At 69.9% G+C, this 114487-nt stretch carries 116 protein-coding genes, 1 tRNA gene and 2 pseudogenes (2 of these 119 running past the window's edge); 71 read left to right on the plus strand and 48 right to left on the minus strand.

Annotated features, from left to right (window positions below; translation table 11 throughout):
• The 4 genes from PUR53_RS32070 to PUR53_RS32085 form a co-directional block, all read right to left on the minus strand.
• Positions 1 to 423: the beginning of an amidohydrolase family protein gene (locus PUR53_RS32070; protein ID WP_329910544.1), read on the minus strand. Its footprint begins 774 nt before the window's first position; 423 of the gene's 1197 nt are visible here — the first part of the coding sequence; the start codon lies at positions 421 to 423; its stop codon lies off the left edge, out of view.
• Between the two features lie 27 nt (positions 424 to 450).
• Positions 451 to 1566, minus strand: coding sequence for an MAB_1171c family putative transporter (locus PUR53_RS32075; RefSeq protein ID WP_329910545.1), 1116 nt, complete (start codon positions 1564 to 1566; stop codon positions 451 to 453).
• A 3-nt stretch (positions 1567 to 1569) separates the two neighbouring features.
• Positions 1570 to 2103 (minus strand): hypothetical protein, encoded by a 534-nt coding sequence (locus PUR53_RS32080; protein WP_329910546.1) that lies wholly within the window; start codon positions 2101 to 2103, stop codon positions 1570 to 1572.
• 88 nt (positions 2104 to 2191) lie between these two features.
• Complete coding sequence (locus tag PUR53_RS32085; RefSeq protein WP_329910547.1) at positions 2192 to 2386, minus strand: hypothetical protein; 195 nt, start codon at positions 2384 to 2386, stop codon at positions 2192 to 2194.
• A 413-nt stretch (positions 2387 to 2799) separates the two neighbouring features.
• Here PUR53_RS32085 and PUR53_RS32090 point away from each other — a divergent pair, with 413 nt between their 5' ends.
• A complete protein-coding gene (locus PUR53_RS32090) occupies positions 2800 to 3240 on the plus strand; it encodes a pyridoxamine 5'-phosphate oxidase family protein (RefSeq protein WP_329910548.1) in 441 nt (146 codons plus the stop codon).
• 83 nt (positions 3241 to 3323) lie between these two features.
• Here PUR53_RS32090 and PUR53_RS32095 read toward each other — a convergent pair whose 3' ends face one another.
• The 10 genes from PUR53_RS32095 to PUR53_RS32140 all read right to left on the minus strand — a co-directional run bounded on the left by PUR53_RS32095 (position 3324) and on the right by PUR53_RS32140 (position 14464).
• Positions 3324 to 5294, minus strand: a complete 1971-nt coding sequence (locus PUR53_RS32095) for an ABC transporter ATP-binding protein (protein ID WP_329910549.1) — start codon at positions 5292 to 5294, stop codon at positions 3324 to 3326.
• Positions 5295 to 5494: 200 nt separating this feature from the next.
• A complete protein-coding gene (locus PUR53_RS32100; RefSeq protein ID WP_329910550.1) occupies positions 5495 to 6541 on the minus strand; it encodes a phosphotransferase enzyme family protein in 1047 nt (348 codons plus the stop codon).
• 133 nt (positions 6542 to 6674) lie between these two features.
• The gene (locus tag PUR53_RS32105; protein ID WP_329910551.1) at positions 6675 to 7559 is read right to left on the minus strand and encodes a phosphotransferase enzyme family protein; all 885 of its coding nucleotides are present in this window, start codon (positions 7557 to 7559) and stop codon (positions 6675 to 6677) included.
• 133 nt (positions 7560 to 7692) lie between these two features.
• Positions 7693 to 8190, minus strand: coding sequence for a LuxR C-terminal-related transcriptional regulator (locus PUR53_RS32110; RefSeq protein ID WP_329910552.1), 498 nt, complete (start codon positions 8188 to 8190; stop codon positions 7693 to 7695).
• Positions 8191 to 8221: 31 nt separating this feature from the next.
• Positions 8222 to 9652: a glutamine synthetase family protein gene (locus PUR53_RS32115; protein ID WP_329910553.1), complete on the minus strand. Its 1431-nt coding sequence runs from the start codon at positions 9650 to 9652 to the stop codon at positions 8222 to 8224.
• Positions 9652 to 11181, minus strand: a complete 1530-nt coding sequence (locus tag PUR53_RS32120; protein WP_329910554.1) for an amino acid permease — start codon at positions 11179 to 11181, stop codon at positions 9652 to 9654. Before PUR53_RS32120 ends, PUR53_RS32115 begins: the two co-directional genes overlap by 1 nt.
• A 76-nt stretch (positions 11182 to 11257) precedes the next feature.
• Positions 11258 to 12262, minus strand: a complete 1005-nt coding sequence (locus tag PUR53_RS32125; protein ID WP_329910555.1) for a hypothetical protein — start codon at positions 12260 to 12262, stop codon at positions 11258 to 11260.
• 219 nt (positions 12263 to 12481) lie between these two features.
• The gene (locus tag PUR53_RS32130) at positions 12482 to 12676 is read right to left on the minus strand and encodes a hypothetical protein (protein ID WP_329910556.1); all 195 of its coding nucleotides are present in this window, start codon (positions 12674 to 12676) and stop codon (positions 12482 to 12484) included.
• Positions 12676 to 13116, minus strand: a complete 441-nt coding sequence (locus tag PUR53_RS32135) for a hypothetical protein (protein ID WP_329910557.1) — start codon at positions 13114 to 13116, stop codon at positions 12676 to 12678. The genes PUR53_RS32130 and PUR53_RS32135 overlap by 1 nt, the downstream gene beginning before the upstream one ends.
• Before the next feature lie 109 nt (positions 13117 to 13225).
• Positions 13226 to 14464, minus strand: coding sequence for a helix-turn-helix domain-containing protein (locus PUR53_RS32140; RefSeq protein ID WP_329910558.1), 1239 nt, complete (start codon positions 14462 to 14464; stop codon positions 13226 to 13228).
• A 425-nt stretch (positions 14465 to 14889) separates the two neighbouring features.
• Here PUR53_RS32140 and PUR53_RS32145 point away from each other — a divergent pair, with 425 nt between their 5' ends.
• On the plus strand, positions 14890 to 15615 hold the full coding sequence (locus tag PUR53_RS32145; RefSeq protein WP_329910559.1) for an HAD family hydrolase: 726 nt from the start codon (positions 14890 to 14892) through the stop codon (positions 15613 to 15615).
• Positions 15616 to 15655: 40 nt separating this feature from the next.
• On the opposite strand, the gene PUR53_RS32150 is transcribed toward PUR53_RS32145, so the two are convergent.
• From PUR53_RS32150 to PUR53_RS32160, 3 genes are all read right to left on the minus strand, one after another.
• Positions 15656 to 16123 carry a PPC domain-containing DNA-binding protein gene (locus PUR53_RS32150; protein ID WP_329910560.1) on the minus strand — a complete coding sequence of 156 codons (468 nt, stop codon included), beginning with the start codon at positions 16121 to 16123 and terminating at the stop codon, positions 15656 to 15658.
• Between the two features lie 33 nt (positions 16124 to 16156).
• On the minus strand, positions 16157 to 17155 hold the full coding sequence (locus PUR53_RS32155) for an asparaginase (RefSeq protein ID WP_329910561.1): 999 nt from the start codon (positions 17153 to 17155) through the stop codon (positions 16157 to 16159).
• A gap of 63 nt (positions 17156 to 17218) precedes the next feature.
• Positions 17219 to 18622 (minus strand): helix-turn-helix domain-containing protein, encoded by a 1404-nt coding sequence (locus PUR53_RS32160; RefSeq protein ID WP_329910562.1) that lies wholly within the window; start codon positions 18620 to 18622, stop codon positions 17219 to 17221.
• A 612-nt stretch (positions 18623 to 19234) separates the two neighbouring features.
• Between PUR53_RS32160 and PUR53_RS32165 the strand changes: the two genes are divergently transcribed.
• From PUR53_RS32165 to PUR53_RS32220, 12 genes are all read left to right on the plus strand, one after another.
• The gene (locus tag PUR53_RS32165; RefSeq protein ID WP_329910563.1) at positions 19235 to 19651 is read left to right on the plus strand and encodes a hypothetical protein; all 417 of its coding nucleotides are present in this window, start codon (positions 19235 to 19237) and stop codon (positions 19649 to 19651) included.
• A gap of 754 nt (positions 19652 to 20405) precedes the next feature.
• Positions 20406 to 21116 (plus strand): hypothetical protein, encoded by a 711-nt coding sequence (locus PUR53_RS32170; RefSeq protein WP_329910564.1) that lies wholly within the window; start codon positions 20406 to 20408, stop codon positions 21114 to 21116.
• Complete coding sequence (locus tag PUR53_RS32175; RefSeq protein WP_329910565.1) at positions 21113 to 21637, plus strand: GNAT family N-acetyltransferase; 525 nt, start codon at positions 21113 to 21115, stop codon at positions 21635 to 21637. Before PUR53_RS32170 ends, PUR53_RS32175 begins: the two co-directional genes overlap by 4 nt.
• A gap of 600 nt (positions 21638 to 22237) precedes the next feature.
• Positions 22238 to 23242 (plus strand): UDP-glucuronic acid decarboxylase family protein, encoded by a 1005-nt coding sequence (locus PUR53_RS32180; protein WP_329910566.1) that lies wholly within the window; start codon positions 22238 to 22240, stop codon positions 23240 to 23242.
• Entirely contained in the window at positions 23239 to 23952 is a 714-nt protein-coding gene (locus tag PUR53_RS32185) for a phytanoyl-CoA dioxygenase family protein (protein WP_329910567.1), read from the plus strand. Before PUR53_RS32180 ends, PUR53_RS32185 begins: the two co-directional genes overlap by 4 nt.
• Entirely contained in the window at positions 23949 to 24992 is a 1044-nt protein-coding gene (locus PUR53_RS32190) for a glycosyltransferase family 2 protein (RefSeq protein WP_329910568.1), read from the plus strand. The genes PUR53_RS32185 and PUR53_RS32190 overlap by 4 nt, the downstream gene beginning before the upstream one ends.
• The gene (locus PUR53_RS32195; protein WP_329910569.1) at positions 24989 to 26041 is read left to right on the plus strand and encodes a hypothetical protein; all 1053 of its coding nucleotides are present in this window, start codon (positions 24989 to 24991) and stop codon (positions 26039 to 26041) included. Before PUR53_RS32190 ends, PUR53_RS32195 begins: the two co-directional genes overlap by 4 nt.
• Positions 26038 to 27270: a polysaccharide pyruvyl transferase family protein gene (locus PUR53_RS32200; RefSeq protein WP_329910570.1), complete on the plus strand. Its 1233-nt coding sequence runs from the start codon at positions 26038 to 26040 to the stop codon at positions 27268 to 27270. Before PUR53_RS32195 ends, PUR53_RS32200 begins: the two co-directional genes overlap by 4 nt.
• Before the next feature lie 115 nt (positions 27271 to 27385).
• The gene (locus PUR53_RS32205; protein ID WP_145869514.1) at positions 27386 to 28408 is read left to right on the plus strand and encodes an NAD-dependent epimerase/dehydratase family protein; all 1023 of its coding nucleotides are present in this window, start codon (positions 27386 to 27388) and stop codon (positions 28406 to 28408) included.
• Entirely contained in the window at positions 28405 to 29160 is a 756-nt protein-coding gene (locus PUR53_RS32210; RefSeq protein ID WP_329910571.1) for an HAD family hydrolase, read from the plus strand. Before PUR53_RS32205 ends, PUR53_RS32210 begins: the two co-directional genes overlap by 4 nt.
• Entirely contained in the window at positions 29157 to 30056 is a 900-nt protein-coding gene (locus PUR53_RS32215) for a glycosyltransferase family 2 protein (RefSeq protein WP_329910572.1), read from the plus strand. Before PUR53_RS32210 ends, PUR53_RS32215 begins: the two co-directional genes overlap by 4 nt.
• Positions 30053 to 31054 (plus strand): glycosyltransferase, encoded by a 1002-nt coding sequence (locus PUR53_RS32220; RefSeq protein WP_329910573.1) that lies wholly within the window; start codon positions 30053 to 30055, stop codon positions 31052 to 31054. The genes PUR53_RS32215 and PUR53_RS32220 overlap by 4 nt, the downstream gene beginning before the upstream one ends.
• A gap of 10 nt (positions 31055 to 31064) precedes the next feature.
• Here the strand turns inward: PUR53_RS32220 and PUR53_RS32225 are convergent, their stop codons facing one another.
• The 3 genes from PUR53_RS32225 to PUR53_RS32230 all read right to left on the minus strand — a co-directional run bounded on the left by PUR53_RS32225 (position 31065) and on the right by PUR53_RS32230 (position 33536).
• Positions 31065 to 31895: an RNA methyltransferase gene (locus PUR53_RS32225; RefSeq protein WP_329910574.1), complete on the minus strand. Its 831-nt coding sequence runs from the start codon at positions 31893 to 31895 to the stop codon at positions 31065 to 31067.
• 303 nt (positions 31896 to 32198) lie between these two features.
• The gene (locus PUR53_RS48370; RefSeq protein WP_443080383.1) at positions 32199 to 32765 is read right to left on the minus strand and encodes an ATP-binding protein; all 567 of its coding nucleotides are present in this window, start codon (positions 32763 to 32765) and stop codon (positions 32199 to 32201) included.
• 486 nt (positions 32766 to 33251) lie between these two features.
• The gene (locus PUR53_RS32230; RefSeq protein WP_443080384.1) at positions 33252 to 33536 is read right to left on the minus strand and encodes a hypothetical protein; all 285 of its coding nucleotides are present in this window, start codon (positions 33534 to 33536) and stop codon (positions 33252 to 33254) included.
• Between the two features lie 91 nt (positions 33537 to 33627).
• Between PUR53_RS32230 and PUR53_RS32235 the strand changes: the two genes are divergently transcribed.
• From PUR53_RS32235 to PUR53_RS32250, 4 genes are all read left to right on the plus strand, one after another.
• Entirely contained in the window at positions 33628 to 34287 is a 660-nt protein-coding gene (locus tag PUR53_RS32235; RefSeq protein WP_329910576.1) for a helix-turn-helix domain-containing protein, read from the plus strand.
• On the plus strand, positions 34284 to 35897 hold the full coding sequence (locus PUR53_RS32240) for a tyrosine-type recombinase/integrase (protein ID WP_329910577.1): 1614 nt from the start codon (positions 34284 to 34286) through the stop codon (positions 35895 to 35897). The genes PUR53_RS32235 and PUR53_RS32240 overlap by 4 nt, the downstream gene beginning before the upstream one ends.
• Before the next feature lie 187 nt (positions 35898 to 36084).
• The gene (locus tag PUR53_RS32245) at positions 36085 to 36783 is read left to right on the plus strand and encodes a hypothetical protein (RefSeq protein WP_329910578.1); all 699 of its coding nucleotides are present in this window, start codon (positions 36085 to 36087) and stop codon (positions 36781 to 36783) included.
• Positions 36780 to 38288 carry a LacI family DNA-binding transcriptional regulator gene (locus tag PUR53_RS32250; protein ID WP_329910579.1) on the plus strand — a complete coding sequence of 503 codons (1509 nt, stop codon included), beginning with the start codon at positions 36780 to 36782 and terminating at the stop codon, positions 38286 to 38288. The genes PUR53_RS32245 and PUR53_RS32250 overlap by 4 nt, the downstream gene beginning before the upstream one ends.
• Positions 38289 to 38315: 27 nt before the next feature.
• Here the strand turns inward: PUR53_RS32250 and PUR53_RS32255 are convergent, their stop codons facing one another.
• The 14 genes from PUR53_RS32255 to bldG form a co-directional block, all read right to left on the minus strand.
• Complete coding sequence (locus tag PUR53_RS32255; protein ID WP_329910580.1) at positions 38316 to 38729, minus strand: hypothetical protein; 414 nt, start codon at positions 38727 to 38729, stop codon at positions 38316 to 38318.
• 629 nt (positions 38730 to 39358) lie between these two features.
• Positions 39359 to 40312, minus strand: a complete 954-nt coding sequence (locus PUR53_RS32260; RefSeq protein ID WP_329910581.1) for a DUF4365 domain-containing protein — start codon at positions 40310 to 40312, stop codon at positions 39359 to 39361.
• Positions 40313 to 40640: 328 nt separating this feature from the next.
• Positions 40641 to 40714 (minus strand) — tRNA-Thr (locus tag PUR53_RS32265).
• Between the two features lie 123 nt (positions 40715 to 40837).
• Entirely contained in the window at positions 40838 to 42424 is a 1587-nt protein-coding gene (locus tag PUR53_RS32270; protein WP_329899726.1) for an alpha/beta hydrolase, read from the minus strand.
• 183 nt (positions 42425 to 42607) lie between these two features.
• Entirely contained in the window at positions 42608 to 43813 is a 1206-nt protein-coding gene (locus PUR53_RS32275; RefSeq protein WP_329899725.1) for a DNA polymerase III subunit delta', read from the minus strand.
• 450 nt (positions 43814 to 44263) lie between these two features.
• Positions 44264 to 47644: a dTMP kinase gene (tmk, locus tag PUR53_RS32280; RefSeq protein WP_329910582.1), complete on the minus strand. Its 3381-nt coding sequence runs from the start codon at positions 47642 to 47644 to the stop codon at positions 44264 to 44266.
• Between the two features lie 180 nt (positions 47645 to 47824).
• Positions 47825 to 50680, minus strand: a complete 2856-nt coding sequence (gene topA, locus PUR53_RS32285; protein WP_329899723.1) for a type I DNA topoisomerase — start codon at positions 50678 to 50680, stop codon at positions 47825 to 47827.
• Between the two features lie 308 nt (positions 50681 to 50988).
• Positions 50989 to 51186 (minus strand): hypothetical protein, encoded by a 198-nt coding sequence (locus PUR53_RS32290; RefSeq protein ID WP_239756390.1) that lies wholly within the window; start codon positions 51184 to 51186, stop codon positions 50989 to 50991.
• A 98-nt stretch (positions 51187 to 51284) separates the two neighbouring features.
• Entirely contained in the window at positions 51285 to 53618 is a 2334-nt protein-coding gene (locus tag PUR53_RS32295) for a serine/threonine-protein kinase (RefSeq protein ID WP_329910583.1), read from the minus strand.
• 267 nt (positions 53619 to 53885) lie between these two features.
• Positions 53886 to 55418: a class I SAM-dependent methyltransferase gene (locus PUR53_RS32300; RefSeq protein ID WP_329899721.1), complete on the minus strand. Its 1533-nt coding sequence runs from the start codon at positions 55416 to 55418 to the stop codon at positions 53886 to 53888.
• A 279-nt stretch (positions 55419 to 55697) separates the two neighbouring features.
• Positions 55698 to 56309: a small secreted protein gene (locus tag PUR53_RS32305; protein WP_329899720.1), complete on the minus strand. Its 612-nt coding sequence runs from the start codon at positions 56307 to 56309 to the stop codon at positions 55698 to 55700.
• Between the two features lie 207 nt (positions 56310 to 56516).
• A complete protein-coding gene (locus PUR53_RS32310) occupies positions 56517 to 58922 on the minus strand; it encodes a sodium-translocating pyrophosphatase (RefSeq protein ID WP_329910584.1) in 2406 nt (801 codons plus the stop codon).
• Between the two features lie 329 nt (positions 58923 to 59251).
• A complete protein-coding gene (locus PUR53_RS32315; RefSeq protein ID WP_329910585.1) occupies positions 59252 to 59683 on the minus strand; it encodes an ATP-binding protein in 432 nt (143 codons plus the stop codon).
• Between the two features lie 107 nt (positions 59684 to 59790).
• Positions 59791 to 60132, minus strand: a complete 342-nt coding sequence (gene bldG, locus PUR53_RS32320) for an anti-sigma factor antagonist BldG (protein ID WP_005475923.1) — start codon at positions 60130 to 60132, stop codon at positions 59791 to 59793.
• Positions 60133 to 60215: 83 nt separating this feature from the next.
• On the opposite strand from bldG, the gene PUR53_RS32325 reads away from it, so the two are divergent.
• On the plus strand, positions 60216 to 62690 hold the full coding sequence (locus PUR53_RS32325) for a DEAD/DEAH box helicase (protein WP_329910586.1): 2475 nt from the start codon (positions 60216 to 60218) through the stop codon (positions 62688 to 62690).
• 107 nt (positions 62691 to 62797) lie between these two features.
• On the opposite strand, the gene PUR53_RS32330 is transcribed toward PUR53_RS32325, so the two are convergent.
• From PUR53_RS32330 to PUR53_RS32355, 6 genes and pseudogenes are all read right to left on the minus strand, one after another.
• Entirely contained in the window at positions 62798 to 63187 is a 390-nt protein-coding gene (locus PUR53_RS32330) for an Rv3654c family TadE-like protein (protein WP_329910732.1), read from the minus strand.
• A 35-nt stretch (positions 63188 to 63222) separates the two neighbouring features.
• Complete coding sequence (locus tag PUR53_RS32335; protein WP_239756383.1) at positions 63223 to 63612, minus strand: TadE family type IV pilus minor pilin; 390 nt, start codon at positions 63610 to 63612, stop codon at positions 63223 to 63225.
• Positions 63599 to 63829 (minus strand): DUF4244 domain-containing protein, encoded by a 231-nt coding sequence (locus tag PUR53_RS32340; RefSeq protein WP_329899715.1) that lies wholly within the window; start codon positions 63827 to 63829, stop codon positions 63599 to 63601. The genes PUR53_RS32335 and PUR53_RS32340 overlap by 14 nt, the downstream gene beginning before the upstream one ends.
• Before the next feature lie 118 nt (positions 63830 to 63947).
• Positions 63948 to 64739, minus strand: a complete 792-nt coding sequence (locus PUR53_RS32345) for a type II secretion system F family protein (RefSeq protein WP_329899714.1) — start codon at positions 64737 to 64739, stop codon at positions 63948 to 63950.
• A complete protein-coding gene (locus PUR53_RS32350) occupies positions 64736 to 65551 on the minus strand; it encodes a type II secretion system F family protein (protein WP_329910733.1) in 816 nt (271 codons plus the stop codon). Before PUR53_RS32350 ends, PUR53_RS32345 begins: the two co-directional genes overlap by 4 nt.
• 268 nt (positions 65552 to 65819) lie before the next feature.
• Positions 65820 to 66399: pseudogene (locus PUR53_RS32355) on the minus strand (ATPase, T2SS/T4P/T4SS family); the annotation flags it as partial.
• 43 nt (positions 66400 to 66442) lie between these two features.
• On the opposite strand from PUR53_RS32355, the gene PUR53_RS32360 reads away from it, so the two are divergent.
• Together PUR53_RS32360 and PUR53_RS32365 are read left to right on the plus strand one after the other, a co-directional pair.
• The gene (locus PUR53_RS32360) at positions 66443 to 66631 is read left to right on the plus strand and encodes a hypothetical protein (protein WP_329910587.1); all 189 of its coding nucleotides are present in this window, start codon (positions 66443 to 66445) and stop codon (positions 66629 to 66631) included.
• Positions 66628 to 68139 (plus strand): recombinase family protein, encoded by a 1512-nt coding sequence (locus tag PUR53_RS32365; RefSeq protein ID WP_329910588.1) that lies wholly within the window; start codon positions 66628 to 66630, stop codon positions 68137 to 68139. The genes PUR53_RS32360 and PUR53_RS32365 overlap by 4 nt, the downstream gene beginning before the upstream one ends.
• A 24-nt stretch (positions 68140 to 68163) precedes the next feature.
• On the opposite strand, the gene PUR53_RS32370 is transcribed toward PUR53_RS32365, so the two are convergent.
• On the minus strand, positions 68164 to 68973 hold the full coding sequence (locus PUR53_RS32370; protein ID WP_329910589.1) for a helix-turn-helix domain-containing protein: 810 nt from the start codon (positions 68971 to 68973) through the stop codon (positions 68164 to 68166).
• A gap of 115 nt (positions 68974 to 69088) precedes the next feature.
• On the opposite strand from PUR53_RS32370, the gene PUR53_RS48375 reads away from it, so the two are divergent.
• The 41 genes from PUR53_RS48375 to PUR53_RS32575 all read left to right on the plus strand — a co-directional run bounded on the left by PUR53_RS48375 (position 69089) and on the right by PUR53_RS32575 (position 97430).
• A complete protein-coding gene (locus PUR53_RS48375; RefSeq protein WP_443080385.1) occupies positions 69089 to 69379 on the plus strand; it encodes a helix-turn-helix domain-containing protein in 291 nt (96 codons plus the stop codon).
• Between the two features lie 17 nt (positions 69380 to 69396).
• Positions 69397 to 69921 (plus strand): DUF6907 domain-containing protein, encoded by a 525-nt coding sequence (locus PUR53_RS32380; protein ID WP_329910590.1) that lies wholly within the window; start codon positions 69397 to 69399, stop codon positions 69919 to 69921.
• Positions 69918 to 70340: a hypothetical protein gene (locus PUR53_RS32385; RefSeq protein WP_329910591.1), complete on the plus strand. Its 423-nt coding sequence runs from the start codon at positions 69918 to 69920 to the stop codon at positions 70338 to 70340. Before PUR53_RS32380 ends, PUR53_RS32385 begins: the two co-directional genes overlap by 4 nt.
• Positions 70337 to 70582: a hypothetical protein gene (locus PUR53_RS32390; protein WP_329910592.1), complete on the plus strand. Its 246-nt coding sequence runs from the start codon at positions 70337 to 70339 to the stop codon at positions 70580 to 70582. Before PUR53_RS32385 ends, PUR53_RS32390 begins: the two co-directional genes overlap by 4 nt.
• A complete protein-coding gene (locus PUR53_RS32395) occupies positions 70579 to 70938 on the plus strand; it encodes a hypothetical protein (protein WP_329910593.1) in 360 nt (119 codons plus the stop codon). The genes PUR53_RS32390 and PUR53_RS32395 overlap by 4 nt, the downstream gene beginning before the upstream one ends.
• 228 nt (positions 70939 to 71166) lie before the next feature.
• The gene (locus tag PUR53_RS32400; RefSeq protein ID WP_329910594.1) at positions 71167 to 72048 is read left to right on the plus strand and encodes a hypothetical protein; all 882 of its coding nucleotides are present in this window, start codon (positions 71167 to 71169) and stop codon (positions 72046 to 72048) included.
• Entirely contained in the window at positions 72032 to 72652 is a 621-nt protein-coding gene (locus PUR53_RS32405; protein ID WP_329910595.1) for a DnaA ATPase domain-containing protein, read from the plus strand. The genes PUR53_RS32400 and PUR53_RS32405 overlap by 17 nt, the downstream gene beginning before the upstream one ends.
• On the plus strand, positions 72649 to 73992 hold the full coding sequence (locus PUR53_RS32410) for a DnaB-like helicase C-terminal domain-containing protein (protein WP_329910596.1): 1344 nt from the start codon (positions 72649 to 72651) through the stop codon (positions 73990 to 73992). Before PUR53_RS32405 ends, PUR53_RS32410 begins: the two co-directional genes overlap by 4 nt.
• Positions 73989 to 74246, plus strand: coding sequence for a hypothetical protein (locus tag PUR53_RS32415; protein WP_329910597.1), 258 nt, complete (start codon positions 73989 to 73991; stop codon positions 74244 to 74246). The genes PUR53_RS32410 and PUR53_RS32415 overlap by 4 nt, the downstream gene beginning before the upstream one ends.
• A complete protein-coding gene (locus tag PUR53_RS32420) occupies positions 74243 to 74641 on the plus strand; it encodes a hypothetical protein (protein ID WP_329910598.1) in 399 nt (132 codons plus the stop codon). The genes PUR53_RS32415 and PUR53_RS32420 overlap by 4 nt, the downstream gene beginning before the upstream one ends.
• Positions 74638 to 75264, plus strand: coding sequence for a hypothetical protein (locus PUR53_RS32425; protein WP_329910599.1), 627 nt, complete (start codon positions 74638 to 74640; stop codon positions 75262 to 75264). The genes PUR53_RS32420 and PUR53_RS32425 overlap by 4 nt, the downstream gene beginning before the upstream one ends.
• A 71-nt stretch (positions 75265 to 75335) precedes the next feature.
• Positions 75336 to 75545, plus strand: coding sequence for a hypothetical protein (locus tag PUR53_RS32430; protein WP_329910600.1), 210 nt, complete (start codon positions 75336 to 75338; stop codon positions 75543 to 75545).
• Positions 75546 to 75641: 96 nt separating this feature from the next.
• Complete coding sequence (locus PUR53_RS32435) at positions 75642 to 76010, plus strand: hypothetical protein (RefSeq protein ID WP_329910601.1); 369 nt, start codon at positions 75642 to 75644, stop codon at positions 76008 to 76010.
• Positions 76007 to 76384, plus strand: a complete 378-nt coding sequence (locus PUR53_RS32440; RefSeq protein ID WP_329910602.1) for a DUF6907 domain-containing protein — start codon at positions 76007 to 76009, stop codon at positions 76382 to 76384. The genes PUR53_RS32435 and PUR53_RS32440 overlap by 4 nt, the downstream gene beginning before the upstream one ends.
• Entirely contained in the window at positions 76381 to 77133 is a 753-nt protein-coding gene (locus PUR53_RS32445; RefSeq protein ID WP_329910603.1) for a hypothetical protein, read from the plus strand. The genes PUR53_RS32440 and PUR53_RS32445 overlap by 4 nt, the downstream gene beginning before the upstream one ends.
• Positions 77130 to 77276, plus strand: a complete 147-nt coding sequence (locus PUR53_RS32450; RefSeq protein WP_189781260.1) for a hypothetical protein — start codon at positions 77130 to 77132, stop codon at positions 77274 to 77276. Before PUR53_RS32445 ends, PUR53_RS32450 begins: the two co-directional genes overlap by 4 nt.
• An 8-nt stretch (positions 77277 to 77284) precedes the next feature.
• Entirely contained in the window at positions 77285 to 77806 is a 522-nt protein-coding gene (locus PUR53_RS32455; RefSeq protein WP_329910604.1) for a hypothetical protein, read from the plus strand.
• Between the two features lie 495 nt (positions 77807 to 78301).
• Positions 78302 to 78502, plus strand: coding sequence for a hypothetical protein (locus tag PUR53_RS32460; RefSeq protein WP_329910605.1), 201 nt, complete (start codon positions 78302 to 78304; stop codon positions 78500 to 78502).
• Positions 78503 to 78614: 112 nt separating this feature from the next.
• Positions 78615 to 78905, plus strand: a complete 291-nt coding sequence (locus tag PUR53_RS32465) for an HNH endonuclease (protein WP_329910606.1) — start codon at positions 78615 to 78617, stop codon at positions 78903 to 78905.
• Between the two features lie 10 nt (positions 78906 to 78915).
• A complete protein-coding gene (locus PUR53_RS32470) occupies positions 78916 to 79326 on the plus strand; it encodes a hypothetical protein (RefSeq protein ID WP_329910607.1) in 411 nt (136 codons plus the stop codon).
• 65 nt (positions 79327 to 79391) lie between these two features.
• Complete coding sequence (locus PUR53_RS32475; protein ID WP_329910608.1) at positions 79392 to 79688, plus strand: hypothetical protein; 297 nt, start codon at positions 79392 to 79394, stop codon at positions 79686 to 79688.
• Positions 79651 to 81216, plus strand: a complete 1566-nt coding sequence (locus PUR53_RS32480) for a terminase large subunit domain-containing protein (protein WP_329910609.1) — start codon at positions 79651 to 79653, stop codon at positions 81214 to 81216. Before PUR53_RS32475 ends, PUR53_RS32480 begins: the two co-directional genes overlap by 38 nt.
• A 12-nt stretch (positions 81217 to 81228) precedes the next feature.
• Positions 81229 to 82443, plus strand: coding sequence for a phage portal protein (locus PUR53_RS32485; RefSeq protein WP_329910610.1), 1215 nt, complete (start codon positions 81229 to 81231; stop codon positions 82441 to 82443).
• Entirely contained in the window at positions 82440 to 83117 is a 678-nt protein-coding gene (locus PUR53_RS32490; protein ID WP_329910611.1) for an HK97 family phage prohead protease, read from the plus strand. The genes PUR53_RS32485 and PUR53_RS32490 overlap by 4 nt, the downstream gene beginning before the upstream one ends.
• Before the next feature lie 135 nt (positions 83118 to 83252).
• A complete protein-coding gene (locus PUR53_RS32495) occupies positions 83253 to 84641 on the plus strand; it encodes a phage major capsid protein (RefSeq protein WP_329910612.1) in 1389 nt (462 codons plus the stop codon).
• A 73-nt stretch (positions 84642 to 84714) separates the two neighbouring features.
• Positions 84715 to 84930 (plus strand): hypothetical protein, encoded by a 216-nt coding sequence (locus PUR53_RS32500; RefSeq protein ID WP_329910614.1) that lies wholly within the window; start codon positions 84715 to 84717, stop codon positions 84928 to 84930.
• A 1-nt stretch (position 84931) separates the two neighbouring features.
• On the plus strand, positions 84932 to 85534 hold the full coding sequence (locus tag PUR53_RS32505; protein WP_329910615.1) for a phage gp6-like head-tail connector protein: 603 nt from the start codon (positions 84932 to 84934) through the stop codon (positions 85532 to 85534).
• Positions 85535 to 85542: 8 nt separating this feature from the next.
• Positions 85543 to 85992 (plus strand): hypothetical protein, encoded by a 450-nt coding sequence (locus tag PUR53_RS32510; RefSeq protein ID WP_329910616.1) that lies wholly within the window; start codon positions 85543 to 85545, stop codon positions 85990 to 85992.
• Complete coding sequence (locus tag PUR53_RS32515) at positions 85992 to 86189, plus strand: hypothetical protein (protein ID WP_329910618.1); 198 nt, start codon at positions 85992 to 85994, stop codon at positions 86187 to 86189. The genes PUR53_RS32510 and PUR53_RS32515 overlap by 1 nt, the downstream gene beginning before the upstream one ends.
• 1 nt (position 86190) lies before the next feature.
• Positions 86191 to 86925 (plus strand): hypothetical protein, encoded by a 735-nt coding sequence (locus PUR53_RS32520; RefSeq protein WP_329910619.1) that lies wholly within the window; start codon positions 86191 to 86193, stop codon positions 86923 to 86925.
• A gap of 61 nt (positions 86926 to 86986) precedes the next feature.
• Positions 86987 to 87397: a hypothetical protein gene (locus PUR53_RS32525; protein WP_329910621.1), complete on the plus strand. Its 411-nt coding sequence runs from the start codon at positions 86987 to 86989 to the stop codon at positions 87395 to 87397.
• Positions 87397 to 87918: a hypothetical protein gene (locus PUR53_RS32530; RefSeq protein ID WP_329910622.1), complete on the plus strand. Its 522-nt coding sequence runs from the start codon at positions 87397 to 87399 to the stop codon at positions 87916 to 87918. Before PUR53_RS32525 ends, PUR53_RS32530 begins: the two co-directional genes overlap by 1 nt.
• A 23-nt stretch (positions 87919 to 87941) precedes the next feature.
• Positions 87942 to 88331 (plus strand): hypothetical protein, encoded by a 390-nt coding sequence (locus PUR53_RS32535; RefSeq protein WP_329910624.1) that lies wholly within the window; start codon positions 87942 to 87944, stop codon positions 88329 to 88331.
• Between the two features lie 158 nt (positions 88332 to 88489).
• Positions 88490 to 90766, plus strand: a complete 2277-nt coding sequence (locus PUR53_RS32540) for a phage tail tape measure protein (RefSeq protein ID WP_329910625.1) — start codon at positions 88490 to 88492, stop codon at positions 90764 to 90766.
• Positions 90767 to 90781: 15 nt separating this feature from the next.
• Positions 90782 to 92167 carry a hypothetical protein gene (locus tag PUR53_RS32545; protein WP_329910626.1) on the plus strand — a complete coding sequence of 462 codons (1386 nt, stop codon included), beginning with the start codon at positions 90782 to 90784 and terminating at the stop codon, positions 92165 to 92167.
• Positions 92168 to 92170: 3 nt separating this feature from the next.
• Complete coding sequence (locus tag PUR53_RS32550; protein WP_329910627.1) at positions 92171 to 94897, plus strand: alkaline phosphatase D family protein; 2727 nt, start codon at positions 92171 to 92173, stop codon at positions 94895 to 94897.
• Positions 94898 to 94906: 9 nt separating this feature from the next.
• Positions 94907 to 95437, plus strand: a complete 531-nt coding sequence (locus PUR53_RS32555) for a hypothetical protein (protein WP_329910629.1) — start codon at positions 94907 to 94909, stop codon at positions 95435 to 95437.
• Between the two features lie 74 nt (positions 95438 to 95511).
• On the plus strand, positions 95512 to 96249 hold the full coding sequence (locus PUR53_RS32560; RefSeq protein WP_329910630.1) for a LysM peptidoglycan-binding domain-containing protein: 738 nt from the start codon (positions 95512 to 95514) through the stop codon (positions 96247 to 96249).
• Positions 96250 to 96258: 9 nt separating this feature from the next.
• Positions 96259 to 96486 (plus strand): holin, encoded by a 228-nt coding sequence (locus tag PUR53_RS32565; RefSeq protein ID WP_329910631.1) that lies wholly within the window; start codon positions 96259 to 96261, stop codon positions 96484 to 96486.
• A gap of 16 nt (positions 96487 to 96502) precedes the next feature.
• Entirely contained in the window at positions 96503 to 96811 is a 309-nt protein-coding gene (locus PUR53_RS32570; RefSeq protein ID WP_329910632.1) for a hypothetical protein, read from the plus strand.
• Position 96812: 1 nt separating this feature from the next.
• A complete protein-coding gene (locus tag PUR53_RS32575; RefSeq protein WP_329910634.1) occupies positions 96813 to 97430 on the plus strand; it encodes a collagen-like protein in 618 nt (205 codons plus the stop codon).
• A 67-nt stretch (positions 97431 to 97497) separates the two neighbouring features.
• Here PUR53_RS32575 and PUR53_RS32580 read toward each other — a convergent pair whose 3' ends face one another.
• Genes PUR53_RS32580 through PUR53_RS32590 form a run of 3 tightly spaced genes read right to left on the minus strand, consistent with a single transcriptional unit; the run spans position 97498 to position 99140 of the window.
• Entirely contained in the window at positions 97498 to 98349 is an 852-nt protein-coding gene (locus tag PUR53_RS32580; protein WP_329910635.1) for a helix-turn-helix domain-containing protein, read from the minus strand.
• Positions 98350 to 98374: 25 nt separating this feature from the next.
• Positions 98375 to 98908: a DUF6879 family protein gene (locus tag PUR53_RS32585; RefSeq protein WP_319687061.1), complete on the minus strand. Its 534-nt coding sequence runs from the start codon at positions 98906 to 98908 to the stop codon at positions 98375 to 98377.
• On the minus strand, positions 98883 to 99140 hold the full coding sequence (locus PUR53_RS32590) for a hypothetical protein (protein ID WP_210525015.1): 258 nt from the start codon (positions 99138 to 99140) through the stop codon (positions 98883 to 98885). The genes PUR53_RS32585 and PUR53_RS32590 overlap by 26 nt, the downstream gene beginning before the upstream one ends.
• A 309-nt stretch (positions 99141 to 99449) precedes the next feature.
• Between PUR53_RS32590 and PUR53_RS32595 the strand changes: the two genes are divergently transcribed.
• Positions 99450 to 99656 carry a hypothetical protein gene (locus PUR53_RS32595; protein WP_329910638.1) on the plus strand — a complete coding sequence of 69 codons (207 nt, stop codon included), beginning with the start codon at positions 99450 to 99452 and terminating at the stop codon, positions 99654 to 99656.
• Between the two features lie 2 nt (positions 99657 to 99658).
• Positions 99659 to 99853, plus strand: coding sequence for a hypothetical protein (locus tag PUR53_RS32600; RefSeq protein WP_329910639.1), 195 nt, complete (start codon positions 99659 to 99661; stop codon positions 99851 to 99853).
• A gap of 381 nt (positions 99854 to 100234) precedes the next feature.
• Here PUR53_RS32600 and PUR53_RS32605 read toward each other — a convergent pair.
• Together PUR53_RS32605 and ssd are read right to left on the minus strand one after the other, a co-directional pair.
• Positions 100235 to 100825: pseudogene (locus PUR53_RS32605) on the minus strand (ATPase, T2SS/T4P/T4SS family); the annotation flags it as partial.
• A gap of 73 nt (positions 100826 to 100898) precedes the next feature.
• Positions 100899 to 101993, minus strand: coding sequence for a septum site-determining protein Ssd (ssd, locus tag PUR53_RS32610; RefSeq protein WP_329899712.1), 1095 nt, complete (start codon positions 101991 to 101993; stop codon positions 100899 to 100901).
• A 574-nt stretch (positions 101994 to 102567) separates the two neighbouring features.
• Between ssd and PUR53_RS32615 the strand changes: the two genes are divergently transcribed.
• A complete protein-coding gene (locus PUR53_RS32615) occupies positions 102568 to 103392 on the plus strand; it encodes an HAD family hydrolase (protein ID WP_329899711.1) in 825 nt (274 codons plus the stop codon).
• Between the two features lie 398 nt (positions 103393 to 103790).
• Here the strand turns inward: PUR53_RS32615 and PUR53_RS32620 are convergent, their stop codons facing one another.
• Positions 103791 to 104624, minus strand: a complete 834-nt coding sequence (locus tag PUR53_RS32620) for an oxidoreductase (protein WP_329899710.1) — start codon at positions 104622 to 104624, stop codon at positions 103791 to 103793.
• 99 nt (positions 104625 to 104723) lie between these two features.
• Here PUR53_RS32620 and PUR53_RS32625 point away from each other — a divergent pair, with 99 nt between their 5' ends.
• Positions 104724 to 105704 carry an ATP-binding protein gene (locus PUR53_RS32625; RefSeq protein ID WP_329899709.1) on the plus strand — a complete coding sequence of 327 codons (981 nt, stop codon included), beginning with the start codon at positions 104724 to 104726 and terminating at the stop codon, positions 105702 to 105704.
• A 6-nt stretch (positions 105705 to 105710) separates the two neighbouring features.
• On the opposite strand, the gene PUR53_RS32630 is transcribed toward PUR53_RS32625, so the two are convergent.
• Positions 105711 to 107015 carry a hypothetical protein gene (locus PUR53_RS32630; protein WP_329899708.1) on the minus strand — a complete coding sequence of 435 codons (1305 nt, stop codon included), beginning with the start codon at positions 107013 to 107015 and terminating at the stop codon, positions 105711 to 105713.
• Between the two features lie 261 nt (positions 107016 to 107276).
• On the opposite strand from PUR53_RS32630, the gene PUR53_RS32635 reads away from it, so the two are divergent.
• From PUR53_RS32635 to PUR53_RS32655, 5 genes are all read left to right on the plus strand, one after another.
• Entirely contained in the window at positions 107277 to 109661 is a 2385-nt protein-coding gene (locus PUR53_RS32635; protein WP_329910640.1) for a SulP family inorganic anion transporter, read from the plus strand.
• 171 nt (positions 109662 to 109832) lie between these two features.
• On the plus strand, positions 109833 to 111791 hold the full coding sequence (gene acs, locus PUR53_RS32640; protein ID WP_329899706.1) for an acetate--CoA ligase: 1959 nt from the start codon (positions 109833 to 109835) through the stop codon (positions 111789 to 111791).
• A gap of 133 nt (positions 111792 to 111924) precedes the next feature.
• Positions 111925 to 113328 carry a Na+/H+ antiporter NhaA gene (gene nhaA / locus PUR53_RS32645; protein ID WP_329910642.1) on the plus strand — a complete coding sequence of 468 codons (1404 nt, stop codon included), beginning with the start codon at positions 111925 to 111927 and terminating at the stop codon, positions 113326 to 113328.
• Between the two features lie 51 nt (positions 113329 to 113379).
• A complete protein-coding gene (locus tag PUR53_RS32650) occupies positions 113380 to 113859 on the plus strand; it encodes a phage holin family protein (protein ID WP_329899704.1) in 480 nt (159 codons plus the stop codon).
• A protein-coding gene (locus PUR53_RS32655) for an alpha/beta fold hydrolase (protein WP_329899703.1) crosses the window boundary here: on the plus strand, positions 113856 to 114487 show its 5' portion. Its footprint extends 331 nt past the window's final position; the window shows 632 of its 963 coding nt (coding positions 1–632); the start codon lies at positions 113856 to 113858; its stop codon lies beyond the right edge, outside the window. The genes PUR53_RS32650 and PUR53_RS32655 overlap by 4 nt, the downstream gene beginning before the upstream one ends.

A 114487-nucleotide genomic window follows, 5' to 3' on the forward strand; every position in this document is an offset into this window, starting at 1 on the left:
AGGCGTCGCGGGCGTCCCCGCGGACACGATCCGCGGGCCTGGCCTGCCTCCACGGGCGATCTCCTCGTCCAAGCGCAGGGCAAGGCCGTCACGGTCTCCCAGGTCACGGACCGTCGTCACACCGCTGCGCAGGAGCTGCTCCGCGCGAAGCCGCATGTCGCTCAGCAGAGTCTCGTCGCTGGATGCCTGGAGCACGGCCACCGGGTCCGCGCCTCCGTCGAAGGCGAGGTGGACGTGGGCGTCGATGAGGCCAGGCACGATCGTTCCCGTGGGGAACGCGAGCCGCTCCACGTCCGTGCCGACCCGCTCCGCGAGCTGCGCGCGTGGTCCCACCGCCGTGATCGAGTCTCCCTCGACGAGGATGGCGCCGTCGTCCAGGTACTTCCCGGAGCTGACGAGAACCCGTCCTGCGGTGATCAGCATCTGGTCTCTCCTTGATCTTCGGTACGGTCAGGCAGACAGGCGCAGCGCGTCCGACACGGCTATCAGCTGACGAACGTCCGCTTCTCGGTTGTCCTCCTCGGGCACTGCCAGCCGTACCGCCGGGCGGGGGACGAGCGTGCCCTTCCCCATCGTGTCCACAGCGCGCCGAAGGCGGTCCGCCAACACGGCCGGAGGGAGAGCGAGCACTTCGATGTCCTCCGACGCGTCGACCAGGTGTGGGCTGACATCGACCAGTCCGTCACGGCACTCCACTATCCGTCGGTGGTAGCGACGGTGCACACCGCGCGCCCGCCACCGGTCCCACAGCCCGGACGAAGCGGGCCGCAGCACGTTCTCGGGGTACGCCTCGGCGAGCAGCTGCCACAGCGGAGCCAGCCGACGGTGGTCACGGCGACGCCGCAGCCAGAGCCGCGCCGACGTGACCCTCGCGCGGGCCCCCGGGTAGGTGACGCCCACGAAGAAGAGCAGGATGGACACCACGAGCAGGAACGCGACACCTGCCATGAGCGGCTGTGGCACGGTCCCGCCGCTCCACCGGATGGCGACGAAGACCGCTCGGACCGCGCAGGCCACCGCCATCGCGCTGAGGCCGACGGCGGCCATCCACAGGCCCGTGGCGTGCGGTCGCCGTGACATTCGGGCATAGCGTCGGGTCCAGCGGCCGGCGGCACCGAGGGCGTACATGAGGTACAGGCCGGCGCCGCCGTAGAAGAAGGCGATCTGGGGAATCGTCATGTCCGCCGTGCTGAAGGAACCGGCGAACACGTCGTGCGGGACCGACAGCGCGGCGACCGTGATCGCCAATGCCACGGCCGCGACGAGGAGTGCTTCCCGCCTGGCACGGAGCCGACCGGCCTGCCCGTCGGCCGAGTACAGGTAGAAGCACATCAGGAAGTAGACCGTCAGCAGGAGCAGCACATTCTGCATCAGCTTCGCGGTGCCGTGCCCGGCCACGGTGTCGACGCCCGAGGCGCCGCCAGGCATGGCCAGCGGATACGACAGCGCGGCGCTCAACAGGCACAACGTGACGGAACGAAGCGGCGCGTCATGAGGCGCTCGGGACCACTGGTACAGCTTCCAGACGACCGCGACCGCGAGGCCCAGGAGGATCACTTCGGTCATGGGTCAGAGCCACCCTCGCCGGTCGCCCAGCGCCGCCTGAACCCGTCGGACCGAGGGGTCCTCGGAGAGCGGGGTGACGTGGTCGAGCACCGACGACCACTCCAGGATGATCGTGGCCGCGAGTTCGACGGCGCACTCTTCCCCGTCGTCGTACGAGCACCGGCGGGCCACACGCCGGATCAGGGCGGGATCAAGCACCGGGATCATCGTGGCCCAGCCTTCGACGAAGTCGTCCGGAGCTTCCTGCTCCTCCTCGACCGGCTCTTCCTCGGCCACGATGATGTGGAACACCTCGTGCAGGATGATGTGGTCCTGATGCAGAGGAGTCGTTTCCTGCTGGTAGAGGACCACGTCCATCTGTGGCGTGTCGACCCACAGCCCCGACGGTCCGGGTTTCTCCAGTGGGAAGGGCCGCAGGACGATCGGGCGTCCACGCCTCTCGCCGAGTGCCCGACAGAGTTCCTTCACGTCCAGCGGCGGCTGGATACCGAGGCTCTGTAGCTCGCGCCGTAGTCGGCGGTGCAGGTCTCGCTCCACCGTTCGCTTCTGAGCCGTGCGCCACCGCCCCAACCGCCGGCGGCTCGCTCCGCCCAGCGCGGGCAACTTGGGCTGAGCCGCATCGCGGTCACTTCTTCCAGGCCACATCGGTGATCCCTCCGTACCAGCCGCGGATGGCTCCGAGACAGAGCCGAGCGACGGCCGCGCCCGTTTCGACGATGTCCAGTCCCCGCCACACCGACGCAACCGAAGTGATCACGGGCATCGAGAGCAGTTCGTCGTGCCGCGAACGCCCCGATCCGTGGACCACACGGGTGCGCACACCCCAGACCCACCTGCTACCGAACGTCGCTGGCGTGAACGATCGATGACAGACCGCAAAGCGCCTACGGCGGGCTTTGGGAACTGCATCGGAGGCTACGTGAAGCCCACACGAGGACCTGGCCGAAAGCGACCCACGAAGCCGCACGAACAACGACCCAACAAATCACACCAAATTAACTCACCTGGCTGTAGATCATGCTTTTGAGCTGGCAATTCACGTAAGCGACGCGTCCACGCCAAGCAGGCCGGGGAGCGCCTGCTTCGTTATCAATCCGAGATGTTTTCACCGTGCCCAAATCGCGCAACTAGCGCCATAAGGCACCGAAATCCCCAGCTCGCGCGACGGGCAACGGCTGTGGCCATGACCACTTTCAGCCAGTCGGCGCGTGATTCACCATTACGCTTCCGGCCATGAGCAGCGAGATACACAGCCAAGGCGGCGACTACCTGGAGTTCTGGGGTGAGTACCATCTGTGCACTCTGACGACACTCCGTCCGGACGGCCGCCCGCATGTCGTGCCGGTTGGGGTCACCGTGGACGCCGACGCTGGCATCGCTCGGGTTATCACCCGCAAATCGAGCAGAAAAGTCGCCAACGTTCAGGCGGCGCCTCCCGGCCAGGCACGCGTAGCCGTCTGCCAAGTGGACGGAGGGCGCTGGGCGACGCTGGAAGGCACAGCCGAAGTTCGCACCCACCCAGTCGCCGTGGAGGACGCTGTGGCGCGCTACGGGGAGCGGTACGGACGGACGCCGACTCCGGATCCGGAGCGCGTGGTCATCGAGATCACGATCGACCGGGCCATGGGCCAGGTCGGTGCGGCGAAGCCCACGACGACAAACGTTGCGGCCTGACGGAGCCATGGACCAGCTGTAGGACGAGCTGGCCTCCTCGGAGGTTGGGCAGAGAACCGTCCAGGTCGTGACCAACGAGCCGTTCAGAACAGGGCGGCCTGGTTCGGTGAGGCGTTCTCGTCGGAGTTGGTCGGGGCAGGTACGCGACCGGTGCGCTCGTTCTGCAGATCCCACAGCTCGCGGAACAAGCCGTCCTGCTGGGCCAGCAGCTCCTGTGGGGTGCCGTGCTGGATAACGCGGCCTTTGTCCAGAACGACGATGCGGTCGGCGATGGTCACGTTGGTGAGCCTGTGCGTGACCAGGACGACGGCGCGGCCGGCGGCGAGCCGGCGCAGCCCGGTGAAGATGCGGTGTTCGGCCCTTGGGTCGAGGGCCGCGGTCGGTTCGTCCAGGACGAGCAGTCCGGCCGGCCGATGGAAGGCGCGGGCGAGCGCGATCCTCTGCCACTGTCCGCCGGACAGTTCCTGCCCACCCCACCATTCCTTGGCCAGCAGGGTGTTCAGCCCGCTGCGCAACCCGTCGATGACCTCGTCGGCGCCTGCGGCCTGCGCTGCGGCGAGCACTGCGGCGTCCCCTTGCTTGGTGGCCTGGCCGAGGGTGATGTTCTCTCGCGCCGACAGAGGCCAGCACGCGTAGGCCTGCGGTACGACGGCGACACGCTCCCAGGTGGCATGCGCGTCCAGCTCCCGGGTGTCGGTTCCGTCCCAGGAGACGGCTCCCTGATCGGGCAGGTACAGAGCCGAAAGGATCTTGCTGAGGGTGGTCTTGCCGGAGCCGTTCTCGCCCACCAGCGCGACGACTTCGCCGCGCCGGACCTCCAAGGAGACGTCGTCGAGGGCGGGCCGGTCGGCGCTCGGGTACTGGAAGGTGATGTTCTCGGCGCGTACGACGGTGGGGGCGGCCGGCGCCTGAGAGCCGCGGTCGATGCGATGCCCGCCGGCTTCGTCGATGAAGTCCGCCCAGTCGTCCAAATACATTCCGGTGCGGAAGAGTTGGGCCCCGTAGCCGACGATTCCGTCCAGTCCCGCGCTGACGCGGCCCAATGCGAGGAACGCGGTGCCGACGGCGGCGACCGAGATCTGCCCGGCGAACAACAGCAGCGCCAGGGCCACCCACACCACCGCGTGGGCGAGTCCTCCCGCGACCCCGCCCAGCAGGGAGATCCTGGCCGAGCGCCAGGTGGCCTGGTCGGTGGTCCTATCGATCCGCGCCCCGGCCGTGCGGTACTTGTCGAGCAGGAACGGCGCCATGGTGCCGGAGCGGACCTGGTCGGCGGTCTGCTTGTCGACCATGTACCAGCGCAGCATGCCCAGCAGCCGCCGGTCCTTCGTCGTGGCGAGCGAGGCGATGTAGCTCATGCGCGCCGCCCGCACGCTGGCCACGCCCTTCGGCAAGGCCGCCAGGAGGAGCAGAGGCAGAAGGATCGGGTGCACGGCGGTCAGGACGAACGCCGAGGCGATCAGCGATGCCGAGGCGGCGAGGATGTACTGGGCTTCGGTGAGGAGGTCCCTGGAGACCTCCACTCCGCGGTCGGCCGCGTCCCAGCGGTCGTTGTATCCCGGGTTGTCGTAGGCGGCGAGTTCCGCCTTGGTCGCCGCGTCGAGGAGCTCGAGTTCGGCCTCCCGGGCGATACGCGGGGCCAGCCGTGCCGACAGCGCGGTGGAGGCGATGCCCAGCAGGGCGCGCAGACCGATGGCCCCCGACAGGACGGCGAGGGAGGGTACGGCGGAGCGGAGCTGGTCGCCGCTGATGTGCTGCGAGGCGATCAGCGGCTTGATCACCCCGGTGGTGGCCATCAGCCCGAACGCTTCCAGCACCCCCGAGAGGAGTTGCACGCCCAGCAGGGCGATGACCGCAGCGCGGTCGACCTGCCAGCCCAGTGCGAGGGACCGGCGGATCAGTTGGGGCAGTCGTCGGGCCATCGCACGGGTCGTGATCGCGTTGGCGGCCTCGATACGGCGGTCGCCGGGGATGACGAACTTCAGTTCCTCATCCGAGACCTCCGCCTCGTCGGTCGGCGCGGTTGTGGCGGTGGGCTTCGGGATGGTTGTCATCGGCTCCAGCCCTCCGCCGACACGCGGTGCCCGGCCGGGGAAGGCGTACGGAGTCCCAGCGGATCACGCTGTTCGCGGATGAGTACCCGGTGCGGACCGATCACGGTTTGATACGCCAAGACGTCCCCCTGTGTGCCGTTCGTGTTGAGGCTGTTGCTCGTCAGCCGTTTCGTTCAGCGCGGTCGGAAGGTGCTGGATGGTCACGACGTGCCTCCGCTCGCCTTAAGGCCGTTGAGCTCGTCTTCGAGGTCCTCAAGGTCACTGAGCAGGCGGCGGATGGCGATCTGACGCTCGTGCCAGTGCCGCTTCAGATCCGCCTCCGCTTCCCCCGGCAGGTCGTACTCGGCGGTGGTGGCGCCGTAGAAGCTGAACAGCATGTACAGCAGCGCGAGCCGGGCGCATGCCCGCACCTCCCGCATCGGGAGGCTGGGGTGCTCCGAGTGGTAGGCCCTGGCCATCGCCAAGGCGCAAGCGGCCCACTCGGTGCTGGTGGCGACGGTGCGCGGGTCGAACGCCGCCCGCCCCAACTCCCAGGCCGGCATCGCGCTGGCGCAGCGGAAGTCGATGACGCCGGTGACTGCGTCGGCGAGGATGATCAGGTTGGTGCGGCTGAGATCCGCATGCAGTGCCTGTTCCGCCAGGGTCTCGGGCAGATGTTCCCGCAACTGGTGGACGTGGGTCCGCAGGTCCTGACGCCGCTGGTCGAGGTCGACGCGCAGTTGGTCGAGACGGTCGTGGCCTTGGCTCGTGGCTCTGGCCAGCACGGCGTCGCATTTCGCTGCGGCGTCCTCGACGGGCTCGGTCCGCCAGCGGGTCTGCTGCACGCGCTTCGGCAGCGGGTACGCGGCGAGCGCACGGTGCATGCGTCCCATGACGACGCCGATGTGCTCGGCGAGGGGAACCGTCATCGCCGAGGGGTTCACCCGACCTGGAGCCTCGTCGACCACGGCCCACGCACTGCCTCCCGCGATGGTGACCAGATTGTCGTTGGCGTCGGGCCACACCCGCGGAACGGGGAGCTTCGCGGCCCGGCAGTATTCCGACATGTCCCACGCGTTGCGCGCCTCGTCCAGGTCGGCCATCGACGGGTACTGCTTGACGTACAGCCGCAGCCCGTCGTCCGTCAGGACTCGCCGGTTGATGGTGTCCGTGCCCATGTGCACCGGTTCGACGATGTCGGCGACAAGCCCGTACCGGTCTTCCAGCACGTCAGCGGTCAACGTCTCGCCCCAGCCTGTTTCGTCCATACAGATCACCGACCTTCGTGTGCGGAGGGACGGCATGCCATGAGGACGGTGAGGGTGTTGGTGGCGGTCAGTTCGAAGTCATCACGACGAACGCCGAACAGGTGCGGAGCCGCGGAGGTTCGAGTGAAGACGTTCACGTACGCCACCCGACCCACACCTGCTTGCGGGTCTCCAGACGCAGGTTCTCCAGCATGATGTGCGCCTCGTCGACCAGGCCGACGTCGCGGTGCTTGATCCCCCAGTTCAGCGAGTCCAGGGCGTCCAGTGCCCCGTACGCCCGGCATGCGACGAGTTCCTCCGTGGTGAGGGGGCGGCCGTATCCGTGGTGGAAGGCGGCATTGAGGTCGGGGCGGTGGCTCAGGATCCGGTAGCGCAGCCGACTCAGGTCCCGGTAGGCGGCGGACCGAAACTCGGCCCTTTCGAAGTCGATGACCCGCAGACGCTGCTCGGTCTCGTCCCACATCCAGTTCTTGGGCATGTAGTCGCCGTGCTGGGATACCTGGGGCAGGCTCGGAGGAGCTTCCTCGGCGAGCGTGCGCACCATCGCGAGGTCGTGATCCGGTGCGTACGCCGCCGTCCGGTCCAGCAGTTGGGCGACCGCCTCGTCCCACGCCTCCTCCGTTGCTTCCGGCGTCGGCTCGTCGGCTGCCGCGGTGTGGAACCGGGCGAGCAGTTCGCCGGCCTGCTCGTAGGCCGCCCGTTCCTGCTCGGCCGGCAGACGCAGCATGTCGAGGCTACGTCCGGGCACGGCGGTGATCAGGACAGTACGCGTCTGCGGGTCCACGGCGACCAACTCGGGTACACGGCCGGCGCCCATGGCCACGGTCCACTTCTGATACGCGGTCACCTCGCGGTGGTGGAGCTTCGGGCCCGCGTGGACCTTCCCGAACCACCTCTTGCCATCAGGCCCGTTGATCTCCCAGACGGAAGGTCGGATGTCGCCGGGCCGGGGGTGCTCGGCGACCACCGTGTACGTGTCGGTCACCGACTCCACCAGGTGGTGTAGTGCGCTGGGCATGTCGGTCACGGTGTGCCCTTCCGCTCGCCGAGCCCTCCGACCACGCCACGATGGGTGATGGGTCGGATGCGCTCAGTGTCCTGTTGTGGGTGGGTAGCTTGCCAGGGGGCACTGACAATGCGGCCTGAGCTGGTCATCTGGGGGTGGGAACGCGGAGGACGGTCCCGGAGGCCATCTCGGTCAGGGACTCGTCGAGCACCTCACAGCTCCAGCCGAGGGTCACGAGGTGCGGGTCGTTCTCGGCCTTGACGCGCTCCCGCAGGGCCCTGACCCGCGCCAGCGCGCTGTCACGGCTGATGCGGGCCCGGTCCGCGAACTCCTGTGACGTCGTACCGATCGCGACCATCCGCCATGTCTCGATCTCCGTTTCCGAGAACGCCTCCGGAGAGGTGGCCGTCTCGGGACGCTGGAGTTGCCCGGTGACGAAGCAGGCGTGGACGACGGCGGCCCGGCCCCTCACGCCGAGCTTCTGTCCGCAGTGCTTCAGCTGCACGTTGATCGTGCCGACGGTGATGGACAGCTCGGAGGCGATCGCGTGGGTGTTCTCGCCCTCCGCGACCTTCTGGGCGATCCGAAGCTGTGCGGGTGTCAGCGGAAGCGTCGCGGGCGGGCGGGTCGGGCGGGCACTCACGGTTGTGCGTCCTTTCTGTGAGTCGGGCGTGTCAGGCGCGAGCCAGCCATCGCTGCCGCTCGGTGTCGGTGACGAGGCGCTCGTGGTGGGCGAGTTCCAGGCGGGCGAGACGGGCGTAGTGCTCGACCACCCCGGCGCCGAAGGCTTCCTGCGCGAGGGCGCTGTTCTGGAAGGCGGTCAGAGCCGGTCCGAGGGTGGGTGGCACGGGGACCCCACCTGCGCGGTAGGCGTTGCCGGTCGCTTCGGGAGCAAGGGTGAGTTTCCGCTCGAGACCGTGGTCGATGGCCGCCAGTACCGCCGACAGCGCCAGGTAGGGGTTGGCGTCCGCGCCCGGCACACGGATCTCCAGGTGCAGGCCTTCACCCCAGCCGACGACGCGGACGGCGCAGGTGCGGTTGTCGCGGCCCCAGGTGAACGTGGTCGGCGCGAACGAGCCGGTGGTGAACCGCTTGTAGGAGTTGACGTTGGGCGCGTAGAACGGTCCCAACTCGGGCAGGCCGGCGAGCAGACCGGCGATGGCGTGCTGACCGGTCTGGGACAGTCCGTACTCGCTGCCGGGCTCGTTGAGTTGGCTGATGGCCTTCGACCACAGCGACACGTGCAGGTGCAGGCCGTTGGCTCGGTCGGTTTCCGGGGCCGCCATGAACGTGGGTGCCAGACCGGCGCGCAGACCCAGGGTGCGCACGGCGTGCTTGAAGAGTGGGTGCCGGTCGCAGGCGGTGAGCGCGCCCCCGTACGGGAAGGTCACCTCGACCTGGCCAGGACCAGCCTCGGTCTTGATCGCTTCCACGGGCATCCCCGCGCCGGCGAGCGCCCGCTGAAGTCGGCGCAGGAACCGGTCGGATACGGGGTCGTGATCGAGGGCGTAGTCCAGGTTCTCCGTCGTCAACGGCCGCAGGCCCTGATAGTTGGCCTGTTCCGCGTCCGCGTACGTGCCCCTGTAGAGGACGAACTCGGTCTCGATCCCCGCCTTGGGGTGCAGACCGTGCCGCGACAGCCGGGTCAGCTGCTGGTGGAGGATCTGCCGGGGTGCGATGTCGATCCGCGTTCCGTCGTGGTGGACAGCATCGCCGAGTACGACAACGGTGCGTGGCAGCCACGGCACGATGCTCAGGGTCGACAGATCCGGTTGGACGGACAGGTCCTGGTAGCCGGTCTCCCACGAGGTCAGGGCGAAGCCGTCCGCCGGGCTCATGTCGATGTCGGTGGCCAGGACGTAGGCGCACACCTCGGCGCCGTGATGCGCGACGCGCTTGAGGAAGTGGTCCGCGTCGTAACGCTTCCCCTTCAGCCTCCCCTGCAGATCGGGGACGGCGAGCAGCACCGTGTCGATGGCGCCCGCCTTGACGAGATTCCGCAGGTCGGACAGGGAGAAGGCCTTCTCGGAGCGCCCGCCGTGCTCGGGGACGGACGCGGTAGCCAGGCGTGCCACGGTGCCGTTGCCGCTCGCGGTTCTCGTCATCAGACGACCTCGTTTTCGTACGTGGCCGCCGAGCGGTCGAAGTTCTGGGCCGGTACTTCGTACGAGCTGCCCTGCTTCCGCCACCACGCCCATGCCAGCGCGAGGACGACGAGCAGAGCGACCGGCGCGTAGTTGAAGGTCTCCACGGACACCAGGCCACCGCCGGCGGGCCGTGTCTGCGGCAGACAGAACAGCACCGTCACGAACACCACCCAGACAACGGCGATCGCGCCGACGGCCACACCCCAGCTGCCGAGGTTCCAAGGACCGGGCCGGAAGCGATCCCGGTTCTTGATGCGCAGGTAGATCGGGATCGCGTACGCCGGGGTGATGCCGACCACGTTGATACTGGTGATCGCCGCGTACGCCACCGGGCTGTACAGGCTCGGCAGGGCCAGCACGGCGGCGCACACGACCGCCAGCAGCACGGCCATGCGCGGAGTGCCGGTACGGCGGTCGACCTGCCGCCACAGGTGCGAGCCCGGCAACGCCCCGTCACGCGAGAACGCGAACACCATCCGGCTGGCCGCGGCAGTCTCGGCATTGCCACAGCACAACTGCGCGATGATCACCACCAGGAGCAGTGCCTTCGCCCCCGCCACACCCAGGGCATCCAGGAAGATCTGCGCCGGCGGCACCCCCGTTGCCGTGCCCACGGTGCCCGCGTAGTCCTGGATCGCGAACGTGAGCCCGGCGAGCAGGACGAACCCGGCCAGCCACGACCAGCCGATCGCGTGGATGATCCCGCGGGACGCGGACACCTGCGCGTCAGTCGTCTCCTCCGACAGATGCGCGGAGGCGTCGTATCCGCAGAACGTGTACTGGGCCAGCAGCAGACCGAGCACCGCCGCGTAGAGGGGGCTCCAGCCGGTGTTGTTGACGAACTCACCGAACACGAAGTCCGAGGACTGGTGGTGGGAGGGGACGATCGCCAGAGCGCCGACGATCACCGTGACGCCGCCGAGGTGCCACCAGACGCTGATGCTGTTGAGGATACTGACCAGCCGGACCCCGAAGAGGTTCAGGGCGAGGTGCAGGGCAAGGATGCACAGGAAGATCACCATGATCTTGCCCGGCGTCGGCTCGAATCCCCACTGCAGGTTGAACAGGGCACCCGTGAACAGCGCGGCCCCGTAGTCGATGCCGGCGATCGCCCCGAGCAGGCCCAGCAGGTTCAGCCAGCCCGTGTACCAGCCCCACTTCCGGCCGCCGAGCTGCTCCGCCTGGTAGTACAGGGCCCCGGAAGTCGGATAGGCGGAGGTCACCTCGGCGAGGGCGGCACCGATGAACATCACCATGGCACCGACGACGAGCCATCCCCACAGCATCACCGACGGGCCGCCGGTGTTCAGGCCGAAGCCGTACAGGGTCATACAGCCGGACAGGACGCTGATGACGCTGAAGGAGATCGCGAAGTTTCCGAACGGCCCCATGCGCCGGGTCAGCACGGGCTCGTAGCCGAGCTCCCGTAGGTATGCGTCATCGGACTTCCGGGACGACGCACGGTGGTTCGGACTCAAGCGAGACACAGGTCAGTCTCCAAACTCAGAGAGAAACAGATGGACAGGTTCATGCCAATACGGCGTCGTGGGCAGCGGATTCCGGTTATGGGTGCGGCCCGGCGCGCGGCCTATGGGTACGGGCGTAGGAGAGGGACTCGGCGCGCGCTCGAAGGAGCAGCGCCTCACCCGGGTCTGGCCCTACGGCCCCTTCATGCACCGACGCCCACGGCTCGCGGGCCGCGTACGGGCCCATCGCCTCGAACACCTCGGCGGCTTCCAGATACTGGTGGCCGGCCCACAACGCGTAGGCAAGAAGGCTCAGGTCAGCCACTGAGCGCTGCTCGCCGTGCGTTTTGTGGAACCAGTCGTGGAAGGCGGTCAGCGTGTAGTCGAGCGTCGACTCCTGCGCCCACTGCCGCCGCCACAGCGGATCGACGCGCGATCGCCGTCGCTGCTCGATCTGCGCGTACGCGGGCAGAAGCAGCAGAGAAGATCCGACAGGCCGCTGCGAGGCGACGGACCGACCGAAATCGACGACCGCGGCCAGGGAGGCACCCGGCGGGCCATCCAGGGAGAGCATGAACTGCAGCACCCGGTGGTAGGCCTCCCGGTTGTACGGATCACGCCGGTTGACCTCGTACAACAGCCCCCAAGGACCACTGGGCAGCATCGGCTCGCCAGGGTTCACGCGGTGTTCCTGGCGCAGTTGCCGCGTGTCGATCTGCGCCAGAGCAAGGAGGCACACCCACGGCACGGGATCATGCGGCGCGCGACGAGCCGCCAGCAGCGCATCACGGCGAGCCCTGAACTCGAAGTCCAGCGTCTGTGGATGCCGTTGTTTGTGCGCGCGCAACGCCCGCTCGACAGCCACGCGGGCACCCATCAACTGCGCGTCATAGCTACCAGGCTCTTCGCCGAGCCACACGCCCACCACGTCCGACCGGGCGGCAGCCACCGCCAGCACCTGGGTGCGTGACGTTCGCAGTGCCCAATGCGTGGCCGTGGCCAGCAGCAGTTGCCGTGCCGTTCTCCAGCGGCCGGCCTGCAACTCAACCAGGGCCACGCCCAGGTCGTCGTCGTGGCCGGCGGGGTGATACACGAGGCGCATCAGAGTCCTCCGCCGTGAACGGGACGCGGCCGGAACGCGAGTTCGAGGCCGCTCGTCCGGCGTGTTCGAACTGTGCGAGGTGGCGTCGTGCGCTCTGGGTTGAACGTCAGTGTCATCGGGGGCCTCAGGCGAGTTGGGGGGGGTGGGGCCGCGAAGTCGGTGGGTGCACCGCCGCTGGGAGGCGAAGGGGTGCACGGGTCGGGCACCGAGTCGGGCTGCCTAGAAGCGAATCTGGCCGATCATGTCCGCGATGCTGGTCATGAACCGGTTGATGCTCGGGGCCATGGAAGTGCTCGCCAGGAAGAACCCGAAGAGCGCGCAGACGATCGCGGGCCCGGGCTTCACGGCTTTGCTGCGGACCAGCACGACCACGACGATGCCGAGCACCAGCACGAAGGAGACACTCAGAGCCATCAGGAGGCCGCTTCCTCCGCGGGCCCTCGCCGCTCCCGACGGGCCTGGCACAGCGCGCGGCACAGAGCTTCCGGAGACGTCAGCGATCGCGGGCCTTGCGGGAAGACGTGCCAGTGCATCCCCGGAGGCGTCGTGCTCTCGGCGGACGGTACGACGACGTGGCACTTCTGCCCCAGCGCGACGGTGCCCGGCTCCTCCCAGCGGGCCGCAGTGCCCACGGGAACCAGGAAGTACAGCCGCGGCTCCGGGCCTCCGTGGTCCAGGATCACCGGGCCGACCGGTTCGTCGCCCTCGCCGAGGATCTCGATCGCGCGGCGGCCGACGTCCTCCACGGCACGTACGGCATCCCACCACTCCCCCGCCGAGCACAGCTCGGGCTCCTCGCCGATAGGCATCCAGCGCGGCGGGTTCGCGCGGGCTGCGGGGTTGTCGTCGGACATGGAAAAGGCCTCCTCACCACTGCGTGTGAAGAGACCATTCCATTCAGCAAGGTGCCCTGCGCGGACAGTCTGTCCGTGGGGTCCGTTCGCCAAAGTCCTTGACAGAGACTCAGGTTGTGCTAATGCCCGTCCAACTACCGAACGCGGAAAGCTCGTTGGAGGGATAGGCGTCCATCCTGAGCAGCGCGGCGGTCGTCTCGCGAACGGATGGGTGGAACCGCGTGTGGTTGGGCGCGACCTTCCGTGCGCGTTTGAGGTCCGCGAAGGCACCCTCCCGGTCGTTCTCCGCGAGCTTCGCAGAGGCGACGTCGATGAAGTGGTGGCTCGACCGCTCGCCGACGGTCGTGCTAGGCGGCGCCCACTCGCCGCCGGGAACCGAGGACCATTCGGTGAGACGGGCGAGAGCCTGCTCGGTGTCGCCCGTGTCGATCATCGCGTGCACCTCGTGGATGCGGATGTTCGTCGGGCCGAACGACATCTCGTACGCCAGGGAGTCGCGGTTGCCTGCCATGGCCGCGACCTGCTCCGCCTCCCGCAGGTAGTCGTCGGCGCGATCGGCGTTGTTCTCCCGGGCTTCGAGAACGGCCAGCTTCAGCAGCAGCGCGCCGTCGACGGCGAGCGCGTCCTCCGAGAAGGAGCGCTCGGGCTGGAGCCGCTCAAGTTCGGTCCGCAGCCCGAGGAGCTTGCGGCGTGCCGGCGTGTACGCGCCCTGGCGCAGCATCGCTCCGGCGACGAGGTAGCCGGCCGTGAACTGCAGCAGCGGATCACCGGAGCGGTCCGCCGCCCAACGGACGCGCTCCAACGCCGTGTTCGACAGGTCGTGGTGACCCATCTTGTGGGCGAGGGAGTTGACGGCGCGGTACGCGCGCGCGAGGTGCCAGAAGGCCTTGGCCCGGTCGCCATTGTCGCCGCCGAGGGCGACGTGGGTCAGTTCGGTGATGATCGGCGGCAGCAGGGGGCCCATCGGGGCGTACCGGGCATCACGGCGCAGGGCCGCCACCTGGTCGACCTCCGAGGCGAGCACCGGAAGCGCCCGCGGGGCGATCTCCAGGTCGTCGGGGCTGTCGTAGCAGAGCAGCAGGCGGCGGAGCTCGGGTATGACGGCGTGAACGCCGTCCTCCGCCTCCGGCTCACCGTAGTACGGCTGGCCAGTCAGGACCTCGGGCCCGAAACGCAGCGCCTTGGCGAGCGCCAGCACCAGCGAGGGCGAGGCCTTACGCGCACCCGACTCCAGCTTCTGCACGTAGCTCGGGGAGACGGCGATCTTCTGTGCCAGTTGGGCGGCGGACAGCTTCCGTGTCCTGCGAGCGACGCGGAGACGGTCTCCCAGTGTCAGGTTTTCACTCATCGGTCGAGCTGTCCCTTCGCGATGAAGCACTTCGATCAGAGTACGGATAATGTCCAAGCCTGCGCCCTTGGTCGCCAACTGTTAACAGAGCCGATGGCCGCGCGCCCACGGCGTGGAGCCACCGAACGGGCGTGACGTACCTCGCTGTTCACTCCTCGGCCTCCGACTACACAGTCGAAGCGGCGCAATTCGTCACCAATAGGGCGCAAGGTGAGTGGGGTCGAGGCCCTCCAGTCAAGGGGGAGGCGCCGAACTGCCTACGGACAGATTGTCCGCGCGAATCCTGCGCGTACCGCAAAGCCGCCTTCACCATCCGGCAGCGGACAGTAGCCAGGCGCTTACGCGGGCATGCCGAGTCGGTCCCAACCCCCGTACGCTCGCGGCCACAGGGTGGTGCCGCCCTGGTGGATGGCAAGGAGTCGGGAGTGACAGAAGCCGGACCGCCCCTCGTGCTGTGGGACATCGACCGCACCCTGTTGTACGTCGGCGAGATCGATCGGCAGGTCTATCGCGAGACCTTCGCGGAGATCGTCGGGTACCCGGTCGAACGCCTGCCGGCCCGAGGCACCGGGGTCACGATGCCTTTGGCCATCCGCGCGATGCTCCTGGACAACGGTGTTCCCGAAGACCGGGTCTCGGAGCTGCTGCCCCTCATGGTCGAGCTTCTGCCGAAGCGCCTGGCCGCGCACACAGAAGACCTCCGACAGCACGGAAAGCTGATGCCAGGGGCTGTGGCGGCGCTGAGGGCGGTCCAGGGCCGGGCGGATCTCATACCGACCGTCGTCACTGGCAACCTCAAAGCGAACGCCATGTTGAAGCTCGCGGCCTTCGGCCTCGAATCGTTCCTGGACACCGAGATCGGCGGCTACGCGTCCGATGACCACAACCGCCCGGCACTCGTCGGCATCGCGCAGAAGCGAGCCCAGGCCAAGTACGGCGTCCTCTTCGACCGCTCCAACACGGTGATCATCGGGGACTCGTTGGAGGACGTACGTACCGGCAGAGACGGAGGCGTCGTCCCGGTCATCGGCATCGCCTCCGGTACGACGTCAGCAGCGGAACTCGAACGCGCCGGCGCGGACGTCGTTCTCCGGTCTCTGGAAGACGTGGAAGGACTGGAGACCGCGATCGCGGAACTCCTCTCCTCCTGACCGGCAGCATCAGCCGGATGTTCGTCGATCCACGAGGGCATCACTCCGGAGCGCCGAAAGTGAGCAGCGGCACGTCGTACATGTCAGGATTTCGAGGCCGGGTCATGGCCGGTGAGATCACTTCCACGACGAAGAGCTCGCTGAGGAACTGGACCTTGGCGCTCAGGAGGTGACTGGTACGGCCGTCGGCCGACTGTGCCTTCAGCCCGGCGGAGACGTGGATGTGCGGCAGGATGCCTCCCGTCTCCGGATCGTGGGCGATTGTCCCAGCGCCGAAGGCTTCGACGTTGGTGACATACGTCTTGGCCCAGACCGGGGCGTCCGGGTCTTCGAGTTTCTCGCAGGCGCCGACGATCTCGGCTTCGGCGAACGCACCGATGAACGAGGGAATGTAGCCCTGCCGCACTCCTTGGTCACGGCAGAACGCGGAGAGCGCGTCGAAGAAGTCCTCGCCGTGGTCGAAGGTGACGCCGAACGTCCGGCCGGTGGTCAGTTCATGGGCACGCATGCGGGTCCTCTCGGGCATGGCTGACGTGCGGAATCAGCGCGCGAAAACGGCGAACTTCTCAGCGATGCTCTCGCGGGCCACGTCCTGGGCGAGCAAGGCCTGGAGCAGGAGGCGGGCCTGATACGGGCCGAGGTCGCCGGCCGGGATGAGCCCCCGGCCGATCAAGTCCTTCTCCGACCCGGCGAAACCGTATGTTCCGGTCAGGACCGGGCCGTTGCCGATGCGCGAGGCGAGGACGACGGGAACACGTACGGCGAGCCGTTCGAGGCTCTCGACGAGTCGCTGTGGGACGTGTCCCACGCCGAAGGCAGCGACGACGAGCCCGTCGCACTGGCCGGACCAGGCTTCAAGCAGCGTGCCGTCGTCGCCGAGGCTGACCGTGTAAAGGCCCACGCGTGGGTCACGGACGGCCGGTGCCAGGGGAACGAATCGATCGGGCAACGGGGAAGCCAGCCGTACCCGATCCTCCGCGATCCGGCCAATGGGTCCGGCGCCGGGTGACGCGAAGGCGGCAGGGCTGGTGGTGTGCGCCTTGCGGACATGCCGTGCCGCGTGGATCTCATCATTGAGGACGACCAGCACCCCGGCTCCACGCAGTTGCGGGTCGGCTGCCGCGACGACGGCCGCGTACAGGTTGGCCGGTCCGTCGGGCCCGGCCATGGTGGGGTTGCGCATGGCACCGGTAACGACGACCGGCTGGTTGTGACCGTGGCGGAGGTCGAGGAAGAACGCCGTCTCCTCAATGGTGTCGGTGCCCTGTGTGATCACGATCCCGTCGGCATCGCCGCCGTCGAGGACCTTGTCGATCTTGGTGCCGAGCTCCGTGAGGTCGTCGAAGGTGAGCGAGGCACCGGGCACCCGGCGGAAGTCGTGCACGCGCAGGTCGATGCCGTGACCATCCAGGCCGGGGACAGCCGCCAGAAGGTCATGGGCGGAGAGAGCCGGCACGACTCCTCCGGTCGCCGGGTCGGTGGTCATGGCGATGGTGCCGCCGAGAGAGTAGACAGCCACCGTTCGTGTCACGCCTGCCATCGCTCCAACTTCCGATCCGCGCAGCCTGGTTGGATCTCGTCCTCGGAGATCTTTCCGTGCAGGCTATCGGGTCGCTCCCACAGGGGCACCAGCCTCGGACCGCAACTCGGCCGCCACGTACGCGCAGGCCCGGTCCAAGGCATCAAGGCTGAGATGGCGGCTTCGTGGCCTGGCGAGGCCGGTGGTTCCCACGGCGGCAAGCTGTCCGCAGCGGTGAGTCAACCACTCTCGGTCAAGGCCGAGATAGTCCGAAGTCGCCGCCAAGCGCTCCCCGGAGGTCGATCCCATGGTGACGCTATGTGCTCGTGCGTGGCCCGTGATGCCCGCGAAGGCACGCAGGGATCGCGCCCTGGAAGTCAGAGCGGTCTGGGGCGCGGATTCAGCGCGTACCCAGGTCGCTATGGCGGCCCGGTGACCAGGAACTAGCGCAAAGCCCTCTGTCTGCTGGAGGTCCGCCTCGTCGGTCACCCAGGTCGTGATGCCGTACGACTCCATCAGCGCGATCGCGAGGAACAGCAACACACGCTCGTACATGGGCGAGGCGGCGACCTCTTGGTGGGGAACGCAGAAGGCTCGTCCAACGCCGTCGTGTGCTCGCGCGGGAGCCATCAACTCAAGGTAGCGGTGCTTGTGCTCGAAGAGCAGCCAGGTCGCGGCTTCCTCCCCTCGCTGTTCGCGGGTCCAGAAGACCGGATCGCCGGCCAGCTGGTTGCGCTGGTCGAGGATGAACCGGGCGCATGCCCGCGAGCCGACGAGCATCTGGGAGCCGTCGGTGAGGCCGTCGAGAGTGACCGACTGACGGCCTACTCCTGACAAGTCCTGTGATGGAAGGTCCAGTTCTCCGTAAAGCGCCGCGTCGTCGCCAAGGATGGCGGAGTCGAACCCTGCCGCAGCCCAGAGGATCCCCAAGGTGAAGGCGTCGAACTCGTAGGCCATGGGAATGGCGAAGGGGCTTCCGGCTTCGTCACGGACGCCCCCACGCGCGTCCGTGACGAAGTACCGCTCTGTCCCGTCTCCGCTGTGGTGCACGGCGAGCAGGGCTCTGAGCGGCATCCGACTCCATGCCTCGGCCTCCCCGCTCGACGCGAGAAGCAGAGCGTCGCCCTGTAAGGAGGCGACTGGCCCTGTCAGCGTGGGAAGCGCCGTAGGCGGCAGGTTCCGCCCGGCGGGCAGCAGGAGCTGCCCGTGTCCGTCAGGAAGCGTCAGGTGGTTGCCCATGCTGTCCGCCATCGACGACGGCCGGTCGACGTCGGGTAACGGTCCCAGGAGGCCGTCAGGCACTCCAAGGGCCTCGCTCCACTGTGCGAGCTGGCGACGGTCGCGGATCTTCTTCCGGCCGCGCTCCAGCCGGCTCACTTCGGCTTGGTCGATGTTGACGAGCCGGGCGACCGCTGCCTGTGAGAGGCCAGTGTGTTGCCGGAAGAGCCGCACGACCACACCGAGATCCCAGGCACGGATCGCTGCCACGACTGCGGGTTCCACCCAGAACTCACGTCCGACTCGGGGTGCTGCAGCACCCCCTGGCAGGGCCCACACCGCGGTCCTACGTTGAATCGGCTGAGCGTCGCACGGCACACCGAACAGTGCCGTTCCACCCCGCGAGCCATCCCGGTCTCACCCCTAGGTGATCAGGCGTATCCCCCAGCTGCCGAACTTTTCACAGGACTACTTTGCCGCGTCGGCCGATCACCCAAACACCGCAGCGGAAGCTCGGTAACAAGGTGGCCGGTCCCTTGAAAGTCCTTCTTCGGATTCCTGAACGGACCCTTCAACTGCACTACGAATCGCCACAGTTGGTTCACCGCCCGTAGCACAACATGCTGATCCGTCAACTCTCCTCGCTCCGGAAACCTGCGGACAACCTGTCCGCTCACGATGTGTGCGAACTGGAAGGGTCTCCACCACGAGATGCCGGTCATCCGAGCGCACCCGACCTGACGGGTCGGTGCAGCCACGCGGGGCCCCGCCGCGTTTCCGCGATCAACTGCCCGGCAGGCGCCAACCGGCCTTGGGAGTCAGTCCCGAGGGATTCCCGGCACTCGTCCCAAGACCGCTTCCGCCAGACGAGAGGAGTTCAGCGTGACCGCTGTCCAGACCCCCGAGAGGACCGAACTGGGCAAGTTCTTCCAGGTCTCGGTTCGGCAGTTCGACGCCGGCCAGGTCGCGCCCGAGATGTTCTCGGCCGCCATCGACGCCGAGTGGCACCAGCTCTTGGACAAGCCCGAGTACGCGGAGTTCTGCGCGCAGAGCGCCGGCCGGCTGATCAACCACGTGGAGAACACCGGCTACGGCCGGATCTCCTGGGTCGACGCCTACGTGGAGATGTTCGGCCCGCTGCCCGAGGTGTGGTTCACCGGCGCGGACGGGGTGGTCGACGAGCGGGCCATGGCGCGCTACCGCGAGACCGGCGAGGTGTGGGCGGAGTGGGACTGCAGCCCCATCCCGGGCGACGGCGGCGACGTCGCACCGAAGATCTCGGCACTCGCGGCCGGATGACGACCGGCCCTCTGACCGGAGCGTCCTGGTCCCGTGCCAGGGCGCTCCGCCTGGTCGAGGCACGTACCACGGCTCCGCGGACCGTGGACATCACGGGCTACATCGACCGTGTGTCCGCGCACTGCCCCTACCTCGCGCCTTCCCTTCGACACGGTCTGACGGCATGGACGGTGTACGAGATCGCAAGCAGCGATCCCGAGTCCGTTGAAGCTGGTCTGTTCCATGCGGGAGTGCAGGCCGCGGAGTGGGTTCGTCCACTCGCGGCTCGCCCGAGAGGCGCTCTCGTTTGTGAGAACGTCGTCATCCTGGGGGACGTCCAGGGAGTTGAACACCGTGAGTTGCTGGCGTGGCCGCACTGGGCACTGAAGAACCTGTACGGCCCTGTCGGTGTCATGTTCGGGAAGTTCCAGAGAGGCGAGCAGCGGCTCGACAGATCAAGCCGCCCGATCCCGCCTCCCCCGTGTTCGTTCCTCCCTGTTCGCCCCGCCGTGAGAGCCCGCGACCCTCAGTTCCTGAAGGACACCCCTGATCTCGCGGATGCCCTCTCGGTCGCGGTAGACGATGGGAGCGATGTCCTCGAGCGAATCCCACACGATTGGCAGGCGGTAAAGGCATGGTCGCGTTCCCTCCCTGTCCCCCTGAAGCCCTCGCAGCCGCGGAAGCCGCCTGCGGTGGCACTGTCGACCTGAAGGAGCTGACCAACCGGCGCGGCTCCGCGGTCTGGAGGGCCGCTGGCCCCGAAGGAACGGTCGCGGTGAAAATCGGATACGACGACGGTGTGGCCGCCACGCTGCGAGAGGCAACCACCCTGGTGTCCATGGGCGTTGCCGGATACGAGGCGGTCTTCGGTTCGTACGACGGCGGCTCGTGGCTCGTCACGCCCTGGTTCACCGGCCCCTCCACCTGGGCGGTCTTCACCCCTACTCGCGAGGGCACTGGCGGACATGAGGCCGCTCTCCGAGGTGGCGCTGACCTGTGCCGGTCAGTCGCCGACCTGCACGCCTCTGGATGGATCCACGCCGACCTCCAGCCTTCCCACGGCATCCACACCCCGGCGGGCGTCCGCCTGATCGACTTCGCCTGGTCCTGGCGTGAGGGCGAGGAGCCGGTCAGCGGCTTCAGCGGTGGCATCGTGCATCTCATGGCGCCGGAACTCGCTGCCGCCGTCGCACGCGGAGACGGTCCGGTGACACCGACGCGCGCCAGCGACACGTACGCCCTCGCCGGTGTCCTGTGGACGTGCGCCTCGGGAGGCTGGCCGCTCGACTACAAGGCAGCGGGCATCGACCGGAAGGCCGCGGGCCCGGACGGGGTTCGAGACGCGATCGCCACTGGCCGTCTGCCGTTCGCACCCGCAGTGTGGCCCGAGCTCCAGGACGCCCTCCGGCCCGCGCTCGCTGCCGTGCCCGAGGACAGGCCCACGGCCAGCGAGCTGGCGGAGCTCCTGCTCAAGGTCGAGCCGTGATCTCGCTCCGCGAGGTGACCCTGACCGACGCACCCGCAGTCCGCCGCATCTACAGCGCCGCTTCCGTGAGGTACCTGCCGCGAGCGCCCCTGACCGCTGAGAGCGCTGCAGCTTGGATGACCGATCGCATCGCCGAAAGTCGTGCGACACCGCGGATGCTGTACTGCTTCGGTATCGATCACGCTGACGACCTGGTCGGCGTGATCAAGCTGCGCGCGGCCCGTACCTCGGCGGCGCTCAGCTACATCCTTCGAGACGACGCATGGGGTCACGGATACGCCACTACGGCGGTGGCGCTCGTGCTCGACTTCGCCTCCACCACGCTCGGCCTGGCCTCCGTTGACGCCAAGCACCACCCCGACAACGACGCTTCTGGGCGGGTGCTGATCAAGTCCGGATTCACCTGCACCGGCCGCTCCGCAGAGGCCATCACGTACATGAGGAACCTCGCCCCCGCGGCAAGGAACGCGGTCCGCACGCGCGAACGCCTGTCGGACGGGGCGACGACAGCACGCTCATAAACACTCATAAACAGGAGGGCTGTTCACCGTCATTGTGGAGTGCGGGCCAACCGCGCGTGCTCCGCATCTCGCGGTGGCTCCCCATGGAGGTGAAGCCGTGCGTAGGCAAGGGACCACGTCTGGCAAAGGCCAGATGATGACCTTGACGCTCAACACCAGGCAGTCCACAAGGACGCCTCGGCTCCGGTGCTCTCTGGCGGCCGAACCGGTCGCTGCCGGCGTGGCACGCCGCATCGTCCACCGCTGCTTCAGCGGCTGGCCAGGTCCGGATCCCGTCAAGGACGACGGCCTGGTCACAGACCGAACTCGTCGCCGACGCCGATAGAACCACAGGGGACTCCGGCGCGACGGGGTGAAGCCTGGTAGGCCGATGACGATGTCGTCGTCGAAGTGATTGACCAGGCTGTCGCCGACCCCCGCTGAGGGACACCGGCGATATCTTCTGAGGCCGACCGAAGCCTGCTCCTGGTCGCGCTCACCGGTCACTGCGGCTGCACGCCGGCCCTACCGAACGCCGCTGAGCTCGTCGCACTTCTCGCCACACCTGCTGTGTGGCACAGCCATGCCAACTTTCGTTCACATTGTGAGGAATGAGGCACTATGAGTACCTCTTTACGAAGGCACGGCCCGGACTCGAACCGGGCCCCCTTCCGCCGCGTGGTCGTCACCGGCGGCTGTGGATTCGTCGGTTCACACCTGTGCGATCTGCTGCTCGACAGCGGTGTCGAGGTGGTGTGCGTGGACAACTTCCTTACGGGCACGGAGGACAACGTCGTGCACCGTCAGCTGGACGCCCGGTTCGAGTTGATGGTCCACGACGTCACCGACCCGATCCCGATACCCGGGGAAGTCGATCTCGTACTCCACCTCGCCTCGCCAGCCTCTCCGCAGGACTACCTGCGTCTGCCGGTCCAGACGCTTCAGGCCGGTTCCCTGGGAACCTTCAGCGCCCTGGAGTTGGCCAGAGAGAAGAAGGCCCGCTTCGTACTCGCCTCCACCTCAGAGGTGTACGGCGACCCGCTGGAGCACCCTCAGCGGGAGTCCTACTGGGGCAACGTCAACCCGGTGGGGCCGCGCAGCGTGTACGACGAGGCGAAGAGGTTCGCGGAGGCGGCGACCACCGCCTACCGCACCGAGCACGGTGTCGACACCGCGATCGTACGGATCTTCAACACGTTCGGGCCGCGGATGCGCGCGGAGGACGGGCGAGCGGTACCGAACTTCATCCGCCAGGCGTTGGCGGGCGAGCCACTGACCGTCACCGGCGATGGCTCGCAGACGCGGTCCCTGTGCTACGTCGGCGACACGGTCAGAGGCATCCTCGCCGTCGCCGCGGGCAGCCACCCCGGCCCCGTCAACCTGGGCAATCCCGCCGAGACCACGGTCTTGGAACTCGCACACCTGGTGCGTGAACTGACTGGCTCCGCCGCACCCGTCGAGTTCGTCGACCGCCCGGTCGACGACCCGGAGCGCCGCAGACCGGACATCGCTCTCGCCTGGGAGCAGTTCGGCTGGAAGCCGGAGACCGATCCCCGCAAGGGCCTGAGCACCACCATCGACTGGTTCGCCGCGCAGCTCAACGACACCGCAGTGAGGGAACGATGACGCGACATGCACCACGAGAGACGGAGTCCGCCGAGGCCCTGTCGCACAGGCAGCAGCTCGGCGACGGGTTTCTGCAGGACTTCCGTGCGGACGGCTACGCGGTCTTATCCCGGAAGATCGCGGGAGAGTCCCTCGAAGCCCTCCGAACGGAGGCTGATGCCCTGATCCGGCGCTTCACCCAGGAGGGGTTCCGCTCGGACGACTACTGGCACTTCACCCCCGCGGGCACGGACGCGCCCGTTCTCTACCGCATCCATAACCTGGAGAACCAGGGCTCCCTGGCGGCGACACGCCTCTGCGCCGACGACAGCCCTCTGCACCCGATGGCCGTCGCGATCCTCGGCGGGCCCGTACGCGCCACCGCCTGCGCCATGATCGTCAAGCTGCCAGGAGTGGCCGCCCCCGTGCCTTGGCATCGTGACCGGACCAATGTTCCTCCGCACACCGTGTGCAACCTCAGCGTCTTCCTCGACGACTCCGACGTGGGCAACGGATGCCTTGAGTTCGTTCCTGGCTCCCACCTGGCGTCCGACGCGGAAGAGGCCGAGGCGCTCCGGGCGCGGGGCCCGGTTCGCGCCCTCCCGCTCTCGGCCGGTGACATCGCTGTACACGACGTGCGCATCGCCCACGCCTCGCGCCGCAACACCTCCCCGAGGATCCGCCGCAGCATCGTCGTCGAGTTCGCCCCCGCTGAGCTGGAGCTGCCGTGACCACCCCGAAGCCCACGGCCGAGAGTCCCAGGGTGCGGGTGGCCACCATCACGGTGGGCACCAACGAGTCCCGTTGGTTGGAGCCTTGCTTCGCCACGCTCCTGGACAGCGACGTCCCCGGGGTCGACCTGACGGTCTGGTACGTCGACAACGACTCCCACGACGGCAGCACGGCCTTCGTCAAGGACAGTTTTCCCGAGGTGCGGGTCATCCAGAACGAGAGCAACGTCGGCTTCGCCCGCGCCAACAACATCGGGATGCGCGCGGCCCTCGCCGAGGGCGTCGACTACGTCTTCCTCGTCAATCCGGACACCCAGACCCCGAAGTCGCTGGTGCGCGACCTGGCCGAGTTCATGGAGACCTGGACCGACTACGGCGTGGTCGGCCCGATGCAGTACGAGTACGAGGAGTCGGGCAGCACCGCTCTGGGCGCGTACAACGACTGGTCGAAGTCCGCTCTGCGCTGGGGCGAGCAGCACGCCTTCGCCGGCGACTGGCCGAACCACCCCTCGCCGGCCAGCCCGCCCGAAGGCCGGGCCCCGAACACCCTGGAGCACGCGTACGTCCAAGGCTCCGCTTTCTTCGTACGTGCCGCGCTGCTGCGCACCGTCGGACTCCTCGACGAGGTCTTCCACACGTACTACGAGGAGACCGATCTGTGCCGCCGCGTCCGCTGGGCCGGATGGCGCGTCGCGCTCCTGCTCGATGTCGGCATACAGCACTTCGGCGGTGGAGGAACGGCCGGCAGCAGCTATCGGCGCGTCCAGATGCGCCGCAACCGCTACTACTACCTCCTCACCGACATCGACTGGCGCCCGCAGCCCATGCTGCGACTGGCGTCCCGGTGGCTGAGGGACGATCTGCGTGGACGTGGCGTGGGCGGGGTGACCACTTGGTGGCGTGGGACCTGGGAGACCGCGAAAGCCGTGTGCTGGCTCGTGCGCCGCGCACCTCTGATCCGGGCCCGGCGACGTGCCCACCGCCGGCTCGGCTCGCCGACGGGCAGCCCCGCTCAACCGCAGGCAAGGGGTGCGCGATGACCACACCCCGGATTCTGTTCGCGGGCGTCTTCCACTGGAACGCGGGCTCCAGCCACATGATCGCCGAGTATGCCCGGATCGCCTCGGCATCCGGATGCGAGGTCGGCGTCTCAAGCCAACTGTCGCGCCTGGACGGCACGGTGAACGCCCACCTGCCGCTCGTGGACGACATCAGCTGGGCCACCCACCTGGTCCTCGTCTTCGAGAGCAGGCAGTTCCTCTCGACCCAGCAGCGTGAACTCTGCGAGGCCGTACCGCGGCAGCGGCGCATCATCATCGATCCCGACGGTCACTGGGGCCCGTACGTCACCGCCGACACGGACGACAACGCGGGTGCGGACACCATCGAGTCCTGGCACAAGCTGTATGCCGACCTCAGCGATCTGATCCTGCAGCCGCGCATGAATGAACTTCCCGACGGGGCCGAGTTCTTCAGCTACTTCGGAATGCCGGACATCCACCTGCTCGCCAGCGACCTCCCGCACCCGCGGGCACTGCCGTACGAGTTGCAGTACGTCGGCGCGAACTGGTGGCGCTGGAACGAAATGACCAGCCTCATCCGGGCCGCAGCCACCGCCCAGCCGCCGATCCAACGCATCCGCGTGTGCGGACGCTGGTGGACCGGCGCCCCGCACCCCGACCACCAGACGGCCACCGCCAACGTGTCCGGCTGGATGCGGGATCACGGTGTCGAGGTGGCGCCACCCGTTCCGTTCGGTCACGTGGTCTCCACCATGTCTCAGGCGGCGATCACGCCGGTGCTGGCCCGTCCGCTGCTCGCGCGGATGGAACTGCTGACCCCCCGCATGTTCGAAACCCTCGCCTCGGGCAGCATCCCCGCGCTCTGGCCGGACCTGGGCTACCTATCCGCCCTCTATGGCGACGACGTGGAGCTCTTCCTGCTCGGCGACGATCCGGCCGACAGCCTCGCCCGGATGATCCGTGAGCCGTTCCGGTACCGCGAGCGGCTGGTGCTCATCCAGCGCCAAGTACACGAACGCTTCAACTACCGCGCGGTTCTGACGGAACTCATCCGGTTCACCCGATGATCCCTGAGAGGTCTGCTGTGTCCAACGTCCTGATCACCGGCATCACCAGCTGTGAGAGTCGCGGCGTCGAGGCCCTGGCCCGCTCCATCATCGAGCAGCTGAACACCGAAGGCCCCGGGGGAGGCGACACCGTCACCGTCCTCACCCAGACCCCGTTGCTCGACGCGGAATCCCTCGCCCCCACCGGCGCCCGTTGCGTGGCCGACCCGTTCGTCGTCTCCCGGTCCTGGCAGCAGATGCGCCCCCAGGAGAGCCCCGCCGAACTGGCCGAACAACGTGAACAGCTCCTCGCCCAAGCCGATCTGGTCATCGCAACCGGGGGCGACCTGCACACCTCGGACTACGGGGTCTCCACGCCATACCTCCGAGTCCTCACCGCCGCCCAACAGCGGGACATCCCGACGGTCATGATCGGCCAGTCCGTCGGCCCCTTCGACGACCCGGCCGATGCCGAGGCATGGCTCGCGGTCGCCACCCGGTGCGATCTCCTCACCGTCCGGGAGAGCGTCTCCCTCGACTACCTCGTGGGCAAGCTCGGCCTTCCCGAACACCGTGTGCGACTGTCCTCCGACCCCGCCTTCCTGCTGCCGACAGCCGCCAGCGAGCGAACAGCGGCCGTGCTCAGACCTCTGGGACTCGCCCCCGAAGACCCCTACCTCTGCCTCGCCCCCAGCCAGGGCATCACCCGCTTCAGCACCCTGGAGGAGTCCCAGCACGTGGCAGCACTGACGCGACTCGCCACCTCCCTCGTCCGCACCCGGAAGATGCCGATCGTCCTCATCCCGCACTGCCACGACTCCCGCCCGCACAACGACGACCGGATCCTCACCGCCCGGATCGCCGAAGCAGCCGGCCTGCCCGAGGTCATGGCGTTGCCCGGCGCGCTGACGGCATCCGATTACAAGGGCGTGTTGTCACAGGCCGAACTCGTCATCTCCGAGCGCCTGCACGCCGCGATCGGCGCACTGTCCGGCGGCGCCCCGGCGATCGCGATCGGCCACTCGCACAAGTTCAACGGAGTGCTCGCCGAAACCTACGGTCACACAGTCGACGTTGCCGGCATCCACGCGGACGTCCGCGCTTTCGCCCAGGACACCACGGTCATCGACCAGATCGTCAACGACACCGACGCGACCGCGCTCCGCACCACCCTGCGTCAGCGGCTCCCGCTGATCACGGACCGCGCCCGCAGCGACTTCGCTCAGATCAACAAGCTCCTCGGAGCCTGAACCACCAGTCGCACAGGCGGTCCGCCTGCCCGCACCGCACCGCACCGCGCACGACCCGCTGCGGCCCAGTCCAGAGCCGCGGCGGGTCCCCACTCACGCCAAAGGGAGACACGCCATGCCCACACATCTGGTGACCGGCGGCGCCGGCTTCATCGGGTCCCACCTTGCCGCGTCCTTGATCGAGCGCGGCGACGACGTCGTCGTCCTAGACAACCTCGACGGCGGCAAGACCGAGAACGTGCCCAACGGCGCGACCCTCGTCGTCGGCTCGGTCGCCGACCAGGCCACGGTCGCCGAACTCTTCGCCTCGTACCGCTTCGACGGTGTCTACCACCTCGCCGCCTTCGCCGCCGAAGGCATCAGCCACGCCGTCAAGCACCACAACTACTCCGTCAACCTGCTCGGCAGCATCAACCTGATCAACGCCTCGCTGGCCGCCAAGGTCAGGTTCTTCGGCTTCGCCTCGTCGGTCGCCGTGTACGGCCACGGACACGTCCCCATGCGCGAGGACGAGCGGCCCGTCCCCGCCGACAGCTACGGCAACGCGAAACTCGCAGTGGAGCGCGAACTCGCGGTCACCATGCAGCTTCAGGGTCTGCCGTACTTCGCCCTGCGCATGCACAACGTCTACGGCGAGCGGCAGAACATGGGCGACCCGTACCGCAACGCCGTCGCCATCTTCCTCAACCAGATCATGCGCGGCGAGCCGGTCAGCGTGTACGGAGATGGCAGCCAGATCCGCGCCTTCACCTACGCCCCGGACATCGTCGGCACCTTCCTCGCCGCCGCCGACCAGCCGGCCGCCTGGGGCCAGGTCTTCAACGTCGGCTCCTCGCACACGAGCACCGTGCTGGACATGGCGCACGCCGTGCGCACCGCCATGGGCGTCCCCGACCACCCCATCAAGCACCTGGCGGCCCGCGACGAGGTCCACGCCGCGTACACCGACAACAGCCTCGCCCGTAAGACGCTCGGCGACTGGGCCGACACCCCGCTCGCCGAAGGTCTGCGACGCACCGCGGCCTGGGCCCGTGAACACGGCCCCGTGGAACCCGTGACCTCCCTCAGCATCGAGAACGACACCGCGGACCAACCCGAGTGGTTCACCTGGGCCGCCGGACGAGCGGCCACGTCATGACGCGCCGCACCCTGGCCGTCGACGTCGGCGGCGTCCTCTACTACGACGAGCCCTTCGACCTCGCCTGGCTCCAGGGCGTCTGGGAGCTCACGCGCGCGGACGATCCCGCCTTCCCCATGGACGCCTTCCTCCAGGCCATGCGCGGCTTCTACCAGGGCCGCGCGCCCGGATCACCCCCGCCCAGCCTGTTCCCGCCCAACGGCACGAAGAGCTGGCAGGGCGTCCGCGAGCGCTGGACCTCGCTGGTCCAGCCCGTTCCCGGAGCCGTCGACGCCCTCAGCCACCTCGCCGAGGAGTACGAGGTGTGCATCGTCGCCAACCAGCCCCCGGAATGCCTCGCCATCCTGCGCACCCTCGGAATCGAGCAGCAAGTCCAACTCGTCGCGCTCGACTCCCTCGTCGGCTACGCCAAACCCGACCCCCGCCTCTTCAAGTGGGCCATGGACCGGCTGAGCTGGAAGCCCGAACACACCACGGTCGTCGGCGACCGGCCCGACCACGACGCCGCTCCGGCACTCGCTCTCGGCTGCTCGGCAGTGATCGTCCACGTCGACAGCGGATGGAGCGCGCCTGCTGAGGTCGCTCCCGAGATCGTGACCGCATACCGGGAGCTGAAGATCCAACGCGTCCACACAACCGAGGGAAGCACGAGGCACTGGGCCATCGCCGCCCTCGAAAACCTGGCCGATGTGCTGCGGACCATCAGCCACCAAAAGCGCAGCCCACGCCCCCGCCAGGAGGTGCGCCCATGATCCTCGGCGCCGACTTACCTCTCACCATCGTCATCTGCAGCAACCGCTCCGACAGCCTGTCGGCGGCTGTCACCCGCACGGCCGCGGCCATGGGCCCCAAGGACCGCCTCCTGGTCATCGCGGACATGCCCGTCCAGCACCTGCCCACGCTGTCCACAGACGCCTCGCCGCCTCCGTCCCGCATCCGCGTCATCTGCAACGAGGGGAACCAGGGCCTCTCCCACAGCCGCAACAAGGCCATGAAGGAGGCCACGACGCAGCACGTCGTCTTCCTCGACGACGACATCGTCCCCACCGCCGTGGCACTGACCCGGATACGCGAAGCCCTGACCGCCGGCGCACACGTCACCGGGACGAGGATCACCGCTCACCTTCAAGGGCGCCGACGCCCGTGGTTCCTCACCTCCGGACAACTGCATTACCTCGGCTCGCACGCGCCGGCCCGGCCGGCGTCGATCTGGGGCGGCAGTTTCGCCATCGATGTCGAGCACGCCCGCTTACTGGGAGTCGGCTTCGACGAGCGCCTCGGCCGGATCGGCGGCTCCCTCATCTCCGCCGAGGACACCACCTTCGTACGGGAGATGACCGCGCGCGGTGCCACCGCGACGATCCTGCACGACGCCGAGGTGCAACACCTGATCCCCGCCCACCGGCTGACCCTGTCCTACCTGCTGCGCCGCGCCTTCTGGCAGGGCCGCAGCGAAGCACGGCGTATCGACGCGCGGCGAGGCATCACCAAGGAATGGAACCGCAACCGCTCGGGAGACGGCGCGCGTGCGGTGCGGGCCGCCCTCGCCCTGCTCTACACCGCCAGCGTGCTTCTCGGAGTGTGCCGGGAGGCCATCACACGGAGCCGGACCAGCGACGCCGACGCCGAGCCCAGGAGCGACCGATGAAGGTAGCCATGGTCATCCCGCCGTACCGGTACGGCGCCGACCCCCGCCAGTGGATCACCGTGCCGCCCCAGGGCTACGGCGGCATCCAGTGGGTCGTCGCCACGCTCATAGACGGACTGCTGGAGGCCGGGTGCGAGATCCTCCTCCTCGGAGCTCCAGGAAGCCCAGTCCAGGACGGCGTCACGGTGTCCGACGCAGTGGAGAAGGCCGAGATCCACGCCGCCATCGAAGCCTTCGGCCCGGACATCGTCCACGACCACTCGAACACCGCCGCACTGCCGGCCAACAACCACAGACCCACGGTGAGCACACACCACCTCAACAGCGTGCCGGAGCTCCAGACCAACGGCATCTACCTCTCCCGCGCGCAACGCGCTGCCGCGGGGTCGGTCTCCGCGCCGGTGATCCGGCTACCGGTCAACCCCGCGCGCTGTCAGTTCCACGAGGTGAAGGACGACTATCTCCTCTTCCTGGGCCGGGTCTCCGCGCACAAGGGCGTGCGCGAGGCGGCGGCGTTCGCGCACGCCGCCGGCGTGCCGCTGACGGTCGCCGGACCGGCCTGGGAGAAGGACTACCTGGACGCACTGCTGGCCGACTTCCCGCACACCGTCCGCTATGTGGGCGAGGTCGGCGGCAGCGCCCGTACCCGACTGATCGCACACGCCCGAGCGCAGCTCGTGCTGTCCCAGACGTGGGGAGGACCGTTCGGCGGACGATGGATCGAGCCCGGCGCCACCGTGGTCTCGGAGGCCGCCGCCAGCGGTACCCCGGTGATCGCCACGGACAACGGATGCCTGCCGGAGATCGTCCCCGGCGTCGGTACGGTGCTGCCGATCGGACAGGAGATCACACCCGGCGACGCGAAGGGGGTGCTGGCGTCGCTTCCCACGGCCAAGGTCGTGCGCGAAACAGCGGTGGACCGATGGGGCCACCACACCATCGCCCGCCAGTACCTGGCGGTCTACAAGAGAGCGGTCAGCGGCGAGGTCTGGACGTGACCTCGGAAGGTCACGCCTTGCGCTGCTTCGCCAGACGCTGACGGCGCGCTTCGTAGAGAACGACGGAGGCGGCGTTCGACGCGTTCAGGGAGCTGGCCGAGCCCGTCATCGGAATGCTGATCACGTGGTCACAGAGCTCTCGCCAGGCCGAGCTGAGGCCGGCGGTCTCATTGCCGATGAGCAGTAGAACCGGCTGGGTCAGATCGAATTCCGAGACCTCGGCATCGCCGTCCTCGTCCGTGCCGACGACGGCAACCGGCCGCCCCTGAGCGCGTTCCTTCTCCAGCCACTCCATGACCTCGTGGTGCGACTGGCTCCGCACCACGGGCACGGCGAAGAACGATCCCGTGGAGGCACGTACCGACTTGGGGTCGTACGGGTCCGCCGCGTGCCCCGTCACGATAAGCCCGCTTGCGCCGAAGGCGTCGGCCGACCGCACGATGCTTCCGATGTTGCCGGGCTGCGTCGGCCGGTCGAAGACCAGGCCGAGGAAGTCGTCGCGAACCTTGATCCGCGAAAGGCTGTCCGGCGCCATCTCGACCACTGCCAGGACTTCCGCAGCGCCGTCGGCCTTCTCGCTCAGCTCGGCAAGCAACTGCGGTGCCATCGCGACGCGCTCGGTGCCGACCCCGCGCAGTAGATCCTCGGCCCATCGGGAGAGCGGGCGGCTGGCGTCATAGAGCAGGGACCGAACGGTCCAGCCGTGCTCCACGGCCATCGTGATCGGCCGCACACCCTGAACGAGGAACTCCTTGGCACGCCCTCGCTTGGTGCGGTTGTTGAGCAGCGTCTGCAGCTGCTGGAAACGGGCATTGCGGGTCGTGATCCGCTGCACTGCCACCCGTCCTCCAAGCCGAAGATGATCGTTGCGAACCCAGTTGTCCCAGGCGGAACACGGCACCAGGCACTCAGCAGGTTACACGGACCGGATCGTGACTGTACGTGTCCATCCGTTGTGCAGGCGTCTCGGCTTCGGGCGGCAGCGCACACGAGGTCGCCCTGTTGGCAGCTACGACCTCGCCGGGAACGCCCAGCGGACTCCAACGACTCCTCTACGACCGGACCTTCCCTCAACCCGCGTGCAGTTCGGCCACAAGCCGTTCCGTCTCGAGGCCGCCGGGGACGGCCGCTTTGGATCACAGCGTCAGGCAGCCTGATGTCGCTTCCCAGCAGTTGCTGCGCCGAACGACGACCGCGAGTCGGCCGACAAGGCCCTACGAGCGTCACACTCGGTTCGTCGGACGGCACCGTCACCCGCGTGGGGTGAAGGCGGTTCATCCGCACGGTAATCGCCCGTGCCCTCGGCCCAAGGCTCCGACGTGATCTCGAACCATGTCGTCTTGCCCAAGGGTTCCGGTTGCATCCCCCAGTCGGCCGCCAAGGCGCTCACGAGCAGGAGGCCCCGACCGTTCTCGTCGTTCGGCCCTGCCTCAACACTTCTTGGCAACGATGCATCCGCGTCCGTGACTTCGACGCGAAGCCGTTCATCGGCCCGCGTCACGGAGACGTCGCACGGAGCGTCTGTGTAAAGGACAGCGTTGGCGATCACCTCTCCAGCCAGCAACTCAACGGTCTCCAGTGTCTGGTCCGACAGCGGAAGCCCCAGATCCCGGGCTAGCGAAACAACTTGGCGGCGTGCGGCCGGGACAGCGTCGACAGCAGCCGCAACCGTGAATCCGTACGTCGGACGTTCGGGACTGCGACGCGCCATGACGACAACCTCACCTGGTAGTGGCCTCAGTGACAAGAAGCCTTCCACCCGACAAGGGCTGTGGGAGGACAGTCTGTCCGTAGGCACGCCCGGCAAGACGCTTTGACGCTTCGACGTGTTGTGGTACGGGTCGGCTTCTGTTGAGGCCGCGAGCACCGGAAACGCACGTCGGGTAGACCGTACCCCTCCGCACCTCACCTCAGACCACCGCTCTTGGAGGCCGTGGACGAGCAGTAATGCGCCATCACGCTCGTGCACTGTCCGGCGCAGCCATCCCCTGTCCGTATCGCGGCTGAATCGGGCGCCGTTGACGGTCGTCTCCACAGGCGGGCCTCGCGGACCGGTTGGAGGGGGTTGGCCGTGTGGGCAGCCTGGAAGACGATGAGCGGGTGGTCGAGCCGGGGGAGATACGCCCTGCCAGTACGCCTCGCACAGGCAGGGCCAGGCCGCCCCACCAACAAGCGACGCGATGGGATGTGATCGTCTCTACGCACACAGGCTGTGTTGCCCACCGGCGACTTCGAGGCCGCTGTCCGACTGCTGGCGCTCCAGCCCGAGCAGCCTCAGCAGGTCGGCAGTCACTACCCGGTACGCATTTCCCAGCCGAAGCACCTTGACCGGGTACGCCCCCTGCTTGGCGAGCCCGTATCCGGTGGAGCGGCCGATCATCAGCGCCCGGTTCGCGGTGTCGAGGTCGATGACCGCCGGAAGAGCGAGCAGCTCGTCACTCATCAACCCTCGCACTTCACGGGAAGAAGCGGGTGCCTTCATGATGCCCTCCTGATGCCTTCAGGTGCTGCGGTGTCGGCCTAGATGTATCACGCAGTTGCGGCAGCACTTTCCAGCACCTTAAAGTGCAGCCATGAAACCCGTTCACTGGCCAGCGGCGTTCACCGCCCGGATCGCCCAAGAGATGCGCGAGGCACGCAAGGCCGCTGGCCTCACCATGGGCGAGGTCGCCCAGGGGTGTGCCGACCGCGGACTGACGGAGATCACCGAGCAGTCCGTGAAGAACCTGGAGTCCGGCCGTAAGGCGAGCATGACCATCGCCGACTTCGTCGTGCTGGCTGACGTCCTCGGCGTTCCGCCCGTGACCCTCCTCTTTCCGCTCGGTTCCTCCGACACGGTGGAGGTCCTCCCGGGAAGGGAGGTCTCCACCTGGGACGCGCTCGCATGGTTCACCGGCGAGACCCCCATGGACCAGCCCGCTCCCGCGGGCACCTCCCGCGACGTCCTCGACGTCTTCCGCAACCACGGTGACCTGGTGGCCGCCGCGACCGCCTCCACCGCCCTGGCCAAGGAAAGGCGGCGCGCGGCGAGCACCACCTTGGACCGGGCTCGCAGAGCCACGCTCCTGGAGCGTGCCGAGGGCTACGAGGAGCACGCCTTCGAGGACTGCCAGGAGCTGCGCGCGTTCCGAGGCCGGATGCGTGAGCGCGACCTTGTACCTCCGGCCCTGCCCGACGAACTGGCCTTCGTCGACCAGCCCGACATACCGACCCACCCGGAGGACGGGCAGTGAAGAGCGGAAACCTCATACGGCGGTGCCGCTGCACCGACCCGAAGACCGGGAAGGAGTACGGCGCTTCCTGCCCCAAGCTCAAGTCGTCCCGACGGCACGGCACCTGGACCGCCTCCCAGGAACTCGACCCCGCGCAGGACGGCCGCCGCAGGCGGTTCCGTCGCGGTGGATTCGAGACCTCCACCAAGGCCCAGGAGGAGCTGGACAAGGTTCGCGCCCTCATGGCCATTCCCGAGGAGGACGACGCCTGGGGCAAGACCCAGATCAGCGACCTCCTGGAGAACTGCGTCAAGGACAAGGATCCCGTCCCGGACTACGACGAGACCCGCCGCCGCTTCAAGACGGGGCAGTCTCTGAACTCCAAGGTCACCGTGGCGGAGTGGCTCGACACCTGGCTGGCGGGACGCAAGCGTCTGCGGCGGGGCGGGGCAGCGCGCTACGAGTGCGATATCCGCGTCCACTTGAAGCCGCACCTCGGCCATCTGCGCCTCGACAAGTTGCGCGTGCACCACATCGATTCGATGTTCGACGCGATCAACGAGCGCAACATCGAGGTCCAGGAGCAGAACGCCCAGCGGCGCGTGGTGCTCAACGACCTCAAGGCCACGCCGAACAAGGGTGCCGAGAACCGTGCCCGACGCCGTTGGCTGCAGGCCCAGCTCGACGCGATGCGCCCCTTTCGGCGGACCACCGGCCTCAACACTCAGCCGCACATCCGTGACACCCTGCGCGCCGCGCTGAACGTCGCCATCGCCCAGCAGGTGATGCCCGCCTTCAACCCGGCCGCGCACGTCGAGCTGCTTCCGGGCACGAAGCCGAAGGCGCTCATCTGGAGCGACGAGCGCATCGCGCGCTGGAAGGAGACCGGCGAGAAGCCTTCGCCGGTCATGGTCTGGACCCCCGACCAGACCGCGACGTTCCTCGACTTCGTCGCGGATGACCGGTTGTACGTGCTCTGGCGGCTCATCGCTTTCCGGGGCACCCGACGAGGCGAGGGCTGCGGGGTCCGGTGGGAAGACCACTCGGCCAAGGCGCGCTCTTTGGCCATCGCCACCCAGCTCGTCCAGGACGGCTGGGAGGTCCACGAGGGCGCCCCCAAGACCGACAGCGGCATCCGCCTGATCGCCCTCGACGAGGAGACCAACCAGGACCTCCTCGCCCACAAGGCCCGCCAACAGCAGGAGCGCGAGGCGTGGGGCGAGGGCTGGCAGGACACCGGCAGAATCTTCACCCAGGAGGACGGCTCCCTCCTCCACCCCGGCAAGGTCAGCGACCTCTTCGAGCGCCTGGCGGAGGCCGCCGGCCTTCCTCCGATCCGGCTCCACGACCTTCGTCACGTCGCAGCGACACTGATGCTCGCGGCCGGGGTCGACATCAAGGTGGTCTCCGAGACCCTTGGGCACTCGGACACCCGGATCACCCGGGACATCTACCAGTCGGTCCTGGACGATCTCGCCCGTGACGCAGCCGAGAAGGTCACACAACTCGTACCGCACACCCGCAGGCCCCTGACGACCGTCAAGGACACGGACCCGCCAACCGCCCCCCGCCGACCGAGGATGACGCCACCCCGCAAGAGCGACGAGGCAAAAGGAGAGCGCTCCGCCTGAGCACAGCGAGAAGGAGCCCCGGTCAGCGGGAATCCGACCGAGGGCTCGGACAAGGGAAAGATGGCCACGCCAGCGTTCGAACGGACGCGACACCACTTCGGGCGGGGCAGGCCCAGATGGACCGATCCGTCTGGTTACTGCCCGGCTCCGGCATGCGGACAAGGTCGCGGCGTATCAGCATGGGGATATGAGCGCGCGCCGGGATCTGTGTCACGCCGCCGCCGCGTTTGCCCTTGTTGCGATCATGGCCTCCTGTTCAGGCAGCTCTGATCGCTCGCCCGGCGCGGACGGCAGCGCTGGCACTGGTGAACCGACGACAACCGGCGCTGGTTCGCAGGCAGGCGTACCGCCGGGCGCCGAGGTACTCGGTACGGCGCGACCGGGCATGCCCTTCACCCTCACCGTCCTGGCCTCGGACACCGCCAACGACCCGCACCGGTGGCAGTTCACCGTTCGCAGCGTGGTCTGCGGCAAGCCGCTGGACCACGCGGTGCTGGCGTACGCCGCCGACGCGGTCGGCTCACCCACTGCAACACCGACACCGGAGTCCGGCAAGCAGTTCTGCGTCCTGGCCATGGAAGCGGTCAACGTGGGCAAGAGCATGGCGTCCTGGGACGCCAGCGACAAGGTGAGCCTGAACGTCGCAGACACCCGCTACACCGAGTCGCAAAGGGATGCCGACTACGCCTTGGACTATGCCCAGTACTGGAACAGCAAAGGTGAGACCGCGCCGACCTTCGGCATCAACCCCGGCAGCAAGGGGCCGGTGCACGGGGTGTTCCAGATCCCGGCAGGGGAGAAACCCACCAGCCTCTGGGTCACATCCGGAACAGCCATCACCACGTTCGACGGCGTCCAACCCGGCTACCTGGTTCACCTCCCATGAGTCCGCCGACTGAAACCGAATACCAGCACAGCGGCTGGCGTGACCCGGCACTGGGCCAGGAGACATTCGGCAAGTACGCAAACCGCTGGTACGAGGCTCAAGACCTGGCCGCCTCGACCATGCAGAACTATCGGCGTCATATCAAGAAGCACCTGCTCCCCGAGTTCGAGGACAAGGCGCTCGCCAGCATCCTGCGCACGGATGTCAACCTGTGGGAGAAGAAGGAGAAGGCCGTCTACGCGGCCTCCAGCGTCAAGACCTGGCGCTCGACGCTCCACCTGATCTTCGAAGACGCGATCGACGAAGGTCTGATCACCTTCAACCCGGCCGCAAGGCGGCGCGGTCGCGGCAAGCGCGCCGGCCGCTTCCGAGGCCGTGGCCCGGAGAAGATCATCACCGACGCACTCGGCATCCTGCTGACCGCCGAGCGGACCGCCATACTGTCCGGTCGAGACGACGAGTTCGTCGCCGTGGTCCTCACGGGTTACACGGGCATGCGCTGGGGCGAAGTCGTCGGCCTGGAGACGGAATTCGCCCGCCCCAGCTCAATCCGCGTCGAGTGGCAGCTGTACGAACTCGACGCCGGTGAGCTGGTGCGCTGCCCACCCAAGGACGACAGCTACCGCACCATCGACGCCATGGACTGGCTGTCGACCCTGGTCGCCGATCACGTTGCCCGTACGAAGCCGTCACCCTGCCCGTGCCACGGCAAGACCTACGTCTTCCAAGGCCAGAGACCTGCCCGCACCAGTGGCCACCAGGGCGCGAAGCTCATCGACGTCGCACGTCGCGCCGAAGTCTCCACAGGCACGGTGTCCAACGTCCTCAACCACCCCGATTGCGTCACCAAAGCCAAGCGGGTCAGGGTGGAACAGGCCATCGCGGACCTGGGGTTCGTGCGAGGCGGCTTGGTGTCGCAGCACGCTGCCCACTGGCGCCGAAACGGCTTTGCGACCTGGCTATTCACCCCTGCGGTGTCGGGCTGGTACCCGAAGAAGGCCCCGCAGGAGGCCCGCCCCGTACCAGTGCTTGGCGAGCCGTGGCCCGGAATTCCGGCGCGAGGGCGCGGAGCCAGCAAGCGGGCCGATGCCTGCTGGCTCCCAATCGCCCAGGGACTCACGCCCCACGGCCTTCGCCACACCCACCGGACCGTGATGGAGGACCTCGGCACCGAGACGGCCCTCATGGACGAACGCATGGGCCACATCGACGGCTCGGTCTCGGCGCGTTATGCCCACGTCACCCCAGGCATGCGCAAGCGCCTCATGCTCCACCTGACCGAGCAGTGGGAGGAAGCGCTCGACGCCCGGCTGGCCCTATGCCCGACGTCTCCGGTGCGCGTGCTCGATGATCTCCTGCGTGCACGCGTCCATGATCCAGTCTCCTCGCCATCGATCTCAACCCCGCCGATCGTGATCGCGGTGCCGGGGGTTGAGACTGATGGGCTCGCATGTTGCGGTGTCGCGTATTCCTTGCCGCCCGTTGCTCGGTCTCACGTTGAGTAACGTGAGACCGAGCAACGGGCGGCGCCCCTACTCCTCGTCGAGGAGGATGTTGGCGAGTTCTTCCACCTTCTCCGTGACGATCTGGAGCTTCTCAGCGTCCCGCGAGGTGTTCATGCGGCGGAGTGCGACTTCGGCTGCCTTGCTGCTGCCGTCGCGAAACACGGCGTCAACGACGGCAGCAGCAGGAGTGCCGCGCTTGTAGAGAGTGATGACGGCGTACTGCTCACCGGGGATATCGGCGGGCAGGTGAGCGAGTCCGAGACCGTCGAGGCGGCGACTGATGCTGGCACGGACATGAACGCCGAGGCGACCGGCTTGCTCCAGGTCACGCAGAAGCCACATGACGACACGAAGAACGCCGCCAGACTCTTCGACGGCATGCCGCAGCTCCTCCCAGCTCTCGACCTGGCCGCCAGCGTCGACTGCGGTGAGGTCGAACACGGGTGTAGCCATAAGGATCCCCCCAAGTCTGAATTCAAAGAAAAATTCTGACTTCAGATTATTCTTTCGGATTTGATTCGTCCAGAGCCTGGTGCTGCCTGGTCGATCGTTGGCGGTTGCCGGGGGCGTATCGGCTCCAGGTTCCGCCGACTTCGGTGACCAGGGGTGGCCGTCTTGTCGTGGTAGCCGAGGGTTTTCGCGATGACGGGGCCGAGGCCTGGAGGACGAGTTGGCGGATCGCGGAGGTCTCCCATCGAGATCAGGGCCCGTTCTGCCGCTCGCTGAGTCCGGCGGTGTAGCCATCGCGATCCACGCGGCCTCGCGGGGCTCCGCGCCAACCAGCCGGTCGGCGTCCTCGACCTCGCGGTCCAGAGCCTCACCCCAGTCGCCCCAGCTCCGACACCTCCCAGCCACGTAGAGCGGCGGAGGCAAAGCAGGCGGCGTGTACACCTCGATGGTGTCAAGGCCCGCCGCGAGTACGCCAACCGCGTCAGCGCCCTTGGAGCGACGGACGAACCATGATCAACGGCCAGCGTCATTTCTCGGCTCACCCGTACCCCGAGACCGCCTATTGGCAGTTCAAGGTCAACGCGCCGGTCGTCACCACGCGAGCGGACCAGTCGAACGGCTTACTGCACAAGCTGACGCTCGCCTGTGGCTCCGAACCGGTCGACCACCAAGAAGGCAGTGCCAAGTTCGTTCAGAGTCAGCTCCAGACGCCACAGCGCGACTTCGCCGTCGTCAGTGTAGGGGCGCAGCCCGGAAAACCGGCCCTGCTTCCAATCGCTGTACTTCTCCGAGTGGAAGGTGATCTCGCTGTCCCAGACGCGGCATTCCGTGTCGTACTGGTCCCAGTCGGCCTCGTCGTAGGTCTCTTCGTGGAGACCGACTTCGGCCCAGGCGAACAGTCCCGGTACGACATCGGCGTAGCTGGAGAGTCCGAGCATGATGGGCCAGCGCGCGAGCTCGGTCGGCGGTTGGCCGTCCTCATTGTCGACGCCGAGGACGATCTCGCCCCGCCCAGAGGTCTTGTTGACCCATTCCTCGATGTCGATGACGAGGCGCTCGCCAGCCGCGAGTCGCTCCATCCACGGCCGCGCCAGCTGCAGATCACGGATGCGCAGTACATACGGGTCGTCCTCGGCGGCCCCACGCAACACCGAAGCCGCTTCCTTGTTGAGGATCTGGTTGCGGGGAACAAGCAGCTTCCAACCGCCCCGGCGGGTTCTTTTCAACGTCTCGCGGCTGACGAGCTGCCAGTAGCAAACCTTGACCCCCGGCTCGTACAGGACCACCACCACCGGCAGGGAGTGGTTGAGCCAGTACTGGACGTGTTCGGCATCGGGCCGGAACCACCAGCCACCTTGAGTGGTCTCCTTGAACCAGCTCTCACCGCTCTTGATCTGCAGCGCGAGCAGCCGCCCCAGCACCTCTTCCGTGTCCACGATTTCGACATGGGCGTCGATCCCGTAGTCCTCGTCCGGCTGCGGACGAAACAGCCACCCCAACTCGTCTTGGACAGCAAGCTGAGTGTGAGTGACTCCTTCGCTGCCGACCTTGGCAGCGGGAATTCGGCGCATCATGACCGCCATTATTCGCCGCCCTCGGCGCTTGCTACTTCCGGGAGGCGCGCGGACCCCAGCCGGCTTCCAGCCTCGGGTACCTGCCCGTGCCATACGCGTCGGTGCTGTTTGGCAATGACTTGTAGGGATGGAACAACGGCCAGGCGTTCGTCGACATGCTCCCAGCAACGCCCTTGGCCACCGCCCCTGCACGCCCCTTGCACGTTTGGCCACCGGTCGGCCACCAGGAAGCGCCTGACCGGGCTTCCAGCCCGGCACTCCAGCAGAAGCAAGGTAACGAAATGGCAAAAGACCCAGTTCAGAGGCTATCTGACCTGGGTCTTCGCTGAGCCGCCTTCGGGATTCGAACCCGAGACCTACGCATTACGAGTGCGTTGCTCTGGCCATCTGAGCTAAGGCGGCGCGCTGTCCGCACTATGGTGCGATCAGCAACGTCGGTAAGTCTACACAGTTTCCGGGGTGCTCCGAACCAGGGGTCGGAGCACCCCGGGGACGTCCCGACCCGGCCGTCGCGGATGCCGAGGATCAGGACGCTGAGCAGCGCTTTCCGTCCGTAGGGGGCGTGCCGCGGAGCAGGTACGTGTTGATCGCGGAGTCGATGCAGGCGCTGCCGCGCCCATAGGCGGTGTGGCCGTCGCCGTCGTACGTGAGGAGGCGAGCCGAGGACAGCTGGGAGGCGAGGGACTGCGCCCAGCGGTACGGCGTGGCCGGGTCACGGGTGGTGCCGACGACGACGATCGGGGCGGCGCCCTTCGCCTCGATGCGGTGCGGTCCGCCCGTCGGCCCCACCGGCCAGTACGCGCAGTTCAGGGAGGCCCACGCGAGGGCCCGGCCGAAGACGGGTGAGGCCTTCTCGAACTCGGGGAGAGCCCGTTCGACCGCTTCCGGGGTGTCGTAGGCGGCCGGGAGGTCCAGGCAGTTCACGGCGGCGTTGGCGTACATCAGGTTGGAGTAGGTGCCGTCGGGCGCCCGCTCGAAGTAGCTGTCCGAGAGGGCGAGCAAGCCGGCGCCGTCGTCCTTCTCGACCGCCTCGCTGAGCGCCTGGCGCAACTGCGGCCAGGCCCCCTCGTCGTACATCGCGGCGATCACGCCCGTCGTCGCGAGGGACTCGCCGAGCCGCCGCCCGTCGGCGTCGCCGGTCGCGAGCGGCCGTGCGTCCAGCCGTTCGAAGAGCCCGCTCAGGTTCTCGGCGACCTGCGTCGGCGTACGCCCCAGTACGCAGTCCTTCCGCCGTACGCAGTCCCTGGCGAACGCCTGGAAGGCCGTCTCGAAGCCCGCCGTCTGCTCCTGGTTGAGCCGACGGGCCGGCAGCGACGGGTCCAGCGCGCCGTCCAGCACCAGCCGCCCGACCCGCTCCGGGAACAGCCCCGCGTACGTCGCACCCAGGAACGTCCCGTACGAGGCACCCACGTACGTCAGCTTCTCGTCGCCCAGCAGGGCCCGGAGAATGTCCATGTCCCGCGCGGCCTCGACCGTGGAGACGTGCCGCAGCAGCTTCGGCGCCCGCTCCCCGCACCCCTCCGCGAAGCGCTTGTACGCGGCGACCAGCCGACCCCTCTCCGCCGTGTCGTCGGGGGTGAGATCCGTCTGTGTGTACGTGTCCATCTGGCGCCCGGTGAGACATTCGACCGGCTCACTGCCCGCCACGCCCCTCGGGTCGACGGCCACCATGTCGTACCGCGCCCGCACCTTGGCCGGGTAGCCGATGCCCGCGTACCGCTGCACATAGCCGACCGCCGAGCCGCCGGGCCCACCCGGATTGACCAGCAGCGAGCCGAGCCGCTCTCCCGGCCCGGTCGCCTTCCGCCGCGAGACGGCCAACTCGATGTCACCCTCGCCCGGCTTCGCGTAGTCGAGCGGCGCCCTCATCGTGGCGCACTGGAAACCGGGGGTCTCGCAGGTGCGCCAGCTCAGCTTCTGCTCGTAGTACGGGGCCAGCGCCGACGGAGTCGCACGGGGCAGCGGGCCGAGAGCGGGCCCCCCGTCGACCGTCGTGGCCGCCGCACTGGAGTGACCGGAGGAGCAGCCCGCGACGAGCAGCGCGGCGGCCGCGAGCAACGCGCCGGCGGCCCGCAGGGACCGGTTCGGCCGGGAAGTACGCCTGGTGTGCATCTCGCGAGCCTAACCAGAACCACTCAATTCATCACGAACGGCGACGAACGCTCCTCGTACGAATGACCCGGTCAACCGAACGCACCCCGGTGCCCGCGGTCGTGCCGCACAGACCACCCCCGCAGACCAGCCCCCCAGACCAACCCGGCCGACCAACCCGGCGGGGCCCCCTCCCCCATCACCTCACCCGGCGCGCAGGGCCATCGTCATCGCCTCCACGGCCAGCAGGGGCGCCACATTGCGATCCAACGCCTCTCTGCACGCCGCGATCGCATCGATGCGCCGCAACGTCGCCTCGGGCGTGCCGCCCCGCGCGAGCCGCTCCAGACTGTCCCGCACCTCGACATTGGCGAGCGCGACCCGCGACCCCAACTGGATGGCCAGCACATCCCTATAGAACCCGGTCAGCTCGGTCAGCGCGAGGTCCAGGCTGTCCCGCTGCGCCCGCGTGCGCCGCCGCTTCTGCTTGTCCTCCAGGTCCTTCATCACGCCCGCCGTGCCGCGCGGCATACGCCCGCCCTGCACCGCGCCCAGCGCCGCCTTCAGCTCCTCGGTCTCCTTGGTGTCGACCTCTTCGGCCAACTGCTTCGACTCCTCCGAGGCGGCGTCCACCAACTCCTGCGCCGCCTTCAGACACCCTCCGATGTCCTCGACCCGCAACGGCAGCTTCAGCACGGCAGCCCGCCGCTCCCGGGCCCGCGGATCGGTGGCCAGCCGCCGGGCCCGCTCGATGTGCCCCTGGGTCGCCCGCGCGGCCGTCGCGGCGGCCTCCGGCTCGATGCCCTCCCGCCGTACGAGCATGTCCGCCACCGCGTCCACCGACGGTGTGAGCAGTGCGACATGCCGGCACCGCGACCGGATCGTCGGCAGCACGTCCTCCAAGGACGGCGCGCACAGCATCCACACCGTCCGCGGGGCGGGCTCCTCCACGGCCTTCAGCACGGCGTTGGCCGACTTCTCGTTCAACCGCTCGGCGTCCTCGACCAGGATCACCTGCCAGCGCCCGTTCGCCGGCGACGTGAACGACTTGCGCACCGTGTCCCGCATGTCGTCGGCCAGGATCTGCGTGCCCACCGCCGCCACGGTGCTCACATCCGCGTGCGTCCCCACCAGCGCCGTATGGCACCCGTCACAGAACCCGCATCCCGGGCTCCCCCCGAGCGCCCGGTCCGGACTCACACACTGCAACGCCGCGGCGAACGCCCGCGCCGCCGTCACCCGCCCCGACCCCGGCGGCCCCGTGAACAGCCACGCGTGCGTCATCTTCGACGCCTCCGGAGGCGCGACCCCCTGCTCCGCCGCCGTGACGATCCTGTCCGCGTCCCGAGCGGCCGCGTCCAGCTGCGCACTCAGCCGCTCCTGCCCCACCAGGTCGTCCCACACAGCCATGCCCCACCGCCTCCGTCACACAAAACCCTCACCGCGCCCCATTGTGCGCGACCCCACTGACATCACACCGCCCACACATCCGACCGCGGCACCGGACCGTCGTCCACGGAGACGACCACGCCGCCCGGTAGGCCGCCGACGCACGCACGGTCGGCCACCGACGCACGCCCGGTAGGCCACCGACGCACGCCCGGTAGGCCGCCGATGCACGCACGGTAGGCCGCCCACGCACGGAAGGGGCCGTGCCGGTGCGTCGAGCCCGTCGCATACAGCGGCCCAGAGAACCCGGAGAATCCACCCCCGAGCAGTAGGGCACCAAGCGACGGGCTGACGCACCGGCACGGCCCCGACCCACCCACCGGCGGTACGCGTACCGGTCGTCGGTGGCCGGTACGCGTACCGGCCACCGACGGCCAACAACCAACACGGCCCGGCTCAGCTCAGCTCAACTCAGCGGCGGCGCCGCCCCCAGCCCCGCTTCCCCTCGGCATCGTCCTCGCCGTGCGGCCCCAACAACTCGTCCGCCAACGTGGGCAGATCGTCCAGCGGCGTCTCCTCGGCCCAGTCCGACCGAGGCCGCCTCCGCGGCACCCCCTGCTCGTCGACCTGCGGAAGCTCCCGCGTCCGATCGGTCCCGTCCGCACGGTCCGCCCCGTCGGCCCCATCGGCACCGCCCGCCGCAGGCCACTCGTCCCGGAAGTATCCCGGCGGCGCCAGTTCGTCCCGCACCGGCGGCAGCACGGCCGTCTCGTCGGCGGCCTCCGACGGCACCTGCGGCAACACCGCGGTCTCATCCTCGGCAGCCGCAGCCGCAGCCGCAGCCGCAGCCGCAGCCGCAGCCCCAGCCCCGGAAGCCGGCACCGACGGCTTCGGCAGCTTCGCCGTGGTCTCGGAGTCACCCGCCGGCGCATCCCCCCGCACCGGCGGCAACACCGCCGTCTCGTCCACCGGCCCACCCGACGCGTTGGTCGGCGTCACGAACGGCGTAGCCACGGTCACCGCATCATCGCCCCGACCACCGGCACCAGCCTCGGACCCCCTACCCGCATCCGCACCCGCAGCGCCACCCTCAGCCCCGGCCGAAGCCCCAGCCCCAGCCCCGCGCTCAGCCGCAACCCGCGCAGCCTCCGCCGCAGCCGCGACCCGCTCCGCCTCGGCCTTCCGGTCGGCCTCGGCCCGCTCCGCAGCGGCGCGCTCCGCCTCGGCCGCGACCGCCGCGGCCCGGTCGGCCTCCGCGGCGGCGGCCACCCGCCGCGCCTCCTCGGCCCGCAGCAACGCCTCCTCGGCCTTCCGCTGCTTCTCCAGGCGCCGCGCCTCCGCCTCGGCCCGCAGCCGCTGCTCCTCCGCGGCCTGCTGACGACGCCGTTCCTCCTCGACTCGCCGCCGTTCCTCGGCCTCGGCCCGCGCCTTCTCCTCCGCGAGGAGCCGCGCCTGCTCCTCCTCGGCTCGACGGCGCGCTTCCTCGGCCCGCTGCCGGGCCTCCTCCGCCTGCCGCTCCGCCTCGCGCCGCTGAGCCTCCTCCAGCTCGCGCCGCTTGCGCTCCTCCTCCTCGGCCCGCAGCCGCGCGAGCTCCTCCTGGCGCTCGCGCTCCAGCCGCTCCTCCTCGGCCTTGCGCGCGGCCTCTTCCTCGGCCTTGCGCCGGGCTTCCTCCTCGGCCTTGCGTCGGGCCTCCTCCTGCGCCTTCACCTCGGCCTCGGACAGCGGCAGCATCACGTCGAGTCGGGCCCGGATTACGGTCGTCACTGCCTCCGGATCCTGCCCGGCGTCCACGACCAGGTACCGCCCGGCATCCGCGGCGGCCAGTGTCAGGAACCCGGCCCGCACCCGCTCGTGGAACTCGGCCGGCTCCGACTCCAGCCGGTCCGGCGCCTCGGTGAACCGCTCGCGCGCGGTCTCGGGCGACACGTCCAGCAGCACCGTCAGATGCGGTACGAGCCCATCGGTCGCCCACCGCGAGATCCGGGCGATCTCTGTGGGCGAGAGGTCCCGCCCGGCGCCCTGATAGGCCACGGACGAGTCGATGTACCGGTCGGAGATGACGACCGCGCCGCGCTCCAAGGCGGGCCGCACCACGGTGTCCACGTGCTCGGCGCGATCCGCCGCGTACAGCAGGGCCTCGGCCCGGTGCGAGAGCCCGGCGCTGGACACGTCCAGCAGAATCGACCGCAGCCGCTTGCCCACCGGGGTCGCCCCCGGCTCGCGCGTGACCACGACCTCGTGCCCCTTGGCCCGGATCCACTCGGCGAGCGCCTCGACCTGAGTGGACTTCCCGGCGCCGTCCCCGCCCTCCAGGGCGATGAAGAAGCCCGAAGCCGCGGGCGCCTGAACCGGATCGTCGCCCTTCAGCAACGCGTCCCGCAGGTCATGGCGCAGCGGCACCCCGGACCGGTCGTCGACCTTGGCGAGCACCAGCGCGGCGACCGGCAGCAGCAACGCGCCCACCAGCATCAACGTGAACGCCGCACCGCCGTGCGCGAACACGAACTTGCCGCTCTCCAGCCGGTGCGGCCCGATGACGGCGGCGACCAGCGGAGCGACGAGCACCGCCAGCGCCACGAACACCCGTACGACAGCGTGCAGATGCTCGGTGGTGCGGGCCCGCCGGAAGTCCTCGGCCTCCTGGTCGAGCAGCGTGTGCCCGGTGTTGGCGGCGATGCCCGCACCGGCACCGGCGAGCCCCAGGATGAGCACGACGCTCGTGACGTCCGGCGTCAGACCGGCGGCGAGCAGCGCGATCCCGGTGAAGGCGATCGCGAGGGCGAGCAGCCGACGCCGGGACAGCGAGGGCAGCACGGACGGCGCCCGACGGATCCCGACGACCACGCCTCCCGTCAGCGCGGTGACGAACAGCCCGTACATCACCGGCCCGCCGCCCAGGTCCTTGGCGTGCAGCACGGCGACGGCGACCGCGGCGGCGACCGCACCCGCGACGGCCCCGCAGGCCGGTACCAGCAGCGGGATCGCGCCCGTGCGGCCCTTGTCCACACCGGTGCCGGTCTTGGGCCGGCGCAGCCCCTCCAGCGGCGACCGCGCGCGCGGGGTGCGCGTCTTGGGCAGGTCGAGGAAGGTCACGACGGACAGCGACGCGGCGAAGAGCCCGGCGGCGACGTACGAGGAGAGCGCGGCCTGGTGCTGCCCGAACCAGTCGAGGCCCGCACCCAGCAGGTTGTTGAGCAGCGAGGCGACGACGAGGACGGCGGCCGCCAGGGGCACGGCCACGAATCCGGTACGCAGGGCCAGGCGCCGCAGCGCGTCCATGTGGTCCGGCAACGGCCGGACGGTCGCGCCCTCCAGCGGCGGCGCGGGCAGCAGCGCGGGGGCCGCGCTCTCGCGGCAGACCGTCCAGAACCGCTCGGCGACACCGGCGACGAACGCGGTGACCAGCAGCACCGCGAGCGCGTTGTCCGGCGTCCAGTCGATCCACAGGGGCGCGACGATCAGCAGCAGGACCCGCAGCCCGTCCGCGCCGACCATGGTCCAGCGGCGGTCGAGCGGGCCGTCCTGCGCGGTCAGCGAGGTGAGCGGACCGAGAAGCACGGCACCGAAGAGCAGGGTCGCGAGGGCGCGCGTGCCGAAGACGGTCGCGACCGTCAGGGCGACGCCCCGGTATCCGCCACCGAAGGCGCCCTCGGCGATCGCCGCCTGGAAGGCGAGGAGCACCAGCACGAACAGCGCGAGCACATCGCCCACGCCGCCCACGAGCTGGGCGCTCCACAACCGTTTCAGCTGCGGTCGGCGCAGCAGCGCCCGGACGGCGCGCTCCCTGGAATCGGCTGCCAGGGCGTCATCGGGGGCCGGGTTGTGGGCCGTCGGCTGCTCGGCTCGCATCATGCTTTCAGCCTATCGGCACCCACCGACACCCAGAAGCAGCGCCCGAACGCACGCACGCCGCACGACCAAGTCACACAAAACGCACACATTCGGCGAAGCGGAGCGCCCCGTCAGGGGCGCGGGGAACTGCGCGATCGACCACAACGAACCCGCAGTCGCCGAACAACCCACGCCCCCGAGCTACTGGGCGCCGTCCCCAGCAGCAGTCGCCTTCTTCGCGGCCACCTTCTTCGCCGGAGCCGCCTTCTTGGCCGCGGCCGTCTTCGAAGCGGCCGTCTTCTTCGCGGCGGCGGTCTTCTTGGCCGGCGCGGCCTTCTTCGCGGCGGTCTTGGTCGCGGTCTTCTTCGCCGGCGCCTTCTTGGCCGTCTTCTTGGCAGGCGCCTTCGCCCGCTTCTCCGCCAGCAGTTCGAACCCGCGCTCGGGCGTGATCGTCTCCACGCTGTCGCCGGACCGCAGCGTCGCGTTGGTCTCGCCGTCGGTGACGTACGGCCCGAAGCGACCGTCCTTCACCACGACCGGCTTCGCGCTGACCGGGTCCTCGCCCAGTTCCTTCAGCGGCGGCTTGGCGGCGGCCCGCCCGCGCTGCTTGGGCTGCGCGTAGATCGCCAGCGCCTCGTCGAGGGTGATCGTGAAGAGCTGCTCCTCGGTCTGCAGCGACCGCGAGTCCGTGCCCTTCTTCAGATACGGCCCGTACCGCCCGTTCTGCGCGGTGATCTCCTGACCCTCGGCGTCGGCGCCGACGATCCGCGGCAGCGACATCAGCTTCAGGGCGTCGTCGAGGGTCACCGTGTCCAGGGACATCGACTTGAACAGCGAGGCCGTGCGCGGCTTGACCGCGTTCTTGCCGGTCTTCGGGGTGCCCTCGGGGAGCACCTCGGTGACGTACGGGCCGTAGCGTCCGTCGCGGGCGATGATCTGATGGCCCGTCGCGGGGTCGGCACCCAGCTCGAAGTCGCCGCTCGGCTTGGCGAGCAGTTCCTCGGCGAGTTCGATGCTCAGTTCGTCGGGGGCCATGTCCTCGGGCACGTCCGCCCGCTGGTGCCCTTCCGCATCCTTCTCACCGCGCTCGATGTACGGGCCGTAGCGCCCGACGCGCAGCACGATGCCGTTGCCGACGGGGAAGGACGAGACCTCGCGCGCGTCGATGGCGCCCAGGTCGGTCACGAGTTCCTTCAGGCCGCCGAGGTGGTCCCCGTCGCCGTTGCCGGCCGCGGCCGCGGCCGTGCCGGTCACGTCCGCGCCCTCGCCGAAGTAGAAGCGCTTCAGCCACGGCACGGCCTGCGCCTCGCCGCGCGCGATGCGGTCGAGGTCGTCCTCCATCTTGGCGGTGAAGTCGTAGTCGACGAGCCGCCCGAAGTGCTTCTCCAGGAGGTTGACCACGGCGAAGCTCAGGAAGGACGGCACGAGCGCCGTGCCCTTCTTGAACACGTAGCCCCGGTCGAGGATGGTGCCGATGATCGACGCGTACGTCGAGGGACGGCCGATCTCGCGCTCTTCGAGCTCCTTGACCAGCGAAGCCTCGGTGTAGCGGGCGGGCGGCTTGGTGGCGTGCCCGTCGACCGTGATCTCCTCGGCGGAGAGCGGGTCGCCCTGGTTGACCTGCGGCAGCCTGCGCTCGCGGTCGTCGAGTTCGGCGTTCGGGTCGTCGGCGCCCTCGACGTAGGCCTTGAGGAAGCCGTGGAAGGTGATCGTCTTGCCTGAGGCGCTGAACTCGGCGTCCCGGCCGTCGGAGGCGGTGCCGCCGATCTTGACGGTGACGCTGTTGCCCGTGGCGTCCTTCATCTGGGAGGCGACGGTCCGCTTCCAGATCAGCTCGTACAGCTTGAACTGGTCACCGGTCAGCCCGGTCTCGGCCGGCGTGCGGAAACGATCGCCCGAGGGCCGGATCGCCTCGTGCGCCTCCTGCGCGTTCTTGACCTTCCCGGCGTACGTTCGCGGCTGCGCCGGCAGGTAGTCGGCGCCGTAGAGCTGGGTGACCTGGGCGCGGGCGGCGGCCACGGCGGTGTCGCTGAGCGTCGTGGAGTCCGTACGCATATAGGTGATGAAGCCGTTCTCGTACAGCTTCTGCGCCACCTGCATCGTCGCCTTGGCCCCGAAGCCGAGCTTGCGGGAGGCCTCCTGCTGGAGCGTCGTCGTACGGAAGGGGGCGTACGGCGAGCGGCGGTACGGCTTGGACTCGACGGACCGGACCGAGAAGCGGGTGTTCTCGAGGGCGGCGGCGAGCGCGCGGGCGTTGGCCTCGTCGAGGTGGAGGACGTTCGCGCCCTTGATCTGGCCGAGCGAGTCGAAGTCGCGGCCCTGGGCGACGCGGCGGCCGTCCACCGACTGCAGGCGGGCGACCAGCGACGACGGATCGGAGGCGTCACCGGCGCGGCCGGTGGCGAAGGTGCCGGTGAGGTCCCAGTACTCGGCGGAGCGGAAGGCGATCCGCTCGCGCTCGCGCTCCACGACGAGCCGGGTCGCGACGGACTGGACGCGGCCCGCCGACAGGCGCGGCATGACCTTCTTCCACAGGACCGGCGAGACCTCGTAACCGTAGAGGCGGTCGAGGATGCGGCGGGTCTCCTGGGCGTCGACGAGGCGCTGGTTCAGCTCGCGCGGGTTGGCGACGGCGGCCTGGATCGCGGCCTTGGTGATCTCGTGGAAGACCATCCGCTTGACCGGGACCTTGGGCTTGAGCACCTCCTGGAGGTGCCAGGCGATGGCCTCTCCCTCGCGGTCCTCATCGGTGGCGAGGAAGAGTTCGTCGGACTCCTTCAGCAAGTCCTTGAGCTTCCTGACCTGAGCCTTCTTGTCCGCGTTGACCACATAGATGGGCGCGAAGTCGTGCTCGACGTCCACGCCGAGACGGCGCACCTCGCCGGTGTACTGCTCGGGCACCTCCGCGGCGCCGTTGGGAAGGTCGCGGATGTGCCCCACGCTCGCCTCGACGATGTAGCCGGGGCCGAGATAGCCCTTGATCGTCTTCGCCTTGGCAGGCGACTCGACGATGACGAGTCGGCGGCCGCCCTTCGCGGTCTCGCTGGTCGGGGACAACTTCGCTCTTCTCTCCGGTCGACGCTGGGGCTCCCCAGGCTGGCGTCCCGGGGCGGGGCCCCCGGAAACCGTTGCCTCGCACGGGGCTCGGTGGTCGGCCCGGGGGTCGGGTCATGCTGACGCTGCGGAGTGTGACGGTACATCCCGCCCCCGTGTCAAACGGGAAAAGCCCGCAACGGCCACTCGAACGGTAACCCGACTACCGCCATTCCTGCCGCCCGGCGTCTTCAGCGATCCGTTCGGGGCCTATGCGGAGGGTCACATCTCAGTTACCCCACCCGCACTCCGGCCGCGTCCCCCGAGCCCCCTCAGACGCGGGTGAGGCACCACGCCCCGAGCGCCAGGGCGGTGACCGCGGTGACGCTCGCGAGGGTCGCCGACATCACGGGACGTACCCCCTGCGCGACCGGCTCGCCGAGGCGCAGCCGCCTCGCGGTCCACAGCAGCAGCCCGCCCCCGAACAGGGCGAACACCACTCCCACGAAGATCGCCGGACCGCTCTCCATGTCCCGTCCTCCCACCCCTCGACTGCCCCGGGACGGGAGGCTGGCACGGACGGGAAGCGGGCGCGCGAACCCGAGGTGAACGCGAGGCGTCCGGACGCTCAGACCGAGCCGGGCGTGGGTATCTTCCCGGTCGTCTGCGACATGTCGGCGTTGCGCACCGTGCACACCACCTTGTTGAAGCCCTTCTTCCACTCCTCTTCGGCGGAGACCCATCCCGACACGATCAGGTCAGCGCCGGGCGCCCAACTCGACTCGAACCTGTTGGTGCACAGCTTTCCGCCTTCGGCGAGGGCGCCGTCGAACGTCATGTTGTCGGGTGCCTGCACCGATCCGACGACCTGGTCGGTGTGCGCTTGGGCACAGTCGGTCAGCGGGGCGTCGTACCCCTCGTCCTCCCTGGTGGTGTAGTCCCAGCAGTCGCCGACGGCCATCTGCGTGGGCCACAGGTTCATGCCCACGTCACGGAGTCGGCCCACCTCGCCGCCGATCGGGACGTGCTTGCCGAGCACCAGACAGGCCGTTCCGCCCTTGGCCGCTGTGAAGCCCTCCGCCGTCGGGACGAGCGCGTAGACGTCTGCGTCGGGCAGTGCCTCGGCCATCGGGTCGGCCTGGCTGGCGCAGCGCTGCGCGCCGCTGGCCTTGGCGTCGGCGGCGTCCGACGCCGTCTCTATCGCCACGACCTGGCCGTCCGGCCAGTCCTCGTCGCAGTCCACCACGCCGAGGTCGGGCACCGAGTCGAACGCCGTCCCCGTCCAGACCGCCTTGACGCAGTCCCCCACCTCCAGCGCCTGCTTGAGGGCCGCCTGCTTGCCGTAGGGGTACTCCGACTTGGGCGGCGACGCCAGCGCGCCCGGGGTGTCGGAGGGCTTGGGGTCCGGGCCGCCCGTCAGGTTCAGCGCGGCCCAGGTCCCGCCGCCCGCGACGAGCAGCACGGCGACCACGATCGCGACGACCGCCGCCGCGGGCGTTCTCCGCTTCGGCCCGCCGGGCGGCTGCGGGCTCCCGGCCGTCATGGTTGGGAACCCCGCGTGCCCCGGCGGTGGGGCGCCGCCACCGCCGTACGGTGCCGACGGGTTGGCCGTGTACGGCGACTGGTTGCCCACGGTGGCGCCGTACCCGGGCGTGCGGGCGCCTCCGCCGCCGTACGCCGGGCTCCCGTAGGGCGTGGACGGGCCGCCCCCGTACGGGTTGTAGCTGCCGTAGGGACCGTGCTGCTGCTGTCCCTGCTGCCACGGGTCGTGCGGCGCGGGGCCGCCCGGCGTCGCGCCCGGTGTGGGCGGGCCGCCCGCAGGAGTGTTCGGGGTGTTCGGCCCCGAGGGCGCGCCGGGTGTGTGCGGGGCCCCCGGGGTGTACGGCGTGTGGGGCGGGCCGGGCGTGTTCGGCGTCCCCCCGAGGCCGTGCTGCCCGGCGGCCACGTAACCGGGGGGCGCACTTGCCACGTACCCCGGAGGCGTACCGGGTGTGGCGGGAGCCCCGGGCGTACCGGGGGTGCCGACGGCCGGTCCGAAGGCGCCGGGGGCCGACGCGGGGGTGGTTCCCCAGCCCGGCGGGATCGGCCCGCCGCCCGAGGCGGTCACCCGCTCCAGGCCGCGTGCCACGGCCTCCGGCGAGAGCCGGCGCACGGGGTCCTTGATGAGCAACCCGTGCAGGACGGGGGCCAGTTCACCTGCGCGGGCGGGCGGTGTCGGCTCCTCGCCGAGCAGGGCCGTGAGCGTCGCGTACTCGCCGCGCCGGTCGAAGGGGCCGCGGCCCTCGACAGCCGCGTACAGCGTGGCGCCGAGCGAGAACAGGTCGGCGGCCGGGGTCGGCGGCTCGCCCCGCGCCCGCTCGGGCGCCAGATAGCCGGGCGTACCGAGGATGCCGGCGGTGGCGGTGAGCCGGGGCTCGCGGGACTCCGGCTGGAGCGCGATGCCGTAGTCGGTGAGCAGCACGCGCGCGTACGGGTCGCCCGAGGCGTCGGCCGCGAGCAGGATGTTGGCCGGTTTCACGTCCCGGTGGAGTATGCCGATGCGGTGTCCCGCCGTGAGCGCGTCGAGGACGGCGAGCCCGATCCGGGCGACCTGCTCGGGCGGGAGCGGGCCCCGCTGCCGGACGACCGCCTGGAGGTCGATCGCGTCCGGCACGTACTCCATGACGATCCACGGCAGGCCCTCGTGGAGCACCACGTCGTGGACCGTGGCCACATGGGGATGACCGCGCAGCCGCGCGGCGTGCCGGGCCTCGCTGCGGGCCCGGGCGATGCGCTGGGCGGGCTCGGTCGCGTCCATCGGGGCAGCGGGCAGGGAGATCTCCTTCATGGAGACCTCGCAGGCCAACTCCTCGTCGTACGCGAGCCAGACCCGGCCCATGCCGCCCGCGCCCAGGGTGCGCAGCAGGCGGTATCGGTCGTTGATGATCCTTCCCTGGCCCTGCTCCGGCGTATCCCCCGCCATCGCGATCCCCCGATCCCCGAGACAGCGCGTGCCTCCCCCGAGGACACGTCGAATCCGTCTCTTGAAAATAGCTTCGCACGCACCACTGACAGGAGCCCTTTTGCGGACCAATCCAGCCAGAGGGGACACATACGTCCCAGTGGTGCGAATGCGCCCCGTACGTCACGGGAACGGGCGCCGGGCGGGGTACCGGTACGGTCACCGGACGGTCAGGAAATAGTCACCGGGTGCGGGAGCCCGGACGGGCCCCTCGCCGGTGCGGGCGGGTCACAGAGCCGGTTCGAGGAACCCCTGTTCGACGAGGAGGCGGATCTGGACCGGAGTCCGGTCGCGCAGCGCCACCGGGTCCTCGCCGACGAGCTGGGCGATGGCGTCCAGAATCCGTCCGGCGCTGAGCGTGCCGTCGCACACACCGGCGAATCCGGCGCCGACCGTGTCCACCTTCGTGGCCCGGCGCATCCCCCGGTTCTGACGCAGCACCACATGCTCGGGGTCCTCGGCGCCGGGCAGCCCGACCTGCTCCTGGACGACCTCGGCGGCGAGCCGGAAGTGCGCCGCGAGGAGGGCCGCGTCGTCGCTCTCCCGCAGGTAGTCGACGCGCGCGAAGTGCTGCCGCACCGTCTCACCGAGCGGCTGTTCGACCGGATGCGGCCACTCCTCCATGGTGATCGAGGGCTCGGACTCCGCGGCGGCCGTCCTCCGCAGCGTGATCCACCCGAAGCCGACGCCCTTCACCTTCCGCGCCTCGAACTCGTCGAGCCACGCGTCGTACCGCGCCTGGTACTCGGCCACGTCACCGCGGTGGTCGCCCGCGTCCCGCAGCCACAACTCGGCGTACTGCGCGACGTCCTGGACCTCGCGCTGCACGATCCACGCGTCGCAGCCGCGCGGCACCCACGACCTGAGCCGCTCCTGCCAGTCCTCGCCCTCCACGTGCTGCCAGTTGGCGAGGAACTGCGCGTACCCGCCCTCGTTCAGCCGCTCTCCCGCCTGCGAGACGAGCGTGCGGCACAGGTCGTCCCCGCCCATGCCGCCGTCGCGGTATGTCAACCGGGCGCCCGGCGAGATCACGAACGGAGGGTTGGACACGATGAGGTCGTACGTCTCGTCCGCCCCGACCGGCTCGAAGAGCGAGCCCTCCCGCAGCTCGGCGGCGGGGGCTCCGGAGAGCGCCAGCGTGAGCGCTGTGATGTGCAGCGCGCGCGGGTTGAGATCGGTCGCCGTCACGCGCGTGGCGTGCTGTACGGCGTGCAGCGCCTGGATGCCGGAGCCGGTCCCGAGGTCGAGGGCGGCTGCGACGGGCGTCCGTACGGTGATGCCGGCCAGCGTCGTGGACGCCCCACCGACCCCTAGCACGACGCCCTCGTCCCGGCTTCCGATCCCGCCGGCCCCACCGACCGCGCACCCCAGGTCGGACACGATGAACCAGTCCTCGCCGCCGGGGCCGCCGTAGGGCCGCACGTCGACGGTGGCGGCGACCTCGTCCCCGTCGTCACCGACACGCACGAGCCAGCCGCTCTCGACGCACGCGTCCACAGGCAGCACGCCCTCCACGCGCGCGCGTACGACCGGCTCCTGCAACAGGAACAGCCGCACCAGCGACTCCAGCGCCGTGTCCCCCCGGGTCGCCCTGAGCGCCGGCACGACCTCGCTCCGCGCGAGGGCCGCGTAGGCGGAGGCACCGAGCAGTTCGAGCAGCCCGTCAGCGGTGAACTCGACACCGAGCAACGCCTCTCGAAGCCGCACGGCGACATCGGTCCGGTCGGTGGAGGGCAAGGACGACAGCTTGGAGTTACTCACGACGCTCAGCGTAGCCGCGCCTCGCGACCCGCCTCGGCGGCACACACGCCGCATCTCGGCTCGCTCCGTCGTCACAACTGCGGGCAGTCGTGCCGCTGGGGCGGCACGGGTGGGCGCAGGCGGCGCCTCGTCACCGCCGAGCCGCGGACCCACCCCCGACCAGCTCGACCGCCGAGCGCCCGATGGACCCGCGGCCCGCCCCGCCCGCCGGCGTGCAACCCCGGGCGCCTGATCAAGCCCCGGCCCAGCTCACCTCAGCTCACAGGCCGAGAGCCCCCGTCAGCTCTCCGAAGGCACAGCCGGCGCCGAAGCCGCCCCGGAGGTCGTCGCCGACTTGCAGCTCTGCTGCTCGGCCATCGCCTGCCCGACCTCCCCCTTCTCCAGCTCCTTCAACGCGTCGCTCCCGGTCTTGCTGAGCTTCTCCAGCTCCGTCGCGACCCCTTCGAGCCCGTCCGCGAACTTCGCCTGGTCCTTGGTGTTCAGCGCGTCCGACTTCTTCTTCAGCTCCCCGTACGCCGTGGACAACTGGTTCAACTCGGCGACCGCGGCCTTCTGCTTCTTCTCGCCGTCCTCGACGTCCGGCGCCCCGGCCTTCTGAATGGCCGTCGCCATCGCCTTGTACGCGTCGGAGATGTCCTGGAAGCCCTGGGAGTCGGCCTTCTGCACGTCCGCAGGCGCGCTGTCGTCCGAGGTCTCCTTCTGGATCGAGGTGTTGGCCGCCGCGATCTTCTTGATCTGCGGCTGCACCGAGTCGCAGACCTCCTTGGCCCAGGAGTTCAGCTTGTCGTTCGTCTCGTCGTCGCCGCTGCAGCCGGACAGCGCCAGTACCAGTACCGCACCGCCGGACAGTGCGGCCGCGAGCTTCTTGTTCACCGGATTGGTCCCTTCCATGGCTCTCGGCCCCGGAACATACACGCCGTATGGGTGTCACCTGTGTGCCGAGCACCCCCGGTACACCCTTTTGTAACCGTTTGCACCAAGCGAGAGAAGGCTCACGGGCACCACCGGCACGGCCAAGGGGCGGACAGCCGACGCGTCAACACGCGCCGTCCGCCCGCCCCTTGAGCTGGCCCCTGGCAGAGCCGGTCGTCAGACCGCCTACGAAACCACCGCTGGATCCGCCGACTTGGCCACTCGCTCGGAGTTGTCTTCGTCACCCACGGCGATCCCGCGTCGCTTGGACACGTACACCGCGCCGACGATGACGGCGATCGAGGCCACGGCGATGGCGACCCGCAACGCGACGCTCTTGTCCTCTCCGTAGCTGAACTGGACGACCGCGGGCGCGATGAGCAGCGCGACGAGGTTCATCACCTTCAGCAGCGGGTTGATGGCCGGTCCCGCCGTGTCCTTGAACGGGTCGCCCACGGTGTCGCCGATGACGGTCGCGGCATGGGCCTCGCTGCCCTTGCCGCCGTGATGGCCGTCCTCGACCAGCTTCTTGGCGTTGTCCCACGCGCCACCGGAGTTGGCGAGGAACACCGCCATCAGCGTCCCGGTGCCGATCGCGCCGGCGAGATAGGCGCCGAGCGCGCCGACCCCGAGCGTGAACCCGATCGCGATGGGCGCCATGACGGCGAGCAGACCGGGCGTGGCCAGCTCCCGCAGGGCGTCCTTGGTACAGATGTCGACGACCCGGCCGTACTCCGGCTTCTCGCTGTAGTCCATGATCCCGGGGTGCTCGCGGAACTGCCGCCGCACCTCGTAGACCACCGCGCCCGCCGACCGCGAGACCGCGTTGATCGCCAGCCCCGAGAAGAGGAAGACGACCGCGGCGCCCGCGATGAGCCCGACGAGGTTGTTGGGCTGCGAGATGTCCATCATCAGGTTCATGGGCGCGCCTTCGCCGGAGACCTTCTCCCCGACGTCGTTCGCCGCCGTGAGGATCGCGTCCCGGTACGAGCCGAAGAGCGCGGCGGCGGCGAGGACGGCCGTGGCGATGGCGATGCCCTTGGTGATGGCCTTGGTGGTGTTGCCGACGGCGTCCAGGTCGGTGAGCACCTGCGCGCCCGCGCCCTCGACGTCGCCGGACATCTCGGCGATGCCCTGCGCGTTGTCGGAGACCGGCCCGAAGGTGTCCATGGCAACGATGACACCGACCGTGGTGAGCAGGCCCGTGCCGGCCAGCGCCACCGCGAACAGCGCGAGCATGATCGACGTACCGCCGAGCAGGAACGCCCCGTAGACGCCGAGGCCGATCAACAGGGCGGTGTAGACGGCCGACTCCAGACCGATGGAGATACCGGCGAGGACGACGGTGGCCGCGCCGGTGAGCGAACTCTTGCCGATGTCCTTGACCGGACGCCGGGTGGTCTCGGTGAAGTAGCCGGTCAGTTGCTGGATCAGCGCGGCCAGCACGATGCCGATGGCCACGGCGACGACCGCGAGGACCCGCGGATCGCCCTCGTGACCCGCGATCGCCGTGTCCGTGACCCCTTCGAGCTCGGCGTACGACGAGGGCAGATAGGCGTAGACGGCGATGGCGACGAGCACCAGCGAGATCACCGCGGAGATGAAGAAGCCGCGGTTGATGGCGGACATGCCGCTGCGGTCGGTGCGGCGGGGGGCCACCGCGAAGATGCCGATCATCGCGGTGAGTACGCCGATCGCGGGCACGATCAGCGGGAACGCGAGGCCGGAGTCGCCGAACGCCGCCTTGCCGAGGATCAGCGCGGCGACGAGCGTCACGGCGTACGACTCGAAGAGGTCGGCCGCCATGCCCGCGCAGTCGCCGACGTTGTCGCCCACGTTGTCGGCGATGGTCGCGGCATTGCGCGGATCGTCCTCCGGAATGCCCTGCTCGACCTTGCCGACCAGGTCGGCGCCGACGTCGGCGGCCTTGGTGAAGATGCCGCCGCCGACCCTCATGAACATGGCGATGAGCGCGGCGCCGAGGCCGAAGCCCTCCAGTACCTTCGGTGCGTCGGCCGCGTAGACGAGGACCACGCAGGACGCGCCGAGGAGGCCGAGCCCCACCGTGAACATGCCGACGACGCCGCCGGTGCGAAATGCGATCTTCATCGCCTTGTGCGAGACGGCGGTGAGATCCTTTTCCGGCTCACCTGCCGCAGGTGTCGCTTCCCGGGCCGCCGCGGCGACGCGCACATTGCTGCGCACGGCGAGCCACATACCGATATAGCCGGTGGCCGCCGAGAACGCCGCGCCGATCAAGAAGAACACCGATCGCCCAGCGCGCTGATTCCAGTCGTCCGCGGGCAGCAGCATGAGCAGGAAGAACACGACGACGGCGAATACGCCGAGCGTACGCAACTGCCGTGCCAGATAGGCGTTCGCGCCTTCCTGGATGGCCGTCGCGATCTTCTTCATGCTGTCGGTGCCCTCGCCCGCCGCGAGCACCTGGCGCACCAGGAGCCCGGCGACGACGAGTGCTGCCAGGGCCACGACGCCGATCACCATGACGATGATCCGGTTGTCGTCGGTGAGCACCGCGGCTGCGAAGTTCGCGGTGTGGTCAAACCTTTGAGGGGTAGAAAGCCCCGCCATTCGTCCTCCTTGACGCTTGGGCTGAGCTCAAGATGTGGACGGATTGTAGGGAGGTGAACCTGATCAAAACAGTGCGCGGGAAACGGAATTGGCCTTCACATGCTCTTCAGCAAATGATCCGGACCTGCCCACGCTACTCGAAAGAAGTAACACCTCAAAGGCATTGACGCTTGATCAATTATCAGGGGAATGATCGTGAATTCCTTCACGAATTCCGGTGTTCCGATGAACGGTGATCGGAATAAATGCCGAACAAACACGAAGGGCCCTGCTCAGCAGGACCCTTCGCGATACTGCTTGAAGTTGTGAGGATCGACGCTCGAGGACGATCAGGGCACGACCGCGACCGACGGTGTCGTCGGCCAGGTCATACGGATCAGCCCGCCGTTCTCGCCGGCGGTGACCTCCACGTCGTCGACGAGGCCGCTGATGACCGCGAGGCCCATGTCGTCCTCCTCGACCTCGACGTCCGCGTCCCCGGCACCCGATGAACGGTCACCGGGCACGGCGTGCGGCGCCTCGTCGCCCACCTCGATGGAGAACTGCTTCTCCTCCTCGATCAGCGACACCCGCACCGGCGCCGAGATACCGCTGCTCTGATGCAGTCCGACGGCACGGGTGCACGCCTCGCCGACGGCCAACCTGACCTCGTCGAGGACGGCCTCGTCCACTCCGGCCCTGCGCGCCACCGCTGCCGCCACCAGTCGGGCGGTCCTGACGTGCTCGGGCAGCGCGCTGAAGCGGAGTTCAACGGTGGCCATGCATCCCCCTCGGAACTACGGGCGTGCTGTCGGAGGGCCGGGCCGCGCGGGCCCGGTCCCCCTCACTCGTCTGTGGCCGTCCGGGCACGGGGCCCGGACGGACGTGATCAGTCAGTGGCCGCCACCGCTTCGTCGACCGAGGTGTGAATGGGGAACACCTTGGTCAGACCGGTGATGCGGAAGATCTTCAAAATCCGCTCCTGGTTGCACACCAGGCGCAGCGAGCCCTCATGGGCCCGTACTCGCTTCAGGCCGCCCACCAGTACGCCGAGCCCGGTGGAGTCGAGGAAGTCGACGCCCTCCATGTCGACGACGAGGTGGAAACTCCCGTCGTTGACCAGCTCGACCAGCTGCTCACGCAGCTTGGGCGCGGTATAAACGTCGATTTCGCCACCGACCTCGACGACCGTACGATCGCCGACGGTACGGGTCGACAGGGACAGGTCCACGGATCCTCCAGCACCTTGCTATCGAGCGTTCGCCCCTCGGGACACCTCGGCTTGAAAGCCCCCGGGACGGTTCGCCAGCCGCGATGGCATTCAATCACTTACCGGCAGGCGTGCACGACGCCTTGGCTCCATTGTCCGTCACGCCGGTGACACACTCGATGCCGATGGCCAAGAATCACCGATCCGATCGAACCCCGACGGACACCGCCTCCAGCCCCTCGCCGGGCACGGTCCTGGACCGGCTCGCCTCGGGGCCGAGCCGGGCTTCGCGCATCACTCATACGGAGCATGTGCCCCCACGTGCGGGTCGCCATGCCGTCTGGCCCGACCGGATCCGACCGGAAGTGGTCGCCGCCGTACAGACCGCCGGAATCGAACATCCCTGGGCCCACCAGGCACGCGTCGCCGAGCACGCGCTGGACGGCGCATCGGTCGTCGTCGCCACCGGCACCGCGTCCGGCAAGTCGCTCGCCTACCTCGTCCCGGTACTCTCCCGCCTCCTGGACGGCTCCGAGGCGCCCAACGGCCGTGGCGCGACCGCCCTCTACCTGGCCCCCACCAAGGCCCTCGCGGCGGATCAGTGCCGAGCCGTGAAGGAACTTTCACAACCTCTCGGAAACGCCGTACGCCCGGCCGTGTACGACGGCGACACCCCCGTCGAGGAACGCGAGTGGGTCCGCCAGTACGCCAACTACGTCCTCACCAACCCCGACATGCTGCACCGGAGCATCCTCCCCTCCCACCCCCGCTGGTCCTCCTTCCTGCGCGCCCTGAAGTACGTCGTCATCGACGAGTGCCACACCTACCGCGGCGTCTTCGGCTCCCACGTCGCCCAGGTGCTCCGGCGCCTGCGCCGCCTGTGCGCCCGCTACGGCGCCGAACCCGTCTTCCTCCTCGCCTCCGCCACCGCGGCCGAGCCCTCGGTCGCCGCCCGCCGCCTCACCGGCGTCCCGGTCACCGAGGTCGCGGACGACGCCTCACCCCGGGGTGAACTGGTGTTCGCCCTCTGGGAGCCCCCACTCACCGAGCTGCACGGCGAGAAGGGCGCGCCGGTACGCCGTACCGCCACCGCCGAGACCGCCGACCTGCTCACCGATCTCGTCGTCCAGGGCGTCCGCTCGGTCGCCTTCGTCCGCTCCCGGCGCGGCGCGGAGCTGATCTCCGTGATCGCCCAGGAACGCCTCGCCGAGGTGGACCGCTCCCTCGCCCGCCGCGTCGCCGCCTACCGCGGCGGCTACCTCCCCGAGGAACGTCGCGCCCTCGAGCGCGCCCTCCACTCCGGCGAGCTCCTCGGCCTCGCCGCCACCACCGCCCTCGAACTCGGCGTCGACATCTCCGGCCTCGACGCCGTCCTCATCGCCGGTTACCCCGGTACCCGCGCCTCCCTGTGGCAGCAGGCCGGCCGCGCCGGACGCTCCGGCCAGGGCGCCCTCGCCGTCCTGATCGCCCGCGACGACCCGCTGGACACCTTCCTGGTCCACCACCCGGAGGCCCTGTTCGACCAGCCGGTGGAATCGACCGTCCTCGACCCCGACAACCCGTACGTCCTCGCCCCCCACCTCTGCGCCGCCGCCGCGGAACTGCCCCTGACGGACGAGGACCTGGCCCTCTTCGGCCCCGCCTGCGACGACCTGCTGCCGCAGCTGGAGTCCGCGAAACTGCTCCGCCGCCGGGCCAAGGCCTGGCACTGGACCCGCCGCGAGCGCGCCGCCGACCTGGCCGACATCCGGGGCCAGGGCGGCCGCCCCATCCAGGTCGTCGAGACCGGCACCGGCCGCCTCCTCGGCACGGTCGACGCGGGCGCCGCCCACACCACCGTCCACGAGGGCGCGGTCCACCTGCACCAGGGCCGTACGTACCTGGTGCGCGAACTGGACCTGGAGGACTCCGTCGCCCTCGTCCAACAGGCCGACCCGCCCTATTCGACGGTCGCCCGCGACACCACCGCCATCTCCGTCCTGGAGACCGACACCGAAGTCCCCTGGGGCGACGGCCGCTTGTGCTACGGCTCCGTCGAAGTCACCAACCAGGTCGTCTCCTTCCTCCGTCGCCGCCTCATCACCGGCGAGGTGCTCGGCGAGTCCAAACTCGACCTCCCTCCTCGTACGCTGCGCACCCGCGCCGTCTGGTGGACCGTCACCGAGGACCAGCTCGACGCGGCCCGGATCAACCCCGAGATCCTCGGCGGCGCCCTGCACGCCGCCGAACACGCCTCGATCGGCATGCTGCCCCTCTTCGCGACCTGCGACCGCTGGGACATCGGCGGCGTCTCGGTCCCGCTGCACCCCGACACCCTCCTCCCGACGGTCTTTGTCTACGACGGCCACCCGGGCGGCGCGGGCTTCGCCGAGCGCGCTTTCCACACGGCCTGTGCCTGGCTCACCGCCACCCGCCAGGCCATCGCCTCCTGCGAGTGCGACGCCGGCTGCCCGTCCTGCATCCAGTCCCCCAAGTGCGGCAACGGCAACGATCCGCTGCACAAACGGGGTGCCGTACGCCTCCTGACCGAACTGCTCCGCACCGCGCCGACGGCTCCGCCGGAGGGCCGGGTGCCGTGAGGCTCGGGGTGCCTCGACCCGGGGGCGGGGCGCCTCAGAGCTCGGGGACTTCCCAGATCCGGCGATCACCGGTGGTGTGTGGCTGATCGCGCAGTTCCCCGCGCCCCTCATGGGGCGCCCCTGGGTGCTTCCCAGCCGGCTGCCGGGCCCGGTGGTCCCGCGCGTGCCCTGGACTCGGCGGTGAGCGGGGCCGTACCCGAGGCTGCTGTGACGTCCGCGATCTCTCCCTCGACCTCGCAGCGCACGAGTCGGCTGCCCTGGGCCAGCGCCACCCGTTCCGCCGTCGAGCAGGCCCCCTCGGCGCCCTTCGTCCAGTGGTCGGCAGCCGCGAGGGCCGCGAGATCGGCCGCCGCCTCCGCCTGATGCCGGATCACGACGGCCTGGCCGAAGGCGAGTACGGCACCGAACACCGCGCACAGCACCGCGATCGCCCCGACCGCCCAGACGGTCGCGGACCCTCTGTCCGCACCGACCCGCCGCCCCAGGACCGAGCGCACGCCCCCGAGCCACCGGCCGAACCACGAGTAGGCGTTCACCCGCCCACCTCCCCCACCGTCTCCTCCGCCAGCGCCACGGCCGCATGGCTGAGGTCGAGGCCCAGTCCGTTCGGCCCCGGCGCACGGGCCGAGACCACGACACGTACGAAGTCGCCCTCCCGGCCCACGCGCACCTCCGCCCCGTCGGGCGCCGTCTTCCGCGCTGCCGCCACGACCGCCCCCGGCGGGTCCTGGCGGGCCGCCGCCCGGGCACCGGCCCGAGCGGCGTCCACGACCTGGATCTGCGCGCAGGCGGCGAGCAGAGCCCACACCAGAGCCGTCGCGAGCAGCAGCATCACCGGCAGGGCCATGGCCGCCTCCGCCGTCACGAACCCGTCGTCGCGGCCCAGCGCCCCGCGCAGCCGTCGCGGCTCACGCCCCGCCATTGAGGGCCCGCCCGACGATCTGCTGCAGCTCCGCCTGGACCTGCCCGCTGGTCACCACCTTGTACAGAACCGCGGCGAAGGCCACGGCCGCGATGATCCCCACCGCGTACTCGGAGGTCACCATCCCCGCGTCCCTCCGCGCCGCCCGCACCCGGCACAGCACGGCCCCCACCACCCGGACCCGCACCGCCTGCATTGCCTCTACTGCCTTGTACATCTCAACCCCCGTGAGGTTCTGTTCCGTCGACCACTCAAATGACTGCTGATCTGTTGATCTGCTGATCACCGCTGTTCGTCGGGCGGCCCACGCGCCCCGCCCTCCGACATCCGCCCCGTCATCGCACAGCTCCTCCCAACAGACCGTCCGCCAAGCCGATGACCACGGGCAGGACGCCCACCGCGATGAAGGCGGGCAGGAAGCACAGCCCCACCGGTGCGGTGACCATCACAGCGGCCCGGCGAGCGCGCTCCGTCGCCGCACGGCCCCATTCGGCGCGGGCCTCGGCGGCCAGGCGGGCGACCGGTGAGGCGGCCGGCACCCCGGACTCGTCGGCGCGCTCGAGGAGCCGCGCCAGGGCTCCGGCGCCGGGAAGCGCCGCCAACGAACGCCACGCTTCGGCCGGTTCTCCCCCGAGCCGGGCCTCCGCGGCCCCTCTGGCCAGCCGTCCGCCCACGGGTCCGCCCAGGGCCTCGCCCACGGCCTGCGCGGCCACCACCGGGCTCGCCCCGGCCGTGATGCAGGCGGCCAGCAGATCAGCGGCGAGAGGCAGCTGGCGTGCGGCCTCGGCGGCGTCGTACGCCTCGCCCGGGTCGCCGCCCGCGCGCCGGGCCCTCTTCAGCCACTGCCAGGCCCCGACTCCGGCGGCCAGCCCCAGCAGCAGCCCCACGAGCCCGCCGACGAGCACCCACCCGGCGCCGACCGCGCCGACGACCGGCAGCCATCGCCGCAGGGCCCCCTGTGGCACGAGGTTCCGCCGGGGCGGCCCGGCCGCGAGGGCGAGCACCGCGGTCAGCCGGGCGCGCAGCCTTCGCCGACGTCGCGCGGTGTCGAACGACCGGACCAGCCACCACAGTCCGACGATCACGGCGAGGGCCACCCCCAGCCTGTGGACGACCTCACCGCTCACGCCGCCTCAGCTCCCCGGACGATCCGCAGCGCCCACCACAGGCCCGCGCCCTCCAGCACGGTGCCGACGAGCAGGCAGGCCATCCCCGCCGTGCTGTGCAGCACCACGTGCAGCGGGTCGGCGCCGAGCGCGGTGCCCAGCAGCAGGCCCAGGACCGGAAGCCCGGCGAGCATCACGGCCGTCGATCGTGCGCCGGCCAACTGGGCGCGAAGGTCCGCCCGCTGGTCTCGCTCGGCGCGCAGGGCGCCCTCCAGCCGGTCCAGCCCGGCGGCGAGGCCAGCGCCCCGGTCGACGGCCACCCGCCAGCACGCCGCGAGCCCCAGCAACCCCTCGGCACCCGGCTGCCGTGCCGCGTCCGCCAGGGCACCGGGCACGTCCCCGCCGAAGCGAGCCGCCGCCAGCACCGCGGCCTGGGCCTCGCCCAGCCCCGCGGAGTCCCGCGCGGCCCGCGTCAATGCCTCGCCCGGCTGCCGCCCGGCCCGTACCTCCCCCGCGAGCGACGCGCACAGCGCGACCACGGCATCGCCCCGCCGCTCCCGGACCCGACGCTCCTCCGCCGCCCGCCGCACCCGCCTCAGGAGCGGCACCCCGGCCGCTCCCGCGACGACCGGCAGCACCGACGCCCCGAGCACCGCGATCACCAACCCGGCCACCGGCGCCCACCACTCGGCTCCCAGTGCCCGCACCCGGCCGACGACCCGTTTCCAGCGCGGCGGCCCCACGGCTCCGCCACCCGGCAGCAACGACCGCGCCCGCCGCACCTCGGCGCCCCGCCCCGCGTCCGACATCCACGCCGCGGCCCCGGCACACATCACGGCCACCACCCCCGAGATCTCCCCGACCCCCGTCACCGCCGCTCACTCCCTTCCAGAAAGCCACCGGCCCGGCTGAACACCCCGCCCGGCAATCCACCGCCCCGCCCCCGAGCCCCGTCCGAAGCCCTGCCATCCCCACCGCGCGCCCCGCCCGACGCCTCATCACCCGGACCCCGCGCCCCGCCCGACCTCTCGTCGCCCCGGCCGCGCAGCCCGTCCGGAAGCTCCTCAGTCCGCCCGTGCGTCCCGCCGGAGGTCTCGTCCCATCGGCCGTGCGCCCCACCCCGAAGCAGCCCCCGGAGTCGCTCCCAGCCCCGCTCGTACACGAACGCCGCCTCGCCCCAGCGGAGGGCCGGCACGGTCACCACCAGTCCCGAACCGTCCCGTTCCAGCACATGCACCTCGGCGATCCGCCGTCGGCCGTCCCGGTCCCGTACGAGGTGCAGGACCACCGACAGCGCGGCCGCCAACTGGCTGTGCAGCGCGGCCCGGTCCAGCCCCGCGGCCGTGCCGAGGGCCTCCAGACGGGCCGGCACCTGGCCCGCGGCGTTGGCGTGGAGCGTTCCGCAGCCGCCCTCGTGGCCGGTGTTCAGGGCGGCCAGCAGCGACACCACCTCGGGTCCGCGCACCTCGCCGACCACCAGCCGGTCCGGGCGCATGCGCAGCGCCTGCCGCACCAGGTCCCGCAGCTCGACGAGGCCCACGCCCTCCTGGTTCGCCGGTCTGCCCTCCAACCGCACCACATGCGGATGGTCGGGCCGCAGCTCCGCCGAGTCCTCGGCCAGCACGATCCGCTCCCCGGGGTCGACCAGACCGAGCAGCGCGCTCAGCAACGTGGTCTTCCCGAACCTCTGACAGAGACACCACTCTTCGGGCAGACTCGGGAGCATGAGCGACGACCTCAGCTACCAGCGCGAACCCGAGACCGACGACGAGGCCACCGCCGAGGAACAGAGCGTGGTCATCCGCGCCGAGCTCGCGGCGAGCGGCTGGACCGTCGACGTCCCGCAGCCGACCCCCGACGACATCAAGGACCACGCGCTGAAGGCCGACGAGGCGGAGGACGAGGAGTCGTGAGCCCCGCCCTTCGCAGCGCCGTCGACGTCGCGGCAGGCGGGAAGACCCGCGCGGTCATCTACTGCCGCATCAGCCAGGACCGCACCGGCGCCGGCCTCGGCGTCGAGCGCCAGGAGCAGGACTGCCGGGCCCTCGCGGAACGCAACGGCTGGGACGTCGTCGAGGTGTACGTCGACAACGACGTGAGCGCCTACTCGGGCAAGCTCCGCAAGGACTACCGGCGCATGCTCGCCGACCTCGAGCAGGGCACCGCCACGGTCGTCATCGTCTGGCACACCGACCGGCTCACCCGCTCGATCGTCGAGCTGGAGGAGTACATCGAGCTGTCCGACCGGCGCGGCATCTCCACCCACACCGTGCAGGCCGGAACGATCGACCTCGCCACACCGTCCGGGCGGATGACCGCGCGGATCCTCGGCGCCGTCGCCCGCCAGGAGTCCGAGCACAAGGGGCACCGTGTCGCCCGCGCCCGGCAGCAGCGGGCCCTCGCCGGCGAGTGGTCCGGCGGGATCCGCCCGTTCGGCTGGGGTGTGCCCACCGGGGAGACGAAGACGAAGGTCGACCGGAAGACCGGCGAGGAGGTCGAGGCACCGGTCCTCGACATGAACCAGGTCGTGCCCGAGGAGGCCGAGGCGCTGCGCCACTGGACGGACACACTGCTCGCCGGAGGCTCGATCCGGGGGTGCGTGAGGTGGGCGGCCGACAAGGGGTTCACCTCGACCCGCGGCAACGCGATCACGCACACCGACATGCGGCACATGCTGATGCGCCCGAGGAACGCCGGAATCGCCGTCTACAAGGGCGAAGAGGTGGGGCGCGGCCTGTGGGAGCCGATCGTCGACGAGACGAAGTTCAGGGCCGTCGTGGCGATCCTGTCCGACCCCGGGCGGACGGTGAACCGCGGGGCCCAGCCGAAGTGGGTCGGCTCGCTGCTGTACGAGTGCGGGCGCGGTGAGTGCGGCGAGGGCATGACGGTCACGCAGTCCGGCGGCAGGTCGTATCCGTCGTACCGGTGCCCGACCGGGCACGGCGGCGGTCGGCGCGCCGAAATCGTGGACCGGCACGTCGAGGACACGATCGTCGAGCGGCTGGAGCGGGACGACGCGCACGAGCTGCTGCTGCCCGGCCCGGACGACGTGGACGTGACCGGGCTGCAGGCGGAGGCCGAGCAGATCCGCCGGCGGATGAAGGACCTGGGCGGTCTGTTCGGCGCGGGGCAGCTGGAGCTGGGGCCATTCACGGAGGGCATGGACACGGCACGCGCGCAGCTGGATGGCGTAAACCGGCAGCTGGCTCGTGCGGCGACGGTGGATCCGCTGGTGGATCTGGTGGGGGCGCCGGATGTACGGAAGGCGTGGCGGGCGCTCGGTCTGGAGCGGCAGCGGAACGTACTGCGGTCACTGGTCACGGTGACGCTGAAGACGCCACGGCAGGGGCGGATGCCGGACGGCGGGTACTTCGACTACGACGCCGTCGTATTCGGCTGGAAGCGGGGCAACCGGCTTTAGCGGCACTCTCGCCACCAAGGACGGCTACTCCCCTTCACTCTCAACCTGGATCCTTTTCTTGAGCAGACCACCGAGTGCCATCCAAGCGAATGAAGCCCATTCATCACCTTCCCTTAGAGAAGCAATGAATCCGGGATCCACCTGTTCGCCGTCAAGGAATTGAGCAACCGAGTTAAGCAGCATGCCACTCTCCTCCATCAGCTCCTCTTCCGAGAGTGACCGATGCCGCCTGCGCTCGTTGCTGGCCACCTTGCGGAGAGCCCAGCTGTCGATGTTCTCAATGTCGGACTGATCGATACCTACGGCCTCGTACAGGCTTGGCATCGAAAAGCACATGTATCCATGACGATGGAAGGCATCTCGCAGCGCAACATCGAGATCGAACTCGTCGCCCGTATCTCGATACTGGCGAATAGCCTGAGCTAGCTCAGTAACACATTCGAACATTACAATCTCAGACCTCGAAGCCTGTACTTGATAAAGCAGGGCCTGATAATCACGACGCGTATCCGATAGCTGCCGCTCCAAGGCGTCGATCAATTCGTCTAGATTTCCGCCAGAATGACGAAAGTAATCCAGATCTTTGCGATAGATGGCGGAAAGTGCGGCAACTTCAGAGAAGAGGACGGGCCGATCGCCCGATTCACTCTTGGCGACCGTGGATTGCCGCCATTTGAATCCGCGTTCCACCATGGCCTCCGCCACGGCCTGCTGCGACATGCCAGACGCCACCCGGGCGCCCTTGAGGCGCATCGCCAGGACCGACGGGAGCCGAGCGGCAACCGACTCGGCCGCCTCTGCGTTGGCAGGCGTTGACTGCCGTTGATTCTCCATGGGGATTAAGAGTACCCACGAATCCACCCCTGACAAGGTTGACATCCTCGATCACGAGGGGCATGCTCGCTGGGCATCAGAAGGCAACGCAGATCCATCCCCATCAAGGTTGAAGATGCATCACTACCTCACCACCGCCGAGGTGGCCGCTCACTACCGAACCGCTCCAAGCACGGTCAGGTACTGGCGACTCATCGGCTACGGGCCCAAGTGCGCCAAAGTCGGACGTCAGTACCTGTATCCCGAGAGCGCCCTGCGCGACTTCGACGCACAACTCCTCGCCCAGACAGCGAGCAACAGCACCGCTCCCGAGGTCCAGTCGGGAGCGACTGCCAGCGGAAACGACGACGCCCCCGGGGTCCAGCCGGAGGCGTCTGTCGAGAAGTCCATCCCTACCGCGAAGTAAGAGAACGGAACACCTCTATGCACATGGTTGCACAGGCGTCAACGGCGACGTCCATCCCGACCGAACAGTGCGACACCACCCTGACCACGCTGCCGCGCACCTTCACGGTCACCGACAAGGACACCAAGGAAGAGCTCACCTTCACCTGCATGCCCGGCTGCACCGTGGTGCACGAGGTCATCGACTGCAGCCGCCCCGTGGCCTCCGACGATGTCTGCTGCATCGGCGACCAAAACGGCCAGGTCAGCCTGCCCTTCGAAGGGGTCAGTGCACCCAAGGATGCGTACGTCCTCAGGGCCTACCTTCGGGCCGCCCCGTTCGCCAAGGTCATGTCGGAGCGTCTCCCGCACGTCATGTTCGAGGTCGTCGAGGACGAGTACGTCGTGGGCCTCGACCCGGACAGCCTGGCCGTGGTGATCGGCGTGTTCGAGGAGCGGCTCGAAGCGCTCCGCTGTACGTACGCCGACCTCGTCCAGACCCGCGCCAAAGTCCTCGGCGACACCGTCCAGGCCGCCAAGGCGGGAAGCGGGGCGACGGCATGACGACACTGACCACCCGCGAGGGCCTCAAGGCCTTCCGTGAGCGGATGTGCGAGCAGCTCGCCCAGCTGCCCGACGGACTCGGGAAGAAGACTCTGCACGTCGAGCAGGCCCAGCTGGGCCCGAACGCGTTCTTCACCCACCGGCTCGACGACGACGGACACCACATCGTCTACGACCCCCGGCAGGTCAAGGCCCTCAAGGTCCGTACGTTCCTCGGGCTCTACGCCGAGTACACCGAGGGCTGGGTCCTCGACTGGCTCCACGAGTCCTACTTCCAGTCCGACAGCACCTCGTGGCGGGACTTCCACGAGTTCTTCGTCGAGGAAATCGACCGCGCCCAGGACCCGGAAGGCGTCTTCCATCAGGTCCTGAACCTGATCCGCGAGAGGCACGACGAGCGCGCCGAGGCGACCGCATGACCGCCCCGACCAGCACCGTGACGGCCGCAGGGGGAGCCTGCGGCCGTCCGGCCCTCAGCGAGGCCGAACAGGCCCGTCGAGCGGCACGCCCCGTACGCGACCCCGACCCCAAGCGGAACGCCGCCTACTGGGCCCGCATCGACGCCATCGTCGACCAGGCCCCGCCGCTCACCGACGAGCAGCGCGCCGTCATCCGCACCGCGTTCCACCAGCCCACCACCAGCACCCGGGAGGCAGCGTGAGCATCACCACGCCCACCGAGGCCGACGTGCGCCTGGTCCTCACCGTGGACCTCACCGGCCGCTACGACAACCACCGCGAAGTGTCCGCCGCCCTGCGCGAGCAGACCCGGCGGAACATCGACTGCCACACCGCCGTCGTACGACTCGGCGCCGACGCCGTCCGCCTCAACCTGGAGCTCGGCCGGCTCATCGCCGCGGCGTTCTACCTCTCGGCGAAGCGCATCGAGGTCCACGCCCCGGCCGGGAACGTGATGGGCCCGCTCATCCACGACGAGGTCGCCCGCTACGTGCGGCTGTACACGGCCGATCACGCCCACATGACCGCCGGATCGAACCCCGGGCGCCCGCCGGGCTGACCGGAACGCGTGCGGGGCCCCGACATCCGTCTGGGGCCCCGCACGCCACATCTCCCCCGTCGGCCACGTACGAAAAGAGCAAGCCTTGAGCGACACGGGTCCGACGAGCGCGCAGCACGGCGCACGGGCCTCCCTGCCTGCGGCAGGCCGCTGATGGGGTATCCCCTGTACCGCGAGGTCAAGAAGTGGGCGCCGGCCACGCTGACGCACCGCGAGAAGCTCGCGGCCATGATCCTGGCCGACGACGCCAACGACGTCACCCGAGAGACGTTCAGCAGCGTCGTCGACCCGGACATCCTGCGGTTCGCCATGGTCAAGAACGACCGGGACATGCGGAAGATCCTCGCCCGCCTGGTCGAGGAGAAGGTCCTCGAACGGGTCAGCGGTGGCGGCAACGGCCGCGTAGCGAAGTACCGCTTCCGGTATCTGACTCCTGCGGACTCGCCCAACGTTGCCGGTCCAGAAGAGACCGCCAAAGGCATCCCTGGGCTCGTCGTAGCCGGTCCAGAAAGCACCTCCAACTCTGAAGTTGCCGGTTCAGACGAGACCGCCAACTCTGTCCCCGGGTCGGGGGCGATGTCCCAGAAAGAACCGGCTACTGAAGGAGTTGGCGGTTCTTTTTCGCACCGTAGCCGGTCCAAAAAGAACCTCCCTACTCCTTCTACTTCCTCAACTACCTCCTCAACCACTGCTGCGCCGGACGAGTCCGTCGCAGTCGAGGGCAGCAAGATCGAAGCTCTCTTCGACGAACCGACACCCGGTCCCCCTGCTGCCGCTCGCCGCCAGAAGAAGCCATCCGAGCGGAAGCCGAATCCGCACCAGGTCGCCGACGACCTCACCGCCGCCTACTGGGAGCGCCACGGCAAGGGCCGCGCCCAGAGCTTCATCTCGATCCGCGGCGTGGTCCGTACCGCTATCGGCAACGGCTTCGACCGCGACGACTGCGCCCGCGCTCTGGACCGCTGCGCCCGCACTGGGCGCGCGATCTCCGGCGCCAGCCTCGACATCGCCCTCGGGGAGATCCGCCGAGACGGCCAGCGCACCACCGCGCCCCCGACAGCCCCCCGCCACATGACCGAAGAGGAGAAGCGCGATGCCCTCCAGTTCTGACGACACCCCCAGCGCCCGCCAGTCCTGGCTCGAAGAGCGCTGGGTGGAAGCAGCACGGCGTTTCGACGCCAAGACCCCGGTCATCTACCAGCAGGAAATCGAGTTCGACGAACGCGTCTCGGACTGGGCCCTGGGGAACACCGGCTCCAGCAGCCTGTTCCTCACCGGCCCCATCGGCGTCGGCAAGACCCACACCGCCTGGCGCGTCTGCCGCCTCTGGCTCGAGAACGCTGTCGGCCCCGGCATCCCGTGGAAGGGCTCCCCGGTGATCGCCACGACCCGCGCCACGTCCCTGTTCGACGCGCTGCGCCCCGACGCGCAGTCCGAAGGCCGGCGCCTGATCGAGCGGCTCCAGACCGCCGACCTGCTGTTCGTGGACGACCTCGCCGCCGCCCGCGCCTCCGACTGGACCCGGGAGCGGCTGTTCGAGATCTTCGACGAGCGGTACATCAACCGGCGCCCCGTCGTCATCACCTCTGACGTGCTGCCCAGCAACCTGACCGAGATCATCGGGCCCCGCGTCGCCTCCCGGCTCGCCGAGATGTGCCGCGGGAACGTCGTGCTCCTCGATGGCGACGACCGCCGCAAGGGCGGCAACCGATGACCCAGGACATCGCCACCGCGCCCGGCCTCACCGCCCCCGACGCCGAACAGATCCTCGCCGCCTCCGTCATGGCCCGGCCCGACCTCATCGACGAACTCGCCGACGAGTTCAGCCCCGACGACTTCGAGTTCCCCCGCAACCTGTGCGTGTGGAAGGCCGTCGACGAGATCCGGCAGACCCTGACCGACGGCGAGATCCGCTGGGAGGCCGTCGGCAGGCAGCTCCAGGCGTGGAAGGCCGCCGGGGAACTGCCCCTGGTCCCGCCCACCGTCAGCGACCTGGCGGTGCTCTACGGCTACGCGGAGCCGACGTACTCGGCCGCCGCGTACTACGCCCAGCAGATCACCGAGGCCGCTGTCGCGCGCCGCCTATACGCGGTCGGCCACGATGCCGCCGTCCGCGCGCGGTCCGCAGCGTTCAACCCCGCCGAGGACATCCCCGCCATCCAGGCCGCGCTGGACGGCGTCCTCAGCAGCAACACCTCCTCGGACACGGTCCTCGCGGCCGACCTCCTGGGCGCCGCCCTCGCACGGGCCGTCACACCGCCGACCCTCGCGGACCGCATCCCGACCGGGATCGTCGACCTCGACGCGGTCACCGGCGGCGGCTTCGCCCCCGGCCGGATGGTCATCGTCGGCGCCCGGCCCGGCGCCGGAAAGACCACGTTCGGGCTGGGGCTCGCCCGCGCTGCCGCGATCCGCGCGCAGATCCCGACGCTGTTCTGCACGCTGGAGATGGCCGGCGACGAGGTGATGAACACGATCCTCGCGGCGGACGCCCGGGTGCCGCTGCACCACATCACGACCGGGAAGGTCGATGACCTCGGCGTGGCCCGGATGCTCAGGTCCGCGGAACGGATCAAGGCGGCTCCGCTGCACATCGACGACGCCACGCAGGTCACCCTCGCCTCGCTGCGGGGGAAGGTCCGGCACCTGATCCGCACGGCCGGGCTTCGCCTCCTGGTCGTGGACTACCTCCAGTTGATGCAGGCGCCGAAGGCCGAGAACCGGCAGGTAGCGGTGTCGGCGCTCTCGCGCGGGCTGAAGCTCCTGGCGAAGGAGTTCGGCATCACGGTGATCGTGCTCGCCCAGTTGAACCGGGCCTCCGAGCAGCGCGCGGACAAGCGGCCGACGATCGCGGACCTCCGGGAGTCGGGCTCGATCGAGCAGGACGCGGACATCGTGATCCTTCTGCACCGTCCGGACATGTACGAGCCGGAGTCGCCGCGGGCCGGGGAGATCGACCTGATCCTCGACAAGCACCGCGCGGGAAGCCGGACCACGATCACAGCGGCGTTCCAAGGGCACTACGGGGCCGTCGTCGACATGGCGCAGACGTGAGCGCCATCACCGCGGCGGACATCGCCGCCGCCCGCGCCCAGGGCGACCTCGCCGCGCTGCTGCTGATGGCGTCCGGACAGCCGGTCACGTCCGCGCCGAAGCAGCACGCCAAGGCCGTCACACCGCTCGTGCCTCGATCCCGGCCCGGGGCGTGGCCGGACGGCTCCCGCTCCCCCGGGCTCACCCCGGACGTGGCCGCGCACCTCCACCAGCTGTGGCCCGACCGGTACCCGGCGCCCGGCGGTGCTCAGTGACGCGCGGGGCAGGCCGTTCCCGCGGCTACCGGCCGCAGGACTCGGAGCTGCGGCCGGGCAAGGTCGTCGTCCCGTTCGGCGAGAACACCACGATCTGCCCGGCCTGCCGTCAGCACCGGCACGGCTCGTGCTGGGCACACCTGTCCGCGCTCGGCGCCGGCGGTGAGCCGGGCTGCCCGTGTGGCTGTCACGTGCCGCTCGACGAGCCGCTGATGACGGACGAAGCGATCGACGACATGGCCGCCCACGGCACTCTCGCCGAGCACATCAAGCTCACGCGGGCCGTGCTGCTGGGGTCGTTCGGCATCCACCACCCGGACGTCTGTCGCCGCTGCACCGCCCGTGAGGCCGCCCGCAACGGCGGCCAGGCCGAACTACCCCTGGAGGGCTTGTGAACGCGACCTGCGGACTGTGCGGCGAGCAGCTGGAGCGCGGGCACCTGTGCGAGCGGCACACCGTGGCCCTGGCGAAGCGCCTGGAGGAACTGCCTGTCCTGTACGGCGAAGTCGCCGAGTGCCTCGTTCCGCGCCGGTACGGCTGGGGCGAGATCGTGGCGACCAAGGGCGCGGCCGGCCCCCGGTCCCCGCTCGACGAGGACGTCCTCGACACGGTGAACACCGCCCGCGCCACCGAGGTGTTGCACCTGTGGCGGGTGGACGTGCAGCGCGAGCGGTGGCCCCGGCACGGGGCGCCGCCACCGTCCGGGCTGGCTGCTGACTGCCGGTGGCTCGGTATGGAGCTGGCGTGGATCGCCGCGCACTACCCGGCGGCCGGGGACCTGGCGGGCGAGGTGCGGGAGCTGGAGCGGCAGGCGCGGACGATCGTCGGCGACCCGCCGCCCCGGCCGCAGCGGCTCGGCACGTGCATCGCGGTCGTGGACGACGCGGGCACGGTGTGCGGGGCGGAGCTGTCCCGGCTGCCGGGTGGGCCGGTGCGGTGCCGGCAGTGCGGGACGTCGTACCGGACCGAGCAGGATCTGCTGCTGCTCTGGCACTACCAGCCCAAGCAGTCCGCGTGACCACCTTGACCCAGATAAGCACCCCTGCTTATATTTGTGGTCAGGCAGTCACCTCCGGTACGAGGAGGGACGTGACTACATGGAGAGAGCGGCACGACGAGGCCGTCCGTAAGCAGGAAGCCGCCCAGCAGGCCTACCAAGAAGCCACCGACGAACGGGCCCTCGCCCTCATCGCCGGCGCTGAAGAACTCGGGAGCCAGGCCGCTGTCGCGCGAGAGCTCGGCGTCAAGACTCCGAGCGTCAACCAGGCCATCCGCGCCTACCAGAAGAAGACCGAGTAGCACCCACAACTGAAGACGGCCCAAGGCCGGGATTGCCGTCCCAGCCAAGGGCCTGACCGCATCACCTACCTGACTAGACCAGGAGGAGACACGGCTATGGCCGATCTTTCCCCGCGCCCTGGCGTGCCCGCAAGTTCCCCGTCCACCCCCACGCAGAACCCCGGCAACGCCCACGACCTCCGCCAGCTCCTGGAGGCCGTCCTCGAAGCCGTCACCCTCCCCCACGACACCCCCGAACACGCCCGCCGCATGGAGAGCCGGGCCGACTGGGTCCGCGCCACCATCAAGGGCGCCCTCGCCGAGGACCCGGCCAGCATCGGCTGGAACGCCGACTTCCTCCGCAGCAGGCTCCGCGCCGAGGAGACCGAGGCCGCCGAAAGGACCGCCCGTGCCTCCGTCGACCGTGCCTTCCCCGTCGTCGCCCAGTTCCTCGCCGACGAAGCCGCCAGGGAGGACGGACAGTGACCGGGACCCGCACCATCACCCTGCTCACCGTCGACCACGGCCTGGTCACCCTGGACGAGCCCGCCTGGTGCGTCGGCCACACCGACCACCGGCCCGAAACCCACCGCGCCGACATCCTCCACAAGGGCCCGGACGTCGAACTGACCTTCCGCGGCGGCGAGGTCCTCGTCGCCTGCCTCGCCCAATCCCCCTACGCGACGCTCGCCGACTCCGAGCTGGGCGGCCCGACGATCGGCGTCTCGGTCTACCCACCCGGCCGGACGCTGCCCCCGGTCGGCCTGTACCAACTCGCAGCCTCGCTCGACAGCTACGCGGACCAGATCCGCGGCCTCGCCGAGCAGCTCACGAGGATCCTCGCCGGAGGTGACCGGTGAAGCGCGACCCGCTCCTGTGGGCCGCCCTCGTCGCGGTCCTCGTCGTTCTCGCCTCCGCCGAGTACCGGCTCGCGGTGGCGTGCGGCTTCGGCCAGTACGTCGCCGCCGGCGTCCCGGCCGCCCTCGACGTCTACGCGCTCGCCGCGCTCCGGGCCCGCCGGGACGTCCTCGCGGTCGTCGCCGTACTCATCGGCGTGAACGCCGCGAGCCATCTCGTCGAGGTCGGTCTCCTGCCCGTCGACGTACCCCTCGTCGTCGCCGTATCCGCAGTCGCCCCACTCGTCCTGTGGCGCGTCCACCGGCTCGGCGAGGACCACGAAGAGGCCGCTCCCGTACCCGCCGTATCCGCCGCACCCGAGGCGTACCCGCCCGTCGAGGTACAGCGGGATACACCGGCCTCCGAGTCGGCCGAGGAGACGCCCACGCTGCCCGTCCTCGGCCCGTTCCTGAGCCTCGAAGAGCTGCCGCGTACCCCGGTGTATCCGGCCGCCGAGCAGGACCGATACGACCGCACCGAGGACGACGTATCCGCCCCGGATACGGACGGGGATACACCGGATACGCTCCCGCTCCCGCCCGGATACGCGCGCGCCGACAGCGCCGAGGACGAGCTCACCGCGCGGGCCCGCGAGAACTTCGAGCAGCTACTCGCCGACGGCCGCGCGCCCTCGATCCGGGCACTGCGGGATACGTACTCGATCGGCCAGCCACGCGCACAACGCATCCAGGCGGAGCTCGTCGGCTCGTGATCCTCGGTCTGTTCTTCGGGCTGTCCGCCCTGCTCGCCCTCTTCGGGCTGTGCGCTGTCGCGCTCCACGACGTCCCCAAGATCTCCGGGACCGTCGCCCTGATCATCACCATGGCCGCCCTCGGCGTGGCCGTCCTCCGCTAGGACTCCGCATGCCTCCGCTCGACATTCCCACGTACGCCCTCGTGTCCCTCGGCGGGGTCACCGTCGGCCTCTCTCTGTTCGCCTGGGACTTCTCCCGCTGGTTCGCCTCCCACAAGAAGCGGTTCTCTCCGAAGGCGCTTCGTCAGCTCGCGCCGTTCCTGCTGTGCCTCGCGTACGGGACCCTGCTCATCCTCTCGGCGGGCGGCCTGATCGGGGCCGCCGCCGACTGGTCCTTGTGGGGCACGAACATGGTCGGTGAGGCGGTCCTCGTCTACGGCGTCGGTGGCACCTCGCCCGACGTCACGCGGGGCTCGTTCCTCGCGCTCACCCCTGGCGGGCACGCGGTCGTCATCGTCACGACCGTCGTCATGCTCGCCGTGTCCTCCCGTCGGGGCTTCCGCTGGGACTTCGTGCGCGGAGTCCTGGCCGGCGTCAGTCTGGGGCTCGCGTCCAGCGTCGCCGGGGTCGCCGGGTACGTCCTCGCCCCAGTCGTCTCGTACGCGGGTGACCTGGTCGTGGGTCTCCTGTGAAGGCGGCCGGGGCGGGCGGGAAGCTCGCGCGCGGTACCTGGTTCGCGCTGGAGGCGTGGGGGGTGTGGCTGTCCGCGCCGAGTCACCAGGAGCGGGCCGGGCTCGTGCGCCTGGCCGTGATCCTGGGGCGGCTGGCGGGCTCCCTGGTGGCCGCGGTCGCCTGTGCCGGGGTGCTGTCGCGTGCCCCGCATCTGGTCTACGTGGTGCCGCTGTTGTGGCTCGGCACCGCATGGCATATGTCCGATTGGTCGGCCACTCCCCCACCGAGAGGGGCTGCCCCCGAATCTGACGAAGCTGCACGTCGCAGGCGCAAGAGCGCGAGAGGGGCTACGGACCCGAACGGGGTTATGTGCATCGTCCACCCAACCGTAGCGGAGGAGGTGAACGAGTCATGATCAAGCACTTGTTGACCCTCATCGGCCTTGCGCCCACCTACTGCGGACGCTGCGGGTGGTGGGTCGAGAACTGCCCGCACCAGTAGTTCATCCTTGGGGCATGGAGTCGCTCAACATCCGCCCCGGCCACCTCACCGCCCACCAGACCGCCCACATGCTCGGCATCACCCTCGGCGGCGTCCGCAAGCTCGTTCAACGCGGACGCCTGACCCGCTCCGGCGGCACCGACCGACAGCCCTGGTACCCCGTCGCTGACGTCGCCGCGCTCGCCGCCGACCGCCCCACCCGCAACGCCGCTTGACCGCAGGTCAGCCGCGTGTCACGATCCGGGTGTACAACTGTGCCCTCAACCGGCACCACAGACACCCGAGGCCCCGCCCACCAGCGGGGCCTTCGTCATGCCCGGGGAGCCGATGGCCAACCGCGACGAACTCGTCTCCTACGAGTACCGGCAGATGCGCGCCCGCCTGCTCGCCGCATCCGACGTCTGCATCGTCTGCGGCCACGGCGGATCCGACACCGCCGACCACGTCATCCCCGTGAGCAAGGGCGGCGCCCGCCTGGACCCGGAGAACCTCGCACCCATCCACGGCAACGCCGGCTGTCCGGTGTGCTTGAGGAAGTGCAACAACGAGAAGGGCGACAAGCCCCTGTCCGAAGTCACCCAGCTCGTCACGAGCGTCGACTGGTTCGCCGGACCGTAGAGAGGACGCCATGCCCGAGCCGACCACGCACGCCAGCCCACCCGACGGCAGCGGGCTCACCCCGTGCTGCGGCCGGACCCCGTTCGAACTCCCGCACGGCGACCGCATGACGCCCGAGGCCGAGCACGTCACCTGTACGGCGTCGCCCGGCTCGGACCACTGGGCCCTGGACCACGACGTGCACGTCTTCGCCCAGACCGAGTCACGGCCCGGCCCGCTCACCGACGAGGGCGAGCGGTGGAAGGAGTGCAGGCAGACCAGCAAGGTCATGGTCCTGTGCAGGTGTGGCTACTTCAGCGGGCTGATCGACCGGACCAAACTGGAGTCCACCGTGGCGACACTGGCCGCCGAGCACAGCAACGACCTCGCGAAGGCGCAGGTCAGCGAGGTGGAAGCGCCGACGGACCGCCCGGGTTTTTAGAATCGGACATTTCGCAACCCCGCGCCCCCCTGCCATTTTTCTCCCCCCGGGCCGATCTTGACCGGATGATCATGGAAGGGGTCGCGATGGGATCCGTCGAGGACGCCGTCCGCTCGGACGTCGAGCAGCTCGGCGACCTGGTCGGCGTTGAGCCGTCGCTGTCTGAGCTGGCGTTCACGCTGGCCGGCCGGATCGACGCCGCGGCGACCGGCGAGTGCGAGACGTGCGGGGAGGCTGTGCCCCAGGACGACAAGTTGCTGCCCCAGTTGACCCGCGAGCTCCGGCAGACGCTCGCCCAGCTGCTGGAGGGGCGGGCCGCTGACGATGACGACGACCTCGGAGACCTGGGCTCCCCCGACTGAGTTCGCCGAGGATCTGCACGAGCGCTATGGGCTGACGTGCCCGCCGCGCTGGGGGACACCACGGCACCCCGACCGGCCCTCGCTGGGGCCGAAGCTGTGGAAGGTCATGACCAAGCTCGGCGCCCCGCCGATGCCGTGGCAGAAGTACGTCAGCGACGTCGCCCTCGAACTGGACCCGGACACCGGGCTGTTCGTGCACCGTGAGGTGGGCCTGTCGGTGCCCCGGCAGCAGGGCAAGACAGAGCTGACCCTGGGCGCGCAGGTGCACCGGGCGATGGCGTGGCCGCGGCAGAACATCGTCTATGCCGCGCAGACCCGGGGCATGGCGCGCCAGCGCTGGGAGGACGAGTTTTGGGAGAAGATCTCCGGCTCGGACCTGGCGAAGTACGCGCGCATCCGCAAGTCGAACGGCAACGAGGCGATCCTCTTCCCCGGCAAGCGCTCGAAGATGGGCATCACGGCGAACACGGAGAAGGCCGGCCACGGGCCGCCGCTGGACCTGGGGTTCATCGACGAGGCGTTCGCGCACGAGGACGACCGCTTGGAGCAGGCGTTTTCTCCGGCGATGCTCACCCGCGCGAGGGCTCAGCTGTGGTGGGCGTCGGCCGGCGGCACCACGAAGAGCGTGTGGCTGAACAAGAAGCGCAAGGTCGGACGGGCCCTGATCGAGGCGCTGTTCGCTGCGCTCGCCGAGGACCTGGCCGCTGCGCGCCCGGCGACTGCCTACTTCGAGTGGTACGCGCCGGAGGAGATGGACCGCGCCGATCCGGCGACGTGGCGGGCGACTCTCCCGGCGCTCGGCCACACGGTGACCGAGGCGGTCATCGCGGCCGAGCTGGAGAAGATGGCCGACGATCCGAGCGCGTTCGACCGGGCGTACCTGAACCGCACCCGTAAGCCGGTGCCGCCGAGCGACCCGAATGTCCCCAAAGGCAAGTGGCCCGGGCTGGTCGACGCGAAGAGCCGGCCGACCCGGGACGTGGCGTTCGCCATCGACGTCTCGCAGGACCGCACGCAGTCGTCGATCTCTGCCGCGTCGCTGCGCCCCGACGGCAAGGTCCATGTGGAGGTCGTGGCCCGGCGCCCGGGGACGGACTGGGTGGTGCCCGCGATCGTGAAGCTCCACAGGCTGTGGAAGCCGGTGGTCGTGGCGATCGCGTCGGTGGGCACGCCCGCCGGTTCGCTCATCGACGACCTGGTGTCCGCGGGCATCGACGTGCCCAAGGACAAGGAGCATCCGCAGCGCGGCGACCTGATCGTCATGCGGTCCGGCGACATCGTCGAGGCCTGCGGGCAGATGGCTGACGCGATGAACCAGGGCACCGCCCGCCACATCGACCAGGTGCCGCTGACCGCTGCGGTGAACGGCGCCCGCACCCGCAAGAACGGCGACGCCTGGACGCTGGACCGCACCACTTCGCTCACCGAGATCAGCCCGTTGTGCGCGGCGACGTTCGCCCGCTGGGCGCTGCTGATCCGAGGCCCGCACGTCATCGAGGACTACGACATCGCGGACTCGTTCGCGTGAAGGGAGGTGGACATGGGCGCCTGGTCCAGGCTGAAGGGCGCGTTCACCCGCGACGCGCAGATCACTTCCGCAGAGGATCTGCTCACGCGGTCTCGTGAGGGGCGCACCAACAGGGTGCACGTCACCAACGACACGGCCCTGCGGAACGCCGCGGTGTGGGCGTGCCTGCGCCTGCGCGCCGACCTGATGTCGTCCTTCCCGATCGACGTCTACCGGTACGTCAACGGGATCCAGGTGGAGGTGCCCAAGCCTCCCGTCCTGGTCGCCCCGGGCGGCATCGAGGTCGGCATCAAGGAGTGGGTCTACTCCACGGAGTTCGACCTGGACCGGGGCGGCAACTGCTTCGGGATCATCACCGAGCGGACCGGGGTCATCGGCCCGGACGGGCGGGGCCTGCCCGGGCGTATCGACCTGGTGGAGCTCGGTGCGGTCACGGTCCGCGGCAAGGGTTCGACGATCACCAAGTTCGTCATCCACGGCAAGGAGTACGAGCCGTGGGAGGTCTGGCACGAGAAGCAGTACACCGTGGCGGGCATGCCGCTGGGCCTGTCGCCTGTGGCCTACGCGGCGTGGACGATCGAGGAGACGTTGTCGGCGCAGCAGTTCGCGCGTGACTGGTTCGCCGGCGGGGCCGTGCCGCTGGCCGAGCTGAAGAACACCGCCAAGACCGTCGACAAGGACGCCGCCCGGGTGGCGCGCGAGAACTTCCGCGCTGCGGTCGACAGCTCCGGCCTGTTCGTCCACGGACTGGACTGGGAGTACAAGCCGATCCAGGCCGTGGCGTCGCAGTCCTCGTTCCTGGAGGCCCGCCAGTACGGGGCCTCGGACATCGCCCGGTTCTTCGGCTGCCCCGGCGACCTGATCGACGTGGCGGTGTCGGGCAGCAGCATCACCTACGCGTCCATGACGCAGCGCAACCTGCAGTTCCTCATCATGAATCTGGGGCCGGCGGTGGGCCGCCGCGAGGACGCGTTCAGCCGCAAGCTGGTGTCCGGCCCGCGGTTCGTGAAGCTCAACACGGACGCGCTGCTGCGCATGGACCCCGAGGCCCGTGCCCGCACGATCGGGCAGCGCATCACCAACCGGACGCTCGCTCCGTCTGAGGCCCGGGCGCTGGACAATCTGCCGCCCTTCACCGAGGACCAGCTCGCCGAGTTCGACCGGCTCTTCGGCTCGCGGTCCGTCCCTGCGCAACCCACGACCGTCGTACCGGGAGCTACGCCATGACCACACCCGCGCTCGCGGCTGCAGCGGCCGAACGGGCACAGCACACCACCGCGCGCCGCGACCGCCCCTCGCAGCGGCGCAGCGCCGAGCAGACCGGGTCCCGCGCCGCTGTGCGCGCCCGGCTGTCCGGCGTGCAGCTGCGCGAGGCTGACGGGGGCGGTGGCAGCCTGGAGTTCCTCGGGCACGCCACCGTGTACGAGCAGGCCTACGAGATGTGGGACATGTTCGGCCCGTACACCGAGATCGTCTCCGAGGGAGCGGGCGCCGACTCGCTGGCTCGCGCCGACCTCGACGTCCCACTCGTTCTCGGGCACGACCAGCTGAGGCGTCTGGCCCGCACCACCACCGGCACGCTGTTCCTGGTCGAGGACGCGAACGGCCTGTCGGTCCGCGCGCCCGCCCTGGACCCGGCGGACTACGACGTCGCGTACATCGCGCCGAAGCTGCGCACCGGCCTGGTCGATGAGATGTCGTTCGCGTTCCGTATCGAGTCGGGCCAGTGGTCCCCGGACTACACCGAGTACCGGATCAACCGCTACGACATCCACCGCGGCGACGTCGCGATCGTCGGCTACGGCGCGAACCCCCACACCGGCGCAGCGCTGCGGCAGCCCGCAGCTGCGCCGGTGTCGAGTCGGGCCCGCGCGCTGCTGGAGATCGCGCTCGCGCGCTGACCCTGATCTTCCCGCCGTCCGGCGGGAGTTCTGCCCTGCGCTCTGCGCGCACGAGACCACCCGGCGCCACGGCCTCGGGTGGCCGTCTGTCTGGACCTGGGCGCCCTGGCAATTTCGACTGAGAGGACCGACGAGATGACTCTCGCCGAGCTGATCGCCCAGGCGCGCACCGCGCTGGACACGGCGATCGCTGCACGACAGCAGGAGCAGGACGCGCTGATGGCGCTGCGCTCCGACGAGAACCTGACCGAGGAAGCGGTCGCCGCGCGGGTCGCCACCCGCGACGCGGCGGACGCCGAGGTCACCCGCCGCCAGGAGGCGCTTGACCAGTTGGAGGCGGAGCAGGCCCGCGAGGACGAGATCGCGGCCCTGTCCGCTCGCACCGTCCCGGGCGCCTCCCGGGCCCCGGCGTATGACCAGGTTGCCCGAGTCGGGCAGGAGGAGCGGACCTACCGGCCCGACCAGGACCGGCGCGGGGCGGCTTTCCAGTTCGACGTCCGGGCGGCGTTCCTCGGCGACTACGAGGCGCAGGCCCGTCTGGCCCGGCACATGCAGGAGGAGCGCGCCGAGCGCGGGCAGCAGATCCGTGCGGTGGGGACCGGCGCGTTCGCCGGGCTGGTCATCCCGCAGTACCTCACCGACATGTACGCGCCGCTGGCCCGGGCGAACCGGCCGTTCGCGGACGCGTGCCGACGGCACACGCTGCCTCCCACGGGCATGACGGTGGAGATCTCCCGGATCACCACCGGGTCCAGCGTCGACAACCAGGCGAACCAGAACGACGCGGTCGCCGAGCAGGACATGGACGACACGGCGCTGTCCATCCCGGTCCGCACCGCGGCGGGCCAGCAGACCGCGTCCCGCCAGTCCATCGAGCGGGGCGCCGGCGTCGAGGACGTCATCCTCGACGACCTGTTCCGCGCCTACGGCAGCCGCCTCGACAACACCATCCTGAACGTGGCGTCGGTGGGCCTGACGAACGTGGCCACGTCCGTGGCCTACACGGACGCCACACCGACCACGGCTGAGCTGTACCCCAAGGTCATCGAAGGGCTGTCGGGCGTCGAGGCCGCGCTGCTGGACCAGGCGTCCGGCGACAACCTCGCCGTCATGCACTCCCGGCGCTGGTACTGGATGCAGAACGCCATGGGCAGTTCGTACCCGCTGATCACTCAGCCGGGTGTCGTGGCGCAGACCCTCGGCGCGAACTACGCCGAGGCCTACGGGCGCGGCGTGCGCGGCATCCTGCCCAACGGCACCCCGGTCATCGTCGACAACAACATCGCGACGAACCTCGGGGCCGGTACCAACGAGGACGAGATCTACCTCGTGGACCGGCAGGAGTGCCACCTGTGGGAGGACCCCGACGCCCCGGTCTACATCCGCGCCGAGCAGCCCAAGGCCGCCAACCTCGGCGTCCTGATGGTGGTGTACGGCTACTACGCCTTCACCTTCCAGCGTCAGCCGCACGCCCGGAAGATCGCGGGCACCGGCCTCATCACGCCGACGTTCACCGGCGTCTGATCCCACTCTCGCGCAGGGCCCGCCTCGACTCCGGCGGGCCCTGCGCGTTCGACCCCACGGCAGGAGCGAAGCAATGACCGACGAATCGCAGACCGAGGACCCGATGGTCGCCGCCCTCCTGCGGGAGCGCGAGGGCTACGTGCAGCGCGGCATGGACGACCGGGTCGCCCAGGTCGACGAACAGCTCAAGCTGCGCGGCCACCAGGCGCCGGCCGCGGTGAAGTCGGAGGAGTCGAGTCGGTCGACGCCGCCGAAGCAGCGTCGCCAGCGCGGCACCGAGACGACCTGACGTGGCCAACGAATACGGCAACCTGGCTACGCTGCGGCGGCGGGTAGGGCTGGAGGCCAGCGACACCAGCCAGGACGCGGACCTGATGAGTGCGCTGTCCGCCTCGTCCCGCAGCATCGACAAGACGTGCGGGCGCCGCTTCTGGCTGGACCCTGCTCCGGTCGCGCGCGTCTACCGCCCGAGCGGGCGCGTGGTGCGCGAGCCGGACGGGGATCTGTTCCTGGTCGACGACATCGGCAGCGTCTCTGGGCTGGTCGTCGAGACTGGCCCGGCCGCTGGTCCGTGGACTGCTGTCACCGGGTACGAGACGACGCCGGACAACGCGCTCGCCGACGGCAAGCCGGTCACCGGGCTGCTCCTGCCGAACGGCACCTGGTCGCGCGGAAGCACCAGCCGTGTACGAGTCACCACCCGCTTCGGCTGGCCAGCCGAACCGCCCGACATCACCGAGGCCTCGTACCTCCTGGCCTCCCGCCTCTACAAGCGGAAGAACTCGCCGGAGGGCGTGCTGGGTTCGGCCGAGTGGGGCGTGGTCCGGCTGTCCCGCCGGGACCCCGACGTGTGGAACCTGCTCGAACCGTTCATCCTTCCCGGCTTCGGATAGGAGGCACTGTGCAGATCTCCCCCATCCGGTACGCCATCGCGGACGCGGCCCGCACCGTGGTCCTGCCCGACGGCACGGGGAAGCTGACGTGCACCGGCTACGTGCCTGACTCGGTCGCCGCCCCGTGCTTCTTCGTGGCCGAGGTCGAGGTCACCTACGACAAGGCCATGGGCCGCAAGCTCGATGAGCTGCTGTTCACCTGCCGGGCCCTGGTCGGCCGGGCGGACGACCGGACCTCGCAGAAGATTCTCGACGGTCTTCTTTCGGGCTCCGGTCCGGCCTCGCTCAAGGCGGCGATCGAGGTCGCGCGGGGGGCGCCCGGCGAGATGGCTCTGGGCGGTCTCGCCGACGACCTCCACCTGCAACGCGTGCAGGGCTACCGCTGGTACGAGCACGAGGGCACCACCTACGTCGGCGCCGAACTGGTCATCAAGGTCATCGGACCGGGAGACATCTGATGAAGATCCGCATCACCCAGCAACAGCCCGCCGGCGCCATGCTCGACGGGGTGCCGTGGCCGGACGAGGGCGAGGAGATCGACCTGCCCACGGCGCAGGCCGCGCACCTCGTCGCGTCCGGTGTCGCCGAGGAAGTCACCGCCCCCGAGCCGAAGCCGAAGCGGCGTACCAAGTCGCAGGACGAGGGGGGCGGGTGACGTGGCGACGATCCTGACCAACGTCCGGTGCTTCGCCGTCGGCGTCGACCTGACTGGCGTCAGCAACAAGGTCGAGATCTCGGCGGAGGTCGAGTCCAAGGACCGCACGAACTACGCCTCGAACGGCTGGAAGGAGACCATCGGCGGCCTCGCCTCGGCGGAGATCTCCGGCGAGGGGCAGTGGGAGGCGGGAGACCCATCCAAGGTCGACGACGCCTCGTGGTCGCAGCTCGGCGGAGTCGGCCCCTGGTCGATCAGCGCGAACAACGCGGCCACCGTCGGCAGCCTGGCCTACCTCACCAACGCCCTGCGCTCCGACTACAAGCTGGGCGACGCCGTCGGCGAGGTCGCCCCGTGGACCGGCACCGCCAAGTCGGCGTGGCCGGTGGCGCGCGGGCAGTTCGCTCACCCGCCCGGCACCGCCCGCACCGCGACCGGCACAGGCACAGGCCTGGAGCTGGGGGCGGTCGCGGCGGGCAAGCGGCTGTACGCCAGCCTGCACGTGCTGTCGGTGGCGGGCACCACGCCGTCCATCACGGCGCGCGTTGAGTCGTCCGTGGACAACACGTTCGCCGCGCCCACCACCCGGCTCACGTTCGCCGCGGCGACGGCGGTGGGCGGGCAGATCCTGCGCACCGACGGCACCGCGATCACGGATACGTGGTGGCGCATGGCGTGGACGATCTCCGGTACCGCGCCGTCCTTCATGTTCGTGGACGCGCTCGGCATCCAGTAGCCGGCCCACCTTCCCGGCCCGCGCGCGGGCCCTTCGTCATGCCCTGAAAGGAGGGCCCGTCATGCCCACCATGGTCCTGCTCGCCGAGTACCTGTCCATCAACGCCAACGTCGTGAGCGAGCACACCCGCAAGGCCGAACTCACGGTCGAGGTCGAAGAGAAGGACGTCACGACCTACACCAGTCTCGGCTGGAAGGTCGTGCTGGGCGGCCTCAAGTCCGGTGAGCTGGGGTGCGAGTTCCTCCAGGACTTCGCCGCCACCAAGCTCGACTCGATCATGTGGCCGCTGCTTGGCCAGGTCGTCCCCTTCGAGGTGCGCGCCGACCAGGCCGCGGTCGGCACGTCCAACCCGAAGTACACCGGGAACATCCTGATCAACGGCTGGTCGCCGCTGACCGGGTCGATCGGTGACGAGGCCACCGTCAGCCAGGGCTTCCCGACCTCGGGGGCCGTGGTCCGGGCGACCGCCTGATGGCCGGCAGCGGCCGCGGCTCCAACGGATCGCTCAACCTGCGGCTCACGCCGCAGAACCTGCGGAACATCTCCAACGCGCTACGCGCCGAGGAGGACGGTAAGGAGCTGCGGCGTGAGCTGACCCGCAACATGCGAGAGGCTCTCAAGCCCGGTGCCGTCAGGGCGAAGAGCAGCATCATGTCGATGGGCTCCGCGACCCCGCACGACGGCCCGGCGCTGAAGTCGTCGATCGCCCGGAAGATCCGCCCCGAGGTACGCATCTCCGGCAAGTTCCCCGGCGCGAAGATCAAGGCCTTCAAGACGAAGAACCTGCGGAACTTCCCCAACGCGCCCAAGCGCACCAACCGCGCGTCCGGCTGGCGGCACCCGGTCTACGGCAACCGCGAGCAGTGGGTGCAGCAGCACGGCAAGACGAAGTGGTTCGACCACGCCTTCGAGGGCCAGCGCAACACCTACGAGCACGCCGTGAAGTCGGCCCTGGCCGACATGGTCAACCGGATCGCGTCGCGGTCCACCTGAACTCCCCCGCAAAGGCGGTCACCTTGAAGGTCACATACTCCCCGGAAGACGGCGACACGCAGGTCTTCGACTACAACCCGAACAAGCTGATGTCGGCCGAGCGCGAGGCGCTGGAGAAGCGCACCGGCATGGCCTTCGGCACCTTCGCCATGGGCGTGCTGCGGGGCAACTCGCTATGCCGGCGGGCGCTGCTGCACGTCCTGCTCAAGCGGCAGCACCCCACGACCCGCTACGAGGACGTCGACTTCCTGTGGGACGAACTCACCGTCGAGATGACCAAGGGTGAGATCGACCTCGCGGTGGCCCGGCTGCAGGAGAAGGGCGGCGACGAGGCCATGATCGAGGGCATGCTCCAGCAGCGCGACACGGCGCCGGACGACGAGGGAAAAGCCCGGCTGCCCTTCGCCGTCTGAGGCAGCTCGGCAACGCCGCCCACCTGCTCGGCATCCAGGCCTGGCAGTGGGACCTGCTCACGGTCGAGCAGGAGGACCACTACCTCAAATGGCTTGAGGACTACGAGCAGCAGATGCAGCAGATCGCTGCCAAGGCCAAGCGGTAGAGAGGGGGCCTCGTGTCGGACACCAGTCTCGTGTTCGCCCTGTCTGCCCGGAACGACACGGGCGAGGGCATGCGCGATGCGCGGGAGACCGTGCAGGACGAGTCGGAGGCGATGGCGGCCGACGTCGAGCAGAGCGGCGCCACGGCGGGCGCCGGGTTCGGCGAGACGCTGAAGGCCGGCGTCGCCACCGCCATGGTCGCCGTCGGCGCCGTCGTGGCCGCGGGGTTCGCCGAGGCGCTGGACCAGTCCCGGCTCTCCAGCAAGCTGGCCGCACAGCTCGGCGTCGGTCCGGCCGAGGCCGCGGAGCTGTCGAAGGTGTCGGCGAGCGTCTACGAGGACGCGTGGGGTGACTCCGTCGAGACCGTCAACATGGCGATCCGCGGTGTCTACCAGAACATCGGCGACACCTCGCAGGCGGAGGGCGGCCTGGAGGGGCTGACCACCAAGGCGCTGGCACTGGCCGAGACGTTCGACCAGGAGGTCGGCCCGACCACCGCAGCGGCCGGGCAGCTCATCAAGACGGGTCTGGCCAAGGACGCCGACGAGGCGTTCGACATCATCACCGCTGGTATGCAGAGGGGCGCCAACCGGGCGGACGACTTCCTCGACACCCTCATCGGGGGCGCCGACAACCTGCAGACGTTTGGTTTCACCGGCGAGCAGGCCACCGGTCTGATCGTGCAGGGCATGGAGGCGGGCGCGGAGTCCGCCGACAGTGTGATCGGCCTGTTCGAGGAACTCGTGGGCAACGTGTCCGCCGGCGGCGACGACCTCGCCCAGACCTTCGAGGACCTGCACCTGGACGCGGCGCAGATGACCACCGATCTGACCTCCGGCGGCCCGGCGGCGAACAAGGCCCTGGATGAGCTGCTGGACTCCATCCGCAACCTGAAGGACCCGATCAAGCAGGACGCCATCGTGGCCGCGCTGTTCGGCGAAGAGGGCGCGGCCATGCAGAACACGCTGATGGCCATCGATCCCTCGCATGCCGTGCAGGCCCTCGGTGAGGTCGAGGGGGCGACAGAGAAGGTCGCCAAGACGATGAGCGAAAGTCCCGCCCACGCGGTGGAGTCCTTCAAGCGGGGCATGCAGCAGAACCTCGTGGACTTCCTCGGCGGCACCGTGATCCCCGGCGTCATCGACTTCAAGGCCGAGTTCCAGGACGTGTTCGGCAGTATCTGGGAGGAGGCCGGTAAGGGCGGCGCCACGGGGGCCGACCGGATCGTGAACTTCTTCCAGACGCTGGGGCAGCGGCTGGTGGAGAAGGCGGTCGAGTTGGCGCCGAAGGCGGTCGAGGCGCTGGTCAGCTTCGGCCAGAAGATGGCCGACTACGCCATGTCCAACCCCGCGCAAGTCTTCAAGATCGCTGTGATTGCCGGGGCCCTGGTCATGGCGCTGGTCGCGCTGCCGCTGCTCGTCGCCACGGCGCTCGGCGCGACCGCGTTCCTGGTGATGGCCGGGTTCGTCTCCAAGCTGGTGACCGGCCTGGTCGAGAACGTGCCCCAGTGGTGGGACGCCTTCACCGGCTGGGTCAGCAGCAAGGCGGGCGAGGCGGGCGAAACCTTCACCGTGCTGGGCCTGGCCATCGGGACCTGGTTCGGCGGGCTGTGGAGCCGGTACATCTCCGGGCCGGTCGGCCGCCAGTGGGACTCCTGGACCGGCACCGTGCAGGCGCTGCCGGGCCGGGCGGTGACCGCTCTGTCCTCCCTCGGCAGCAGACTTGCGAGCTCGGCCAGCGGCGGGTGGCAGCGCTTCAAGGATGCATCCGCGACCAAGGCCACAGAGTTCATCGGCTGGGTGGGACGGCTCCCGGGCCGGACCGTCGCCGCGGTCGGCAACACCGGCAGCCTGCTCTACAGCAAGGGCCGCGACGTGGTAACCGGCCTGTGGAACGGCATCTCCTCACTCGGCGGCTGGCTCTGGGATCAGGTCGGCGATTTCGTCACCGACAACGTGGTCGGCGCCGCCACCTCCTTCCTGGACATCGGCTCCCCCTCGAAGCTGATGGCCGACGCGGTCGGCCACTGGCTGCCACCGGGAATCGCCGAGGGCGCCGAGGACAACCGCGGCGTGCTGGACGACACGATGCGCAGCCTGGTCGACCCCGACCTGGCGATGCCCGCCAAGCCCGCCGCCGGTACGGGCGTGGCCCCGCTCGCCGCGTCCGCCGCCGGGCAGACCACCGTCCGCATCGTCGTCGACGGCAACGACGCTCTCACCAAGGTCATCCGCGCCATCGTCGTCGACGTCGGCGGCGGCAACGTCCAGGCGGCGTTCGGCACCCCGTAAGGAGGATGATCGGTCGTGGTGTTCCCTCAGACCCCGCTCGTCGTCGTCATCTCGCTGTTCCTGGGCGGCACGTGGGTGGACATCACCGCCGACGTCTACAACCGCGACCGCATCGCGATCGTGTGGGGCCGCCAGGACTGGGCATCGACCGCCGACCCGACGCGCTGCCCGCTCACCCTGAACAACGGGCACAGCGTGGCGGCGCCCGGGATCCTCGGCCGGTACTCCCGGCGCAACCCCCGCAGTGATCTCTTCGGGCTGCTGGGCCTGAGCACGCTGGTGGCCATCGACCTCACCACCCCGGCCGGTACGGTCGTCGGCCGGTTCGAGGGCTACATCACCAGCTGGCCCACGAAGTGGGACCTGTCCGGGAACGACGTGCACACCACCGTCACCGCGACCGGCATCAAGCGCCGCCTGATCCAGGGCACCAAGGCGCTGAAGGACGCGCTGCGCCGCCACATCTCCACCCAGGCGCCGATCCGGTACTGGCCGCTCACCGACGGCGAGCGGGCCCGCGAGGGGTCCGAAGTCGCCGTCGGCGGGCAGCCGGTCCGGGCCATCGGCAGCGCCGGCTCCTTCTACCAGGGGCAGCCCGACTGGGGGAAGGGATCGCTGGCGCCGTGGCTAGAGCCGTCGGTGCAGCTGCCCGCGAACACCGAAGGCACCCTGACCGTGAAGGTTCCGCCGGTGGTGCTGACGGGGTGGACGGCCGACCACTACCGGTCCGGGCCCGGCAGCACGCCGGACGACTTCACCATCTTCGACACCGGCGCCGGCACCGACGCCGACCCCCTCGTCGGCTGGATCATCGAGTCCAACCGCACCGCCAACACCCTCGTGCTGTCTGTGCTGTCGGCGGGCGAGACGACCTCGTCTCTCGCCATCCTCACCACGGTCGCCAGCCCGGGGATCTTCGACGAGTCCCTGCACATGATCCGCCTGACCACGGCGGCCAACGGCTCCTCGACCAACTGGACGCTCGTCATCGACGGCGTGACGGCCGCCAGCGGTACCTACGCGATCCCCCATCGGGCCGTGGCCCGCTTCCGCTACCGGTGGGGCGCCTTCGCCTCCCTGGCCGACCCGATGACGATCGGGCACATCACCTACTGGGGCACCGACGCCCCCAGGGCCGTCGACACCTGGAGGGCCGCAGGCGGCTACGACCGCGAACTCGCGGGGCGGCGGATCGAGCGGCTGTGCGCGGAGCAGGGCGTGCCGCTGATGGTGAACGGCAACCTGGATCAGACCCTCGCCATGGGCCCGCAGAAACCGGGGGCGTTCCTCGACCTGGTGCAGTCTGCGGTCGACGTCGACGGCGGCGTGGTCTACGAGTCCCGGGACACCGCGGGCCTGGCCTACCGGACCAGACGGTCGAAGTACAACCAGGGGGTGTGAGCGATGCCGTTCGATGTGTCGTCTGTGTGGACCGGCGCGACCACCGACACCAGCGCGGTCGTCAAGGCCCGGCTCACGTCGGCCACCGCCAGCACGCTCCTGGTCGCCGACAACGAGGCCATGACCGGCGCGGTGACGCTCGGCCCCACCGCTCCTGGCGCCGACAACGTCATCGTGTGGAACGTCACCGGCCTCGACCCGGGCACCCGGTACTGGGTCGTCGTCAACGACGGCGCCCTGAACGTCTCCTACAAGGCGCACTTCCTCACCCACCCCGCGCCGGCCGGTGAGCGCTGCTCGTACATCTTCGGGGCGGCCGGCGACGCGGGCCTGACCGGCGACGGCTACGACGGCTACATCGCCAGCGGCGTGTCCAACTCCCCGGTGTTCGACACCATGCGCGTCCAGGCCGCCGCCGAGCAGTGGCTGTGGTTCTCCCACCTGGGGGACCTGCACTACAAGAACATCGCCACCAACGACCCGGCCCTGTTCCGCACCGCCTACTTCGAGAACATGAACTTCGGCGGCTTCATCAGCCCGGCTGCCCGGCAGTCACAGTTCTTCCGCTCGGTCGCCTCGACCTATGTGTGGGACGACCACGACTTCGGGGCCAACAACAGCAACCGCACCAGCGCGTCCAACGCGGCCGCCAACACGGTCTACCGCGAGTGGGTGCCGCACTACACCCTCCCTTCCGCATCCGCGATCTACCAGAGCTGGATGGTCGGCCGTGTCCTCTACATCGCCTCCGACGTCCGCTCCGCACGCGACCCGAACAGCGACCCGACCACCCCCGCCAAGACGCTGCTCGGCACCGCTCAGAAGACGTGGATGGAAAACCTCCTGTCCACCGCCCGCGACGACGGCGCCGAGGCCCTGGTGTGGCAGACACCGTCGCGCTGGGTCGGCGGCGAGGACACCTGGTCCGAATTTCTGTACGAGCGGGCCGAGATGGTGCAGATGTTCGGTGACCTCGGCTGGCTCGACCGCATGGCCCTGATGACCGCCGACATGCACGCCCTGTCGATCTGCTCCGGCCCGCGCAACCCGCACGGCCGCTTCCCGATGTTCATGTTCGCGGGCATGGACGCCGGGGCCTGGTCGACGTCAGAGACCGACTACGACATCGGCTCCGTCTCCGGCCGCCGCCAGTACGGCACCATGCGCGTCCAGGACAACGGCCACACGATCGCCCTGACCGGGACCGGATACCGCGACGGCACCGTGATGATGAGTCACACCGCCTACCTCCAGGCCAGCAGCCGCGTGTTCGCCCTGGACTACGCCGCCGGCCACATCTCGGATCCGTTCGAGCCGACCGACGACGACCAGAAGCTGCGCAACGAGATCACGGCCAGGAGGACGGACGGCGGCGAGTACACGTACTCCAAGCTGGAGGGTCCGCAGAACGTCAACGACCCGGCCGAGGACGCGGACGGCGTGGGCGTCTACGACGAGGGCATCGAGGTGAACGTCGCCACCGATGCCCAGCTGCCCGACCAGGCCTCCTGGCGGGTCTTCCTGTCGACCGTCGACGAGGACCGCTACCCCATGGTGCGCGTCGACCTGGCCGCCAACCCCGATCTCGCCGAGGACCTGACGGGCCTGACCCTCGGCGACCGGGTCACCATCGCCAACCCGCCCGACTGGCTCGCGCCCGGGACGATCGAGCTGATCGCCGAGGGCGGCACCGAGCCGATCGGCCACCCCAACGACTGGGACATGCGGCTCAACGCCAGCCCCGGCACCCCGTGGCTGGTGGCGCAGACCACCGCGAGCGCAGCGAGCGCGGGCCCGGACCAGCCCAACCGATGCGACACCAGCGGCAGCCACCTGGTGAACGCCGTCGACGACAACGACACCGAGCTGCTCGTCCACACCCCGGCCAACGGGATGTTCGACCGCGCGCCGTGGATCATCTCGGCGGGTCTGGCCGACGCCCCCAACCTCAAGGCCACCCAGTTCCCGGTCGACCTGAAGCTGGGCGGCGAGGTAGTCCGCGCCACCGCCCTGGCCCCGTTCGCCTACGACTCCTACACCCGCACTGTCGGCGCGGGATCCTGGGGGACCTCGGACGGCGGGCAGGCGTGGACCCTGGTCGCCGGCACGGCGTCGGAACGCAGCGTGGACGGATCACGCGGCTTGGTCAGCCTGCCGTCCACACCGGCGACCATCCGCCTGCAGACCCTGCCGGGCAGCATCGCGGACTGCGAGATCCGGGCCCGGCTGTCCGTCAGCCAGGTCGCCACCGGCGACAGCATCGTCCCGGGGATCCTTATGCGGTACACGGGCACCAACGACTTCTACCGGGCCCGGATCCACTTCGGGCTCTCAGGTGCTCTGTCCGTCTCCGTCACCCGCGGCAGCACCCAGATCGGCAGCACGGTGGCGCTGCCCCACACCTACACCGCGGGCCAGGAGTTCGAGCTCCGGGCCCGCCTGATCGGGCACCGGATCCTGGCCCGCGTGTGGCGCACCGGCACCGCCGAGCCGCCCGCATGGCACTGCGACCAGACCGTCACCAGCAGCCCAATCGCCACCGGGCAGATCGGATGCACCGCCTCGGCGTTCTCCGGCAACACCAACGTCTCCCCGGTGTGCCGCTTCGACCGGTTCGAAGTCATCACCCCGCAGCGGGCCACCGTCACCCGCAGCATCAACACCATCGAGAAGTCGCACGCGGCCGACACCTCGGTCTCGCTCGCCCGGCCCGCACCCGTCGCCCTGTAGGAGGCATGAGTGTCCATCCCTCAGTGGTTCGCGGGTCAGATCCTGCTCGCGGACGACCTGAACGCCCGGCACCCCAAGCTCGTGCAGCAGGAGAACGACCAGGTGGTGACGTCGTCGACCACGGTCATCAACACCGAGATCACGTTCACGCCGGAGCCGAACGCGACCTACATGTACTGGCTCTGGCTCAGCTACTCGGCAACCGTCAACAACGGCATCCGCTGGAGCTGGCTCGCCGCCGGAGCCACCTTCTGTTCGTTCACCCAGTCCATCTCCAACCCAGGCGCCGGCACCACCGTCAACTCGCCTCAGTCGGTGAACTTCCGCCGGCCCGCGAACACGACGGGCAGGTTGGCGGGCGGCTCGGACTCGACGTCCCCGCCAGCCGGTTTCCACAGCGCCTACGACAGCGGCACCTTCACCACGGACGGCACGAACAGCACGGTGACGATGCAGTTCGCACAGGCCACGTCCCACGCCAACCAGGCGATCCTTCGCGGCGGCAACCAGACCCGGATGGTCTACATCCGCATCGGCTGACCCCGCCCACCCACACCGCCCCGAGCCCACTGGCCGGGGCGTTTCTCATACCTGGAGGCCCGATGGCGCCACCCATGACTCCTGCCAAGTTCGCTGCGGTGCTGCGCGCCGAGGGCGTGACCGTCGTCGAGGTCGGCGACTGGGAGGACCACAACCGCAACCACGTCGGCCCGTGGGGGCCCGTGCACGGCGTGATGATCCACCACACGGTGACGTCGGGCTCGGCCCGCACGGTGGAGATCTGCCGCAAGGGCTACACCGGCCTGCCCGGCCCGCTGTGCCACGGCGTCATCACCAAGGACGGCCGCGTGCACCTTGTCGGCTACGGCCGAGCCAACCACGCCGGCCTTGGCGACGACGACGTCCTGCGGGCCGTCACCGACGAGACTGTCCTGCCCGCCGACAACGAGGCGAACACCGACGGCAACCGGCACTTCTACGGCTTCGAGTGCGAGAACCTCGGCGACGGCAAAGACCCCTGGCCGGAGGCGCAGCTCCAAGCGATCGAGCGCGTGTCGGCGGCGATCTGCCGCCACCACGGCTGGAACCAGCGCTCTGTCATCGGCCACCTGGAGTGGCAGCCCGGGAAGGTCGACCCCCGCGGCTTCAGCATGGCGTCGATGCGCGGCCGGATCGCCGAGCGGCTGAAGCCGACCGCGACGTACACCGTGCGCGCGGGCGACACCCTGTGGTCGATCGCCGCCTCGAAGCTGGGCGACGGAAACCGGTGGCGCGAGATCGCCGACCTCAACGCCCTGAAGAACCCCGACGACATCTCGCCGGGCCAGACCCTGAAGCTCCCCAAGAAGTGAGGTAGCACCATGGCATCTCCCTCCGCCCCCATCGAGAAGAAGGTCAAGCTCGCGACCGCACTCACCTACCTGGTGGGCGTCGCCGGTCTCGCGATCGTCGGCGCCGTCACCGACGACCCGTCGATCATCAGCAGCATGCCGGACGCGCTGGAGCCGTTCGTCCTCGCGATGCTGCCCGCGGCCGCCGCGGCGATCGGCGGCTGGGCCGCGCCGCACACCCCGCGCTCGGACGCCTGACTGATCGGAGCCGCACGTGGCCGACCCGACGACCGGTGAAGTAGTCCGCCGCCTGGACGACGTCCGCCAGGACCTGAAGGAGGACATTCACGGAGTCGTCGGGCTCGTCAACCAGAAGGTCGACGCGGAGATCCTCCGCCTCGGCCAGCAGGCCCAGGACGAGCGACACACTGCCCTCGTCGGCCGGGTGGCGAAGCTGGAGCAGCAGGTCGAGGAGAAGGACCGGCAGCGGCAGACGGACCGCCGCTTGATCTTCTTCAGCCTCGTCGTCCCTGTGCTGCTCCTGGCGATCCAGCTGTACAACGCCAACAAGGGAGGCTCGTGACGTGAGTGCGCACAGAGTGCCCCGCCGCGATCCGGTCGCCCTGCTGCTGGGCGGGCTGCTGGCCCTGCTGGTGGCGTACATCTGGTGGCAGACCTCCCAGCTGGCGCACGATCTGCGCACGGCGAACGAGGCCCGGGACGCGCTCGCTTCGCAGGTGCAGCAGCTCGGGGGGAAACCTGTCGCTGGGCCCCCGGGTTCCCGGGGCGAGCCGGGCGCCTCGGTGACCGGCCCGCCTGGTCCCTCTGGTCCACCTGGACCGCAAGGCCCGTCAGGGGTGAGCGCCACGGGCAAGCCTGGGGAAGACGGCGAGGACGGCACCCCTGGGGCCGCCGGACAGCCGGGGGAACCGGGACAGGACGGCGAGTCCGTGACCGGCCCGGCAGGACCGCCAGGACCCCAAGGCGAGCCGGGACCCGCCGGACCCGCAGGCGAGCCCGGGGAAGACGGAAGCGACGGAGAGGACGGGCAGACCTGCCCGGACGGCTACACCCTCCAGGCGCCGGCCAACGACCCCGACGCTCTCATCTGCCGCCGCGACGGCGCCCCACCACCCGACGAGCCTGGCAACGGCAACAACCCGCTCGCCGCCCTCGATCCCACCCGCCGCCAGTACCCATAGCCCCACGACATCGCCCCCTGCCTCGGCCTCAGCGGCCGCGGCAGGGGGCGCTTCGTCATGCCCGGGGTCAGTGCAGTGCTTCGATGGCCTTCAGGATCAGGGCGCGCGCATCGGCCCCGTACACGGCCATCCCGCGCAGCTGCTCGAACGCCTTCAGGTACAGGGCAACCTCGGAGGGCTGAGTGATGTTGACCTGGGCAGAGAGCAGCTCGACGGACACAAGGTTGTCGTCGTAGACGTGAAACAGCTCCTGCGGCCACAGGGCGCGTTGCGGGGCGGAGCTGGGGATGATGCCCAGCGACACGGACGGAAGGGCCCCGGCGGTCAGCAGGTATCCGAGCTGAGCCGCCATGGTGTCCTGGTCTCCCAGCTGGTAGCGGAGGACGCCCTCCTCAATGACCAGGACGAACCGGCGCCCAGGTTCGTGGATCACCTTGGACCGCTCGACGCGGGCCGCCGCGGCGGCCTTCGCGTCGTCCGGGATGCCGAGGAGATGCGCGTTGCTACTGAGCAGGGCGCGGCTGTAGCCCTCCGTCTGGAGAAGCCCGGGGACGAGGGTGGGCGAGTAGATCCGGAACAAGCTCGTCGAGCGGAACAGCTGCACGTAGCTGTCCTGGAGCTGCCTCAGGCCCATCCGGGTGCGTCGCCGCCATTCCGTATACATGGACTCCGCGTTGAGCGATGCTGCGATCAGATCCGCAGCGCGCTCGGGGGTCCGGCAGGCCTGGCACCAGCGGCGGATGTCGGTGGGCGAGGGTGGCGTCTTGGCGTTCTCGATGCGGGATGTCTTGGCGTGGTGCCAGTCGCACCGGCGGGCCAGCTCGACGACCGTCAGGCCGGCGTCCTTGCGGATCGCGCGGAGCTGGCCGGCCACGCTTTCGCGAGCGGCCTGGGCCGAGGACGACGGAGAGATGGGCATGAGCTGGCCTGTCCGGTGCTTCCTGTCAGTGGATCTCGTACTGGTCGTGGGGGATGGCGCGTTCCCAGACCGCTTCGAAGGCGTCGGCGCACTGCTTGACGAGGTCGGGTTCGGTGCGCAGCTCGCGCAGTGGGACCGCCCAGTCACCGTCGCCGGTGAAGTGGTTGAACAGGACCCTGGCGCCGTCGAAGATCCACAGATCGCAGGCGGGTAGCAGGAGGTCGACCGCCTGCCTGCGCGGCAGCCACCGGACCTGTTCACCGGCGAACACGTTGACGCTGGCGCCCGCGTGCTCGTACCGGATGTACTCGGTGACTGGCTCGGACACGACCCGGGCCCGGCGCACGGTCACGCCGCGAGCGGTGGCTCGCTGAATCAGGTCGACCCACGGCGCCCAGTAGGCGGAGTCGGGGTCGGCGTCGCGCTGGCCGGTGGCCTTCCAGTGCTGGAAGTCGTCCGCCTCGTCGCCGACGCCGTAGCTGTCGCGCATCTCCAGGTGGACCGCCGAGTGCTGGGCGGCCTCCAGAAGGTCGTTAAAGGGCAGCTCGTTCTGCGGCATCGCAGGCCTCCCTCAGAAGTGGGACGAGGTGGACGGGGATCCTGATCACGGTCTCGTGGTCGGGGATCCCCTTGTCGTGGCCGGGTGCGGTGTTCTGCACGCACTGCTCCCGGGTGTCGTCGTCGGCGGTGTAGCTCTGGAGCACGATGTCTGCGTTGTCGGTGTCGACCCATGCCGTGGGCGACCCGCTCTGTCCGGTCTCTGGGTCGATGCCGATGAACTGTAAGGCCATGGCTGCCCTCACTCGTCGGTGTGTGCGCTGATGTGCACCAACATCGCGGTACGGCTCAACGAGGTCAAGACCGCGATCCGGCCATGCCCCTGGCAGAGCAGCTGTGCGCACATCGGTGCACAGTGCTGGCGTCTGCGCGGATCGCGCTTCTAGCGTCGGGAGGTACGAGAAGACCCCGGCGAGGTGTCAGCCTCCCGGGGCGCGGCCAACGCTGTTGAGGAGCGCCGACGTGACCACTTCTACCACCCGCACGGGCGGAACACCCGCCCCGGCCGAACTCGCCCTCCAGTTGCGGACGGAGACGAGCCTGTGAGCCGCCAGCAGAGCATTCAGGAGCTGCCGGTCACCCTCGGCCTCCCGCTCGAAGACCCGGTTCCGCCGGCGGACTGCGGGGTGTGCGCGGCGCTGGTCGTGCAGCGGTCCGAGGCCCGGGCCCGGGACGACCGGTCGAGGGCGTCGGACCTCAACATCGAGATCCGCAACCACCACCAGCCGGGCCAGAAGCGGAGGCGGTGACCGTGGCCGCCGACCAGGACACCGAGGCCGGGACGTCGTTCGCCTGGTGCTCGTGGCACGAGGACTACAGCCGCAGCGCCCGGCTCGTACGGGTCCCCGACGATCAGGGCTCCGGCCCCGGAACCCCAGGGCTGTTCGCCTGCGCCTCATGCCGCCACGCCTACGACCTGGTCCCGCTCGCCGACCAGCCGCTGTGACCGCCGTGGGGAAGACCCCCGAGTGCGAGCACGGAATGCACCAGTACTGCGACGGCCCCGGGGACATCTACCGGGAGGGCGCCCCTGACTGGGAGGCGCCCATCATGACGATCCACTGCGGGTGCTCGTGCCACTCGCGTAAGCGGTGAGCCACCGCTCGCCCCTGCGCCCGTCGGTTCCTAGGGGCGGGCGGTCCCAGGCCCCGGCCGGTGATGCGTGTCCCGGCCGGGGCCGCTTTTCGCCCTCACCTTCGATTCGAAGGCGATCACATGGCGGGGCATCGGCGCGCGGAAAGCAGCAGGTCAAGGGGGGTCTATTGCCGCCTCTTGAGCCTTCCCCCAGGAAATCCTTTTAGAGGTGTTACAGAATCTTATTGGGGTTCCCTGTCCCGGTCCCGCCGCTGACGACGTACGACAATCGGGAGCGGATCAGCGCCCGCAGGACGCGGTCGCCGCCGGGCGGCACCGTGCCCGCCGCCACCAGTTCGGCGAGGGTGAAGGCGCGGGGCCGGACGACCCTCAGGGACAGACAGGTGGAACCGACGGCGACCGGCGGGAGCACCGCGTGGAGCCGGGTGCCGTCCGGGAGCCGGGCGTCCACCCACGGTCGGGCGTCGTCCAGTCGGCGCCCGGCGACTGCCGCCAGGCGCTGCGCGAGCCGCCGTACGGCCGCCGCGTCCGGGAAGGAGACCCCGGTGAGCTCCAGGCCGCCGCCCCGGTCCACCCACACCCGGTCCGGCGCCGACACCAGCACATCGGTGACCGAGGGATCGGCGAGCAGCGGCTCCAAAGGTCCGCTTCCCACCAGCTCCGACCGCAGCCGCTCGGCCGCTCCGAGCACCTCGGCGTCCCCGAGCACCCGCCCCCGCTCGCGCAGCGCCTGCGCCACGCGCGCGGGCGTCGGCTCGGCCCCGCTCTCGACGAGCCACTGCCGTACGCCGTCCAGCAGACCGTCGTCGGACATCCCGTTCATACGGCCTCGCCCCCGATCGCACGCTGCCCGCGAGGTCCCGCTTCCCGTGACTCTGCGCCGCCCGGCACCCGGTTCACGCCGCCTCACCCCGGACCGCGGCGCGCTCCCAGAAGCCCTCGCAGAATCGCGCGAGCGGTCCGCGTGTGATGCCTCCCGGTGGTGTGCCGCCGTCGGGCAGCCCGGCCTCGGTGGGCACCTCGCCCGCGAGCGGCAGCCCGAGGAGGCGGGCGACCTCGTGGTCGTCGAGACCGGGGGCGTACGGGCCGCGGACCGCCACACGGAGGTCGCGGAGGACCATGCCGAAGGCAGAGGCGACCCGGGAGGCGGCCGCGACGGCACGCAGCTCGGCCGGGACGACCAGGAGCCCCATGTCCAGTTGCGCGAGGGCTTCGGCGACGCCCTCGTCGATACGGCGCGGCAGGTCGACGACGACCGCGCCGCCACGCCGCCGGCCCGCGGCGAGCACCGCGCGGACGGCCTGGGGCGGGATGGCCACGGCGTCGCCCCGGTCCCAGCTGAGGACGCGCAGGGCGTGCAACTCGGGCAGCGACTCCTCCAGCGCGCCGCCGCCGACGCGGCCGCGTGAGGCGGCGAAGGCCGGCCAGCGCAGTCCGTCGGCGCTCTCGCCGCCGAGGAGCACGTCCAGGCCGCCACCGAGCGGATCGGCGTCAACGAGGAGGGTGCGGGTGCCCTGCCGCGCGGAGGTGACGGCGAGGGCACAGGCCAGCGTGGACGCACCGGCGCCGCCCCGTCCGCCGACGACGCCGACGGTGAGCGCCGGCCTGCCGACGCCTTCCGCCACGTCGGCGATCCGGTCGACGAGCCACTGCTCTCCGTCCGGCAGCATCAGGACGTGGTCGGCGCCGATCTCGACGGCCCGCTGCCAGACCCCGGAGTCGTCCTGGTCCTTGCCGACGAGCACCACTCCCCGTCTGCGCGCGGCCCCCCGCAGCCGCCGCGCCGCGTCGTTCCCGACGAGCACGAGCGGCGCCGTCTCCCACCGGCCCCGGCTCTCCGGCACCCCGTGGTGGACCTCCGGCCGGGCGCCCGCGGCCGCGCACAGGCGCAGCAGGTCGTCCAGCAGTTCCACGTCCTCGGTGACGATCAACGGCCTGCCCTGCCGCCCCTCGGCGGCGGACGGCCGGTCGTCCGTGATGGTTCCCGCCACGTTCTCCAACCCCCTTCGCTGCGTGAACGCGGCCGCCCGGAGTTCCGGAGGCCGTGTTCAACTCCTGTGTGAGGCACCGGAGATCGGCCGCCGCTGAGGCGGTCGGCGGAATCCGGCGCTACGCATCCGCGAAACGGAACGACCTCCAACTCGCCGCCGTCGGGACGCGCTGGAATCACGGTGCAGCGGTCCGGGAAATCGTGTGGATCTTGGTCGATAACTGTGGACAACCCGGCCCTTGTGAATATCGCCGTCACCCGAACAGGCGACTCCGGTACGACTTCCACAGCGCATCCCGACGGCTACGGACGGTGACGGATCCTGTGGAAGGGCAGAGGAAAGCCCACGAGGGCACGAGAGCGCCTCGCGGGCCGGGGGGAAGAGAGAAATGCGTCCGGACATGCGACGACCCCCACCGGGGGGGAGAGTGGGGGTCGTCTCCACGGCCGACTCGGGGGGGGAGGAGCCGGACCGGGTTAGCACGGTCGCGAACGATCCGTGACTTCCATGGTGTACCCGAGAGGCCTCTCAGGCAAACCCACGCGCCCCACACTAGCCCGAATGGCGGGCGCATATGCTCGGCCCCGTGGAAAACCACTCCTTGCCCCGCACAGCGGCCTTCTTTGACCTGGACAAGACGGTCATTGCGAAGTCGAGCACGCTCACGTTCAGCAAGTCGTTCTACCAAGGCGGCCTGATCAACCGCAGGGCCGCCCTGCGAACGGCGTACACCCAGTTCGTGTTCCTCGCGGGCGGCGCCGACCACGACCAGATGGAACGGATGCGGAAGTATCTGTCCGCGCTGTGCCGGGGCTGGAACGTCCAACAGGTGAAGGACATCGTCGCCGAGACCCTGCACGACCTGATCGACCCGATCATCTACGACGAGGCCGCCTCCCTCATCGAGGAGCACCACATCGCGGGACGGGACGTGGTCATCGTCTCGACCTCCGGCGCCGAGGTCGTCGAGCCGATCGGCGAGCTCCTCGGCGCGGACCGGGTGGTGGCGACCCGGATGGTCGTCGGCGACGACGGCTGCTTCACCGGCGAGGTGGAGTACTACGCCTACGGTCCGACGAAGGCGGAGGCGATCCGGGAACTGGCCGAGTCCGAGGAGTACGACCTCGCGCACTGCTACGCGTACAGCGACTCGGCGACGGACCTGCCGATGCTGGAGGCCGTGGGCCACCCGCACGCGGTGAACCCGGACCGGACGCTGCGCAAGGAGGCCCTCGCGCGCGGGTGGCCCATTCTCGACTTCCACCGCCCGGTGCGCCTCAAGCAGCGCCTGGCCGTGCGGCCGCGGCCCGCCCTTCTCGCGGCGGCCGCCATAGGCGCCGCGGCGGCCACCGCAGGACTCGTCTGGTACGCGAGCCGGCGCCGCGTGGCGCCCGCCTGACCCGCGACCAGCGCCCCGCTGCCCGCGCCCCGGCAGCGGATTCACCCTCTTTGAACCTAAAAGTAAAGAAGCGCATCGAGGGGTTCCGCTTGCCCAGGTCCTGGAGTAGAAAGGATTCAAGGCCCGCGAGACCAAAGGACATCCGAGAGGATCACCTTTAACAACTCATTTTGGCCCCACGGACCTAGCATGAACACCGGGCACCCACGCGACGTCGACCCGTCGATTACGGGCCAGCCGCACCAGGTCACGGGCCATAGTTCCCGGCCTGATGGGCATATATCGAGGACGCTTGGTAACCGGGTGGACATGCCAGCGGCGGTACGAATTCTCGTACCGCCGCAACCCTTTTCCGGGGGTCTCAGCCGCCCACCCCGCGGGTTTCCGCACCTGACTTTCTACGCCGCCCCACGCTGCAGCGCCTCGCACACGGCCGTCGACTCGCGCGCGCCCAGTTCGATCGCCCTGCCGCAGTGGGAGATCCAGGCGGCCATGCCCTCCGGCGTGCCGGAGGCGTAGCCGTCGAGGGCGGCCAGATAGGCGGCGCGGCCGAGTTCCGCGTGGCCGACCTCCGCCGGGCAGACCGACTTGGGGTCGAGGCCGCTGCCGATCAGGACGATCCGCTCGGCCGCGCGCGCGACGAGGCCGTTGTGGAAACCGAAGGGCCGCAGGGCGAGCAGTTCACCGTGGACGACGGCGGCGGTCACCAGGGCCGGGGCCGAACTGCCCTTGATGATCAGCTCGGAGAGGCCGTCGAGCCGGCCCGCGACCTCCGCCGCACCCGGCAGGGGAAGCTCGACAAGGGGCTCCTCGACGGTCTCGCCGTCCTGTCGCGGACGCCCCACGCGCGCGTCGTCGCTTCCGGCCGCGACCAGGTGCAGACGGGCCAGCACCCGCAGGGGCGACTGCCGCCAGATCGACAGCAGCTGACCCGCCTCGGCGGTGAGCCGCAGCGCGGCGCCCATGGCGCGGGCCTCGTCGTCACCGTCCTGGCCGCTGAAGTCCGTACGGCGACGCACCTCTTCGAGGGCCCAGTCGGCCCCGGACAGTGCCGCCGAGCCGCGCGCGCCCCGCAGGGCCGCCTCGGAGGTGACGGCGTTGCTGCGCCGGCGCATGACGCGGTGGCCGTAGACCCGGTCCACGGACTTGCGCACGGACTCCACGGATTCGGCCACACCGGGAAGCTCTCCCAGGGCCGCGAGCGGATCGGCGGCCGCACCTGTCGTACTCATGAGTGCGACCCTACGCGCACCGTCGGCCGACCCCTCGAAGGAGTGGTCTTCCCCACCGCGCGAACACCCTTGGCGCCCATCCCGCTACCGTTAGTGAACATGAAAATTGCTTTCGTCGGGAAGGGCGGGAGTGGGAAGACCACGCTGTCCGCCCTGTTCATCCGCCACCTCGCCGCCTCGGGCGTCCCCGTCGTCGCCATCGACGCGGACATCAACCAGCACCTGGGCGCCGCCCTCGGCCTCGACGAGTCGGAGGCCGCCGAACTGCCCGCGATGGGCGAGCGGCTGGCGCTGATCAAGAACCATCTGCGGGGCTCCAACCCGCGGATCGCCTCCGCCGAGACGATGATCAAGACCACCCCGCCGGGCGACGGCTCACGTCTGGTGCGGATCTGCGAGCCCAACGCGATCTACGACGCCTGTGCCCGCCCGGTGGAACTCGACGGCGGGGCGGTCCGTTTGATGGTCACCGGCCGCTTCACCGACTCGGATCTGGGGGTCGCCTGCTACCACTCCAAGACGGGAGCGGTGGAGCTGTTCCTGAACCACCTGGTCGACGGCCGCGAGGAGTACGTGGTGGTCGACATGACGGCCGGTTCCGACTCCTTCGCCTCCGGCATGTTCACCCGTTTCGACATGACGTTCCTCGTGGCCGAGCCGACCCGGAGGGGGGTCTCCGTCTATCGCCAGTACAAGGAGTACGCCGCCGACTACGGCGTCGCCCTGAAGGTCGTCGGGAACAAGGTGCACGGCCAGGACGACCTCGACTTCCTCCGCGCCGAGGTCGGGGACGACCTGCTGGTCGCCCTCGGCCGCTCGGACTGGGTGCGCGCCCTGGAGAAGGGCCGCCCGCCCCGCTTCGAGCATCTGGAGGAGGCCAACCGCCGCTCCCTGCGCGCCCTGCACGAGGCCGCCGATGCCACGTACGAGCTGCGCGACTGGGAGCGCTACACCCGTCAGATGGCGCACTTCCACCTGAAGAACGCCACCAGTTGGGGCAACGAGAGGACCGGGGCCGATCTGGCCGCGCAGATCGACCCCGAGTTCATGCTCGGCGAAGAGGTCGCCGCCGCCGTGTGAGTGCGGCTACGGCTTTGCCGCGGGTGCCCCCGGAACCCCCTTCGGGGCCGGTGCCGCTCCGGCGGACAGGAAGGTCTCCCAGCCCCCCTTCGGGGACTGGCCGACCCCCAGGCCGCGCAGCCTGTCCAGGACCTTCGGGTCCTGGGCGTCGAGCCAGTCGGCGAGTTGCCGGAAGGAGACGCAGCGCACCTCGGCCTTGCCGCAGACCGCCTCGATGGCCTCCTCGACGGCGCGCATGTAGACGCCGCCGTTCCAGGACTCGAAATGGTTGCCGATGATCAGGGGCGCGCGGTTGCCCTCGTAGGCGCGCTCGAAGCCCGCGAGCAGCCCGTCACGGAACTGGTCGCCCCATTGCTCGCGCCGGCCGGGTGCTCCCGCCCGGGCGCCGGACTGGTTCACGTAGAAGTTGTAGTCCATGGTCAGCGTCTCGAAGTCCCGCCCCGGGACGGGGACCAGCTGCATCGACAGGTCCCACAGCCCGTCCTTCTTCTCGGGCCAGACCTGATCCCGGACGCCGCTGGTGTCGTAGCGGAAACCCAGGTCCCGGGCGGCCCGCTTGAAGTTCGTCTGCCCCTCCAGACAGGGTGTGCGGGCGCCGATCAACTCCTTGTCGTAGTCGAAGGGCAGGGGTTCGGCCTCCTTCGTTCCGGTGTTGGTCTTCCATGCCTTCACGAACGACTTGGCCTGGGCGATCTCGCTCTTCCACTCCTCGACCGTCCATTCGCCGACCCCGCCGCCGGGACCGCAGAAGTGGCCGTTGAAGTGGGTGCCGATCTCGTTGCCCTCCAGCCATGCGCCGCGCAGCTGTTCCACGGTGTCCTTGATTCCGCGGACGTCGTTGAACCCGATGTCGGAGCGGCCCGGCGAGTGCTGGGGAGGCCGGTACAGGTCCCGCTTCTCCTCCGGCAGCATGTACACGCCGCTCAGGAAGTACGTCATGGTCGCGTCGTTCGCTCGGGCGACCTCGCGGAAGTGCGAGAAGAGCCGTTGGCCGTCCTCCCCCGCGCCGTCCCAGGAGAAGACCACGAACTGCGGGGGCCGCTGACCGGGCTTCAGCCGCTGCGGTCTGGGCAGGTGCGGCTGCACACCGGTGTACGCGGTGGAGCCGTCGCCGATCAGCCGGACCGCCGTCTTGGGCGGCGCCGGGGCGCCCCCCTCCGTGGGCCCACCCTGCCGGCCCTCCTGCTCGGTTCTGTTCGCGCCGGGTGAGCCGGCGGTCGTCGTCGGCTCACCGATCCCGCATCCGGCGAGCGCCGCGGTACAGGTCGCGGCGAGCGTGACTCCGGCGGCGATCCTCTGGGTGACGGCCATGTCCCGCCCACCTTCCTTCGCTCAGGGGCAGAGCGGCCAAGGTCACACAGAGTTCCGATCATGATTAATACGACAAGCCGATGAAAGGCTTCATTCACCCCCACGAGTGATCTAATAACCCATTTGCGGCTAATGTTCTTGCGTGTCCTTTACCCTGCATTACGATTCGTTTACTGAGCGTTGAGAAATCCCGCCACTGAACGCCGTGCCCCACGGGCGCGAACCGACGCGTCCGCGCAGCCCCGGAGGAGACGGGAGAACATGTCCGCCTGCGTCCCCACCCCCACCACCGACCCGGACTCGAACCGGACGGAGCGTGACCACCGACCGCACAGCCCGCCGGAGGGACCGCGTCGCCGGTTCCATGTCTCGGCCGCCGACCTGTCCGCCTCCATCGCGGTCTTCCTGATCGCCCTCCCCCTGTCCCTCGGCATCGCCCTCGCCACCGACGCCCCGCTTCAGGCCGGCCTCGTGGCGGCCGCCGTCGGCGGAATCGTGGCCGGGCGCCTCGGCGGTTCCCCTCTCCAGGTGAGCGGCCCCGCGGCCGGCCTCACCGTCGTCACCGCCGACCTCATCCACCAGTACGGCTGGCGCACCACCTGTGCCATCACCGTCTTCGCCGGCCTCTCCCAACTGGGCCTGGCCCACCTGCGCGTGGCCCGCTCGGCGCTCGCCGTCAGCCCCGCGATCGTGCACGGCATGCTCGCCGGCATCGGCGTCACCATCGCCGTCGCCCAGCTCCACATCGTGCTCGGCGGCACCCCTCAGAGTTCCGTGAGTGCCAATCTCGGGGCCCTGCCCGCCCAGTTGGCGCATGTGCACCCCGCCGCGCTCTCCGTGAGCGTCCTCACCCTCGTCCTGCTGCTCGCCTGGCCCCGACTCCCCGGCCAGGTCGGCCGGCAACTGCGCATGATCCCGGCGGCCCTGGTCGCCGTGGCCGGCGCCACTGCGGCGGCCGCGGTCGCCGCGTTGAGCCTGCCCAAGGTCGAGCTGCCGTCCTGGCGGAGTCACGCCCTGGCCGGAGTGCCCGACGGACCGGTGCTCGGCCTCGTCGCGGCCGTCCTCACCACCACGCTCGTGTGCAGCGTGCAGTCGCTGCTCGGAGCCATCGCCATGGACAAACTGGCGGCGGGACGGACCGACGTACGGCGCTCCGACCTCGACCGCGAACTGCGCGGCCAGGGCGCGGCCAACGTCGTCTCCGGCGCCCTCGGCGGCCTGCCGATCGCCGGCGTCGCCGTCCGCAGCACGGCCAACGTCCGAGCCGGCGCCACCAGCCGGAACTCCACGATGCTGCACGGCGTCTGGGTGGTCGCGGCCACCCTGCTCATGGTGCCCGTCCTGGAGCTGATCCCCCTCGCCTCACTCGCCGCCCTGGTGATGGCCGTCGGTATCCAGATGGTGTCCCTGCACCACATCCGCACGGTCACCCGCCACCGCGAGGTGCTGGTCTACACCGTCACCACCCTCGGGGTCGTCGTCTTCGGCGTCCTGGAGGGCGTCGCGCTCGGCATCGCCGTGGCCGTCGGCGTCGCCCTGCACCGCCTCACCCGCACCCGCATCACCCATGACGAGAGGGACGGAGTCCATCACGTCCATGTGCGCGGCCAGTTGACGTTTCTGGCGGTGCCCCGCCTCAGCCGTGTCCTGCACCAGGTCCCCGTGGGCGCCACCACCATGGTGGAGCTGGACGGCTCATTCATGGACCACGCGGCGTACGAGTCGCTGCAGGACTGGCAGCACGCGCACCACGCGCGGGGCGGCACCGTGGAGATCACCGGCCGCGCCGGGACCCGGATCGCCGAGCCCGCGAGCACCTCGGCGGCCGGCTGCCGCTGCCGGCCCTGGACGCCCTGGCGCAACCACCAGTGCGAGGCCCCGGACACCCCGACCGCGGGCACACCGCAGGAGGAGGCGGCCGAAGGCCCGAACGGTCACCAACTGGCGCGCGGCATCAGTGCGTTCCAGCGCAACACCGCCCCTCTGGTCCGCGGGGAGCTGGCCCGGCTGGCGCGTGAGGGTCAGCAGCCCTCGCAGCTCTTCCTGACCTGCGCCGACTCCCGGCTCGTCACATCGATGATCACCTCCAGTGGTCCCGGCGACCTCTTCGTCGTCCGCAATGTCGGCAACCTCGTCCCGCTGCCCGGCGAGGAGAGCGGCGACGACTCGGTGGCCGCGGCGATCGAGTACGCGGTGGACGTGCTGAAGGTACGGTCCATCACCGTCTGCGGGCACTCCGGCTGCGGCGCGATGCAGGCCCTGCTCAAGACCGATCCGCACGGCGCCCAGACCCCACTCAAGCGCTGGCTGCGGCACGGCCGGCCCAGCCTGGAGCGCGCGACCGACAAGAACCGCCCCTGGGCCCGTCTCGCGGGTCGTGAACCCGCCGACGCCATCGAACAGCTGTGCCTGACCAACATCATCCAGCAGCTGGAACACCTCAGAGCCCACGACTCCGTCGCCCGCGCGCTGCGCGAGGGGATGCTCGAACTGCACGGCATGTACTTCCACGTGGGCGAGGCCCAGGCCTACTTGCTCACGGAAGCAGCGCCCGAGAGCGGAGTCTTCGATCAGGTCACCGGCACGATCGGCCCGTCCGCCCCGGCCGACCCGACCGGGACGGTCCTGTACGACACGCGCGCGTGAACCGATTTCCCTCCGGGTCCGTGGGAAGGGGTGGCGTCCTGGCCGCAGGGCCACCCCGCCCACAGGTCTAAACCAATCCGAAGAAGACCCTTGTCATCGGGGGTCCGGGTCTGATGAGCTGTGGCCTGGGACACAACGGTCGCCCCGGCAAAGCACCGCAAGGGAGATGTCGTGAGCAACGAAAGCCTGGCCAACCTCTTGAAGGAGGAGCGACGCTTCGCGCCGCCCGCTGACCTGGCCGAGAGCGCCAACGTCACGGCCGAGGCGTACGAGCAGGCCAGGGCTGACAGGCTCGGCTTCTGGGCGGCTCAGGCCCGGCGGCTGACCTGGGCCAAGGAGCCGACCGAGACGCTGAATTGGTCGAACCCGCCGTTCGCCAAGTGGTTCGAGGACGGCGAGCTCAACGTCGCGTACAACTGCGTCGACCGGCACGTCGAGGCCGGCAACGGCGACCGGGTCGCCATCCACTTCGAGGGCGAACCCGGAGACAGCCGGGCGATCACCTACGCCGAGCTCAAGGACGAGGTGAGCAAGGCCGCCAACGCCCTGCTGGAGCTGGGTGTCCAGGCGGGCGACCGGGTCGCGGTCTATATGCCGATGATCCCGGAGACGGCCGTGGCGATGCTCGCCTGCGCCCGGATCGGCGCCGCGCACTCCGTCGTCTTCGGCGGTTTCTCCGCGGACGCGCTCGCGACCCGTATCCAGGACGCGGACGCGCGTGTGGTCATCACCTCCGACGGCGGCTACCGGCGCGGCAAGCCCTCCGCGCTCAAGCCCGCCGTGGACGACGCGGCCGACCGGGCCGGCAATGTCGAGCACGTTCTCGTCGTCCGCCGCACCGGCCAGGACGTCGCGTGGAACGACTCCCGTGACGTGTGGTGGCACGAGATCGTCGACCGGCAGAGCAGCGAGCACACCCCCCAGCCCTTCGGGGCCGAGCACCCGCTGTTCATCCTGTACACGTCGGGCACGACGGGTAAGCCCAAGGGCATCCTGCACACCTCCGGCGGCTACCTGACGCAGACGTCGTACACCCACCACGCTGTCTTCGACCTCAAGCCGGAGACGGACGTGTACTGGTGCACGGCCGACGTCGGCTGGGTCACCGGCCACTCGTACATCGTCTACGGGCCCCTGGCGAACGGCGCGACGCAGGTCATGTACGAGGGCACGCCGGACACCCCGCACCAGGGGCGGTTCTGGGAGATCGTGCAGAAGTACGGGGTGACGATCCTCTACACGGCGCCCACGGCCATCCGTACGTTCATGAAGTGGGGCGACGACATCCCCGCGAAGTTCGACCTGTCCTCGCTGCGCGTCCTCGGCTCCGTCGGTGAGCCGATCAACCCCGAGGCGTGGATCTGGTACCGCAAGCACATCGGGGCCGACGCGACGCCGATCGTGGACACCTGGTGGCAGACCGAGACCGGCGCGATGATGATCTCGCCGCTGCCGGGCGTGACGTCGACCAAGCCGGGTTCCGCGCAGACGCCGCTGCCGGGCATCTCCGCGACCGTCGTCGACGACGAGGCCAACGAGGTGCCGAACGGCGGCGGTGGCTATCTCGTCCTCACCGAGCCGTGGCCGTCGATGCTGCGCACCATCTGGGGCGACGACCAGCGCTTCCTCGACACGTACTGGTCGCGGTTCGAGGGCAAGTACTTCGCCGGTGACGGTGCGAAGAAGGACGACGACGGCGACATCTGGCTCCTCGGCCGCGTCGACGACGTGATGCTCGTGTCCGGCCACAACATCTCCACCACCGAGGTGGAGTCCGCGCTCGTCTCGCACCCGTCCGTGGCCGAGGCGGCCGTGGTCGGCGCCGCCGACGAGACCACCGGTCAGGCGATCGTGGCGTTCGTGATCCTGCGCGGCACGGCGAACGCCGAGGACGAGAGCCTCGTCGCCGACCTCCGCAACCACGTGGGCGCCACCCTCGGCCCGATCGCCAAGCCGAAGCGGATCCTGCCGGTGCAGGAGCTGCCGAAGACCCGCTCCGGGAAGATCATGCGGCGCCTGCTGCGTGACGTGGCGGAGAACCGTCAGCTCGGCGACGTCACGACGCTGACCGACTCCACGGTCATGGACCTCATCCAGGCCAAGCTGCCGGCGGCGCCCAGCGAGGACTGACGCGTCACGTACGGCCTCCGGGGCACCCGGCGACAAGCGCGCCGGGTGCCCCTTAGCTAAACTAAAGAACAGGTGTGCCGGGAAGTCTGGTCGGCGAGCGTTCCGTGCTGTCCACCGACCGGAGGTCCCCATCGTGGCCGCGTCCCGCACCACCCCCGCCCGCAAGGTCCTCGGCCGGCTCTCCCTGCCCGAGCGGACCTTCGTGGCGGACGCGCTGCGCACGGAGACCGTCGGGGGTGTGCTGCTGCTCCTGGCTGCCGTCACCGCGCTGGTCTGGGTCAACGTCCCCGCACTGCACGACAGCTACGAGAGCGTCAGCCACTTCCGGTTCGGCCCCGCGGCGCTCGGCCTCGACCTGTCCGTGGCGCACTGGGCGGCCGACGGGCTCCTCGCGATCTTCTTCTTCGTCGCCGGCATCGAACTCAAACGCGAACTGGTAGCCGGTGACCTCAAGGACCCCAGAACGGCCGCGCTGCCCGTGATCGCCGCGCTGTGCGGCATGGCCGTACCCGCGCTCGTCTACACGCTCACCAACCTCACCGGCGGCGGCTCCCTGGCCGGCTGGGCGGTGCCCACGGCCACCGACATCGCCTTCGCGCTGGCCGTCCTCGCCGTCATCGGCACCTCCCTGCCGAACGCGCTGCGGGCCTTTCTGCTCACCCTCGCCGTCGTCGACGACCTGTGCGCGATCCTGATCATCGCGGTGTTCTTCACCGACGGCCTGAACTTCGCCGCACTCGGCGGCGCGTTCGCCGGCCTCGCCGTGTTCTGGCTGCTGCTGAGGAAGGGCGTACACGGGTGGTACGTGTACGTACCGCTCGCGCTCGTCGTCTGGGGGCTGATGTACAACAGCGGCGTGCACGCCACCATCGCCGGGGTCGCGATGGGGCTCATGCTGCGCTGCACCCGGCGCGAAGGGGAGCAGCGCTCCCCCGGCGAACACATCGAGCATCTGGCGCGCCCCCTGTCAGCCGGTCTCGCGGTGCCGCTGTTCGCCCTGTTCAGCGCCGGGGTCGCGGTGTCGAGCAACGCGCTGGCGAAGGTGTTCACGCAGCCGGAGACGCTCGGGGTGGTGCTCGGGCTGGTCGTCGGCAAGGCGGTCGGGATCTTCGGCGGGACCTGGCTGACCGCCCGCTTCACCCGGGCCTCGCTCTCCGAGGACCTGTCCTGGCCGGACGTCTTCGCCGTCTCCTCCCTCGCCGGGATCGGCTTCACCGTGTCGCTGCTCATCGGCGAACTGGCCTTCGAGGGTGACCAGGTGCTCACCGACGGCGTCAAGGCCGCCGTCCTCACCGGTTCCCTCGTCGCGGCGGTCCTGGCGACCGTCCTTTTGAAGCTGCGGAACTCCAAGTACCAGGCCCTGTGGGCCGCCGAGGAGCGCGACGACGATCTCGACGGCATCCCCGACATCTACGAACAGGGTGACCCGGCGTACCACCTGCGCATGGCGGAGATCTACGAACGCAAGGCCGCCGAACATCGCAGGCTTGCCGAAGTGGCGGGCGGGGCAGGCGTCGGCGACGACGGTCCGGCATGATCTGACAGGACCGTAGACAGGACCGTACAAACGCATATGAGGGAGATCCCGATGAGCGCACCCGACGGCAGCCCGGTCGGAGCCGAACGCAGCGTCGGCCAGCTGTTCGCCTCGGCGACGGCCGAGATGTCCGCGCTGGTGCACGACGAGATCGCGCTGGCCAAGGCCCAGCTCAGGCAGGACGTCAAGCGCGGCATGGTCGGCGGTGGCGCGTTCACGGCCGCCGGCGCGGTGCTGATCTTCTCCCTGCCGATGCTGAGCTTCGCCCTGGCGTACGGCATCCGCACCTGGAGCGACTGGAACCTGGCGATCTGCTTCCTGCTGTCGTTCGCGGCGAACGTGCTGGTCGCCGTCGTCCTGGCGGTCGTCGGCGTCGTCTTCTCCAAGAAGGCCAAGAAGGGGCAGGGCCCGCAGAAGGTCGCCGCGTCCATGAAGGAGACGGCGGGTGTGCTGCAGAACGCCAAGCCGCACCCCCGTCGGACCGCCCCGGCCGACGGCGCCGTCGAGGCTGTGGCACGCTCGACGTCATGACCGACCCCGCGACCGCACCGGCCGCCCCCTCGAATCAGCCCGCGTCTCCCGTACGGCTCGACGTGCCCGGCGCCAAGGAGCTGATCCACCGGGACGTGGCCGCCAACGGCGCGCGTTTCCACATCGCCGAGGTGGGCGACGGACCGCTGGTGCTGCTGCTGCACGGCTTCCCGCAGTTCTGGTGGACCTGGCGGCACCAGCTGGTCGCCCTCGCCGAGGCCGGCTTCCGGGCCGTGGCCATGGATCTGCGCGGGGTCGGCGGCAGCGACCGCACCCCCCGGGGTTACGACCCGGCGAACCTCGCCCTCGACATCACCGGGGTCGTACGCTCCCTCGGCGAGCCCGACGCCGCGCTGGTCGGTCACGACCTGGGCGGCTATCTGGCGTGGACGGCTGCCGTGATGCGCCCCAAGCTCGTCCGGCGGCTCGCCGTCTCCTCCATGCCGCACCCCCGGCGCTGGCGCTCGGCGATGCTCTCCGACGTCAAGCAGACCTCCGCGGGCTCCTACATCTGGGGATTCCAGCGACCTTGGATCCCCGAGCGGCAGCTCACCGCGGACGACGGCGCCCTGGTCGGCCGGCTGATCCGGGACTGGTCGGGGCCGCGGCTGCCCGACGACGAGGCCGT

It is taken from the genome of Streptomyces sp. SP18BB07, from assembly GCF_036322545.1.
Taxonomy (GTDB): Bacteria; Actinomycetota; Actinomycetes; order Streptomycetales; family Streptomycetaceae; genus Streptomyces; species Streptomyces deccanensis.

Coding starts and splice junctions, on each gene's coding strand:
- PUR53_RS32215 (WP_329910572.1), top strand. CDS start 29,157: ATGATCCTCGGCGCCGACTTACCTCTCACCATCGTCATCTGCAGCAAC.
- PUR53_RS32150 (WP_329910560.1), bottom strand. CDS start 16,123: ATGCGTGCCCATGAACTGACCACCGGCCGGACGTTCGGCGTCACCTTC.
- PUR53_RS32390 (WP_329910592.1), top strand. CDS start 70,337: ATGACCGCCCCGACCAGCACCGTGACGGCCGCAGGGGGAGCCTGCGGC.
- PUR53_RS32305 (WP_329899720.1), bottom strand. CDS start 56,309: ATGGAAGGGACCAATCCGGTGAACAAGAAGCTCGCGGCCGCACTGTCC.
- PUR53_RS32310 (WP_329910584.1), bottom strand. CDS start 58,922: ATGGCGGGGCTTTCTACCCCTCAAAGGTTTGACCACACCGCGAACTTC.
- PUR53_RS32485 (WP_329910610.1), top strand. CDS start 81,229: ATGGGCGCCTGGTCCAGGCTGAAGGGCGCGTTCACCCGCGACGCGCAG.
- PUR53_RS32250 (WP_329910579.1), top strand. CDS start 36,780: ATGAGTCCGCCGACTGAAACCGAATACCAGCACAGCGGCTGGCGTGAC.
- PUR53_RS32470 (WP_329910607.1), top strand. CDS start 78,916: ATGCCCGAGCCGACCACGCACGCCAGCCCACCCGACGGCAGCGGGCTC.
- PUR53_RS32410 (WP_329910596.1), top strand. CDS start 72,649: ATGACCCAGGACATCGCCACCGCGCCCGGCCTCACCGCCCCCGACGCC.
- PUR53_RS32125 (WP_329910555.1), bottom strand. CDS start 12,262: ATGCGCCTCGTGTATCACCCCGCCGGCCACGACGACGACCTGGGCGTG.
- PUR53_RS32475 (WP_329910608.1), top strand. CDS start 79,392: ATGATCATGGAAGGGGTCGCGATGGGATCCGTCGAGGACGCCGTCCGC.
- PUR53_RS32185 (WP_329910567.1), top strand. CDS start 23,239: ATGACGCGACATGCACCACGAGAGACGGAGTCCGCCGAGGCCCTGTCG.
- PUR53_RS32405 (WP_329910595.1), top strand. CDS start 72,032: ATGCCCTCCAGTTCTGACGACACCCCCAGCGCCCGCCAGTCCTGGCTC.
- PUR53_RS32360 (WP_329910587.1), top strand. CDS start 66,443: ATGAGCGACGACCTCAGCTACCAGCGCGAACCCGAGACCGACGACGAG.
- PUR53_RS32135 (WP_329910557.1), bottom strand. CDS start 13,116: ATGTCCGACGACAACCCCGCAGCCCGCGCGAACCCGCCGCGCTGGATG.
- PUR53_RS32230 (WP_443080384.1), bottom strand. CDS start 33,536: ATGAAGGCACCCGCTTCTTCCCGTGAAGTGCGAGGGTTGATGAGTGAC.
- PUR53_RS32435 (WP_329910601.1), top strand. CDS start 75,642: ATGGCCGATCTTTCCCCGCGCCCTGGCGTGCCCGCAAGTTCCCCGTCC.
- PUR53_RS32455 (WP_329910604.1), top strand. CDS start 77,285: ATGCCTCCGCTCGACATTCCCACGTACGCCCTCGTGTCCCTCGGCGGG.
- PUR53_RS32090 (WP_329910548.1), top strand. CDS start 2,800: ATGAGCAGCGAGATACACAGCCAAGGCGGCGACTACCTGGAGTTCTGG.
- PUR53_RS32245 (WP_329910578.1), top strand. CDS start 36,085: ATGAGCGCGCGCCGGGATCTGTGTCACGCCGCCGCCGCGTTTGCCCTT.
- PUR53_RS32210 (WP_329910571.1), top strand. CDS start 28,405: ATGACGCGCCGCACCCTGGCCGTCGACGTCGGCGGCGTCCTCTACTAC.
- PUR53_RS32195 (WP_329910569.1), top strand. CDS start 24,989: ATGACCACACCCCGGATTCTGTTCGCGGGCGTCTTCCACTGGAACGCG.
- PUR53_RS32585 (WP_319687061.1), bottom strand. CDS start 98,908: ATGCCGCAGAACGAGCTGCCCTTTAACGACCTTCTGGAGGCCGCCCAG.
- tmk (WP_329910582.1), bottom strand. CDS start 47,644: ATGATGCGAGCCGAGCAGCCGACGGCCCACAACCCGGCCCCCGATGAC.
- PUR53_RS32335 (WP_239756383.1), bottom strand. CDS start 63,612: ATGGCGGGGCGTGAGCCGCGACGGCTGCGCGGGGCGCTGGGCCGCGAC.
- PUR53_RS32105 (WP_329910551.1), bottom strand. CDS start 7,559: ATGCCCAGCGCACTACACCACCTGGTGGAGTCGGTGACCGACACGTAC.
- PUR53_RS32480 (WP_329910609.1), top strand. CDS start 79,651: ATGACGACGACCTCGGAGACCTGGGCTCCCCCGACTGAGTTCGCCGAG.
- PUR53_RS48370 (WP_443080383.1), bottom strand. CDS start 32,765: ATGGCGCGTCGCAGTCCCGAACGTCCGACGTACGGATTCACGGTTGCG.
- PUR53_RS32630 (WP_329899708.1), bottom strand. CDS start 107,015: ATGGCCGTCACCCAGAGGATCGCCGCCGGAGTCACGCTCGCCGCGACC.
- PUR53_RS32490 (WP_329910611.1), top strand. CDS start 82,440: ATGACCACACCCGCGCTCGCGGCTGCAGCGGCCGAACGGGCACAGCAC.
- PUR53_RS32560 (WP_329910630.1), top strand. CDS start 95,512: ATGACTCCTGCCAAGTTCGCTGCGGTGCTGCGCGCCGAGGGCGTGACC.
- PUR53_RS32495 (WP_329910612.1), top strand. CDS start 83,253: ATGACTCTCGCCGAGCTGATCGCCCAGGCGCGCACCGCGCTGGACACG.
- PUR53_RS32615 (WP_329899711.1), top strand. CDS start 102,568: ATGCTCGGCCCCGTGGAAAACCACTCCTTGCCCCGCACAGCGGCCTTC.
- PUR53_RS32325 (WP_329910586.1), top strand. CDS start 60,216: ATGGCATTCAATCACTTACCGGCAGGCGTGCACGACGCCTTGGCTCCA.
- PUR53_RS32500 (WP_329910614.1), top strand. CDS start 84,715: ATGACCGACGAATCGCAGACCGAGGACCCGATGGTCGCCGCCCTCCTG.
- PUR53_RS32200 (WP_329910570.1), top strand. CDS start 26,038: ATGATCCCTGAGAGGTCTGCTGTGTCCAACGTCCTGATCACCGGCATC.
- PUR53_RS32620 (WP_329899710.1), bottom strand. CDS start 104,624: ATGAGTACGACAGGTGCGGCCGCCGATCCGCTCGCGGCCCTGGGAGAG.
- PUR53_RS32315 (WP_329910585.1), bottom strand. CDS start 59,683: ATGGCCACCGTTGAACTCCGCTTCAGCGCGCTGCCCGAGCACGTCAGG.
- PUR53_RS32205 (WP_145869514.1), top strand. CDS start 27,386: ATGCCCACACATCTGGTGACCGGCGGCGCCGGCTTCATCGGGTCCCAC.
- PUR53_RS32525 (WP_329910621.1), top strand. CDS start 86,987: ATGCCCACCATGGTCCTGCTCGCCGAGTACCTGTCCATCAACGCCAAC.
- PUR53_RS32580 (WP_329910635.1), bottom strand. CDS start 98,349: ATGCCCATCTCTCCGTCGTCCTCGGCCCAGGCCGCTCGCGAAAGCGTG.
- PUR53_RS32095 (WP_329910549.1), bottom strand. CDS start 5,294: ATGACAACCATCCCGAAGCCCACCGCCACAACCGCGCCGACCGACGAG.
- PUR53_RS32650 (WP_329899704.1), top strand. CDS start 113,380: ATGAGCGCACCCGACGGCAGCCCGGTCGGAGCCGAACGCAGCGTCGGC.
- PUR53_RS32565 (WP_329910631.1), top strand. CDS start 96,259: ATGGCATCTCCCTCCGCCCCCATCGAGAAGAAGGTCAAGCTCGCGACC.
- PUR53_RS32260 (WP_329910581.1), bottom strand. CDS start 40,312: ATGATGCGCCGAATTCCCGCTGCCAAGGTCGGCAGCGAAGGAGTCACT.
- PUR53_RS32340 (WP_329899715.1), bottom strand. CDS start 63,829: ATGTACAAGGCAGTAGAGGCAATGCAGGCGGTGCGGGTCCGGGTGGTG.
- PUR53_RS32130 (WP_329910556.1), bottom strand. CDS start 12,676: ATGGCTCTGAGTGTCTCCTTCGTGCTGGTGCTCGGCATCGTCGTGGTC.
- PUR53_RS32550 (WP_329910627.1), top strand. CDS start 92,171: ATGCCGTTCGATGTGTCGTCTGTGTGGACCGGCGCGACCACCGACACC.
- PUR53_RS32350 (WP_329910733.1), bottom strand. CDS start 65,551: ATGTGTGCCGGGGCCGCGGCGTGGATGTCGGACGCGGGGCGGGGCGCC.
- PUR53_RS32155 (WP_329910561.1), bottom strand. CDS start 17,155: ATGGCAGGCGTGACACGAACGGTGGCTGTCTACTCTCTCGGCGGCACC.
- PUR53_RS32370 (WP_329910589.1), bottom strand. CDS start 68,973: ATGGAGAATCAACGGCAGTCAACGCCTGCCAACGCAGAGGCGGCCGAG.
- PUR53_RS32275 (WP_329899725.1), bottom strand. CDS start 43,813: ATGGCTGTGTGGGACGACCTGGTGGGGCAGGAGCGGCTGAGTGCGCAG.
- PUR53_RS32220 (WP_329910573.1), top strand. CDS start 30,053: ATGAAGGTAGCCATGGTCATCCCGCCGTACCGGTACGGCGCCGACCCC.
- PUR53_RS48375 (WP_443080385.1), top strand. CDS start 69,089: ATGCATCACTACCTCACCACCGCCGAGGTGGCCGCTCACTACCGAACC.
- PUR53_RS32380 (WP_329910590.1), top strand. CDS start 69,397: ATGCACATGGTTGCACAGGCGTCAACGGCGACGTCCATCCCGACCGAA.
- PUR53_RS32625 (WP_329899709.1), top strand. CDS start 104,724: ATGAAAATTGCTTTCGTCGGGAAGGGCGGGAGTGGGAAGACCACGCTG.
- PUR53_RS32460 (WP_329910605.1), top strand. CDS start 78,302: ATGGAGTCGCTCAACATCCGCCCCGGCCACCTCACCGCCCACCAGACC.
- PUR53_RS32635 (WP_329910640.1), top strand. CDS start 107,277: ATGTCCGCCTGCGTCCCCACCCCCACCACCGACCCGGACTCGAACCGG.
- PUR53_RS32290 (WP_239756390.1), bottom strand. CDS start 51,186: ATGGAGAGCGGTCCGGCGATCTTCGTGGGAGTGGTGTTCGCCCTGTTC.
- PUR53_RS32465 (WP_329910606.1), top strand. CDS start 78,615: ATGGCCAACCGCGACGAACTCGTCTCCTACGAGTACCGGCAGATGCGC.
- PUR53_RS32115 (WP_329910553.1), bottom strand. CDS start 9,652: ATGACGAGAACCGCGAGCGGCAACGGCACCGTGGCACGCCTGGCTACC.
- PUR53_RS32590 (WP_210525015.1), bottom strand. CDS start 99,140: ATGGCCTTACAGTTCATCGGCATCGACCCAGAGACCGGACAGAGCGGG.
- PUR53_RS32270 (WP_329899726.1), bottom strand. CDS start 42,424: ATGCACACCAGGCGTACTTCCCGGCCGAACCGGTCCCTGCGGGCCGCC.
- PUR53_RS32180 (WP_329910566.1), top strand. CDS start 22,238: ATGAGTACCTCTTTACGAAGGCACGGCCCGGACTCGAACCGGGCCCCC.
- PUR53_RS32385 (WP_329910591.1), top strand. CDS start 69,918: ATGACGACACTGACCACCCGCGAGGGCCTCAAGGCCTTCCGTGAGCGG.
- PUR53_RS32100 (WP_329910550.1), bottom strand. CDS start 6,541: ATGGACGAAACAGGCTGGGGCGAGACGTTGACCGCTGACGTGCTGGAA.
- PUR53_RS32295 (WP_329910583.1), bottom strand. CDS start 53,618: ATGGCGGGGGATACGCCGGAGCAGGGCCAGGGAAGGATCATCAACGAC.
- PUR53_RS32235 (WP_329910576.1), top strand. CDS start 33,628: ATGAAACCCGTTCACTGGCCAGCGGCGTTCACCGCCCGGATCGCCCAA.
- PUR53_RS32075 (WP_329910545.1), bottom strand. CDS start 1,566: ATGACCGAAGTGATCCTCCTGGGCCTCGCGGTCGCGGTCGTCTGGAAG.
- PUR53_RS32515 (WP_329910618.1), top strand. CDS start 85,992: ATGAAGATCCGCATCACCCAGCAACAGCCCGCCGGCGCCATGCTCGAC.
- PUR53_RS32400 (WP_329910594.1), top strand. CDS start 71,167: ATGATCCTGGCCGACGACGCCAACGACGTCACCCGAGAGACGTTCAGC.
- PUR53_RS32530 (WP_329910622.1), top strand. CDS start 87,397: ATGGCCGGCAGCGGCCGCGGCTCCAACGGATCGCTCAACCTGCGGCTC.
- PUR53_RS32140 (WP_329910558.1), bottom strand. CDS start 14,464: ATGAGTGAAAACCTGACACTGGGAGACCGTCTCCGCGTCGCTCGCAGG.